This window comes from Kribbella sp. NPDC048837 (genome assembly GCF_055586945.1).
The window spans coordinates 391,412-505,356 of the sequence record NZ_JBVJHF010000007.1; the positions used below are offsets into that span (position 1 = coordinate 391,412).

Sequence of the window (113,945 nt, forward strand, 5' to 3'; positions counted from 1 at the left end):
TCACCAGTGCAGGAATGTAGGCGCGTCATCAGCTAACTCACCGCATTGCTACGGTTGCGTAGCAGGTATCGAACTGTCCAATGGTTGCGATCTAGTGTGGAATTTGTTCCAAGGGCTGTTTGAAGCGCTGGTTCAACCGCTACTGTGCGGGACCGTGAAACCGTTCTCTGCCACGGCACCCGGCCGCCCGCCCTGGCAGGATCCGCGCCGACTTCGCCAGGTCGCCGCCGGCGCCGGAGCACTGCTGCTGCTCTACCTCGTGCTCGCGTTCGTCGCCTTCGTCGGCGGACCGCGGATCGGCGCCTCGTTCCTGCCTCTCCCCGGTGGCGGCCCCGACCCGGCCACCCCGGTCGCCGGCCTCGAGCCGAGTCAGCCGACGCAGAACGTCCCGGCCATCCCGCGCGGCACCACGCCCGCTCCCGGGACGACCCCCACGACCTCGCCGACCGCGTTGCCCACGGCAACCACTCCCGGTACCGGCACCGTCACCGCCCCGGTCCCACCCGGCACCACCCCCTGCCCCACCCCGACCCCGGGCCTCCCGACCACCCAGATCGTCGACCGCTTCGAGCCGACCATCCCGGTCGCCACCCGAACCCCACCCACCCGCACCACCGAGCCACCCACCACGAAGCCCACGTCTGACCCCACGGGCAACCCGACCACCCCGCCACCGACCACCCCCACCACCCCGCCAACCACCCCCGACGACCCAGAACCCCAGAACCCGCCCTCCCTGGGCGGCCTCCTCGGCACCCTCCTGAACAAGCTGGGCCTCTGACGCGCATGTACATGTGTTAGGGTTGGTACATGTCGATGAAGCGCACCAACGTCTACGCCGATCCTGAGGACCTGGCGTTGATCAAGGACGCTGCCCGTCGGCGGGGCATTCCGGAGGCGGAGATCATCCGCGAGGGCATCCACCTGGCCGCGATGGCGAACCGGGTCTGGGACGAGCCGCTCGATTGGCCGACCTTCGAGGGCTCCGGTGAACCGGTGACGAAGGACGAGGTCCGCGCCGAGATCGCGCGTCGTACCGGCCGGTGATCGTCGTCGCCGACACCTCGGGGATCATCGCGGCGTTCGACCGCAACGCAGCCGAGGGGCCGCACTGCCGGCAACTCCTGCAGGAAGCCGGGACTGTCATCCTGTCGCCTCTGGTCATGGCCGAGGTGGACCACCTGGCTCGCGTGCGGCTCGGCGCGGAGGCCAGGTCGACGATCCTTGACCTGTTGCTGGCGCAGGTGCGGCGGATGCGTTTTCAGGTGCCCGACATCGGCGCCGACACCCTCGCGACTGCTCTCGCCGTGATGAACCGGTACGCCGATCTCGATCTCGACCTGGCCGATGCGGTCAGCGTCGCCTTGGCTGCCGACTACCGCACGGACGCGGTGCTCACGCTCGACCGTCGAGACTTCCGGGCGGTCCGCCCACTCACCCCCCACAAAGCGTTCCGGCTGCTCCCCGACGACCTGTAGGTCAGTAGGCCTCGACCTCGGTGGTTCTGGCGTTGCCGCCGATGGTGGGTTCGAGGTTGATCTGCCAGCCCTTGTTGCGCTCGAAGGGCTGGTCGAACTTCTGGAACGAGCAGTCCGCGCTGAACTGGCGGCGGGTGGAGTTCCAGTCGGTGCCGCTCTTGAAGTAGATGTGGTACGCGCCGCCGATCCGGCTGATGGTCGCGGTCTTGCCGGCCTGGATGTACACCATCACGTGCGGCGAGCCGGGTGGCTTCCCGTCGCTGACGACCGAGACCGCGACGTCCTTCGCCGTTCCGTTGGTGACCCGCAGCCGGCCGGATCCGGCCTCGCCGCTGCGGACCAGGACCTCGCCGTTCGACGGGCGCTCGCTCTCCGGTTCCGGTCCGGGATCGGGCAGCGTCTCACCGAACTTCAGCTTCAGCCGGGTCAACGGCAGGATCGCCCCGCTCAGATCCGCGCGCAGTTTCCGCTGCACCTTCTGCGAGGTGTACGCGACGCCTCGGCACCGCGCGTCCAGCTCGGTCTGGTCGGAGTTCGTCAGCGACTCGGCCGCCGCCGCGAGCCGGTCCTGCAGCACCTCGTGAACGGCGGTCAGCCGGGTACTCACCGTGAGACCGCCCAGCTGTGACGACGCCATGGTGAGCGAGTCGGCGAGCGTGGTCATCGCCTCGGTCAGCCCTTCGGCGGTCCGCACCCGCGTGAGCGCCCGCAGTTGACCGGCCAGGCCTTTTTCGATCCTGGTCAGCTCGACCTGGTACGCCGCCGACCCGACGACCCCGCCCGGTGGGATGGACGACGCCGGCGCCGGTGCTGCCGACGTACCGGTCGACGACGGTGACGACGCCACCGGAGTCTCGTCCGGCGCGCCACTGCAGCCGGCCGGCCAGACCAGCATCGCCACCCCTGCGCAGAGCGCAGCACAACGCTTCACGTACTACCCCCCAGGTCGCCCCAATCCCCTGTGTGCGCACAGGGTATGCGCACACAGGGCCCACGACCTAGTCTCGCAGCGCGGGGCGAACGAACGGGAAGGCGAGCGTGGCGCGGATGTTCTGCCCGGTGAGCATCATCAGGACCCGGTCCACGCCGATGCCGAGCCCGCCGGTCGGGGGCATGGCGTACTCCAGAGCGGTCAGGAAGTCCTCGTCCAGGGACATCGCCTCCGGGTCGCCGGCGGCCGCCTTCAAGGACTGCTCGGTGAGGCGGCGGCGTTGCTCGACCGGGTCGACGAGCTCGGAGTACGCCGTACCGATCTCGGCGCCGAACGCCACCAGGTCCCAGCGTTCGGCCAGGCGTGGTTCGGTCCGGTGGGTCCGGGTCAGCGGTGACGTCTCGAGCGGGAAGTCGGTGTAGAACGTCGGCAGGGTGGTGTTCGGCTCGACGAGCTCGTCGTACAGCTCCAGGACCAGCTCACCGGCCGACATCTCGAAGGTCGTGTGTACGCCGTGCTCCGCGCAGAGCTCCCGGAGTCGCTCGACCGGCGTGTCCGGGTCGAGCGTGGTCCCGGTGGCCCGGCCGACCGCGTCGTGCACGGTGACGACCGGCCACTCGCCGGAGATGTCGACGTCCCCGTCCGGCCGGCGGAGGATCGGCTTGCCGAACACCGCGGTCGCGGTCTCGATCAGCAGTTCGCGGGTGAGCTCGCGCATCACGTGGTAGTCGGCGTACGGCTGGTAGGCCTCGACCGAGGTGAACTCCGGGTTGTGGGTGGCGTCGGCGCCCTCGTTGCGGAAGTTCCGGTTCAGCTCGAAGATCTTGCCCATCCCGCCGACGCTGAGCCGCTTCAGGAACAGCTCCGGCGCGATCCGCAGGAACAGCTCGGTGTCGTAGGCGTTGATGTGGGTGGCGAACGGCCGCGCGTTCGCCCCGCCGTGCACGGCCTGCAGCATCGGCGTCTCCACCTCGATGAAGCCGCGCGCCTCGAAACCGTTGCGCAGGGCCCGGACCGCGGCGCTGCGGTGCCGCATCATCCGCAGCGAGTCCGGGTTCATCACCAGGTCGATGTGGCGCTGGCGGACCCGTGCCTCCGGATCGGTGAATCCCTTCCGCTTGTCCGGCAGCGGATGCAGGCACTTGGCGGCCATCAGCCACGAGGTGGCCGCGATCGACAGCTCGCCGCGGCGGCTCGTCACCACCTCGCCGGTGACGCTGACATGGTCGCCGATGTCCACCAGCCGCCGCCACTGGTCGAGCAGTACGTCGCCACAGGCCTCGGCCGTCAGCATCACCTGCAGCTGGGCCAGCCCGTCCTGCAACTGGGCGAACGACAGGCCGCCGTGGTCCCGCATCCGCATCACCCGGCCGGTCACGGACACCGTGTGGCCGGTGTGGTGATCGGGCGGCAGGTTCTCGTGCAGCTCCAGGATCTGCTCCAGCGTCTCCGTCCGCGGCACTTCGACCGGGTAGGGATCCATGCCGGCGGCAACGAGCTCGGCGAGCTTGGTCCGGCGGATCCGTTCCTGCTCGGTCAGCTTGCGATCGGGCAGCGCCGGCCGCAGCAGCGCGTCCTCCTGCTCCCGTACGACGGACGCGAAATGACCACCGTCCGCCGCGTGGATCGCGTGCCGATCCGCCGTCTCGTCACTGTCGACCCGCGTCCACGGGCGGGGCGCCGGCAGGAACCCTTCCGCGGTCCCGGCCGCCAGCAGCACCTGGGCGAGCGACGCACCGCGGGAGTAGCAGATCAGCCGGGGCGACCAGCGCGGCAGGTACTTCTCGTTCGACTGGTAGAGACTCTCCAGCTGCCAGAACCGCGAGGCAGCGGTGAGCAGCGCGCTGGTCAGGCGCAGCACCGGCCCCGCGCCGACCCGCTCGGCGTCACTGAAGATCTCCCGGAACATGGCGAAGTTCAGCGAGATGCGGTGCAGCCCGAGATCACCGCAGGCGTCGACCAGCGATGTCACCATGAACTCCATCAGCCCGTTCACGGACTCCGGATCGCGCCGCATCAGGTCGAGCGAGACACCCCGGACACCCCACGGCACGAACGACAGCAGCCCGCGCACGACCCCGTCCGCGTCGCGGGCGATCACCATCACGCACCGCGCGTCGGCCGGGTCCCCGAGCCGCCCGAGCGCCATCGAGAACCCACGCTCGGTCCGCGCACCACGCCACTTCTCGGCCAGGTGCACGTACTTCGTCAAAGTGTCCGGAGACAGGTCGCCGGCCCGGACCACCTCCGCGTGGTAACCGGCACGCTGGACCCGGGTGACCGCCTGCCGGACCGGCCGCATCGTCCGCCCCTCCAGCGTGAAGTCGGCGACGTCGATGATCGCCTCGTCACCCATCGACAGCGCGCGCAGGCCGGCATCGACGTACGCGTGGGCGGCCTCCTCGCTCGCCGAGAGCACCGCCGGCGACCAGCCGTACGTGCGTGCCTCGGCCAGCCAGCGCTGGATCGCGGCGGGCCAGGCGTTCGGATCGCCCAGCGGATCACCGCTGGCCAGGCTGACCCCGTTGACCACCCGGTAGGCGATCGCGGCGTCGTTGCCGGGGGCGAAGACCACCGCCTTGTCCCGGCGGGTGGCGAAGTACCCGAGCGAGTCCCGCTCGCCGTGCAGCAGGAGCAGGCGGCGGACCTCGAGCTCCTCGGGCTGGGTCAGGTAGCGGACCCGGCGGACCGAGCGGAGGAAGATCCAGAACGCGATCACCAGCGAGGCGGCCGAGATCGCGCCGACCGTCAGGCCGATCCAGCCGTGGCCCTCGTGCCCGCCCATCTTGCTGCGGGACTGCCCGAGCGCGGCGACCACGGCCCAGCCGATCTTCTGCCGCTGACCGCTCAGGGTCCGCGGGAAGATCTGGGTCAGCGTGATGCTGACCGCGATCGAGATCATCAGCCCGAGCACCAGCGCGCCGATCGCGAGCCGCCGCGTTCCGGGCGCGAGCCGGGCCGGGAACGCGGCCCGGATGTTCCACAGCAGCACGATGATCGCGGCCACCACGATCACCTGGACGATGCCCCACTCGAGGTCCTGGACGCTGGCCGGGCCGAAGTCCCGGAGCAGCTCGGCGTCGTTGGGGTTGGCCAGCCGGACGCTGGTGAACGCGATCCCCGCGATCTGCGCGAGCAGCCACAGCGCCTGGAAGACCCACAGCACCCAGAGCAGCGCCGCCCGCTTCCCGCGCAGCAGCGCGCTGCCGACGACAGCCAGGTAGACGGCGGAGAAGAACGTGTGCCCGGCCGGGATACCGAAGAAGTCGAACGCCATGTCGACGCGTTTCACGTACGCGGGGGCGAAAACGTGCAGCGGGATCGCGATGAACGACCACACCGACGCGACCACGACGACGCGGCCTACCCAGACCGCGGCGCGCTGTTTCCACGCGGGGATCACTTCCTGCTGTTCGGGCCGCACCAAGCGATCATCCCACTTGCTCAACGAGACTTCGGTCGACCTAGGTCTACCTCGACGGTATAGCTGACGCCACAGTCAATACTTTGGTTGACGTGCCAGGCTTGCCGGCGTGAGAACCGTCGCCGTCGCCGTCCCGTATCGCCTGCTGCGCAACGTGATGATCGCCGCCGGCGTGCTCTACTGCAGCCTGCTGCTGGAGGCGGCGGCCGGCTTTCCGCTGGACGTTCCTCAGTCGTTTCTCAGCGAACTCGGCGCCCGGGACCAGGCGACCAGTCCGTACGCGCGGGCGATGGATCTCGGCGCCGGTGTCCTCCTGCTGATCGCGGCGATCCTCGGCCGGGGTGCCGCCCGCCTGCATCGGGAGATGGCCGGTCTGCTGATCAGTGCGGCGGTTTTCGGCGCCGGGACGCTGTTCGACTCCTTCTCGCCGATGGACTGCGCGCCCTCGGTCAGCGCGGCGTGCCGGGCGGCCGAGGCCAACGGCCAGGCGGGTACGGCGCTGGTGCTGCACGAGGTCACCTCCACGGTGGCCGGTCTCGGGAGCATTGCCCTGGGCATCTTCGCGGTGCTCGTGCTGCGCCGGGCCGGATGGGGTGGTGTGTGGGGCCGGGTGGTCGCAGTACTCGCCGCCGGGGTCGTGGTGACGCAGACCTGGCTCGGGATCGAGACCGGGGTCGAGGTGCTCACCGGTGACGATCTGCACGCGCCGGGCATCCTGCAGCGCGTCTCGGTGCTGCTGGTCTGCTTATTGTTGGCGACAGTGCTCCCCGGTCTCAGGCAGGCTTTCCCTCGATGACCGTGATCTGGATCGTGCTGCCCGGCCTGGCCGAGACTCCGGAGGAGTTCGCCCGGGTCGTCGAACTGTTGCCGGGCGAGGACCTCCGCGTCGTCGATCCCTGGCGTACGCCGATCACCTCGGACGTCGACGAGTTGCGGACGGCGGCCGGCGTACCCGCGGAAGCCGAGATCGGTCTGGTCGGGCATTCGATCGGCGGACTCGCGGCGTTGCGCTGGGCGCTCACCCGGCCGGTCGAGGTGACCAGACTGGTGCTCGTCGACACCAGCCTCACTTCGGAGACCGGTCTGCGGTGGCTGTACCCGGGGACGCGCGGTGACCGGGCGGTGCGGGCGTTCCTGCGGTTCCTCGGGCGGATCGGCGTACCGCAGGTGCTCGGGCCGACACTGCGGCGGCTGATCGTCCGGATCGGCAGTGCGACCAATCAAGACCTGTTGTCGAAGGCAACCGCGAAGGCCCGGTACGGCGCAGCCTCGTCCTGGCTGCTGTTCTGGGACGAGCTGGCGAGCAGCTGGGAGCTGGCCGCCGAGGTCGGGAAACTGATCGCCACACCGGTCGGTGCGGTCGCGCCGACGGTGCTGCTGGTCGCGACCGGTGGCAGCTCGCGGTTCACCGCGGACCGCTGGCTCGCGGGTCAGCGGCGATTGGCCGACCCGCTCCGCGGCGCGGTCGAGGTGCTACCCGACTCCGCCCATCTCGTTCACCTGGACCGCCCGGACGCTATCGCCGGGGCCGTCCAGCCGACTAGGTAGTGCTCGTCAGGGCGGGCGTGGGGAGCTTGCGCTGCCAGACCTCGTCGAGGGCCATCCGCATCGCACCGGTGACCACGGCGTCCTCGGCCAAGGCCGACAGCTCCAGCTTCGGGTGGTTCAGCGTCAGCAGCCGCAGCTGGTCCGAGATGGCGTCCAGGAGCACCGCGCCCGCCCGGGCGACACCGCCACCGATCACCACCGCCGTCGGGTCCAGCACCAGTACGGCGGGGGCCAGAGCGCGGGCGAAGTCCCTGGCGACTCGCTGCACGACCGCCTGCGCCACCGGGTCACGCTCTGCCGCGGCCGCGAACACATCGGCCGTGTCGAGCTGCTCTCCGCCCAGCTCGGCCAGACGGGACTGTGGGTTGTCCAGTGCGGCCTGGCGGCCGAGTGCTGCGATCGCCTCCGAGCCGACCGCGCGTTCCAGCGGGCCTCGGCTGTCCTCGGGGTTGATGACGTCGTCCGGTGCGGTGGCGATGAAGCCGATCTCACCAGCCGCGCCCGTGCCCCGGTGCAGCCGGCCGTCGATGACGATGCCGGCACCGAGCCGCTCACCCCACTGGACGGCCAGCAGCGTGCCCGTGCCGCCCCGAGCGGCCGCGATGGCCAGTGCGGCCAGGTTGGCGTCGTTGTCGAGCATGACTGGGCAGTCGAGCAGCCCGCGGACGTGCTTGATCAGGTCGATCGCGGACCAGCCCGGAACGCTCGGGACCAGCTGGACCCGGCCGGTGTGCTCGTCCACGATGCCGGGGCTGGCGGCGACCGCGGCAGCGATGTCCTCCGCCGGCACCTCGGCTTCCGCGAGCGCCTCGGTGATCACCTCGCTGATGACCCCGAGCAGCTGCTGCGCGGTCCAGCCCGGTCCGGAGCGACGGACCAGGGACAGCTTGCGGCCGGCGAGGTCGGAGACACCCACGGTCACCCGGTGCGGGCCGACATCCAGGCCGAGCACCGGCGCCGCACGGCCGCGCAGCGAGACGCGGATGGCCGGGCGGCCGAGTGACCGGTCGGCCGAATCCGGGCCGTGCTGCTGCAGCCAGCCGGCGTCCAGCAGCTCGTCGACGGCCTGCGCCACGGTTGGTCTGGCCAGACCGGTGCGCTCGACCAGTTCGGCGACGCGCAGCGGTGCGGGCGCGGACCGGCGCACCGCGTCCAGGACCGCGGCCACGTTGATCCGCCGCAGCATCGTCGTACCGCCGCCGCCGACCGTTCCCTTGCTCATGTCCGACCCCTTGCCTGCCACTCGCCCAGTATAGATAGCGAGCGTTCATAAATTACCGTGATGATCTTGTGCCGCGCGGCGGGCGGTCGCCCCGATGCGTGAGTCGACAACTATCACCCTCCGGCCGCCCGATGTTCCAGCACACGCGTCAGTGCCGGAATCGGACTGCATCCAGTGTCAGTCCTGGACCACCGTCCGGGCGAAACTGCTCAGTGCCTCCCGATCCGGTTGCTGCGTCTTAGTCATCAGACTGGCCACGTGCTTCTCCACGGTCCGGGGAGAGATGTGCAGCCGGGACGCGATCGACTTGTTCCCGATCCTGTCCACCAGTAACCGGCACACCTCGTACTCGCGGCTGGTGATGCCGAGCTGCCGCAGATGCGGGGGCACCTGCTCGGTCCCACTCCGCCGCTGCGAGACGGTCGCACCGAGTTGCCGCAGCAGACTCCGGCACGCGCTCGCCACGGCCTGGATGTCGGCGTTGTGGAAGTAGTCCTCGGCCTGCCGCAACCACGCGACCGGCTCACCCCACCCGTCGGCGTGGGCGGGCTCGGCCACCATCCGCAGTCCGAGGTAGCGCGCCAGGGGATACAGCGACGCGGTCTCCAGCGCCTCCAGCACCTTGGCGTTGGCTGCCTCCACCCGTCCGTCCCGCCCCAGCAGTACGGCGTGCGCCAGCTGGACGAACTGCTTGTTCCACCGCATCCCGCTGCCGGCCGTCGCGGTGACGGCTTCGAAGTGCGCCCAGCTGTTCCGGCCGGAGAGTACGCCGAGTAACAGGCCCAGCCCGTTCTTGCCCGACGTATGGAAGGTCGTCGGGTTCTGAGCGTCGTACGCCAGGGCCTGGGCCAGGTCGGAGTCGGCCAGCTCGCGGTTCTCCTCCAGCAGCGCACAGAAGGCGCGGGCCAGGCCGTAGGAATACGGCAGCTCGTACGACGCGCGCTCGCCGCCCCAGCTGGCGACCTCGGCGAGCGTTTGTTCCATGGCGGCCCGCCGGCCGCGGTGCGCCTCGAGAATCGCCTTGGTGGACAGGAAGTACGTCGCCGACCGGCCCATCCGCAGTCGCCGGGTGACCTCCAGGCACTCGTCGATGATCGCCGCGGCCTTGTCGTACTCCGCCCGCAGGATCGCCTGCTGACCGAGGATCCCGTCGACCTCGTACACCAAGGGGATCGCGCCGATCCGCAACGCCTGCTGCCGGGCTCGCTCCAGCTCGAGGATGCTGCCGTTCGCCAGGCAGATCGTCCCGGCCTGGAAGATGTGCGAGCACACCCGCTGGAACGTCATCCCGTGTTCCTCGGCCACCTGCCGGGCCCGATGGAAGTAGTCGATCGACTGGTCGAGATCGTGCTCGCGGGCCAGGATCCCCAGCAATTGCAGGGAATCGCAGGCGACCGCGGGCAGCTTGGCGCGTTCGGCGGCCTCGGCCGCGCGGGTCGCCAGCTCGGTCGCCGCCTTCAGCCGGCCGGGGCTCGACCGGGCGAGCTCGAGGTTGGCGGCGATCGCGTCGACCGGCGCGATGTCGGCGTCGCCCGCGTCGATGCCGAGCAGCGAGCGGGCGGTGGCGACCTGGGTCAGGGCGGCCGACCAGCGACCGGCCATGTGTTCGAGGTTGGCCAGCTGGACGTGCAGCGAGGCGACCTTGCGGCTGTCCAGATTGCGGTCGGCCAGCTCCTCGATCGTCGCGGCGTGGGCCGCGCTGGTCTCGAACTGCCCGGTCTCACCCAGCGCGATCAGCAGCGAGCCCAGCACCTCGGCCCGGCTGTTGGTGTCCGGATCGCCTGCCAGCAAGGCGTTCGAGCGCTCCAGCAGGTTCACCGCCGAGGCCATCGACCCTTCGTCGAAGGACCGTCTCCCGGCCATTGCGAACAGCCGTCCGGCCCGGGCCTTGTCACCACCGGTCTCGGCCAGCTCGGCGACCATCGGGCACCACTCACCGGGCAGACCCGGGTGCAGCTCCTCGATCGCGTCCGCACAGCGCCGCGCCAGGGTGGACCGCTCTGTCGGGGTCAGCCCGGCCAGCAGTGCGTCAGCGGTGAGCGGATGCCGGAACGCATACCAGTCCGGCACCGGCTCGTCCGGCCCGACCAGCTGCGCCGCGAGCCCGGCACGCAGTGTGGCCAACAGCAACCGTTCGTCGGTCCCAGTGGCCTTGCGTACGACGCTCAGCGGAAAACGGTGGCCGATCACCGCGGCCAGCACGAGCAGGTCGCGCGACTGCGGCCCGAGCTGGTCCGTGCGGCTACTGATGCTCCGGACAACGGCCGCGGGCACATTCGTGTGCAGTCCGTCGACGACCTGCACACTGCCGTCGGCCTTGGACAACTGTCCGGTCCGGCTGGCCTCCTGCAGCAATTCCTCAACGATGAAAGGGATTCCGGCGCTGTCCCGCCAGAGTCCGTCGACCAGCGCATCGGGCACGCCGCTGGGCGGAACTTCGAGGCAGCCCGCGGCCAGCTCACCGACCTCGGCCCGATCCAGCGGCTGCAACTCGATCAGCTCGGCCGAACCGCGCTGGGCCGACAGTCTGGCGAGCTCGAGTGCCGCACAGGTCTCCGAGCGCAGCGTCGCGACCAGCGCGATCGGCTGGTCGTCCAGGTTGTCGAGCAGGTACTCGATCACTGCCAGCGTCTCGGGATCGGAACCGTGCAGGTCCTCCAGGACGAGCAGGCAACCACGGTCCTCGGCGACCAGTGCGAGCAGCCGGAGGACGGCCTCGCCGAGCACGACGGTCGAGGTCGCGGTGTCGTGCGCCGTACCGTCGTCCCACTCCGGGACCAGGCGGCCGAGCACTTGGCGGTAGGGACCGAGGCCGTCCGCCGGGGGCATCTCGCCGCGCCGGATCAGGGACAGCAACGCCTCGGTGAACGGGCGGAACGCGACCATCGCGCCGATGGCTCCGACCCGGCCGCGAAGGGTCGCCATCGCGTCGTCCAGGGCCTTGGTGGTGGCCACCGCGGCCAGCCGGCTCTTCCCGATCCCGGGTTCGCCGACGAGAAAGACCGCACCCCCTTGACCGCTTCGGGCCGCGGCCAGCAGGCGATGGAGATGATCGATCTCCTGGTCCCTGCCGACCACTGTGGGTGAACGGGTCTGCATGCTTGCCAACTCTAACGACGGATCGTTGCCACCGCAGGAAATCAGCGAGGCCAGTCGGTCATTCCGGTGACCGACTGACCTCGCGGTTCAAACGTTCGCTGGATCAGTTGACGCTGATGGTCGGCCAGGTGCTGGCGACATCGTTGCTGACAGCTGCGATCGCGAACGTGCTCATTCCCACCGTGCCGACCAGGGCCAGCGCGCGAGCGCCGATCTTGGTCCGCTTCGGCGGCGTGATCGGGCCGAGCGGGTCGGTCGTCTTCGCGGTGGTGGACGGGACGTCGGTCTGTGATGCCTGGTGCTGGGCGGTCATGCTCTTCCCCTGTCGCTGAATGGGTTTCGGCGCAATGGTGGGCGCTTCGACCCGGTGGTCGGTTCGAGCAGCAGCACGGACGGAACACGTTCGGAGAACGCCAGCCGGAGCAAGCCGTAGCCGATTCCCGCCAGACCGGTCAGCAGACCTGGAGATGGAACCGCCCGTGGTGTCCCGCACTGTGGCCCGTATTGCTGGAGTGCAGCGAGCACCAGCCCGGTACGGCGTCGCCGTACGCCCTCAACGGCTGGATGATCGCGTTCGGTCAGCCACGCCAGTGGCTCGACCGCGCCGAGCTCGCCATGACACAGACTCAGGTCTGCGAGCACCGGACGTTCTGTTGCGGCCCTCAGGTAGGCGTCGAGGTCCGCGGGTACTCCGGCCGCCAGCCGGGCCAGTGCGGTCCCGGCGTCGCCCGAGCACCAGCCATGACCGCCAGGCCGGTCCACCCGATCCAGATCGGCGGCCGCCCGCGCGGCATTCAGGTACCTGTCGCCGGGTACGCCGTACTGGCCGAGAGACCACGCGATGCCTTGGTAGCCCCGCGCGAAGCCGTAGTGCTGTGCACCCCGGCCATGACGTACGCCGAGTTCCACCGTGGTCACGAGTTCGTCGGCGTACCGCTGGGCCAGTCGGGCGGCGATCGGGAACCCCTCGATACTCCGCATCGCGGCCAGTCCGCCGGCCGCGCCCTCGGCGTACGTCGGGAACTCGGTGGGCTCGGGGATGAGCCGCTCGGTGAGCTCCAGCGAGGCGGTCAGCCACTTGGTGAGGTCGGAGTCGCCGAGCAGCATGCGCAGCTGGTTGAGGCCGTAGCTGATGCCACCGAGTCCGTGGAACCCGGGACCGACCAGTTGGGCGGACTCCAGGTCCGAGGTCAGGGCCTCCAGCAACAAAGGGAGTGGGCGGATCGCGTCCCGCGCGAGCTCGCAGTACTTCTCCGCTCCGGTGAGAACACCGACCTGCGCGAGGAAGAGCGCCGTACCCGTGTAGCCGTTGGAAAGGCCCGCACCCATTGGCCGGATGGCCCAGTGGTGGTCGTCGAGCAGTTCGAGACCGAGCCAGTTGGCCGCACCGCTGCGTTCACTGATCACCTGCGCGACGATCTCGTCGGCGATGTCGGTGGCCGCGGCCAGCAGGCATTCGGGGTCGGCCTCGGTGGCACCCAGTCCGGGCCGGCTGGCCGCTGTGGTGTGCACGATCGGCTCCGGCCGGGTGGCGAGCGATGCCGAGATCAACCACTTCTGCCGATGCTCGTCGATGTCGCCGAGGCTCTGGATCTTCGCCTCGACCGCCGCCAGGCCTTCGGTGACCAGCACATCGGGGATGCGAGTGCCGTCGGAGGACCAGACATCACGGCTGTCCGGCCGCGCAGTGAAGAGGGGTACGTCGCCCGCCCACAGGTCGGCCAGCTCGTACGGCACCACCTGGCGCAACGACTCGTCGGCGTCCCACAACAGGTCGAGCAGCTGACTGCGACCGGCCGCGTCGCGCAGTGCGTCGGGATGCGTCGACTCGTCGAGGAGACCGGTGTACAGACTGGTGTTCCGCGGGACGAACCGGATCTGGTCCTCGGCGCACCGGGCGATCAGGCCATCCGGTCCGATCAGCTCGTAGCGATGCCAGGCGATCGCCTCGTACGCGGCCCGGAACCCTGTGAGCACAGCGATCTCGTGGTCGCGCGGCTCGATCACGGCACCGTCGAGCAACGGCCGGTTGGCGGCGCTGTGCGTACGGCCCGGCCGCCTGACCAGGTGCATCGAGTCCAGGCCGGCATCCGCCCAGTCGGCCACATCCATCGGCGTGGTCGCATCCGCGTCACCGCCGAGCCCGGACATGTCGGCCACCCCGTGCTCGCCGCTGACGAGTAGTGGCAGCAGCGCAGTGCGGTAGACCGAGCTCAGGAGCGCGCGATGCGCTGGGTCACGGCTGAGAGCGCCCACTGGCGTGTGACTGGGATGGAAAAGCGTCTCCACATCCACGAGCACCGGCTGGTCGCCGACGGCGATCAGGTTCTCGAAGTGCATGTCAGTGCCGTCCAGCACGTACAACAGCGCGAGGAGAGCGCCCTGCCGGTGGTAGAACCGCCGTACTCCGGCCAGGTCCTGACAGGGCTCATGGACGACGTACTCCAGCCAGCCGTAGCCCTCGCGGGGGAGCACGTCGACCGCGCGGATGTCCAGGCCGGTCTTGTCGTTCAGCCAGTCCACCAGCCCGTTGAAGTGCTGGTGGAGGTCGAGCGATCGGGGCTTGTAGATCAGCCGCCGTCCGTCCGCGAAGGTGAGGGTCGCCGTACACCGCCCGCCCCGGTGGGGATCGCCGCCGGGCTCGATGGCGGTCAGTGCGCCGGGGTCACGGCCGTCCAGCAATCCGGTGACGAGCGACTCACGGTCCTCGGCGAGCCGTGCCAGTAGCTCGAGGTGACCCTCGACGCCCTGCCGGCACGACTCGCCCAGGACCCGGGCCAGCACCGGGTAGGTGGCCAGGAACTCCGCCAGCTCGCTCCCTCCGACGAGCCGGTGGGTGAAGTCCAGGAAACGTTCGGCCGGAGTGTCACCGGCCAGCTCACCGCGGTCGCGGGCCCGGGCGAGCTCGAGGACCAGAGTCCGGGAGGCGAGCTTCACCAGCCGCAGGCCGAGCCGCTGCAGGAACTGCTCGGCCAGGACGCCGGTGTGACCGGCGGCGGCGAGGTCGCGACGGGCGGCGGCGAGCAGGGGCTCCAGGCAACGCATAAGCGCCTGCCGCCAGTCTGTGCCAGGCCCACCCGTTGCCTCGGCCGCCCCACCTGACGTGTGGCCGCCGATGACACCGGTCCCTGCAGGGCCTCGACCGGCGGCAGGCGCGCTCGGTGGGAGCGAGGTACTGCGCTCCACGTACTCGGCCCAGGCCGGGGCGGACTGGGTCAGCTCGTGCGGACGCATCCCCGCGGACCACCAGTCGTTCGGCTGGCTGGTCCGGGTCCGCCCGGCGGTCACTGAGTTGAGCACGCGCACAGGCTGCCATCGGCGGATGGGTCCGGGCATGGGTAAGCAGCCCCCATATTTGTACTGGGAGCGGGAGACAGCGGTGGCCGGATCGGGCAAGCGGTGCCTGCCGCGGGGTGACGACTGGGGGTTGACCACCCCGCGGCAGCAGCGCCCGGCCGAGCGGCCTCTGGTGGAAGGCCGGCCGGCTCAGGCCGGGAACGTCAGCGTTCCCAGCTCGGTGAGTGCACTCGTCGTCGGCCTCCTCTGTCCCGCGATTCCGGAAAACGAACGCCGGGAACGATGCCCCACGCACCAGAGCCGGACAAGGGCTCCGCACCCCCATTTTCGGGCCGCCGGACCGCCCCGGACACATGGGTGTGGAGCGGCCGGAACTTGGGGGCAGTACCCCCATGTGCGAACGTGCGGACACTGCGACGGTGAGCACGTGCATTCCCCTGTCGCTCCTGGACTGCCCGTCTCAGCTCACTCGGTGCTGGACGTCGTACCGCAGCTGCCCGGTCAGTCGGCTGCGGCCGCGCTCCGGGAGACCTCGGAGGTGGCACAGGCCGCCGACGACCTCGGTTACCGCCGGTTCTGGGTGGGGGAGCAGCACGGCGTCCGAGGCGTCGGCGGCGCGGCACCAGCCGTCCTGGCAGCGGTTCTGGCCGCGCGGACGGACCGGATCCGGCTCGGCGCCGGCGGTGTGCTGCTGACCAACCATCAGCCGCTCGTCGTCGCGGAACAGTACGCCGCACTCGCAGCGGCGTACCCGAGCCGGATCGATCTTGGCGTGGGGCAGCAGCTCGGTATTGCGCCCAGTACGGCGGCCGCACTCGGTGGTGGCGCCCGTGACGCGTTCCCGCAGCGGCTGGACGAGTTGTGCGGGTTCCTCCGGGATGGACTGCCTGGCCGGGCGCCTGTTGGCGACGTACGGCTCGCACTGGCCGGCCTGCCGCCACCGGTGTTCGTACTGGCCGATCACCCGGGTGCTGCGGTGACTGCCGCCGCACGGGGACTGCCTGTGTTCGTGGCGCATCACTGTGCGTCCGCGGTCACGTCTGCGGCGATAGCGGCGTACCGGGATCACTTCGAGCCGACCGGGCCCACAGTCAAGCCGTACGTCGCTGTCACGGTCGGCGTGGTCGCGGCCGACTCCGAGGAAGAGGCGATCATCCGGTTCGCGGAGTATGTGCGAGTCAAGACACGGCTCGGTACGGCGGGACCGCGAGCGACCCCAGCTGAGCTGATGATGCTCCTCGACCAGCCACTGACCGGACGTGAGCGCGGCCGGGCCGAACGGATGCTGGACGACGCCGGCATCATCGTGGGCTCCCGAGCCACCGTGGTGGCCGAACTCGGCGAACTGGTGGCCGACACCACCGCCGACGAGATCATGCTGGTCCCGCTCGCCTTCGACGGCCTGGTCCGCTCAGCCATCCTCCGCACCATCGCCGCCGGCCTCACCCGCATGATCCGCACCATCCCCAGACACGCCCCACCCCTGATCGCCACGGCCTAATGTGGGTACTGCCGACTAACGAAAGGCAGGCTCATGTCGCGGGAGCGGGAAGTCGTCGAGGCGTGTCCGACCGAGCTGTTCATCGGGGGGAAGTGGGTGGCGGCCGAGGGGAGCAAGACTCTCGCGGTCGAGGACCCGGCCACCGGTACGACGATCTGTGACGTGGCTGATGCCAGTCCGGCCGACGGCAAGGCGGCGCTGGACGCCGCGGTGGCAGCGCAGGCGGACTGGGCCGCCACCGCACCACGCGAGCGTGGCGAGATCCTGCGCCGTACGTACGAGCTGATGACCGAGCGGGCCGACGACCTCGCGTTGCTGATGACGCTCGAGATGGGCAAGCCGGTGGCGGAGTCGAAGGGCGAGATCGCCTACGCGGCCGAGTTCTTCCGCTGGTTCGCCGAGGAGGCGGTCCGGATCGACGGCGGCTACCAGATCGCGCCGAACGGCAAGGGCCGCTTCCTGGTGATGCGGCAGCCGGTCGGGCCGTGCCTGCTGATCACCCCGTGGAACTTCCCGGCCGCGATGGGTGCCCGCAAGATCGGCCCGGCCGTCGCGGCGGGCTGCACGATGGTGATCAAGCCGGCCGCCCAGACGCCGCTGTCGATGCTCAAGCTGGCCGAGCTGATGACCGAGGCCGGACTGCCGGCCGGTGTGCTCAACGTGATCACCACGCACAACTCCGGTGGCGTGATGGAGCCGCTGATCCGCGACGGCCGCGCGCGCAAGCTGTCGTTCACCGGCTCGACCGAGGTCGGCCGGAAGCTGATCGAGCAGGCCGCCGAGCAGGTGCTGCGGACGAGCATGGAGCTCGGCGGCAACGCGCCGCTGCTGGTGTTCGCCGACGCCGACCTGGACAAGGCGGTCGACGGCGCGATGCTGGCGAAGATGCGCAACGGCGGCGAGGCCTGTACGGCGGCCAACCGGATCTACGTGCAGTCGCCGGTGATGGACGAGTTCGCGGCCCGGCTGAGCGAGCGGATGGCCGCGCTGAAGGTCGGCCGGGGGACCGAGGACGGTGTCGACGTCGGTCCGCTCATCGACGCGACCCAGCGGGACAAGGTGCGGGAGCTCGTCGACGACGCCGTGGACCGGGGCGCGCGGGCGCTGACCGGCGGATCGGTTGCCTCGGGCAACGGGTACTTCTACCCGCCGACGGTGCTCGCCGACGTCCCCACGAGCGCGCGCCTGCAGAAGGAGGAGATCTTCGGCCCGGTCGCGCCGCTGACCGCCTTCGAGACCGAGGACGAGGCGGTCCGGATGGCCAACGACACCGAGTTCGGCCTGGTCTCGTACCTGTTCACCAACGACCTCACCCGCGCGCTGCGGGTCTCCGAGAAGCTGGAAGCCGGCATGATCGGCCTGAACCAGGGCATCGTCTCCAACCCCGCCGCCCCCTTCGGCGGTGTCAAACAGTCCGGCCTCGGACGCGAAGGCGGCACCGTCGGCATCGACGAGTACCTGGACATCAAGTACGTCGCCGTCAACATCGACTGATCGGCCTACTCGACCGTCAGGTTGAGGCGCTGGATGCCCCAGTCGTCGGCGGCCGGGCCGGGTGGGAACCAGACGTCGACGATGTCGTCCTTGATCCAGCTGCCGATGTCGGCGGCGTAGCAGTGGCCGTAGCCGGGCACCCAGAGGCGGGTGCCCCACGGGATGACGCGGGCGTCGACGGCGCAGATGCCGGTGCCGGCGTTGTAGCCGAGCGCCGTCTGAGCCACGTCGTTGTACGCCGACACCCGGTAGTTCAGCGTCGTCCCGGGAGCCAGCGTGAACGACGCCAGCCGGTTCGACGAGTTCAACCGGTACGACGTAGTGATCTGGCCGATCGACGACGCCGCGGTGTCCTCCGCGGACATCGCATAGACCTGGTAGTGCGCACCTGCACAGGGATTCGCATCCGTGACCTGCAAGGTCGGCTGACCCCAGTCACTGATCCACTGCAGCGCCTGACCGTTCTTGAACGCGCGATACGCCTTCGCGCCGGCCACCCGGTTGAACGTGAACGTCACCTTCCCGTCCGCGCCGAGCCCACCGTTGATCCCGGTCGGCGCGGGCAGCCGCCCGCTGACGTCGTACGGCGGTGCGGTCGTTCCGTTGCCGTGGCCACCCGAGATCGGCCGGTCGGGAATCGGTCCGGTGTAGAAGTGCTGGCAGGCCGGCAACGCCGCTGAAGCGGTGGCCGGCGCGACGAGCAGGGCGGCGAAGCTGACGAGAACGATGCTCAGAACACGCGATCGAGGCATGACGGCAAGACCTCCAAGGTGGGGCGGGACCGTGAGGTTTCACCCTCAAGTAGCGGTCCCGCCCGTCACTTAGTCAAGGTCTCGACGTAATTCAGTTCACCAGTTCGTTGGCCGACCGCAGCACCGGTACGCCGACCTGCTCGGGAGCGGCCGCGCCCGTGACATGGAACGTGTGGCTCTCGCCTGCCGACAGCGTGACCAGGCACGAGTTCACCCGCGCCGCCGGATCCAGCCGGTCCGGGAACAGCGCCAGGTCCTTCGCCAGCGCGGTCGCCGTGACCGTCACGTCGTACCCGTCCTCGGTCGGAGTGACCTCGGCCGAGTAGGCGTCCCCGGCCAGCCGCAGCGCTGTGTCCTCGGTGAAGTACCAGTGCGCCGTACTGCCGTCGGCGCCGCGGACCTCGAGGTACTCGCGGGCCGGGTCGGCCGCCTTGGCCACCGACTCCGGAAGCGAGCTGAGCACGGCCGACCGCGGCGCGACCTCCAGGGCGAAGGTCTCCTGCGCGAGCGCCCGGCCACCGTGATCGGTCGACCGCCGCGTGACGGTCACCTCGGCGCTCCAGGCCGCGTCCGTGTCGTTGTGCGCGGCAACGACCAGCTCGTCCTCCCGCGGCTGCACGGTCAGCAGGCGCTCGGCGTACACGCGCTTCAACGCGAACCACAACGGCTTGCGGATCCCGTGCCCGTCGACCGCTGCCCACGACACCACCGGCCAGTTGTCGTTCAGCTGCCAGACCACCGCGCCGGTGTTCAGCGGGAACAGGCTGCGGAAGTGCTCGATGCCGTAGATGATCGCCCGGGCCTGGTTCAGCTGCGTCGTCCAGTGCCAGTCGTCGATGTCCTTCCACCGCGGCAGGTGATCGCCGAGCCCGCGCTCCAGCTTGAGGTTTCCCTCGAACGCCTTCTGGTGCACGAGCATCTGCTCGCCGTACGGATCCAGCGGCGCGTCATGCACGACGGAGACCAGCGTCGACCACGCCGGCGGGCCCTGGAACCCGAACTCCGACACGAACCGCGGCTTGTACTTGCCGTACGTCGCGTAGTCCACCTGGTTCCACACGTCCCAGATGTGCATCGTGCCGTGCCGCTCGTCGTTCGGGTGGATGAAGTGGTCGTACGAGTACGGGCTGCCCGGCGAGTACGGCGTCCGCGGATCGAGCTCGGCCACCACGCGCGGGAGCACGTCGAAGTAGTACCCCTCACCCCAGGCGCGGCCGGCGAGCGGCACCCGCCAGCTCCACTCGACATACCCCCAGATGTTCTCGTTGTTCCCGTTCCACACCGCGAGGCTGGCGTGCTTGCTCAGCCGCGTGACCGCCTGCCGGGCCTCGGCCTCCACCTCGCCGCGCAGCGGCTCGTCCTCCGAGTACGCCGCACACGCGAACAGGAAGTCCTGCCACACCAGGATTCCCAGCTCGTCGCAGACGTCGTAGAAGGCCTCGCTCTCGTAGATCCCGCCGCCCCAGACGCGCAACAGGTTCATCCCCGCGTCGACCGCGTCCTGGATGCTGGTCCGGTAGGTCTCCGGCGTCAGCCGGGTCACGAAAGCATCGTCAGGGATCCAGTTGGCGCCGCGGACATAAATCGGTTTGCCGTTCACGGACAGGACGAACGGTGTCCCGTCGTTGTCCGGGGCAACGTTCAGCGAGACGGTCCGGAACCCGACCCGCCCGTGCCAGCTGTCCTGGTCGGCCAGCGTGACGGTCACGTCGTACAAGGGCTGCTCGCCGTGGCCGCGCGGCCACCACAGGTCCACCGCGTCGACCGTCGCGACGAGCTCGACGGACTCGGTGCCAGCGGCAACTGTTGCCGTCTGCTGGGCGCCGCCGACCTCGACGGTGACAGTGGCGTCGCTCGCCCCGTCAGCCCAGGCGAGCGCGATGTGGGTGGTCAGGATGCCCTGGTCACCTTCGACACCGGCCAGCGGGCGGACCGAGTCGATCCGTACGCCGGACCACGACTCGATCCGGATCGGCTGCCAGATGCCCACGGTCGCGACGTCCGGTCCCCAGTCCCAGCCGAAGTTCGACGCCATCTTCCGCAACTCGTTGTACGGGTGGAGATTCGTGTGCGGCCAGTCGCCCACCTTCGCGCGGATCGCTTCGGCCGCGGTCACCGGTCCGGCGAACTCGATCACCAGCTCGTTGTCACCGGCAACCAGTACGCCGGTCACGTCGAACCGGTACGACCGGTGCTGGTTCGCGGTCCGGGCGATCTCCCGGCCGTTCAGGGTCACCGTCGCCACGGTGTCGAGGCCTTCGGCCACCAGTTCCTGACGGGCGTTGCCGTCCGGCGTCCAGGTGAACTCGGTCCGGTAGCGCCACGACGTTCGACCGATCCAGGACAGTGCGGACTCGTTGTCACCGTCGAACGGATCCGGGATCTCTCCGGCCGCGAGCAGGTCGGTGTGCACCTCGCCGGGCACGGTGGCGGCGATCGACGTCCCGATCACACCGTCCGGCGTGGGGCCCTCCACCGCGGTTACGGTCCAGGCGGCGCCGCCGTCGGTGGTCAGCGGAACGAGGTTGGGGGTTGTCACAGGCCTCTCCAAAGTGAACCGGTTTAGTAGAGCCGAACCGCTCCCCGCACGAATCGGGGAGCGGTGATGTCAGTCTTCGAGCACGACCCGTCGCCACAGGTCCGCGATCGCGCGATGCCCTGCGGGCGAAGGATGTACGCCGTCGCCGGCCAGCGTGACCGCGCCGACGGCCGTGGCCTGCCGGTTCAGCTCGAGGTCGGCCGGCACCAGGATGGCGCCGTACTCGACCGCCAGCTTCCGGACCACGTCGAGCTTCGGGTCGAGGTCCTCGCGCCACTCCTCCTGCCCGGCCTTCACCGGCAGCAGGAACGGCTCGATCAGGACGACCGGACAGCTGAGCGGGTCGAGCAGCGCCCGGTACGACGCCTCGAAGGACTCGGCCGTCGTCGGGTCGTCCTCGTCGTACCGCCGCCAGGTGTCGTTGATGCCGATCAGGATCGACACCAGCGACGGGTCGTGGGCCAGGACGTCGTCCGACCACCGGACGGCCAGGTCGGCCGCCCGGTTGCCGCTGATGCCGGCGTTGACGATCCGCGGCCGGCGCGGGCCGAGGTCGTCGTACAGGTTGCGCACGTAGCCGTCGCCGAGCCCGTCCGGGTCGGTCCGGCGGCCGCAGTCGGTGACCGAATCCCCGGCGAACACCACGGTTCGCCGGGGATCGAGGAAGATCGTGGTCACAGGGTGGCCGCGGTGACGTCCCAGTCGTCCGGCAGGATCGGAGCGACCTCGACCGTGCTCTGCACGTCGACGAACGCACCGGTGTCGATCGACTCGGTGATGGAGGCCATCACATCGACGATGTGGAAGGCCAGCGCCCCGGTCGCCCGGTGCGGACGGTCGGCCCGGATCGCCCGCGCCATCTCCAGGACGCCGGTGCCACGCTGGGCCACGGCCTTGGTCTCGGCGATGGTCTCCCAGTCGTCGGTCCCGCGGCGGCGGATCTTGATCGCACCGTCGAACCCGTTCGGGTCCGGTACGGCGAGGGTCGCGTCGGAGCCGGTGATCTCGACGAACCCGCCCCGCGACAGCGGCGAGTCGAAGCTGAAGATGCTCTGCGACGACTGCCCCGACTCGAACCGCGCGATCGTGCTCACGTGGGTCGGCACGGTCACGTCGAAGTCGGTCCCCGCCAGCGGACCGGATCCGATCGTGCGCTTGTCCCGCGACTTCGAGCCGATCCCGGCCACCGCACCGACCGGGCCGAACAGCTGCACCAGCGTGGTCAGGTAGTACGGGCCGATGTCCCACAGCGGGCCGGCGCCCTCCTGGAACAGGAAGGCCGGGTTCGGGTGCCAGGACTCCGGGCCGGGCGACTGCATCAGGGTCAGCGCGGTCAGCGGCCTACCGATGTCACCGCGCTCGATGATGCGGCGCGACTCCTGCAGGCCCGGACCCAGGATGGTGTCGGGTGCGCAGCCCAGCCGCAGGCCCGCGTCCTGGGCCGTCGACAGCAGCTTCAGGCCGCTCTCCTGGTCCAGCGAGAACGGCTTCTCGCTCCACACATGCTTGCCTGCGGCAACCGCCGCCAGGGCCACCTCGACGTGCGCGACCGGGATGGTCAGGTTGACCACGATCTCGACGTCCGGGTGGTTCAGCACGGCGTCGGGACCACCGTGGGTCTCGATCCCGTACTGCTCGGCCTTCTCCCGGGCCGCCTCCGGCCGGAGGTCGCCGATCGCGACCACCGTCAGGTCGGGGAAGCTCTGCATGCTCTTGATGTAGGCGTCGGAGATGACTCCGGCGCCGATCACGCCAACGCCGACAGCACTCATGCGGGTGCGCCCTCTCCGGTCAGGAACGTGTAGCTGCCCTCGACCGCGTCGAAGATCTCGCCGGTGAAGTCGTCCAGCTCGACCACCCGGAGCGCGTTCGGGACCGCCGCCAGGATGTCCCGGACCGCGATGCTGCCGTCGCCGACCGCGACCTGGGCCTTGTTGTCCAGCGTGCCGTCGCCGTCCTTGACGTGGATCGCCTTCACCCGGTCGCCGAACTTGCCGAGCAGCGCCGGGACGTCGGCACCGCCGACGGCGGCCCAGTAGGTGTCCACCTCGAGGATCACCTCGTCGGACAGGTTGTCGACCAGGATCTCCAGCGCGTGCACGCCGCCGATCTTCGACTCGAGCTCGAAGTGGTGGTTGTGGTAGCCGACCGTGATGCCGTGGTCGGCGGCCTCGATGGCGGCCTTGTTCAGCCCGTCGGCGATGACCTTGATGTCATCGGCGTTCTGCCAGCGGGCCGGGTCGGTGTGCGGGTCGATGACGGTCCCGATGCCGAGCCGCTTCGCCGCGGCGTAGATCGGGCCGGCCTCGTCGCGCAACAGGCCCGCGTGGGTGGTGGGAGCCGAGAGTCCGTGCTTGGGCAGCGCCTCGGCCAGCCGGTCCGCGAAGGCGGTCACCCCGAAGGGCTCGACCTTCGTGTAACCGATCTGCGCGATCCGGGCCAGGGTGGCGTCGAAGTCCTCTTCGAGCTTGCCCCGGACCGTGTACAACTGGAGGGACAGGTTGTCCACTGCGACCATGGTTTCTCCTCGTCGCCGACGCCTCGCCCGCTGCCCTGGGGTCCGCGCCGACTGATAAGCCGAACCGGTTAAGTAACGACGGCAACGGTATCCCACCCGCCCCCGCCCACACCACCCTCCGCCCAACCACTGGGCGGTCACCTCACACTTTTCGCGGTGGGCTGAAGTTTGATCAAACGGTTACGCTGTGCGCTGGATTGATGACAGGGTGTGGAAATCGGCGCACACTGGAGGATTCCGGATCGACCGTCAGCGGTCCGGTCGCCCGTGAGGAGTTCGTCGTGTCCCGAGTGACCATCAAAGAGATCGCCCGCCGGTGCGGGGTCTCCCAAGGCGCGGTGTCGTACGCGCTGAACAACCAGCCCGGGGTGTCCGAAGCCACCCGGGCGCGCGTTCTGAAGGTGGCCGCCGAGCTCGAGTGGGTGCCCAACCGGGCCGCCCGGCAGTTGTCCGCGGCCCGCAGCGAGACGTTCGGGCTCATCCTCGCCAGGACCGTGCAGACCTTGGTCGAGGAACCGTACTTCATGGGCTTCGTCGGCGGAGTGGAGTCCGTGCTGGGCGAGAAGTCGTACGCGCTGGCCCTGCAGGTCGTCGCGGACCTCGACGAGGAGCAGGCGACGTACCGGAAGTGGGCTGCGGAGCGCCGGGTGGACGGTGTGATCGTGATCGACCTGCGAGTCGCCGATCCGCGCATCCCGTTGCTGCGGAAGCTCGGTCTCCCGGCCGTGCTGGTCGGCGATCCGGCACTCGCGGACGGGATGTCGTGTGTCTGGACCGACGGTACGGCGGCGATGAACGCGGCGCTCGACCACGTCGCGTCACTCGGTCACCGTACGGTCGCCCGCGTCGCCGGTCCGCCCGAGTTCGGTGACGTGTGGATCCGCGACCAGGCGTTCGAGGTCGCCGTACGGCGACTCGACCTGAGCGGTCAGGTCCGGCACACCGACTACTCCGCCGTGGAAGGCGCCGCGGCCACCCGCGAACTACTGACCGCCGCGCCGCGCCCGACCGCGATCATCTACGACAACGACCTGATGGCCGTAGCCGGCCTCTCCGTCGTCCAAGGCCTGGGATTACGCCCGCCGGCTGACGTCACGCTCGTCGCCTGGGACGACTCGACCCTGTGCCGGATCACCCACCCGACCCTCACCGCGCTGAGCCACAACATCGTCGGCTACGGCGCCGAGGTCACCCACCGCCTCTTCGACCTCCTCAACGGAGCCACCCCCCAAGCCCACCTCTACTCCACACCTCTCCTCATCATCCGAGACAGCTCAGGACCGCCGCCCGCCTAACGGCGGGCGGCGGGAGAGGCGGGGCCGCCCCCCACCCTCCTCTACCCGCCGCAGGCGGTCACCGTGACCGGTACGCCGTTGACGGCGGCTGTGCCTCCGACTGGGTCGGTGAGGTCGGCGTCGGTGATGTCGTTGGCACTGGGCCCGGCGACCTGGTTGGCGATGGTGAGATGGGCGCCGGGGCGGTTGTGGCCGAAGCCGTGCGGGAGGCTGACCACGCCGGGCATCATGTCGTTGCTTGAGGCAACTTCCACCGAAACCGAGCCGGCCGCTGACGTCACCGTCACCAGCTGCCCGTCGGACAGCTCGCGCTTGGCCAGGTCGTCCGGGTTCATCAGCAGCTGATGCCGCGGCCTGCCCTTCACCAGCCGGGCCGAGTTGTGCATCCAGGAGTTGTTGTTCCGCAGATGCCGCCGCCCGATGAGCAGCAACTCACCGTCGTTGCCGGTCGCCAGCGCGTCCAGCCGCGGCAGGTCGTCGAGGATCATCCGCTGCGCCAGATCGATCCGCTTCGACTTGTGATGCAGCGCCCCGGGCAGCGCCGGCTGCAACGGCCCGAGGTCGATCCCGCCCGGCGACTTCCGCAGTTTCGCCAGCGACAGCCGGTACGGCCCGATCCGCAGCCCGAGGTCGACGATCCGCCGCGGCGACATCCGCAGCCGCGCCGTGGCCTCGATCCGCCGCCGGCTCCACGACGTACGCCGGACGAACGCCAGCCCGAGATCGCGGAAGATCTCCCAGTCGTGCCGAGCCTCGGGAGGCTTCGGCAGTACGGCGTCGTTCCAGCGCGCCGTGTTGCGTACGGCGAGCTGGTGGAAGATCACGTCGTAGTGGTCCCGCTCGAGCGGCGGCGCGGGCGGCAGGATCACATCCGCGTGCCGAGTGGTCTCGTTGATGTACGGGTCGACCGCGACCATGAACTCGAGCGTGTCGAGCGCCTCGTCGAGCTTCCGGCCGTTCGGTGTGGACAGCACCGGGTTGCCGGCCACGGTCACCATCGCCCGGATCCGCCCCTCGCCCGGCGTCAGGATCTCCTCGGCCATCGTCGACACCGGCAGCTCACCGCCGAACTCGGGCAGCCCGCGCACCCGGCTCTTCCACACCCCCAGATGCCCGCGACCGAGTCCGAGCAACGCGTTCACGGCCGGGCGCGGGAACATCGTCCCGCCGGGCCGGTCGAGGTTGCCGGTGATGATGTTGAGCACCTGGATCGCCCACTGGCAGACCGAGCCGAACTGCTGCGTCGACACTCCGACCCGCCCGTAGACGGCGGCCCGGTCAGCCGTCGCGAACTCACCGGCGATCCGCCGGATCACGTCCGCCTCGATCCCGGTGATCCCGGCCGCGCGTTCCGGCGTCCACGACTCGACCGCGGACTCGACCTCCGCGAAACCGTCGACGTACGCCGCCGGCCGTGCGTGCCCGTCCTCGATCACTTGATGGATCAGCGCGAGCAGGAAGGCGGCGTCCGTGCCCGGCCGGACGAAGTGGTGCTCGTCGGCGACCGCAGCGGTCTCGGTCCGCCGCGGGTCGATCACGACCACCTTGCCACCGCGCTTCCGCAGCTCCTTGAGCCGCCGGCCGAACCCCGGCGCGGTCATCATGCTCCCGTTCGACGCGAGCGGGTTCGCGCCGAGCATCAGCAGGTACGACGTCCGGTCGATATCCGGTACGGCGACCATCAGCTGGTGCCCGTAGAGCAGGTACGACGCGAGCATGTGCGGAAGCTGGTCGATCGAGGTCGCGCTGAACCGGTTCCGGGTCCGGAGCTGCCGCATCAGCGTCGGCAGGTGGGTGAGCGCGCCGAGACTGTGCACGTTCGGGTTGCCGAGGTAGACGCCGACCGCGTTCCGGCCGTGCTCCCTCTGGATCCCGGTGAGCTTGCCGACGACGAGCTCGTACGCCGCGTCCCAGCCGATCTCCTGCCACCCGTCGGGCGTCCGCCGGACCGGAGTGGTGAGGCGGTCGGGGTCCTCCTGGAGATCGCGCAGCGCGACCGCCTTCGGGCAGATGTGACCGCGGGACAGCGGGTCGGACTCGTCGCCGCGAATGTCGGTGACCCGGCCGTCCTCGACCGTCACGAGCACACCGCAGATCGCTTCACACAGGTTGCACGAGGTCCGCCGTACCGTGGTCGCCATCCAGCCAAACTACCCTCGGGTAGCCAGGCTCGCCATCACTCGAAGCGCGCCTCGTCGAGCCGGCCGAGGATGGCGTCGACCGTCTCGCCGGCGGACAGGTCGGAGTTGTCGAGCCAGAGCCCGCGGCGCGGGCTGAACGCGTGCAGCTCGTAGTCGAGCTCGTCGACCAGGTGGTGTGCCCCGCCGAGCCGGTCGGAGATCACCTCGGGCCGCGGCGTCAGGACGACGAGATAGCGCGGACGGGTCCGGATCCCGTCGAGGAACTCGCGGAGCAGTTCGCCGATCACCACGTCCTCGAGGACCACGGTGAAGCCGGCGTCGGCGTACCCGTCGGCGACCGTACAGGCGAGCCGGTAGCGGAGCTGGAGCTGGCGCTGGGCCTCGGCCATGTCGTCGCGCATGGAGGCCTGTCCGCTGACGATCATCCGCCGGAAGACATCGCCGCGAAGATGCACGCCGTACTGGAATCTCTCGGCCAGTATTTGGGAAACCGTCGACTTGCCGGCCGCCATGATTCCACTGACGACGATCACCCCCTCGGACTCCATGCTGGTGATCGTGCCACGCCCCGCAAGGTTTTAGTCCGGCCCCGGCGATTCTTCTCGCAAAACCTAGATTCTCAAGGGATGTCAGGCCAGCAGGGTCTCGATGTGGTGGCGGAGGAGCTGGCGGACGCGGGCCGGTGTGGTGCGGCCGGGCTGGATCGCGGCGTGCAGTGCGAGGCCGTCGATCACGGCATGCAAACACTCGACCTCGCGGCGTAGATCAAGACCGTCTTTCAGTGACCCGGCCTCGGCCAGAGAGTGCAGCAGGGACTCGCAGAGCCGGCGCAGTCCGTCGTGCACGGCGTCGACGTGCCGCTGCAAGGTGCCGGCCCCGGATTCGGCCTGGGCCTGGGCCATGAACGCGAGCCAGACGTCGAACTCGGCCCGCCGCTCGGCGTCGAGGGGGAGAGCCTCCTCGAGGTAGCGCAGTGCGACCGCGATGGCGGAGCCCTTCGGGTCCAGCCGGCTGATCCGGTCAGTGACCCGGCGCGTGACCAGGTCCATCGCGAAACTCAGCAGACCGTCCTGGTCCGGAAAGTAGTAACGGACCGCCCCCGCGGACCATCCCGCCTCGGCGGCGACGGTGCGGACCGAGGCGGCCCGGATGCCGTCGCGGCGGACCACCCGCCAGAGCGCCTCGGCGATCTCCTCGCGGCGGGTCTCGTGGTCGACGATCTTCGGCACGTGGTCCTTTTTAGCACAGCCGTGTTAGTGTCGTTTTACAACACAGTCGTACGGAAACAACTGGGGAGGGTGAAGCACTGTGCTGCTCGCTGTGATCGCCGCGTGTGAGGTCGGCTTCTGGGTCCTGCTCGCCGCCGGCCTGGTGACGCGCTACCTGCTCCGGCTGCCGAAGGCGGGCATCGTCCTGCTGGCCGCCGTGCCGCTGGTCGACGTGGTGATGCTGGTCGCCAGCGTGATCGACATCCACCGCGGCGGAGAGCCGTCGTTCAAGCACTCGCTGGCCGCGATCTTCATCGGTGTCAGCGTCGGCTTCGGGCATCAGACGCTGAAGTGGGCGGACAAGTGGGCCGCGCACTACCTCGGCGGTGCGCCGCGCCCGGTCAAGCCGCCGAAGCGCGGTCCGGAACGTGCCCGCCGCGAGCGCGCCGGCTGGTACCGCCACCTGCTCGCGTACGTCGTCGGCGTCGGCATCATGATCGGCCTCGGCCTGCTGTCCGGCCGCGGGTACGACGCCGCCCTCGGGCCGGCGTGGACCTGGACGATCGTGCTGGTGATCGACGCGATCGTCTCGTTCAGCTACTCCTTCGAGGGCGACGACGCGGAGACCCGGGAGAAGCAGTCCGTCTGACCTCCCGGTCCGGAGCGGTCACTCGTCGTACATTTCCAGCATGACGACGGTAGGGCGGATCTGGGCCGCGGTCACCGCGGCGGTCGTGGCGTGTGGCATCGTCGTACAGCTGGTGGTGACCGCGAACGGGCACGAGGGGTTCTTCCCGGACAACCCGGACCGGGTGTTCAACGTGTTCGCGTACTTCACCATCCAGTCGAACCTGTTGCTCGGCGGGACCACGCTGATGCTGGCGCTGCAGCCGGACCGTCCGCAGAGCACCCTGTTCCGGACCCTGCGGCTGAACGGGATGCTCTGCATCGCCGTGACCGGGATCGTCTACCACCTCGTGCTGGCGAGTGAGGACGATCCGCACGGCTGGGCGGCCGTGGCCAACTTCCTGCTGCACACGGCCTCTCCCGTGATCGGGGTGCTGGGCTGGCTGTTGTTCGGCCCGCGAGGGTTCACCGACAGGCGGATCGTCGCGTGGTCGATCGTCTATCCGCTGCTGTGGCTGGTGTTCACCCTGATCCGCGGTGAGTTCGTCGGGTTCTACCCGTATCCGTTCGTGAACGTGGACGAGCACGGGTACGGAAGGGTGCTGCTGAACTGTCTGCTGGTCGCGATACTCTTCCTGGCTCTGGCGGCCGGGGCGACCTCTCTCGACCGCCGGTTGCGCCGGAGGACAACCGTCGAAAGGTAGACCTGTGCTGGTGACCTCGCGCTCGTACGCCGAGTACGAAGCGATGTTCGACCTGAAGCAACTCCCCGAGTCCGTGCTCGACTGCTGCGCGGGTGGTGCGGGCTTCACCGCCGAGGCCGCCGCCCGTGGCGTGGACGCGATCGCCGCCGATCCGGCGTACGAGCTCGATCACCCCGAGCTCGTGGACACGGTCCGGCGCAGTCTGCCGGCCACCGCGGGGATCGTGGACGAGCACCAGGGGAGCTTCGTCTGGCACTGGTACGGGTCGCCGGAGCGCAAGGACCAGTACCGGATCGAGGCCGCCGACGCCTTCCTCCAGGATGTCGCGGCCGCGCCCGAGCGGTACGTCGCGGCCGGACTGCCGGAGCTGCCGTTCGGCGATCGTCGATTCGAGCTGGTGCTGTGCTCGCACCTGCTGTTCACGTGGGCCGACAAGTACGACCGCGACTGGCACGAGGCCGCGCTGCGCGAGCTGATCCGGGTGAGCAACGCCGAGGTCCGCATCTTCCCGCTGGTGATGCAGGGCGCCGGCGAGCCGGTTCCGTACCTGCCGGAGTTGCTGGACGGGTTGGACGGCGTCAGCTGGGAGATTCGCAAGGTGCCCTACGAGTTCCAGCTGGGCGCCGACGAGATGCTGGTCATCAGCCGCGCCTGAGAAGACTGACGTTTGGTGCTTCCCACCCGTTCGCCATCACGGATGAGTTGCGCACTGACCCGCCGCGAGGGGTGGGAAGCGCCAAACGGCAGGGGCGAGGCCGGCCGGGCGGTGGGAGGACGGTCTGCCACCGTCCCGACCGGTCGGATCGGTGCGGCGAACGACTAGCGCAGGTACTTGCCGCAGACGGGCCAGGGGGAGGCACCGCGCTGCGCGTAGAGCTTCTTCGCGCGCATCAGCTGCTCGGCCGCGGACGCCTTCGCCGGGTTGCCGGAGCCACCGACGCTGCGCCACGTCTGCAGGTCGAACTGGAACAGCCCGTAGTACCCGGCCGGGTTGACGGCCCGCGGGTTCCCACTGGACTCACAGTTGGCGACCTTGGCCCACGCGCCGCTGAGGTTGGCCTTGGCGCTGGACGCCGGGCGGTCCTCGGACCGGCTGGACCGGACCTTCCGCTCGGTCTTGCGCACCTTCTTCGTCTCGACCTTCTTCGCGGTGACCCTCTTCTTCGCGGGAGCGGTGGCCTTCTTCACGCCGTCCAGCGACAGGGTCTGCCCGATCAGGATCAGGTCGGGGTCCTTCAGGTTGTTGATCTTCGCCAGGTGATGCCAGTCCGCACCGTTGGCCTGGGCGATTTCGGAGAGGGTGTCGCCGGCCTTGACCTTGTAGTCGGCCGCGAACGCACCGCCCGCACCGGCGGCGGTGATACCGGCCCCGAGACCGGCAATGGAGAGGGTCCGAACCACCCGGCGCGTACTACGCCGGGGGCGCGCATGTCGAGCCTTGGACATCAGAGAAGCGCTCCTCGTGAGCTGGGCATGGTGGAACTCACCAGGCCCCCCGTCAGGGGATGGGGGCATCCGGGCAGGTCACAGGACAGCGTCCGAATGGTCACGCCACGGTAACGACGCGACCTGAGTCATCCTGGGCGACCTGGGGCCGAAGCGCAAGGCCAATCCGGCAATCTGCCCCGGTTTTTTCGGTGGCTTGACGTAGCGAAAGCCCAACAACAGAACGGTTTCCGCCTCGACACGCCGATGGTTTGGGCTCCGCCGGACCGGGGTAGTCGAACGTTTGAACCGATCGGTTTCTCACCGCCGGAAGTAGCGTTCCGGGACCAGTTCGACGGTCAGTTCCCGGATCACGTCCCGGTCCTCGGCCGGCCAGGATTCCCAGACCTCGCGGGCCCAGCCGATCAGCGCCGTCTCCACGTTCTCCGCGGTGAGGACGTCGTACGCCGTGAGCCGGCCGACCGTCGCGGGTGGGGTCAGGGCGGGCCAGTCGTCGTACGAGTTCGCCATGATGCCGTGAGCGGTGCGGACGTCGAGGTTGCCGGAGCCGCGCTCGAAGTACATGTAGAGGCCGTTCAGTGCGAACACCGGGCCGATCCGTGGGGCGTCCGGGGCGACGTGCTGAGCGCCGTACGCGTCGATCCGCAGCTGGTGCAGGTACCCGAGCTGGGCGGAGTGTTCGACCTCGTAGCCGAGAAGCTGTCCGGCGACCTCGAGGCATTCCGGTGAGGCGTTGTACTTCGCCTCGCCCGGCCAGTCCGATCGCGGGAGCACGGCGCCGCAGCCGGGACAGATCGTGGATCCACGCGTGCCATCCGGGGACTTCACTCGTTGATCGAAGCACGGGCCCCGCCGTCCGGCAGCTGGTTTTCGCCGCCGTGATCGCGGTGACCGGTAGATGAGGCAACGGAAGGTCTGGGGGAGAGCGGTGATCCGAGTGGCTCTCGGCCATCGCGGCACGTTGGTGCGTGGCGCACTGGCCGCGGTGCTGTCAAGGGAGAACGATCTGGACGTGGTGGCCGAGCTGGACCGCTCGGAGGACGTCCTGCAGGTGGCCGGACGGCGGCCGCATGTCGTGCTGCTCGATCCACAGCTGCCCGGGCGGATCCGGATCGAGGAGCTGTGCCGAAAGCTGACCGGGCGCGGCGTTCTCGTGCTGATCGACCACGAGGCGATCGCGGCGACCAGTCTCGCGCTGGTGAAGCAGGCGCCGCGGATCGGGCTGATCGCGACGGACGCGACGACGGACCAGTTGGTGCAGGCGGTGCGCGATGTCGCGAAAGGGCTGCCGGTGGTCGACGTACGGCTCGCGGTGGCGGCGTTGAAGGCGGGGGACAACCCGTTGACCGATCGCGAGTGCGAGGTCCTGCGGCAGGTCACCACGGGTGCCACGGCGCAGGAGATCGCGCGGACCCTCAGCCTGAGCGCGGGGACCGTCCGCAACTACCTGTCCCGCATCCTCGCGAAGACCGGATCGCGGAGCCGGATCGAGGCGATCCGCAAGGCTCAGGACGCGGGCTGGATCTGACTCCGGCTGATCGTCGGGGTCCAGTTGCCGTGCAGGTCGCGGTACATGCGCGAGGTGCGCATCAGACTCACGTGCGTACCGAGGGCGGCCTTGTTGCCGTCGAGGACCAGGATCCGCCGCGCGCGCAGCGCCGAGCTGATCCGGTGCGCGATGACGATGAGCGTGCCGTCGCGCTTCGCGAACGCCTCCTCCGCCTGACGCTCGGCTTCGGGATCGAGAAAGCAGGTGGCCTCGTCGAGGACGACGAGCGGCGCCGGTGACAGGTACGCACGGACCAGTGCGAGCAACTGCTTCTCCCCGGCCGACAGCTCACCCGGCTTGACCTCGGCCGTCAGTCCACCGATCCGCTCGATCAGGTTGCTTGCCCCGACCGCCTCCACCGCCGCGGCGACCTGGCCAGCGGTTGCTGACGGCAACAAATAGATCAGGTTGTCGAGCACCGAGCCGCTGAAGACGTACGCCTCCTGCGGGATCAGCACCCGCGTCGCCGCCAGCCGCTCCGCCGTCACCGCGGCCGGAGGTACGCCGCCCAGCAGCAGCTTCCCGCCCGTGGGCCTGAGCATTCCGCACACCAGTCCGGCGAGCGTGGACTTCCCGATCCCGCTCGGCCCGACGACCGCCAGGTGCTCGCCCTCGGGGATGGTGAGCTCGAGCTTGTCCAGCACGGGTTCGGCGCTCGGACCGTAGGCGAAGGTCAGTCCACGCAGGTGGACGGTGAAGCCGGTGGGCCGGTCTGCCCGCCTCGGCTGCTTCACCGGTGTCGAGGTGTCCAGGATCCGTCCGAGCGTGATCACGTACCGCAGACCACTGTCACCCAGCGCGCTCATCACTGTATTCAGCGCCGGCTGCAACCCGATCAGCACATACGTCAATCCACCCAGCAGCGTGCCGGTGCCGACCCCACGCCCGACGAGCCACGGCCCCGCCGCCAGCAGGATCAGCAACGGCAACCATCCGCCGACCGCGAAGCACAACGTCCGCAAAGCCCCGACCTTGGCCAAGGCTCGCTCCGCCGACGCGTGTGCCTCGATCGGCGCACCGACCAACTGCCCGGCGAACTCCTCCGTCCCGGCCGCCGTGATGTCCCGCACCCCGCCGAACACCATCCCCGCCGTGGCCGCGAGCTCCTCGTCCGCCTGCAACGACGCCCGAACCCGATCCGCCGCCATCCCCAGCACCGTCAGCGACAACGCGAACCCGAGCAGGAACGGCGGTACGACGAACATCGCAACAATCGGAGCCAGTGACAACAACCCGGTCAGTACGCCGAACAACGTGACCGCGAAGCTCCGCAGCACCAGAACCAGCCCGGCGAACGTGTCCCGAACGATCTCCACCTGCCGGTTCAACCTCGCCACGGCACTGTCGTCCCCGGACCGCAGTGCGCCGCCGACAACCCGCCGTACCAGATCGTCGCGCAGGGGCTCGACCAGATCGCCGAGCCTCCCGTAGACCTGCCGAGCACCGGCCGCGCCCAGACACGCGGTCGCCACCAGCCCGCCGAGCCACGCGATGCCCTGCCAGGAGTGCCCGCCGAGAAAACTGTCCGTCGCTCGCGCGACCGCGACGCCGTAGATCGCCGTCGGCAGAATCTCCGGCACCGACCACGCGACCAGTCTGACCGTGGCGCGTTTCCTCAGCGCCGCGGCGCCGTACGCGAGCTCTCGTTTCATCCAAAGACTTCTCGGTACGACGTGTGGTGCCACAGGTCGGCGTGCGGGGCGACGGCGCGGACCTGGCCGCGGTCGAGCCAGACGACCAGGTCGGCGCGGGCCGCGGTCGCCGGGCGGTGGGTGACGATCAGGCGGGTGCGGTGGTGCCGGTCCTCGGTCAGGGTGCGGCTGATCTGCCGCTCGGTGGCGGTGTCGAGGCTCGAGGTCGCGTCGTCGAGCACGAGCAGGCGGCTCGCCGACCAGGCCCGGGCCAGGCCGAGGCGCTGCCGTTCACCACCGGACATCGGTGCCCTGCGCAACGACGTGAAGTAGCCGTCCGGCAGTCGGCTGACGAAGTCGTGGGCGTGCGTGGCGCGCGCGGCGGCGAGCGTCCGGATCGGGCTGATCGCGTCCGGGGCGATCGCTTCGCCGATCGTCCGCCCGACCAGCTGTGGGCGCTCGAACGCGCACCCGACCGCACTGCGCAGCGCCCGCCGGCTGACGGCCTGCAGCGGTACGCCGTCCAGCGACACCTGACCGGTCGACGGATCGCGCAGCCTCGCCGCGATCGCGGCGAGCACCGACTTCCCGGCGCCACTCGCCCCGACGACTGCGACGGTCGCGCCGCCAGGGAGGTCGAGATTCACGTTGTCCAGCAGGAGATTCCCGCCGGCGACGACGCTGACACCGTCGAACGTCAACTGACCGGGACCGGCCGGGATCGGCAGCGTGCCGTGCGCGATCGAGTCGATCGCCAGCACCTCGGCGGCACGGTGGACCCCGGCCTTCGCACGGGCGATCTCCCCGAGGATGCCGGTCAGGTTGCCGAGGCCGGCGCCGAGCACGGCGTACTGCGAAGCGGCGAACAGCTCGCCCGCGGTGATCCGGCCGGAGACGAGTTGGAGGCCGCCGACGGCCAGCACGGCGACGAGCACGAGCGGGCCGACGACTGCGGCTTGGGCGCCGGAGCGGGCCAGGATGCGCCAGGTGACGACGCCGTGTTTGTGGAGCTCGGGGAGGAGTCCGAGGATGCGGCGCTCCTCGCGGTCCGTCGTGCCCGCGGCGGTGATGGTGCGGATGCCGGTCAGCGATTCGGACAGCAGTGCGGCGATCCGGCCCTGGGTCTCCTGGTAGGCGAGGCTGACGCCGGCCGTCCGTTTCGCGAAGGTCCACAGGACCACGATCACGAGCAGCACCCCGCCGAAGAACGCTGCGGCGAGCCACGGGTCGATGAGCGCGAGCAGGACGAGGCTGCCGACCGGCGGAGCAATCGCGGCGACCGCGGTCACCGCCGCTGGACCGGCTTGGGCGGCGTCGGTGGCGTTCGCGGAAACCCTGGTGACGAGGTCGCCGGTCTCGAAGTCGCGAGAGCCCTCGGGGCCGCCGTGAACGACCTGCTTGACCAGGCGATGGCGCAGCCAGGCGGTGGTCTCGGCGACACAGGCCGCGCCGGCGAACGCGTCGACGATGCTCGCCGCGATCCCCAGCGCGATCAGTACGGCGGCCGCGATCAGCCAGCGGGTGTAGCCGGTGCCGGCCACGATCGAGTCGACCGAGCGTCCGAGGATCGCCGGGAGCGCGAGGGTGACGCCGCTGCCGATCAGCGCGTTGAGACCGATCAGCGGCAACCAGCCGCGACCGCGCTTGGCGACGTCCTTGAAGGTGATCATGACGCCGACCCGGTCTGATCGGCGAGGAACGCCAGCATGTCTGCAGCCAGACTGATTCCACCGGTCGCGTGCCCGGCGTCTTCTTGCAGTCGCAGCAACACCGGCTTGTCGCTGTCGGTGGAATGCTGGAGCGCGGCGCACATCTTCCTTGCATGCAAGGGATCCACGCGTGTGTCGTTCCCGAAGACGGTGAACAGCACGGCTGGATACTTCACGCCTTCGGCGACGCGATGGTACGGCGAGTACGACAGGAGGTTCCGGAAGTCGTCGGGATCCTTGACGGACCCGAACTCCGGCACCCAGCGCTCACCGAGGCCCGACAACTCGTACCGGGCCATGTCGGTCAACGGCGCCGAGCAGACGGCGGCCGCGAACAACTCCGGTCGCTGGGTGACTGCCGCGGCGACGAGCAGACCGCCGTTCGATTCGCCGCAGAGTGCGAGCTGATCCGGCGTGGTCCAGCCTTCGGCGATCAGGTGCTCGGCCGCGGCGATGAAGTCGTCGAAGACCTGCTGTTTGTTGTGCCGCATCCCCGCATGGTGGGATGCGGTGCCGCGCTCACCACCGCCGCGGACGTGCGCGGTGACGAACACTCCGCCGGCCTCGACCCAGGCCAGCGCGAACGCCGAGTACGTCGGCGTCAGTGTCTGCCCGAACCCGCCGTACCCGTAAAGGATCGTCGGCCGTGGTCCCTCAAGACCGGGCGTCGTGATCGCCCGGAGTTCGAGCTCGCTGCCGTCGGGGGAGACGTAGGTCAGGGTGTGCGTCTCTGCTTGTATCTTTGTGGATGCGACCTGCGACCAGGGCGTCGTACGCCCGGTCTCGGCGTCGTAGCAGTAGACCGTCGGTGGCGTGACGCTGTCGGTGTACGTGAACCAGGCCTGCGTCCCACCACCGGCGCGGAGCGAGCCGATCGAACCCGCACCCGGCAGGTCGACCTCGCCGCGGCGGCGCCCGGTCTCACGATCGTGGACGGTGATCTCGGCGGCCGTCGCGACCAGGACCACGTCGTCGAGGATGGCCAGGCCGGTCAGCGGCGCGTCCGGCACGAGGTAATCCCGCCAGACCGTCGGATCCGCGGGATCCCCGACACAGATCCGGCCCGTGGGCGCGTCCCGCGTGGTGACGACGTACAGCCGCCCGTCCCGACCGACCGTCATCACAGTAGTCGCGTCGACGCCCTGCTGCACCGGCACCGGCGGCTCATCTGTGGACAGATCAGCCAGCCAGAGGTCGTTCGCCGTACCGCGCACCGCCGAGATCGTCAGCCACCGCCCATCAGCGCTGATCTCGAGCCCGTACGACGCCTCGTCGGCGAAGATCGTGGTGTCGTCAGGGACACCGACTTGGCGGCGCCTCACCTGACGGAAACGCACGTAGAAAAAGGACCTCCCGTCGGGAAGCCATGCGACAGGGGAGTAGCGGCACCCGTCGATCGGCCCGTCGACGATTTGCCCGGTGGCGACGTCGACGACGGACAGGATCGCTTGCTCGTCCCCACCTCGCGAGAGCTGGTAGGCGAGTTTGCTGCCGTCCGGAGACGGCTGCCACCCGTCGAGCGTGGTCAGACCGCTCGGGTCGAGCTGCTTCGGATCGAGCAGCGGCGTGTCGTCGACGTACATGACCGAGTGCTGCTGACCCGCGTCCCGGCGGACCATGAAGCACCGCTCGCCGCGCCACACGGGGGCGGACACGCTGTCGACGCTCGACAGCTCCCGCACCCTGTTGCGCAGGCGGAAACGGCTCGGCAACGAGCCGGCGTACTCCAGCCAGAGCTCGTCCTGGTCGCCCAGCCACCGCACGGTCGCAGCGGCTGAGGCATCCTCGAGCCACCGGTACGGATCCGCAACGGCACAACCGTGCACCTGCTCCACGAGCGGAAGCCGCTCGGCGCATGGATAAGTCTGCACGGAATCCCTCACCCCTCTCTTCCGTCCTGACCAATCAACGACCACCCGGGCCCGGGGCTACCCGGATTTCCTGATGTCGTGCCGGCCTGGACCGCCAACCAGCGGGGCAAGCAGGTCGGCCTCTCACCGCCGGCGACCGAGGCGAGTCGGTCACCGGGTGCGTCGGGAGCCTGGATGCAGGTCGGCCCTGGGCGGGTATGCCGCCCACCCAGGGCCTCAGAAACCTGGCGATCCAGGTGCCCATCAGTGGCAGAGCAGGAGGCTCAGGTTGCTCGGGGTCTGCGACGCGCAGCCCAGCACGGTCAGCGTGGAGCCGCCGTGGTGGTGGCCGCCGTGGCCGTAACCCGGGGTCTCGAGACCCTGAAGGTCGAGAAGTGCCATGTTTACACCTCCTTCGGTGCGATTCGTCGGGATGGGGACTCGGACCACTGGGGAGGTCCGAGGAACGGGAGGGACACCGGCGCGTCGTGCAGCGCCGTACCCAGAGCCAGCAGGACGCCGGCCGATCCGGTCGCCAGGTCCATCGAGAGACGGAGCAACTGGTTGCCCGGGTACGCGAGACCACCTTCGAAGGGCATCGCGTGCCAGCCGAGTCCGTACACCAGGTCGTCGACCGTCGACTGCTCCTCGCCGAGTGCGGCGGCGGTGAGGAGCAGACCGGCGCGACCCATGAACAGGCCGGGCTGGACGTAGTAGGAGCAGTGTGTGACCCGCTTGAGCTCGTCGAGGGTCGTGGTGAGCTCGTCCGACGGCCGGTGGCGCAGGTACCGCTCGAGCACCAGCGCGACCCCGGCCGAACCTTCTTCGAGATACGGCAACGTCCGCCAGCCCTGGTTCACCTGACGCATGCCGTCGTCGGTGAGGACGGAGCGCTTGAGGTCTTGCCTGATGGCGATCTCGGCCAGATCCAGCAAGCCGGTGTCGCCGAGCCGCTCGAACGCTTCCAGGAACAACAGCGCCGGCCCCGACGATCCGTACATCAGCCCGGCCCGCGCGTGCTGACCGCCACTGATCTCGGGTACGTCGTTGACGTCGCCGAGCCGGTCGGCGACCAGATCGAGCACCCGGACCGCCTTCGCCCGCAGGCTCGGCTCGGTATCGAAATGCAGCAGGTTCAGACCGATGCCGGCGAGGCCGGAGTGCAGCCCGAGCTCGCGGGAGCTCCAGTCGTCGACGAGCGTACGGTCGACCAGGTCCAGCGCGTCCTGGCGGTGCCCGAGCTCGTCGAGCACGTGCGCGACACCGTGGAGGCCGTCGTACAGGCCGGGGCCGGTCTCCGTGTCCACGGCCCGCTTGCGCAGCCAGTCGTCGTACTCCGGGAATCGTCCGGCGCCGGTCTTCGCGAGAGCGTAGAGGACGCCCGCGGCGCCGGTGGCGAGGTCGATTCCGCCGCCGTCGCGGAACTGCGCGATGTCGCCGGGGAACAGCCTGTCGGTGCGCTCGGGTGTCGCACTGGCGGCGATGGCTCGGGTCAGTGCGTCTCGGACTTCGGGCCATTCGGCTTCGCCGGGCAGCGCGAGATCGACCATCTCCGGGTCGTGGGTCGCTGAGCCGGCGATCGTCCGGACCGCTTCCTCGATCGTTGCCCTGGGCACCGGGAAGGTCTCGGTGATCATGTCGGCGAGCTGGAACGCCTTGCCGGGGTGCATGTTCAGCAGGATCGTGGCCTGCGGTGCGTAGACACCCAAGGCGATGCAGGCCAGCGCGTACCGGTCGACGTCGACGCCTTGCCGGTCCGGCGGCGCCGCGTACCCCGGGTGCGCGAGGGTCGAACGGGCCTTGTCCTCGGCCCTGGTCGCCACCTCGAAGTCGATCAGGGTCAGCCGGCCGTCGACGTCGAGCAGGACGTTGTCCGGATGCAGGTCGCAGAACACGACACCGCGGTCATGGAGCTGACCGACCGCCTCGGCGACCTTGGTGATCATCGCGGTGGCCCACTCGGCGTACTCGGCCTTGTCGGCCTCCGTCGCATCCGGGTGGGTCAGCGGATATCGCCGTACGAGCTCGCGTTGCAGCGAGACCGAGTCGATGTGCTCCTGGACCAGGAAGTGATGCTCACCCAGCTGCAGGAAGTCGTGCGTCTTCGGGACGACGTCCAGGCCGTCGAGCTGATCGAGGATGTCCTTCTCGTGTGCGATCCGGGCGACCGCGTCCCGGCCGGCCAGGTCGAGACCGGCGTACGGGCGTCCTTCCTTGAGGACGACGCGGTCACCGGTCTCGTTGTGGTGACCGACGTACACACCGCCGCCGTTGGAGAACTGGATGACGCCGTCGATCGTGTACGCGAGGTCGTTGGTGGTGACCGCGTTGCGGGCGTCGAGGTGCGGCTTCAGGAAGTCGGGCATCGCGACCCACGGCGGCGTTGCGAACGTGGGACCGCGATGGTCCGGCACGAGCCGGCCCTGGTCGTCCTCGATGGCCAGCACCCGCTCGCCGGTCGGCGACAGGCAGTGCCTGCTCACGAAGGCGCCGTACCGGACGAAGAGCGGGCCTTCGCCGTAGCGCAGGTCGCTCAGGATGTACGGCCCCTGGACGCCGTGGAGGATCTCGTCGAGCTCCTTGAGGATCAGCTCGCACTGCGCGTCGTCGGTCGGGTAGATCGTCACGAGCTTGCCGCTCGACCCACGGGGAGCGGCCTTCGAGTTGACCATCACCAGCACGGGCTCGTTGCGCAGGAACTTGAACGCGATCCCGCGCGGCACGCAGTACTCCCACACGGCCTCGAGCGTCCGCTCGACGTCACTCAGCCTGGCCGAGACGTGAATCTTCCAGCCCTGCTGCGGCAGCCGGAGGTTCGCCGGCGCGTAGTGCATCCAGGTTTCCCCCGGCACCTGCCGCCACCCGTCCGGAACCGCCCGCGCGCAGATCCCGAAATCCGGATGCTGGGCACCACGATTGGCCGGCGTCTCGTAGAACCGCCGATCCGCAAGGCAGTAGAACTCGTAACTCTCGTGCATGACTGTCCGACCCCCCTTTCCGTGGTGCCCCGCACATCTTGGGCACCCCGACCAGGCGAGGCGTAGTGCACGATGTCATCACTCTCATGTGAAGAACCCACACACTACGAGTGAGTAACTAAACACTCTTCGTTACTTCTCAGCGTACTTCGAGCGCGAATCGGCCCGTAACAACATGTCAATCCGCGACAGTGCTGTCACGGCCCGTAACTTCCCCGACCATCAGTCGTGCCCGCTACTGTCAACCCGTGACCGCCGAGTCCGAGAGCACAGTGTGGAAGATCCACGACGAACGCCTGATCGACGACACCCGCCGCCTCCGCCTGAGCATCGCGTCGGTCGAACTGCCTGACGGCGTCCGGTTCGAGCAGTACGTCCTGCGCATGCCGAAGGCCGCCATGATGGTCGTCCTCGACGACGCCCGCGACCACGTCCTGATGATGTGGCGCCACCGCTTCGTCGTCGACCGCTGGGTCTGGGAACTCCCCGGCGGCTACGTCGACCCCGACGAGGACCCGGCCGTCACCGCGGCCCGCGAGGTCGAAGAGGAAACCGGCTGGCGGCCCCGCAACGTCAAGCCGCTCGTCGCTCTCCAACCCTCAGTAGGTACGACCGACGCCGAGAACCTCCTCTTCATCTCCCACGGCGCCGACCACATCGGCGATCCCCCCGACATCAACGAGGCAGCCCGCATCGCCTGGCTCCCGTTGGATTCGTTGGATGCTCGAATCCGATCCGGCGAGATCATCGGCGCCGCGTCCCTGGTCGGCCTCCTCCACGTACTAGCGTTCCCGCAGTCATGACCGAGCAATGGCTAGAGGTACGCCGCCAACTCCAACAGCACCGCTACCAATGGGCAGTCGAAGCCGCCGCCAACTATCCCGCGGACCTCCACGTAGCCGGCACCCCACTACTCGCACCCAAGTCCTGGATCCCACCCCACCCGATCCCGTTGACCTCGATCCACCTGGACTACGACCCCGACGCCGACTTCCACGGCGTAACCGGCCCCGACCCGGCCACTCTCCCGTCAAAACCAGACGGCACCCACTACGCCACCTACGCCGACGCCATCGCCGCCCTGGCTCCACCGGCCGTCTTCGAGAACCGCCCCACTTACAGACTCCTGGCCGCGGACCTAACCGCCCAGCAGCCCTTCCTCCGACTCGGCCGAGGCACCTACTTCGACAGCCTCAACACCGGCGAAGCCTCCGCCCACGAATACGCCGCCCACCGACTCGGCCTGGCGACGTCGACGAGCTTGCGCAACGCAATCTCCAACCCCTGCGACCCGGCCCGCCGACCGATCAACCTCGCGATCAGCACCCTGACCATCCGCCGGGACGAGGCCCCCACCTTCTTCCTCCACTGGCGCGACCCCGTCAAGGTCGCCCACGCCGGAGGCCTCTACCAGGTAGTGCCCTCCGGCATCTTCCAACCCAGCGCGGACCCGTCCTGGAACGAACTCAACGACTTCTCCCTCTGGCGAAACCTCACCCGCGAACTGGCCGAAGAACTACTAGGCGAGTCCGAAGACCACGGCAGCGACACCGCCCCCATCAACTACAACACCTGGCCCTTCGCCACCCACCTGACAACCGCCCTCTCCACCGGCGCAGCCAGTGCGTACTGCGTAGGCCTAGGCGTAGACCCCCTAACCTTCGCCACCGACCTACTAACGGTTTTAGTCATCGACTCCGACATCTTCGACACCCTCTTCACCAACCTCACCGCAGCCAACACCGAAGGCCGGATCCTCACCCCCCAACCCTTCACCGCCGACACAATCAACACCTTCACCCACCACAAACCAATGCAAGCCGCCGGCGCCGCAATCCTCCAACTCGCCGCGATCCATGCGCTTGCCTAGCGCATCTGCCGCACGGGTCTAAGCAGTTGTCCGCGTCCGACCCGCGTCATCGCGGTGCGAGGCGATTCGCTGGCGCTGCATCAACAGTCGGACGACCCCTCGAGTCCCCACCTGATGGCCAGCTGGCGACATCGCAGGTACCTTCTATGCCTCAGAGGTCGATCAGGGGGGAACTGAGTGACCAGCATCGAGGCCGAACGACAGGCTGAACAGGACTACTTCGATCGGGCGTGGCAGGCGCGAGAAGACTCGCGCGCCACACTGGGACGAGCCCAGGGCGCGGCCACCAGCGACCGGGGGACTCGCCAAAGGGTCGCGAGGAAGGCACAGGAGTACGCAGACGCGCTCGGTGCGCCGGATGAGGCCGTCGCAATTGGGCGGCTCGACATGGACGACGAGGTCTATTACGTCGGACGCCACCCGATCAGTGACGTCGATCGCGAGAAGTTGGTGGTCAGCTGGAAGTCTCCGGTGGCTGATCCGTTCTACCGAGCGACGATCCAAAGTCCCATGGAGTGGACCGGGTTCGCAAGTTTCAGACGACGAAGAACACGATTGAGTCCTTCGAGGACCTCGTCCTGGCCGACCTTGCATCGCGAGTCGCCGAACTTACTCAAGACGAGCGGCTTGGCGTTAATGACACTCTCCTGGCCGAACTCGACAAGAGTCGGTCTGGCGAGATGCAGGACATCGTCCAGACAATTCATGCCTCTCAGCACGAGCTGATCAGCTACCCGCTCGACCGCCTTCTTGTGATCCAGGGTGGCCCAGGGACGGGCAAGACTGCGGTGGCGCTGCATCGAGTCTCGTGGCTTCTGTTCAATCACCGAGAGCAGCTCGGACTGGGGGACGTGCTGGTTGTCGGTCCGAGCGACACCTTCTCGAACTACATCAAGAAGGTGCTGCCAGGGCTCGGTGACGCCGATGTAGAGCAGCGCAGTGTGAAGACTCTAGGGCCACAACGCAGCGATGGCCGCGAGGAGTTGCTGGAGACCGCGCGTCTGAAGGGCAGCGCCGCAATGGCCAACCTTCTCAGCTCGGCTCTCCGCCAGCGCGTTCGCTTTCCCGAGCGTGACTCCGAACTCGTTATCGGGCAAGGGCAGAACGCACTGCGTCTCTCACGGGCTCAAATCGAAGCTCGGTTGGAGGAGTATCGCGCGGCCACCACCTACAACGCGGGGCGCCAGGCGATGCGTAGTTGGCTCGTCACTGAGATCGAGAAATATCAGATCGACCGAACACCAGCAGGTTCGACCTTGGCCAGTGTCGAGGTCGACCAACCCGCGGTTGATGCCGCACTTGAGCGGATCTGGCCGCAGCTGTCACCGCAGCAGTTCCTTCAGGATCTCCTTGGGTCCCGAGACCGGCTCGGCGATGCGGCCGGTGACGACTTCACTGCAGGAGACATCCGTCGCCTCTACCGTCAGTCAGCGGCAAGGCTGGCCAGCGAGACGTGGACCGATAGTGACGTGGCGTTGCTCGATGAGGCCGAGGCACTGATCCGTGGTGGTGTCGCCACGTTCCCTCACATCGTTGTGGACGAAGCGCAGGACATGTCTCCGATGCAACTGAGGTCACTCAGGAGGCGGTCGCGTACAGGCTCATACACGATCGTGGGAGACATTGCTCAGTCCACTGGTCCCTGGTCAAGGGAGAGCTGGGATGACGTGATCGATTCGTTGGCGCTTCAATGCGACTCAGCTATGAAGGAGCTCGAGCTCGGATATCGTGTTCCGCGGCAGATCTTCGACTTCGCAGCCAAGCTGCTTCCCACTGCGGCTCCACAGGTTGCGCCGCCGACCGTCGTGCGGCAAGGTCCGGCCGATCCGGAGATTCTCGATGTCCATCACGAGGACCTAATCAGCAGGGCCATCACCTCAGCGCAAGCTCACGCCGGCAAAGGACGCTTCGTCGGGATCGTTTGCGCGGCGGCCGACCATCAGAGCCTCGCAGCGTCGCTCCACGCTCAGGGCGTGACCTTCGACGACGCGTCGACAGGCCGCATTGGCAGCTCGATCAATCTCATGACCGCAGAACAGTCGAAGGGCCTTGAATTCGACGCGGTGGTCGTCGTAGAGCCGTCCTCCATCGCAGGTACGGGTCGGATCGGTCTACGGCACCTCTACATCGCGCTCACTCGCGCAACCAAGTACCTGACAGTGACGTACAGCCAGCAGATGCTTGAGCTGGGCCTTGAGGGCGGGGCTCCAGCTGTTGACACGCTAAAGGATGCATTAGGCAACCAAGATGCTCCGCAGCCGCCGCGACAGCCTGCGGAGGAGCCCCTTCGCTCAACAGTGACGACGGCGCTTCACGACGGAACAGGCCCGCTCGAATCCACGAGCCGACTGCCCAAACGCGGAGGTGCGGCAGGTCAGCGGGTCTCCAGCGGTGTCGTCGAGGCGGCTGCCGTCGAGCTAGCGCTCGAAATGAGGGAGACTCTCGTCCCACAGCTCTGGACGGAAGTTGTCGTTCGGATCGTCGAGGAGTTGGGCATAACTCACGATGACCTCCTAGATGCCCTTGTCGAGACAAGGGCATTGCCGACGAATCGCGACTCCTGACCGGCCGACCCCTGTTCTGCCTTCAAGCAACGAGGTCTGACCGGTGGAGTCTGACGAATGCTCAGTCTTCGATAGAGGCCACAGGTGGCATCGGTAGCGGGCAGATTCAGGGATGGGGTCGCCCTGGGTACTCGATCGCGTGCGACGTAGGAGCGCGCAGGTGCGGGCGGTAGCCCGCAGATGTTCGGGTGGGTGGGAGCGCGCGTAGCGGGTGTGACGGAGGAGTGGCCGCGTAGCGCGCGTGGGAAGGAACCGTCAGACCGGGTAGGTGTGGATTTCGGTGGCCTTCAAGGTCGCGTGGAGGGGTTGGCCGGGGGTTAGGTGGAGGTCGGCTACGGCGGCGGGGGTTATGTCGGCTAGGAGGACTGCGGGGCCGGTGGGGGTGGCGTCGAGGCGGACTCTGACTGTGTGGGCGTGTTGTTCTATGCCGGTGACTGTGGCGGGCCAGGTGTTGCGGGGGCTGCCGGATGGTGGTGAGAGGTAGAGGCTGACGGCGGTTGGTGGGAAGGCGACGTGGACCTCGCCCTGCGCCGGTTCGGCGAGGGTGATGGTGCCGCCGGATGCTGAAGCGCGGATGGAGCGACCGGTGGCGAACCCGACTGTGGTCTCGTCGGCGGGCGGCCTGGCCGTGATCTCAGTGTCGGTGGGGCGCCTGACCGTGTCGGCGGGCGGCCTGACGGTGGTGGGGTCGGTGGTCGGCCCGACCGTGGTGTGGTCGGTGGGGTGCCTGACCGTGGTGGGGTCGGGGGCTAGGCGGACTGTGGTGCCGGTGGCGGTGCCTCGGTAGAGGTTCAGGCCTACTAGTTGGGCTACGTAGTCGGTGCGGGGGCGGCGGGCTATGTCGGTGGGGCGGCCTTCTTGGACTACTCGGCCGTTTTCGACGATGACTAGGCGGTCGGCGAGGACCATGGCGTCGAGGGGGTCGTGAGTGATGAGGAGCGTGCGGCCCTCGTAGCGGGCGAGGTGCTGGCCGAGTTCGGCGCGGACGTGGAGCGTCGTACTGGCGTCCAGGGCGGCGAGTGGCTCGTCCAGCAACAAGAGTTCGGGGTCTGTGGCCAAGGCCCGGGCCAGGGCTACTCGTTGGGCTTGGCCGCCGGACAGGGAGCGCGGGCGGGTACGCGCGTACGACGACAACCCGACGGTGTCGAGCCAGCGCGCGGCCTCGGTTCGGGCGGTGTGTTTGTCGACGCCGCGGGCGCGGAGGCCGAAGGCGACGTTCTCCAGGCAGTTGAGGTGGTCGAAGAGCAGGTAGTCCTGGAAGACCACGCCGATCGGCCGGCGGTCCGGCGTACGGAAGGTGCGTGGGGGCTCGTCCCACACCTCGGAGTCGAGAGCGATGCGGCCGTCACCCAGAGGCAGTAGACCGGCGATGGCCCGCAGTGCGGTGGTTTTGCCGGCGCCGTTGGGTCCGAGCAGCGCCACGACCTCGCCCGGCTCGACAACCAGGTCCAGCGCGAGGTCGAAGGATCCACGGGTCACTCGCACATCGGCGTACAGAGTCATCGGAGCCCACTGATCCAGCGCTCGCGCAGAGACGCCAGTACGACGACAGACACGAGGAGAAGCACGAGGCTCAGTACGACGGCCACATCCGGGTCGGTCTCCAACGCGAGATACACCGCGAGCGGCATGGTCGTCGTACGGCCGGGCAGGTTCCCGGCGAACGTGATGGTGGCGCCGAACTCACCCAGTGCGCGAGCCCAGCACAGTACGGCGCCTGCCACGACCCCTGGCGCGATCGACGGTAGTGTCACGCGTCGAAAGGTCAGCCAGCGACCTGCGCCAAGTGTTGCGGCCGCCTCCTCATACCGAGGGTCCGCAGCTCGCAGTGCGCCCTCCACGGAGATGACCAGGAACGGCATGGCAACAAACGCCTCTGCCACGATCACTCCGGCAGTTGTGAACGGCAAGGAGATGCCGAACCACAGATCGAGGTACTCACCGACCAGTCCGCGTCGACCGAGCACCAGCAGCAGCGCGACGCCACCGACAACCGGCGGCAATACCAGTGGGACCGTCACGAGAGCCCGGATGAGCCCGCGACCCGGCAGCGCACCCCGGGCGAGCACCCACGCCAGTGGGATCCCCAGAATCAGGCAGATCACCATGGCAGACGTTGCGCACACGAGAGAGAGCCTCAGAGCGGTCCAGACGTCCGCACTGTACAGATGGCTCGGCAGCGACGACCAAGGTGCCTTGGCGAGCAGACCGATCAGCGGGACGAGCAGGAACGCCAGTCCGAGCAGAGCGGGCAGCAGGAGCACGAGGGGCAGCTGCCCACTGGTGCTCCTGCTACGACGGCTCACAGTGCGTCGAAACTACTATGACTTCGGCGCGTCGAACCCGGCGGCGCTCAGAACGGCCTTGCCCTTGTCGGACAGGACGTAGTCGACGAACGCCTTCGCGCCATCCGGGTTGGGGGCGTTCGTCAGCGTCGCGATCGGGTACTCGTTGATCGCCTTGTCCGCTTCGGGGAACTCGATGCCCTCGACCTTGTCCTTGGCCGCCAGTACGTCGGTCTTGTACACGAGCGCGGCGTCGACCTCACCGAGGCTGACCTTGGTCAGCGCGGCCTTCACGTCCTGCTCGAGGCTGTCCGGCTGCGGCGTGATCCCGACCGCCTTGAACACCTTGTCGGCCGCCGCGCCGCACGGCACCTGCACGGCGCAGAGCGCGATCTTCTTGTCCTTGTCGGCGAAGTCCTGCAGCCCGGTGATCTTGGCCGGGTTCCCCTTCGGTACGGCGATCTCCAGCGTGTTCTGCACGAACGTCGTCGGAGTGTTCTTGTCCGTCGCCTGGTCCATGTTCTTCGGTGCCGCCGAGGCGAACACGTCCGCGGGCGCGCCCTGGTTGATCTGCTGCGCCAGCGCCGAGCTCCCGGCGAAGTTGAAGGTCACCTTCACCCCGGGGTGGGCGGCCTCGAAGTCCTTGCCCAGTTGGGTGAACGACCCGGTCAGCGAGGCCGCCGCGAACACGGTGACGGTCCCGGACAGCGCCGGCGTACTACTGCTGCCCGAAGGCGAGGACGACGCGGCCGGGCTGTCGTCACCGCAGCCGGCGAAGGTGAGCGCGCCGACGGCGGCGAGCGCGGCGAGCGCGGTACGACGGAACATCAGGCCTCCGGGATCTCGACGACGACATGAGTGGACTTGATCGAGGCGACGGCGACCACACCGGGCTCGAGACCGAGCTCGTCGGCGGCCTCGCGACTCATCAGCGACACGACGCGGAACGGCCCGGCCTGCATCTCGACCTGGGCCATCACACCGTCCTTGAGCACCCGCGTGACGATCCCGCGCATGCGGTTGCGGGCCGAGGCGGCCGTCGTGTTCCCCGGCTCCGGCGACTCCGCCAGCTCCTGGGCGAAGGCGGCGAGCGCTTGCCCGTCGATCGCCATCCGGCCGTGGTCCTGGACTGACGGCAACCGGCCCTGGTCGATCCAGCGACGGACCGTATCGTCGCTGACCCCGAGGAGAGCCGCCGCCTCGCTGATCCGCAAGTTCGGCACGAAAGACAGCATAGTGCCGCAGATGCGGATTGCGACTGGAGTTTTCCACAGTCATCGAGTGGTCACGGAAAGTGTCCGCGAATCCGCATAAGTCAAAGGCATGAGGACATCGGGGATGCGGGACTACCTGGACGGGCCGCACAAGGTGGCGCGCGACGTCGTGCGCGCTGGGCTGGCGGCGGAGCCTGAGCTGTTCGACCTGGCCGTGCGCCTGCCGCGGGACGAGTATCGCGACAAGGTGCTCGAGCTGCTGCAGCAGATCACGGCCGAGGGGCACCCGGCGCGCGGCTTCCCGAAGGAGTACGGCGGTGCGGGCGATCTCGGCGGGTTCATCGCCGGGTTCGAGATGCTCGCCTTCGGGGACCTCTCGCTGATGGTGAAGGCGGGGGTGCAGTTCGGCCTGTTCGCCGGCGCGATCCTGCATCTCGGGACGGAGAAGCACCACGAGCGGTATCTCGCCGACGCGGTCGGTGGCCGGCTGCTCGGCTGCTTCGCGATGACGGAGACCGGCCACGGGTCGAACGTGCAGGCTCTCGGCACGACGGCGACGTACGACGACTCGACGGGGGAGTTCGTCGTGCACACGCCGACCGCGGCGGCGCGGAAGGACTACATCGGCAACGCGGCGCGGCACGGGCGGATGGCGGCGGTGTTCGCGCAGCTCGTGGTCGGCGGTGAGAGTCACGGCGTGCACTGCCTGCTGGTCCCGATCAGGGCCGAGGACGGTACGGCGATGCCCGGTGTGACGCTGTCCGACTGCGGCCCGAAGCTGGGGCTGAACGGGGTGGACAACGGGCGGATCGTGTTCGACCAGGTCCGGGTGCCGCGGGAGGCGCTGCTGGACCGGTATGCGCAGGTCGATGCTGATGGCAACTACCACAGTGAGATCGAGAATCCGGACCGGCGCTTCTTCACCATGCTCGGGACGTTGGTGCAGGGGCGCGTGTCGGTCGGTGGTGCGGCGATCAACGCGAGCAAGGTCGCCCTGGACATCGCGATCCGGTATGGGGCTCAGCGCCGGCAGTTCGGCGCTCCGGGGAGTGCGGAGGAGGCGTTGCTGCTGGACTACCGGATGCATCAGCGGAGGTTGTTGCCGTTGCTCGCGCGGACCTACGCGTTGCACTTCGCGCAGGGCGAGCTGGTCGACGAGTTCGTGCGGGTGTTCGAGGACGGCACCAGCGAGCACGACCGGCGGGCGTTGGAGGCGCAAGCGGCCGGGACAAAGGCGCTCGGGACCTGGCACGCGACCGAGACGATCCAGATGTGCCGCGAGGCGTGCGGCGGCGCCGGTTACCTGGCGGAGAACCGGTTGGCGACGCTGAAGGCGGACACCGATGTGTTCACCACCTTCGAAGGGGACAACACGGTCCTGCTGCAGTTGGTGGCGAAGGGTCTGCTGACGGACTACCGGGAGTCGTTCGGGAAGCTGGATCCGCTCGGGACGGCCCGGTTCATCACGGCGCAGGCTGTGGAGATCGCGGTCGAGAAGGCGGCCCTGCGGGTGTTGATCGAGCGGTTGCGCGACGCCGTACCGAATCGGAGTGACGCGGCCGATCCGGATGCCGGGTTGCGGGACGACGCGTACCACTCGGGGCTGCTTCGGTTCCGGGAGGAGCACATGCTGTCCGGGGTGGCTCGGCGGTTGAAGGCGGGGATCGACGCGGGCGACGAGCCGTTCGAGGTGTTCAACCGGTGCCAGGACCATGTCATCGCGGCCGGGCGGGCGCACGTGGACCGGATCGTTCTCGAGGCGTTCCAGGCCGCTGTACCGGAGGCGCCGGAGGAGATTCGCGACGTCTTGAAGGACGTCTACGACTTGCACGCGCTGGCGACGATCGAGGCCGAGCGGGCCTGGTACCTGGAGCACGGGCGGCTCTCGCCGGGCCGGTCGAAGGCGATCACGGCGCTGGTGAACGAGCTGTGCGCGGCCGTCCGGCCGGTCGCGGTCGAGCTCGTCGACGCGTTCGGCGTACCGGGCTCGGCGGTGGAGGTGCCGATGGTTGTACCGTCGCAGCATGAGTGAGCCGATCGAACCCGCGTCGGCCGCCGAGGCCGCCCGCGAACTCGCCCGGGTGTTGCTGGAGCAGGCTGACGCTCTGGACCTGCACGACCTGCGCGCCACCGGCGCGATCGAGAACGTCCGGGTCCAGGCCCGGGCGCTTGCCGACGCGGTCCACGAGCGGGGCTGGGGCGACATCTTCCTCGGGATCGACTCCTACGACCCCGACGAGCTGGACGGACTCCCGCTCGGGCCGGACGACTTCGACGATCCCGCGGACTACCGCGAGATCGCCGAGGGGGTGGACGACCTCGACGAGCTGGAGGAGACGCTTCCGGAAGACGGTGTCCGGGTCAGCTACCAGGCGCGGTACGACTTCGTGGTGACGGACCCCGAGGCGTTCGTGCAGTACGTGCGGAGCCGCGCGGACGAGGCGCAGAACGACGAGGTCATCGACGACATCGAGGACGCGCAGTCGGCGTTCGAGCTGCTCTGCTACCTCGACGGGCTGGGGTCCAAGGACTACGACTCCACCGGGCTGATCCCGGCCGGCGGCGAGGAGTCCCACAAGATCGTCGAGTTCTCCCTCTGGGACCTCGACCCGACCCGCCGCGACGACACCTACCCGTACTGAACGACCCGCAGCCCGAGCAGCTTCTCGTTGCGCCCACACCTACCCGTACTGAGCGGCGACAACCACCCGTACCGCTCCTGCCGCCTGACAGCCCAGCCGCGGCCCGTCCGCACCTACCGAGGTGCGGGCCGGCCGCGACCTTTGTTGTTGCAGAAGGCAACATCCGTACGGAAAGTGAAGGTTCTTATACAGAGAGTTGTCTTGTTCAAAGGCAATGCAAATGTTTGATCGGGGGAGTTCCCGGGGACCGCGGGCCATGACAACGTTCTGCTGTCGGCGGCGGACGGGTCGCTGACACAGGCTCCAGGTGGTTCCCGGCGTACTCCCGTCCGCGACCGGACTGTACCTCCCCTGCCGGTCTCGGAATGAGGCGCCGGGCCCGCCCTCCTTCGGGCCGACTGCCCTCTCGGGGCAAACAGCAGGACGCCGGCCGTGCCGCGAGGGCAGCCGGTCGCCAGTGAGGTGGCGACCGACGCCCGGCACGGCCGGCGTTTCTTTCGCCGAGAACTCCCCGATGTACTGGTGCTGCTGGGGACCAGTACATCGGGGAGTCGCTGTCTGTCAGGCCAGTTCGAGCTCGGTGGCCGCGCGCTGCGGGACCTCGCCGTACGTCGTCGTCCGCTGGCGGGCCGGCCGTCCAGCCGCGGTGGCCATCGCGGTGAGTTCGGCGATCGACTTGCGGCTGCCGTGCTTTGACCCGGCCATCCGGCTGATCGTCTCCTCCATCAGCGTCCCGCCGATGTCGTTGACGCCGCCGTTCAGGACCGCGACGCAGCCGTCGACGCCGAGTTTCACCCACGAGCACTGGATGTTGTCGATCCGCCCGTGCAGCATGATCCGCGCCATCGCGTGCACCGCGCGGTTCTCGTCGTACGTCGGTCCGGGGCGGGCGACGCCGGCCAGGTAGATCGGCGAGTTCTGGTGGATGAACGGCAGCAGCACGAACTCGGTGAAGCCACCGGTCTGGTCCTGGACGGAGGCGATCGTCCGCAGGTGCTGGACCCAGTGGTGCGGCGCGTCCACGTGGCCGTACATCATCGTCGAGCTCGACGGCAGCCCGACCTTGTGCGCCGTCGTGATCACCTCGATCCACGATGCGGTCGGCAACTTCCCCTTGGTGAGGATCCAGCGCACATCGTCGTCCAGGATCTCCGCCGCGGTGCCGGGGATGCTGTCCAGCCCGGCCTCCTTCACCGAGATCAGGAAGTCCTCGATCGACAGGCCGGTCCGCACGGAGCCGTTGACGATCTCCATCGGCGAGTACGCGTGCACGTGCATGTCCGGCACCCGGTCCTTGACCGCGCGGACCAGGTCGGCGTACGCCGTCCCCGGTAGGTCGGGGTGGATACCGCCCTGCATGCAGACCTCGGTCGCGCCGATCACCCAGGCTTCCTCGGCGCGCTGGCCGACCTCGTCCATCGACAGTGAGTAGGCGTCGGCGTCGGTCCGCCGCTGGGCGAACGCACAGAACCGGCAGCCGGTGTAACACACGTTGGTGAAGTTGATGTTCCGGTTCACCACGTAGGTCACGTCGTCGCCGACCGTTGCCTTGCGCAACTCATCCGCCAGGGCAGCCAAGGCGTCCAATGCCGGACCCGTTGCCGTCATCAAGGTCAGGGCCTGTGCGTCCGACAGCCCGGCCGGGTCGCGTTCGGCGGCCGCGAGCGCGGCCTTCACGTCACCTTCGACACGCTCGGGTGCCGACCGGTGAGCAACGTCCTCGCGGAGGACGTCCCAGTCGCCGTACGCCGCGTCGAAGTCCGACCGCGTCTCGGTACGACGTCCCTCGGTGTCGATCGCGGTGTGCAGATCCGTCCGCCCGACGCTGTCCCACCCGCCGTCCGGCTCCTGCCACGGCAGGCCCACCGGGAGAGCGGACTCGTTGGCCAGACCAGTCGCCGGGTCGACGAGAGCCTCGACATGAGAGATCAGGCGAGGGTCGAGCCACGGCTCCCGCAGGTACTCCGGATGCGCGGTCAGCCTTTCCCGCAAGACGAAACCGGCATCCGCCGTCACCTTCGCCAGGTCGTCGATCTGCGGCCAAGGACGCTCCGGGTTCACGTGGTCCGGCGTCAGCGGCGACACCCCGCCGAAGTCGTCGACACCCGCGTCGAGCAGCGCCCGGCACTCGGCCAGGTCGACCAGGTTCGGTGGCGCCTGCACGCGGACCCGCGGCCCGAGCACGACCCGGGTGGCGGCGATCGCGGCCAGCCACTCGTCCAGCGGTACGTCGGCGTCGTTGCGCATCGCCGTGTCCGGCTTCACCCGGAACCCCTGGATGATGACTTCCTGGATCCCGTTGTACTGCCGGGCGATCTTCCGCAGCGCGAAGATCGAGTCCGCCCGCTCCTCCAGCGTCTCACCGATCCCGATCAGCAGACCGGTCGTGAACGGCACGTTCGACCGGCCGGCGTCCTCCAGCACCCGCAGCCGGATCGCCGGGTCCTTGTCGGGCGAGCCGAAGTGCGGCTGGCCCTTCTCCTCGAACAGCCGCCGGGACGTGGTCTCCAGCATCATGCCCATGCTCGGTGCGACCGGCTTCAACCGCTGCAGGTCCTGCCACGACATCACCCCGGGGTTGAGGTGCGGCAGCAGCCCGGTCTCCTCGAGGACCCGGATCGCCATCGCCCGGACGTAGTCGAGCGTGCTGTCGTACCCGGCCTCCTCCAGCCACTGCCGTGCCGCCTCCCAGCGATCCTCGGGAGCGTCGCCGAGGGTGAACAGCGCCTCCTTGCAGCCGAGGGCGGCACCCTGGCGCGCGATCTCCAGCACCTCGTCCGGAGAGAGGTACGGCGAGTGCACCCGGCCCGGCGTGGTCGCGAACGTGCAGTAGTGACATCGGTCCCGGCATAGCCGGGTCAGCGGGATGAAGACCTTCTTCGAGTACGTGACGATGCCCGCGCGGCCGGCGTCCGCCAGGCCCTGGTCGCGGACCCGGGCCGCGGTCGCCATCAGGGCGGTCAGTGCGTCGCCGCTCGCCCCGAGCAGCACCTCCACCTCCGCCGGGTCGAGGGTCTTGCCGTCGTCCGCGCGCTTCAGGGCGCGGCGCATCGCCGTACTGATGTCGTTGGTTGTCACGTCATCCGAGCCTAGGTGCCGGACGGCGGTCGTTCCCGCGATTCCGGGGACCAAAAACAATCCGTACAGACGTCCTGATAGTTTGCCGTTCATGCAGGTCAGCAGGGGTGTGGACGGCCGCCGGATGCGCGGTGAGCAGCGGCGGAGCGAGCTGCTGCGGGCCACGCTGACCGTGATCGAGCGCGACGGAGTCGCAGGTGTGAGCCATCGCGCGGTGGCCGCGGTGGCCGAGGTCTCGGTCGCGTCGATCACCTACCACTTCGCGACGCTGGACGAGTTGCTGGTGGCGGCGCTGGGGTGGGCGGCCGAGGACTTCGCCGCCGAGCTGCACGCTCGGGGCAGTGAGTCCGGGGCGCGGCCGGCCGACGAGTTGGTGCGCCTGATCGAGCACAGCGTCGTACGCAGGCGGGGACGAACCCTCGCGCTCTACGAGCTCTATCTGTACGCCGCTCGCCGTCCGGAGCTCAGGCCCGCCGCAGGAGCCTGGCTGGAGCCGTTGACCGACATCGCGAGAGCGTTCACCGCGGATCCACAGAAGGCGCGGCTGCTGGTCGCCGCACTCGACGGTCTGCTGATGCAGGCGCTGATCGGCGTCCGGGACGTGGACCGTGCCGACTTCGCCGCGTTATTAGAGGTGCTGAGGTAGGCGGTGCCGGGTATGGTCGCGAAGGACTCGCCATCGGGAGGTCCGAGTGTCTGACCCCGCAGTTCAGCCACTGTTCGCGTCCGCTGTCCGCGCCGTTCGAAAGCTGCAAGATCTCGGCGATCCGCTGCCCGCCGATGTGGTCACTCAACTGTCCAAGCTGGAAAGCAGTTCGCTGAGCGAGGCGGAGCGGCGTAGCCAGCTCGAGACCCTGTTGCGGCCGTTCGTCCTGGTGGACGTGTCGATCGACGAGCAGGGGATCGCCGTGTGCGCTCCGGGTGCCGCGCCGCCGCGACTGGTTCAGCACGGCTGGCGCAGTTTCCTCGTGCGGGTGGCGAACCCCCACCGGATCGAGGCCAAACTCGCCACGATGAACGGCGGCGTGTACGGATTGATCGACTACCAGAGCCATTCCGCCCGCATCGCCCTGCACGACACGTTGACCGTCGTTCCGCGGATCAAGGACGCCTGGCTGGACGCGAAGCTCGCTGCACCCGGTGACCTGTCCGGCCTCGAGGTCGAGTACAAGGTCATCAGCCTGTACAGCCGCGAGAGCGGCGTCCGGCCGGGTGGGCTGTCGCTCTTCGCCGCGGACGAGCACAACCACCACAGCCTGAGCCGGTCGCCGCTGCGGTTCGCCGGTTTCCGGACCAACTTCGAGCTGCGCGAGTACGCCGCGTCGTTCGACTTCGACTGTGCCCCGGCGCGCGATATCCAGCTGGACATCCGTGAGCCGGACGGGCGGAGCTGCATGGCCGCGATCACGGTCCAGGATGCGCACGGACGCTCGTACCCGTCCAAGGCGATGCGGCTGGCGCCGGACATGTTCTTCCACGAGCACGTCTACCGCGCGACCGGTGAGATGATCCGGCTGCCCGCGGGACGGTACCAGGTGTCGGCGATCCGCGGGCCCGAGTACCGGCCGGTGACGTTCGAGGCCGACGTCGACGCGGGAACCGAGACGGTTCCGATCACGCTCGACCGCTGGGTCGATCCGGCCGGCCACGGCTACTACTCGGGCGACCCGCACATCCACGCCGGCGGTTGCTCGCACTACAACGTCCCGAGCGAAGGCGTGACGCCCGAAACGATGATCCGGCATGTCCGCGGGGAGGGCCTGTGGCTCGGCAGTGTGCTCACCTGGGCGCCGTGCTACTACCACCAGAAACAGTTCTTCAGCGGTGAGTCGATCAGTCCGCCGGCCGACCTGGAATACCCGGCGATGCAGGCCGCGCAAGGCATGACGTGGACCCCGCAGCCGACCGACCGCGACGCCGAGAGCGCGTTGCGGTACGACGTCGAGGTGTCCGGGTTCCCGTCCAGCCACTCCGGTCACTTGATCCTGCTCGGGCTCACCGACCAGGACTATCCCGGGACCAGCCTGATCGAAGACTGGCCGTCGTGGAACCTCCCGGTCCTGCGCTGGGCCAAGGAACAGAACGCACTGGTCGGGTATGCACACTGTGGCGTCGGTCTGGGAGTCGGCACCGAGGAACTGCCCAACTACATCGTCCCGTCGTTCCAGGGCATCGGCTCCAACGAGATCATCGTCGACGTACCGCTCGGGGCCGCCGACTTCCAGTGTGGCGGCCAGTTCGCGCCCGCGGCCGAGCTGAACATCTGGTACCACCTGCTCAGCGTCGGCTACCGCACGCTGATGCTCGGCGAGACCGACTACCCCTGCATGTACGACGAGGGCCCGGGAGTCGGGCGTACGTACGTCCGTCTGGCCGAGCCGCCGTCAGGTCCACAGGCGATCGAGGCCTGGATCACCGGTCTGCGTGAGAGTGCGTCGTACTTCGGTGACGGCCGCAGTCACGTGTTCGACCTGGCCGTCGACGGCGATGTCAGCCGTGAGCACCCGCTCGACGAGCCCGGCCCGGTGCGGGTCAGCGCGACCGTCGCCGCCTGGCTGCCCGAGGAACCGCCGCCACCGCCGGCGGGCCGTCCGGTCTACAGCGCTCCGGTGGGCTGGCATCTCGAGCGGTCCCGGATCGGCACGTCCCGTGCCGTGGTGGTCGAGGTCGTGCTGAACGGTGCCGTGGTGGCGACGCAGGAGATAGTTGCCGATGGCACCGAGCAGGAGGTCGCGTTCGACGTGACGGTCGAGCGTTCGTCCTGGCTTGCGCTGCGGATCCTGCGCAGCGTGCACACCCAGCCGATCTTCCTCGAGATCGCCGGGCGGCCGATCCGCGCCTCCCGCCGCAGCGCCCAGTGGCTGCACGACTCGGTCGACCAGCTGTGGAAGGTGAAGTCGGGATTCATCCGGGAGAGCGAGCGGGATGCCGCCCGGCATGCGTACGACGAGGCACAGGCCAGCTACCTGTCGAGGCGAGAAGAGTGCGAGGCCGACTGATGATGCACCAAGCACCTGCTATCGGCTGTTGCGGGCCGGTCCAGACCGACGCGCCGCTCGCGGTGACCATCAACCCGGAAGCGCGGGTGAACGTCGCCCGCAGCGGTGCGCCGATCGGCACCTTGAAGCCGGGTGAGTGGCACACGCTCGCCGTGACGGTCGTCAACGACGGCTTCGTCACCGGGCCGTTGGCGATCGAAGCCGAACCGGTCAGCGGACTCCAGCTCGATCTGCCGGCGCACGAACTGACCGGTGAGCATCGCCAGGAGACGGCGTTCCGGGTCCGGCTCGATGCGCCCACCGTCGTCGACCTGACCCTGACCTTCCGCGCTCTCGGTGCGCTGGGTGGTCTGGCCAACCACAGCACTGTGAGCCTGCTGCTGTCGGCCCGCGCATGAGGTAGCGCGGAAGCTACCCGCGCTGGGGTGTCTGAGCCAGGGCGACCGGCAGCTCCCACCTGTTGGGTAGGAGGATGCTGAGGTTGTCTGTGGGCGCCGTGCGTACGAGGTGGCAGTTCTTCGCCGGCGCAGTGGTCGCCGTCGCGCTCGGAGTGGGGCTAGTGCAGTCGGGGCTGCAGATGCTCGCGGCCACCGATCGACCAACGCTCCCTGCCGGGCTGTCGGCGTACGACCGGGCCAGGGTGCGTGAAGGGTACGTCGGTGCCGCCACGCTGCTCGGGATGTCGGTGATGCTGGCGGTGTTTCTCACCGTGTTCATCGTGAGCACGACGTTCGGCTTCACGGTGGTGCAGCGGCGTCCGGAGCTCGGACTGCTGCGGTTGGTGGGGGCACAGCGTGGATACCTCTGTCTGATGCTGGTGACGGAGGCCGGGTTGCTCGGTCTGATCGGGATCGTCCTGGGTGTGCCGCTGGGGTTGATCGGGACCTGGGCACAGTCCTGGTTGCTGACCAGGCTCGGGATGCTGCCGTCTTGGTTCGATGCACCGTGGGACCAAGGCGCTCTGTGGGCGGCGATGATCATCGGCGTGAGTACGGCGTTGGCCGGCGTGCTCGCGGCGGCCTGGCGAGCGTCCCGGATCAGGGCACTCGAAGCCCTCGCCGACAGCCACGCGGCGCACAAGGTGATGACTGGCTGGCGGTGGTTCTGGGGACTCTCGGCGGCGTTCTGCACGGTGGTGCTGGTGATCGCCGCGCAGGCCGCGCGTGATCTGGTCGCCGGACTGATGATCGGCCTCGTCGTGATGATCAGTGGCTCGGTCGCACTCAGCCAGCTCAGTCCGGTCGTCGTACCCCTGGCCGGTCGGCTGCCCGCGGCCGTCCTCCGTGGCAACCTGATCGCCGACCTCGCCCGGGCCGGCGTGCTTCATGCGGTACGGCGAAGCGCGGCCACGGCGGCGCCGCTGATCGTGCTGGTGGGGCTCGTGGTCGGGTTGTGGGGGACGTTCGGGTCGCTCGCGAAGGCGGTCGGGGTGGAGCAGGAGCGGTTGATCACCGCGGACCTGGTCGTCGATCACGCCGTCACCAGGGGAGTCGCGGTGGCGTCCGTGCAGACCGCTGTGCCCATCGCTGTCAGGCGTGGGAAGAGCACGGTCTACTCGGAGGCGATCGGGATCGATCCTGTCGCATACCAGCAGACGCACAGGCTGCGGCCGCGGAAGGGATCGCTGGAGCTGCTGACCGGCCGGGCGATCGCCATCGGTCCGGGCATGGCGGCGGAGGGATACAAGCTCGGGTCCACCCTGACGATTGCCCTTGGCAACAGAACCGTCAAGGTCACGGTCGTGGCGATCATGCCCGAAACGCTCGATGTCAGCGAGAACTTCTTCATCCCGCGGGCACTGTTGCCGTCCGGCGGCCGGACCGAGACGTTGGTCAAAGGTGCTACCGCGGACCTTCGAGGCAAGACAGTCCAGCAGTGGGCCGAAGAGCGGGGAGCGGCTCAGCAGCGGAGCAACTCCGGGTTGTTCGCCGCGTTGATGGGGCTGGCCGGGATCTTCGCGGCCGTTGCCGTGGTCAACGCTGTGGTGATGTCGACGGCGGATCGGCGACGGGAGTTCGCGCTGGCCCGGATGGCGGGGCTGACGCGCGGGCAGGTCGTCGCGGTCGCACTCGTCGAGTCCGCCACGGTCGTCCTCGTCGGCGTACTGCTCGGATCGGTTGTCGCCGGCGCGGCGCTGGCGGGCATTGCCGCCGGTCCGTACGGCCTTGCAGCGTTGGCGATTCCGTGGCGGCTGCTCGGCCTGATCTTCGGCGCGGCGCTGGTGGTCGTAGGTGCGGCAGCGGCTCTCACCGCTCATCGAGCGACGCGGCCGCACCCGTTGTCAGCGTCCCGCGAATGAGGTCTCGCCGGCCCGGCACATGCTGAGCAGCACGAGGTGGTGGAACGGGCGGATCAGGTTGTAGTAGAAGCGTCCGACCGGCCGCAGGTACTGCACCAGGGTGACGACCTTGAACTCCGCAGGCTGCTCGTTGTCCGTGATGATCGCCAGCCAGGCGATCAGATGGTTGTCCGAGACCTTCAGCAGGAGATAGTGATCGTCCTCGCCGCGGACGACGGTGAAGAACGACGCGCGATCACCCGGCGTGAAACTCACCGTCTCCGGCCGCAGCCGGAACGAGTCGGGGACGCCTGTGGTCTCCAGCCGAAGCACCAGCGCCACCAGCATCCGGACTCCGAAGAGCGCCTTCACCCACAGCGGCGCATGGCCGAGAGCGCCGGCCGTGAACTCGCGCAAGGACACCGGACCGCGAGCGGTCTTCACGTCGACGACGTCGACGATGGGGAGCAGGTCGTCCAGCTCAGGCAGATCGGTGCGGGTCGGCATGGCGACTCCTCTAGTCGATGGAGGCGAGACGCAGGGTCATCGCGTAGATGTCGCGCAGGTCGGCCTTCGCGACGGGCGGCAGCACCTGCTCGGCGCCGATCAGGATCAGGTAGAGCAGTTGTGCGAACCGGTCCGGATCCACGTCCGCCTTCAGCCCGCGACACAGCTCCTTCAGGTACGCCGTTCGCGCCCGGTCCACCCGCTCTTGCGCAGCCCGGACCTCGGGGTCCTGCAGGGCCCACGCCCGTACGGCGATCTCCAGCCGGGCGTTGTCGGGGTCGGACAGCACGATTCGCAACAGGTGCCGCAACTTCTGCGAAGGCTCGGCATCGCGCTCGACGATGTCGATGAGCCGGGTGGTGAACCGGGCTTCGAAGTACTCCAGGAGGGCCGTCCGGTAGCCGCCGGCGCCTTTGAAATGGTGGTAGTACGAGCCTTTGGTGACGCCGAGCTTCCCGGTCAGCCGCTCGATCGTCACCGCCGGCGCACCTTCGTCCGCCAGCAGCTCGAGACCTGCGTCCAACCATTCCGTCCGCGTCACCATGCCGGGACCATACCATACCGTTTGGTATGGTCTCGACTGCTCAGGCGTCGGCCGCGGTGAGGGCCTGGGCCTCGACCGTGGAGTGGTTGGCCGGGACGCGCAGGTGGGACAGGGGCTTCCAGCCGCTGGCCAGCACGCCGACGGCGAGCAGCACCGCGAAGGCGCCGACGTAGAACGGGAGCTGGATGTTGACCTCCTCGCCGAGCTTCCCGGCGAGCCACGGCGCGATCGCACCACCGGAGAACCGGACGAAGGAGTACGCCGCCGACGCCGTACCGCGCTCGACCGGGGCGGCACCCATCACGGCCTCGGTGATCAGCGTGTTGTTGATGCCGAGGAAGAGGCCGGCCACGATCACGCCGACCGCGAGCACTCCCTTGTGGTGGGCGTAGATGCCCATCACCGCGAGGTCCGCGCCGAACAGCAGCAGCGAGGTCATCACCACCGGCAGCGTGCCGAACAGGCGCTGCAGCCGCGGTGCGACGAACACCGACGTGACTGCCAGGCCGATGCCCCAGCCGAAGAAGATCAGGCCGATCTGCCGCGCCGACATCGCCAGCGGGAACGGGGTGAACGCGAGCAGCGTGAAGAAGCCGAAGTTGTACAGCAACGCTGTGACGGCCACAGTCGCCAACGACCTGTGCCGCAAGGCCTTCAGCGGTTCGAGGATCGACGTACGACGTCCCTGTGGCGGCGAAGCCGGGAGCAGGAAAGCAGTGGCGGCCAGCGCGACCGTCATCAGTACGGCGACGCCGAAGAACGGACCGCGCCACGAGATCGTGCCGAGCTCGCCACCGACGAGCGGGCCGGCCGCGATGCCGACACCAAGGGCGGCCTCGTAGAGGATGATCGCCTCGGCGACCGAACCGCTGGCCGAGTTGACGATCGTGGCCAGCGCGGTCGCGATGAACAGGGCGTTGCCGAGGCCCCAGCCGGCGCGGAAGGCGACGATCATGCCGATCGAGTTGGACAGGCCGGCCAGCGCGCTGAACACGACGATGATGGCCAGGCCGATGAGCAGGGTGCGCTTCGCGCCGATCCGGCTGGAGACCGCGCCGGTGATCAGCATCGCCACACCGATGACCGCCATGTAGCTGGTGAACAGCAGAGAGACCTGGGACGGGCTCGCGTGCAGCTGCTCGGCGATCGGCTTGAGGATCGGGTCCACCAGGCCGATGCCCATGAATGCGATCACGCAGGCGAACGCGACCGCCCAGACGGACTTGGGTTGTTTCAGGAACGACGAGTTGCTCACCGGGGCGTGTCCTCCAACGGTTCGAGGGTGAGGAGCTTGTGGATGACGGCGACTGCGGCCTCCAGGGTGGTGAGGTCGGTCGCGGGGAGTTGGCTCAAGCGGGCCGATAGAGCGACGCCGGCCTGCCGCCGGGCGCTCCGCAGCTCGGCCAGGCCGGCGTCCGTGAGGCTGATCAGGCTGGCACGGGAGTCGGCGGGGTCGGCCGCACGATGCACCCAGCCCTGCTCTTCCAGGCGTTGCACCAGGGTGGACATGGTCGGCTGGGAACACCGGTCGGCCTTGGCCAGCTCACTGATCCGGGCCCGGCCCAGCTCGTCCAGCCGCCCGAGCACCCGCATCGCGGCGTGCGGCAGCGTGTTCACGTCCCTGGTCGCCATCCGCGTCAAGCGCGACGACGCGACCACGACATCCTCGCCGAGCCTGGTCAGATCCGTAGCCATCACACCCACAAATATACATAGGAAAGCTATGCATCTCCACCGAGCGCACGGTGAACCAGGTCACGCCCGGCCTGCTATCCGACGTACAGCGGGGAGCGGGAACGTGGCTGGGAAAGATCTCCTACTCACTGAAGGTGGCGGGGAACGTGCGCTTTACAGGGCGAGCTCCCTCGAGCGGTGCTGAGCCGGCTGCTCAGAGCGCCCGAGCGATGACCGCGGCGGCTTCGGCCGGGCCGTCGACGGCGGCGTAGAGCTTCTGGATCCGCTCGGCGGCCTCGGCGTGTGTGGGGTCGTCGAGCATCCGGGTCGCCAGGTCGGCCAGTGATCCGATGCGGGCGCGGCGGGCGGCGCCGAGGCGTTCGACCAGGGCGACGTTCAGGTCCTGTTCGATGTGCAGGGGGATGCCGAGGAGCGGCGTACCGCCGGCCATCGCGGTCTGGACGCTGCCCTGGCCGCCGGTGGTCACGGCGAGCTCGACCTGTGGCATGACGAGATGACTCGGCAGCACGCCTTCGATCAGGATCCGGTCGGTGGCGAGGTCGCCGAGGTCGTGGATGGTGCCCGCGACCAGGATCCGTACGTCGAGGCGGCTCAGCTCGGCGATCGCCGTACGGACCTGGGCGGGCGGGGTCGACGTCATCGCGAGATAGATCGTCGGTCCGGGCCGGTCGAGGAACTGCTGGACCTCGGCCGGCATCGGGAGATCGAGTTGTGCAAACAGTGGCCCGACCGCCCTGAGCCGTGCGCCGGCGCGATACCCCTTGCCCGGGCTCCATGCGGCCAGTTCGTCCGCTGAGACGCCCAGTACTTCGGGAACTTCGGGGACCAGCGAGACATCGCCGAGCAGGAGCGCCGCCAAGCTCGGGATCCCTTCCACGCCGAGCTCGGCGGCCACCCGGTTGAAGCCACCGCAGTACGCCGTGATCCGGTTGGGCGTCCTGTTGACGACGAACCGGGCCAGCCAGTCAGGCGCGTGCTTCAACCGTGGATCCACTGGCCGGGTCGGTGCCGGAAGCAAACGATGCTCGAAGACCGGCGGCACGAAACTGCCGGCATGTTCGGTGATCACTCGTACGCCGGTCAGTCGCGACGACAGCAGCGTGGTCAGGGTGAACCCGGTGACCGCGACGGTGATCCCGTGGGCGCGGAAGTAGTCCGCCTCCGCCGCGACGTACGTCCGGATCTCGTTGTCGTCGTACATGCTCTGCCGGGGATCGCCGAGACCGACGGCCGAACCGACGAACGCGGCCGCGCGGGCGGGGGACAGTCCGGGGCCGAGGACGTCGTACTCGAGACCGGCCTCGGCGAGGAGGCGTTCGTGCGGACCGCCGTGGGTGGCGACGCGCACCTCGAGGCCGAGCTCGGTGAGGGCTCGGTGGAGCTCGAGCATCCGGGAGGTCTCGGACAGGTAGGCGCAGTGCGGCAGCAGGCAGATCATCATTGCCCCCTTCGGCGATGATAGGTAATATATTGCCTATGTCGTCGTGGAACAAGGCCGAGAAGCTGTTCGGGCTCGGAGCGGGTTCGGAGTTGGCGCCGCCGGTGCGGGCGTTCCGGACGACGCTGATGCTTGCCCAGCGGCTGCGCTACGAGATGGACGAGCGGCTGCGGGCGGACGGGCTGACCACCCAGCAGGCCGCCTTGATCACCGTCGTCCAGGCGATGGGGAAGCCGTCGCTGGCCGAGGCGGCCGCCGCGCTCGGCAGTACACATCAGAACGTCGCGCAGATCGTCGCGGCCCTGCAGCGCAAGGAGTTGCTGCAGGTCGAGCCGGATCCGGCCGACCGGCGGCGTAAGTTGCTCTCAGCAACGAATCACAGTGCGGCGTACTGGCGGCAGCGGGACGCGGGTGACGTCGCCGCGGTGGCCGACTGGTTCGCCGACCTGAGTCCGGACGAGCTCGAGACCTTCTGTGAGCTGTCCGAGCGCGTGATCGGGAGACTCGACCGTGATTAAGGCGGTGCTGGGCAGCACGGTGTTCTTCTTCGCGGCGCCGTGCGTGGTCGGCGGGGTGGTGCCGTGGTGGGTGAGTGGATGGGCGGCGCCACGGTTCTGGCCCGGGTTCGTGCTGGTCGCGGCTGGTGCGTTCGTCGTACTGCGTGCCTTTGTGCGGTTCGTCCGCGAAGGGCGGGGGACACCGGCGCCGGTCGCGCCGACGGAGGAGTTGGTGGTGGGTGGCGACTATCGCTTCGTCCGCAATCCGATGTATGTCGGGGTGGTGACCGCGATCTTCGGGCAGGCGCTGGCCTTCCTCGACCCGTGGGTGCTGGCGTACGGCGTACTCGCGTGGGCCGTGATGGCGTCGTTCGTCCGGTGGTACGAGGAGCCGGTCCTGCTGGAGCGGTACGGCCGGCAGTACGAGGACTACCGCCGGGCCGTACCGGCGTGGATCCCTAGACTCCGAAAAGCCTGACCGGAATAGGCCCGCGGTGGAGGACATGCGGGATGTCAGCCCACGGCAGGAGCGGCTCGGTGGAGTTGAGATTGCGGAGCCGGTGAAGAGCCCGCTCCGACGGCGTGGCGAGAGCCGCCACGGCCGAAGATCGGGGCCGGGAGTTGGTTCAGGGGCAGGATGTCGGTGCCGCGGATGTCGCCGGCGGCCTTGTAGAGAAGTGTCGGCATACACGAAAGCCTCCGGACGCGGGAACGCGTGCCGGAGGTCTTGCGCCGCATTTTATCGGAGGACGGGGTCGTGCCGGCGCGGGTACGTTGTCGGGATGGACAAGCGCTTTCTTGGTCGGACCGGGCTGGAAGTCAGTGAGTTGGTTCTGGGCGCGATGACGTTCGGCAGTGAGACCGATCAGTCGACCGGACACCGGATCCTGGACGAGTTCGTCGCGGCGGGCGGGACCACGATCGACACCGCCGACACGTACGCCGCCGGTCGCTCGGAGGCGATCATCGGCAGCTGGCTGAAGACCCGGAACCGTGACGACCTGGTGATCGCGACCAAGGTGTACGGCGAAGCCGGGCCCGGACTACCCGTCCGCGGGGCCGGGCGCAAACACATCCTCGCCGGAGTGGAAGCGAGCCTCCGCCGGCTGCAGACCGACTTCATCGACCTCTACCAGATCCACGTCTTCGACGACGCGACGCCGCTGGAAGAGACGCTGACCACTCTCGACACCCTCGTGACCAGCGGGAAGGTCCGGTTCATCGGCGCCAGTAACCTGACCGGCTGGCAACTGCAGAAGGCGATCGACCTCTCCCGGCACCACGGCCTGGAGCCATACGTCTGCCTGCAGCCGCTCTACAACCTCCTCGACCGCGACGCCGAGCTCGACCTGATCCCGGTCTGCCAGAACGAGGGTGCCGGCGTGATCGCATGGAGCCCACTGGCCGGTGGTTGGCTGTCGGGCAAGTACACCAAGGACGCGGGCGGTCCGCCGCCCGGCTCCCGCTCCAACCAAGCCGACTGGGACGCGCACGACAACGACCGAACCTGGCGAGTCCTCGACGCCCTCCGATCAGTCGCGGCCGAGACCGACCGCACCCCCGCCCAGGTAGCCCTCCGCTGGGTCATGCAGCGCCCCGGCCTCACCGCCCCCATCATCGGCGCCCGAACCCTCGACCACCTCACCGACAACCTCGGTGCCACCGGCTGGACCCTCACCCCAGACCAGCTCCACCGCCTCACCGAAGCCGGCGACCGCCCCCTCCCCTACCCCCACAACATCCTCAACCTCCCCCAATTCACCCGCCGCCCAAGCTGACTCGCTGTACGACCTCAGGGCGCTGCACCCACGGGTGCTGCGCCCTGCTTCTTGCCCGAAGGTGCAGGTGTGCAAAGTTTCACCGTTAATAGTTTGCAGTGAGTGCAAGTTTGTCCGTACGCTGGCTGGGTGATGCAGGTCGAGGGTGGGTTGCGGGAGCGGAAGAAGCGGGAGACGCGGGCGGCGCTGGCTGAGGCGGCGTTGCGGCTGGCGTTGGAGAAGGGGCCGGATCACGTCACGGTCGAGGAGATCGCCGAGGCGGCGGACGTGTCGGTACGGACGTTCTTCAACTACTTCCCGCACAAGGAGCACGCGATCCTCGGGCGCAACCCCGAGCACCTCGAGCGTGCGCTGGACCGGATGCGGACGGCGCCGGCCGAGGAGTCGCCGCTGACCACGATGTGGTTCATCGTCCACGACGTACTGCGTGATCTCGAGAGCGACGGTGGGTTGTCGCGGCGCGGTGAGCTGATCATGGGGTCGCCGAACCTGCTGTACCAGCTGATGATGGCGAGCTTCGACGACGAGCGGCAGCTCACCGCCGCCCTGGCGGAACGCATGGGTGAACCCGCGGCGTCGGTCCGGCCGGCGCTCATCGTCAGCGCCGCCGGCGCCGCCTGCCGGGTCGCGATGGAACTGCACAAGAACGCCCCCGGCCGGCCCGTCCGCGAGCTGGTCGACGAGGGCTTCCAATTGCTTGCCCAAGGCATCGATCCCGCCTTCGGCACGAGTTAACCAGAAAGGTCATCCATGACAACGACCTCGTCACCGGACAGTACGGCCGAGGGGGCCGGTCCCGCGGTCGCGCTCACCCCACGCCAGACCGTCCAGGCCATCTCCGGCCTGATGATGGGCATGTTCGTGGCGATCCTGGCCGGCACCGTGGTGTCGACCGCCTTGCCGCGGATCATCCACGACCTGGGGGCGAGCCAGTCGTCGTACACCTGGGTCGTCACTCTCGAGCTGCTCACGATGACGGCCACGGTGCCGTTGTGGGGCAAGCTCGCCGACCTCTACAACAACAAGCTGTTGGTCCAGCTGTCGCTGGGCTTCTTCGTGATCGGCTCGCTCGTCGCCGGCTTCGCTCCGAACATCGAAGTCCTGCTGGGCAGCCGGATCCTGCAGGGCCTCGGCGCCGGCGGGCTGACCGCGCTGGTGCAGATCGTGATGGCCGCGATCATCCCGCCGCGCGAGCTCGGCCGGTACTCCGGGATCTTCGGCGCGATCTTCGCCTCGGCGACGGTCGGTGGACCGTTGCTCGGTGGTTTCCTGGTCGACTCGCCGCTCGGCTGGCGAGCCTGCTTCCTGGTCGGCGTGCCGTTCGTACTCGCGGCGATCGTGCTGCTGCAGCGCACGCTCAAGCTTCCGACCGTTCGCCGGGAGGTGAAGATCGACTGGTGGGGCGCGTTCCTGATCACCGCCGGGGTCAGCACGCTGCTGGTCTGGTCGTCGTTCGCCGGGAACAAGTTCGAGTGGGTCTCCGGGTGGAGCTTCCTGCTGGTCGTGGTGGCGCTCGCGGCGCTGCTGGCCGCGGTGCTCGTCGAGCGCCGGCACCCCGAGCCGATCATCCCGATGGACCTGTTCCGCAACCGCACGGTGACGCTCGCGATCGTGGCCAGCGCGCTGGTCGGCGTGGCGATGTTCGGTGGCTCGGTGTTCCTGGCGCAGTACTTCCAGATCGCGCAGGGCTACACGCCGACCAAGGCCGGGCTGATGAGCCTGCCGATGATCCTGGGGATGATGGTCGCGTCCACGATCGCCGGTGGGCTGATCACGAAGTACGGGAAGTGGAAGGTCTACCTGGTCGTCGGGAGCGTGCTGCTGCCGATCGGGCTGGCGCTGTTCGGCACGATCGACGCGCATACCTCGAAGTACATGCTGTGGTCGTTCATGATCGTCCTCGGTGTCGGCATCGGCCTGGTGATGCAGAACCTGGTGCTCGCCGCGCAGAACGACGTACCGGCGCGGGAGCTGGGCGCGGCCACCTCGGCGGTGAGCTTCTTCCGCAGCATGGGCGGCACCATCGGGGTGAGCGTGCTCGGTGCGATCCTGGCGAACAAGGTCACCGAGACGCTGAACCCGGGCGGCGCCTCGTCCGGTGGCGGCGGCACGGTGCCGAACATCGCGGAACTGCCGGAGCAGGCCCGGGTCGTCGTCGAGAACGCGTACGGCGCGGCGACGGCGGACCTGTTCATGATGTCGGTGCCGTTCGCGGTGCTCGCGCTCCTCGCCGTCCTCTTCATCAAGGAGAAGCCCCTCCTCACCACCAGCGGCGCCGAGCGCCGGGCCGCGGAGGAGCCTGACATCCTGGACGCATGATCGTTGCCTTCAGTATCAGTCCTTCCGGCGGTGACGAGACCGGAGGCGTGAGCCAGGCGGTGGCCGAGGCCATTCGCGTGGTCCGCGCCTCCGGTCTACCGAACGAGACCAACGCGATGTTCACCAACATCGAAGGCGAGTGGGACGAGGTGATGGCCGTCGTCAAGCAGGCCGTCGACGCGGTGGCCGCCGCCTCCCCCCGCGTGAGCCTCGTCCTCAAGGCCGACATCCGCCCCGGCTACACCGGCCAACTCACCGCCAAGGTAGAACGGATCGAGCAAGCGCTAGCCGACTGAGTTGAGGGCTGTTACTACGGCGTCGTAGCGGTTTTCGCGTTCGGCGTTGCGGAGGAAGTGGACGCGGTTGACGAGGATCTCGTCGGCGTCGGGGTGTTGCTGGAGCAGGTCGATCGTCTCGGAGAGGTACTCGTCCAGCGGCATCCATTCCGGGTCCGGGGTGCCGTTCAGGAGGCCGGTTTGGACAGCCGGCGGGACGAGTTCGATCACCTGGAGGCCGGTGTCGGCGAGCTGGACCCGCAGGCTCTGTGTGTAGCTGTGGACCGCGGCCTTGGTCGCGCTGTACGTCGGCGTGGCCACCAGCGGCACGAACGCGAGCCCCGACGACACCGTCATGATCACCGCGTCCGGCTTGGTCAGCAGGTACGGCGTGAACGCGGTGATGGTGCGGATCGTGCCGAGCAGGTTGATGCCGATCGTCTCCTCGCTCGCCGCCAGGTGAGCGGGATCGTGGAGGTCCTCGAGTTGCATGATCCCGGCCATCGTGACGACCACGTTGAGGTCGGGGTGCCTGGTGGTGACCGTCTCGAAGGCCGCGGCGATCGAGTCGGGGTCGGCGACGTCCAGCGGAATGCCCTCGATGCCGTCCTCGGCGGCGATCCGGTCGAGCAGGTCCTGGCGGCGGCCGCTGATGATCACGGTGTTGCCGAGGTCGCGGAACCTGCGGGCCAGGCCGAGGCCGATACCCGACGTACCGCCGGTCAGAAAGATCGTGTTGCCAGTCGGTTTCATGTCTCCAGGCTGCGATCGGATGCCGATGGCAACCAGGCCCGGCTCAGCCTCTGCTCGGCAAGCAGTGGATAACTACCGCCGGTTCGCCACACTGGAGTCATGGAGTACGCCGACCTGTCCGATTTCCTCCGCAAACGCCGCGAGGCCCTGCAGCCCGAGGACGTCGGGATGCCCCGCGGCCGGCGCCGCCGTACGCCGGGACTCCGCCGCGAGGAGGTGGCCGCGCTGGCGTCGATGTCGACCGACTACTACAGCCGGCTCGAAGGCGGCCGCGGACCGCAGCCGTCGGTCGAGATGCTGGGAGCGATCGCCCGCGCGCTGCGGCTGACGCTGGAGGAGCGCGACCACCTGTTCGTGCTCGCCGGGCACGGTACGCCGCCGCGCACGACCCGGGCGTGTCACGTCGACCCGGGCATGCTGCGGATCCTCGATCGGCTGCAGGACACGCCCGCGATGCTGCTCAACCGCTGCGGCGAGACGCTCGCGCAGACACCGGCGCACGTCGCGTTCGCCGGCGAGCAGACCAACTTCGAAGGCATGGAGCGCAGCGAGTTCTACCGCTGGTTCGCCGACCCGGACTCGCGCTACCTGTATCGCGAGCCGGAGCGGTCGACGCACAGCCGGATGCTGGTCTCCTGGCTGCGCTCGGTCGCGACGGCCGACGGACCCAAGTCGTACGCCGCCTCCATGGTCCGCGCCCTTCAGAAGCTGAGCCCCGAGTTCGCCGAGCTCTGGGACGCGCACGAGATCGGGATCGCGCACAGCCGGACCAAGCGGTTCAACCACCCCGCGGTCGGCGAGCTCGACCTGTACTGCGAGGTGATCGACAACCGCGACCAGCAGCAGACCCTGGTGGTCTTCACTGCGGAGCCCGGCAGCGAGAGCGCGGACAAACTACGACTGCTGACGGTGCTCGGAAGTCAGGCGCTCGATCCCGCCCTCTGAATCGTCGTCCGGCGGCTGAGGTAGTACGCGAAGGCGGCCGTCGGGAAGAACATCACGATGCCGTAGACCGCGACCGGGATGCCCATCTCGCTGTTGTCGAGCAGCGCCGGACTGAGCGCGATCGTGAGTGCGAGCGTGGCGTTGTGGATGCCGATCTCCATCGAGCAGGCGATCGACTGCCGCTCACCCAGCCGGGCCAGCTTGGGGACGACGTACCCGAATCCCAGACTCAGCACGTTCAGCAGTACGGCGACGATGCCGACGGCGGCCAGGTAGTCGAGGACGTTCGCCCGCTCGGTGTAGATCGCGGCGAAGATGACCAGCGCGAGCACGAGCATCGAGCCGACCTTGACCGGCCTGGCCATCCGGTCCGCCACACCGGGGCGCCGAGCGCGGATCAGCATGCCGATGGCGACCGGGACCAGCACGATGGCGAACACCTGCAGCATCTTCGCCGGCTGCAGTCCGAGCTGGCCTTCGCCGAGGAAGTGGTCGAGGGACAGGTTGACCACGATCGGCAGCGTGAACACGGCGAGGACCGAGTTGACCGCGGTCAGGCTGACGTTGAGGGCGACGTCGCCGCCGGCCAGGTGGCTGAAGAGGTTGGCCGTGGTGCCACCGGGGGATGCCGCCAGCAGCATCATGCCGGCCGCGAGCGCAGGCTCGAGGTCGAACAGCTTCACCAGCCCGAAGCAGATCGCCGGGAGCAGCAGCACCTGGACGCCGAGCGCGATCAGGACGGCCTTGGGCATCCGCAGGACCCGGCGGAAGTCGGCGACGGTCAGGGTCAGGCCGAGGCCGAGCATGATGATCGCGAGCGCGATCGGCAGCAGGACCGAGGTGAGCACGGAGTCGTTCATCGGCGGCTCCTTCGAAGGTCGGTGGCTCAGGGTGACAGCGGCGCCGGACGGCGGCAAGATCTCGCGCTTGGTTCCGGGACCGGCGGAGTCTTTACCGCCTTTACGTCATGAGTTAATTTAAGTTCTGAAATCTCATTGCGTAACCGCTCCGTGACTGAGGGGATCCGCCCATGCCCGCTCGGAAGGTGTTGCCTGTCCTGTTCGCGTTGCTGCTCTGCCTGGTGTCGGGCAGTACGGCGTACGCCCAACCCGCTCGAGCTCAAGCGAACTTCAATGTGCTCGCGTTCTACAGCGGCACCTGGGACGCCGCGCACATCGACTTCGAGAAGGAGGCGAACCAGCGGTTCCCGCAGTTCGGGGCCCAGAACGGGTTCAACTACACCGCGACGAACAACTGGGACCAGCTGAACAACCTGAGTGCCTCGCAGTACCAGGTGGTGATGTTCCTCGACGACTCGCCGCACACCGACGCGCAGCGCACCGGGTTCCAGCGGTACATGAACAACGGTGGCGCGTTCTTCGGCTTCCACGTCGCGGCGTACAACGACGCGAGCGGCAACTGGCCGTGGTTCAACAACACGCTGCTCGGGACCGGCCGGTTCCAGTCGAACACCTGGGGACCGACCGCGGTCACGCTGAAGGCGGAGAACCGTTCGCACCCGGCGCTGGCGAACACGGGTGCGACGTTCCGGTCGTCGGTGAGCGAGTGGTACAGCTGGCAGAACGATCTGCGGACCAACCCCGACATCCAGATCCTGGCCTCGATCGACCCGTCCAGCTTCCCGGTCGGCACCGACCCGAACCAGACCTGGTACAGCGGCTACTACCCGATCATCTGGACCAACAAGAACTACAAGATGATCTACGCGAACTTCGGCCACAACGCGATGAACTACGAGACCAACACCCGGCTCTCGTCCACCTTCGACAGCCCGGCGCAGAACCAGTTCATGATGGACGCGCTGAAGTGGCTGGGAGGCGCCGGTACGACGCCGCCGGTGGACCAGCCGTCGCCGACCGCCTGGTACACGCTCGCGAACAAGGGCAACGGCAAGTGCGTCGACGCCCGCGCCGCCGCGACCGCCAACGGGACCGTGATCCAGCAGTACAGCTGCAACTCCACCCAGGCCCAGCAGTTCCAGTTCCAGCCCACGTCCGGCGGCTTCACCCGGGTCAACAACCGCAACGACGCGACCAAGGTGATCGACGTGACCGGTGTGTCGGCCGCCGACAACGCCGGCCTGCAACTGTGGACCTACAGCAACGGCACCAACCAGCAATGGCAGGCCGTCTCCGAAGGCAGCGGCTACTTCCACTTCGTCAGCCGCTTCAGCACCAAGTGCCTGACCGTCCCGGGAGGCTCCACCGCCGACAGCACCCAACTCGTCCAACTCACCTGCAACGGCACAGCGGCGCAGTCTTTCAAGCTGACGATCGCCTGACCATCGACTAGGTTCACGCGCATGAGATTCCTGCGTGTGGCCGCGATGGCGGCAGGAGGTTTGCTGTTGATGTCTCAGCTCGTCCCCGCCCAGGCGAGTGGTGGGCCGTCGTACCGCTGGGACCTGACGCCGACCGGGAGTACGGCGCAGTTCCGCGGGCTGGCGGCGGTCAGCAAGGATGTCGCCTGGGTGGGCGGGACGGAAGGGCAGGTGCTGCGGACCGTCGACGGCGGGAAGCACTGGCAGAACGTCAGCCCGCCCGGTGCCGGCGCACTGCAGTTCCGCGATGTCGAGGCGTTCGACGCGAAGCGCGCGGTGGTGCTGTCGATCGGCACCGGCGAGGACTCGCGGATCTACCGGACCGTCGACGGCGGCAGGTCGTGGACCGAGACGTTCCGGAACACCGACGCCAACGCGTTCTACGACTGCTTCGCGTTCAACGACACCAAGCACGGCCTGGCGTTGAGTGACCCGGTGGACGGGAAGTTCCGGATCGCGGCGACGTCGGACGGCGGCAAGTCCTGGAAGGTGCAGCCGACCGCCGGGATGCCCGCCGCGCTGACCGGTGAGTTCGCGTTCGCCGCGAGTGGGACCTGCCTGGTCGCCGGTCCGGGCCGGACGGCGTGGTTCGCGTCCGGTGGTGGCGATCGGCCGCGGGTCTTCCGGACCGTTGACGGCGGCAAGCACTGGACGGTGGCGGACTCGCCGATGGCCAGCGGCGAGGCGGCCGGCATCTTCAGTCTCGCCTTCCACGGGCCGCGGTTCGGCGTCGCCGTCGGTGGCGACTTCCTGAAGCCGACCGAGGCCGTGAAGGCCGCGTCGGTCACGTCCGACGGCGGCCGGACATGGAAACTGGTTCCGGCCGACAAGGCGCCGAAGGGGTACCGCAGCGGATCGCACTTCGTGCCGTGGTCGCCGTCGACCGTGATCGCGGTCGGTCCGTCCGGGAGCGATGTGAGCCACGACGGCGGACGGAGTTGGAAGCAGTTCTACGACGGCAGCTTCGACAGTGTCGAGTGCGCCGGGCACGGCTTCCAGGCCGGCTGCTGGGCATCCGGGGCGAAGGGCGCGGTCGCACGGCTGGTGCGCTGACGTTCAGACCGGCGACACTCGCTCGTTGTGCGGGTGTCGCCGGTTTCCCGGAAAGATGGGTGCATGCGTAAATTGTTAACCGTCCTGGTGGGGTTGTTGATGGTGGTTCCGACCGTTGCCGCGGCTAAGCCCGACGGTGGGCGTCCGGCGCGGCCGCTGACCGTGATGACCTACAACATCCACCACGGCGCCGGGATCGACGGAGTGCTCGACCTCGAGCGGATCGCCGTACTGATCGAGAAGTCCGGCGCGGACGTGATCGGGCTGCAGGAAGTCGACCGGCACTGGGATGTGCGCAGCAACTGGGTCGACCAGCCGGCCTGGTTCGCGCAGCGGCTCGAGATGCACTACGCGTACGCCGCCAACCTCGACCTCCCGCCCGTGAACCCGGGCGAGCCGCGCCGCCAGTACGGGACGGCGATCCTGTCGAAGTACCCGATCAAGGACTTCACCAACACCCTGCTGCCGAAGTACCCGACCGGCGAGCAGCGCGGGCTGGCGGTGGCGTCGGTCAAGGTCCGTGGCGCCGACCTGCGGTTCGCGAACACGCACCTGACCAGCAACAACAACGCCGAGCGGCTGGAGCAGGCACAGAAGGTGGTCGAGTTCCTGGGGACGTCGAAGGTCCCGACCCTGCTCGTGGGTGACCTGAACGCGACACCGGACGCTCCGGAGATCAAGACCCTGACCGCCGTGCTGGCCGACACCTGGACCGAGGTCGGTGCCGGACCTGGCTACACGATCGAGGCGGACAACCCGACCAAGCGGATCGACTTCCAGTTGCACAGCGCCGGCCTGCGGCCGACGTCGGCCTCGGTGCCGGTCACCCCGGCCTCGGATCACCTGCCGGTAGTGGCCTCTTTCACGCTCCGCTGACAGCTCTTCCCGCGGCGCCCGTCCGGTCTCCGGACGGGCGCCGTTTGCATGCCGCGAGAATTACAAGCTTGTAGTTTGTCAAGTCGACACACGGGTGCAACAAAGATACTTGTGTGAAAGGTGTTCCCAATGGGGCTACAGGCAACTAGTGTCACGTATGTGGTCCAGGAGGACCAAAAGTTCACGAACCCTGGGGAAGGGGTTCGTGACCGGCGGAAGGAACGATCCCGATGCGGACCCCCTCGCGGGCCACGTCCGGCGGGCGGGTCGGGAGCACTGGGAAGACCGGCAGGGCGCTGCTCTCCGGGGTGCTCGCGATCTGTCTGGCCGGCTCCATGGCCGTCCAACCTGTCCAGGCCGAAGCCGCCAAGCCGAAGCCGCCGGTGATCCCGTCCAAGGCCGCGGTCGAGCGGGCGAAGCAGGCCGCCGCCTCGAAGGCGGCCCAGGTGGCCGCGATCGAGGGCCGGCTGGCCGCGGCGAACGCGCGGCTCGAGGAGCTCGGCGTCCAGTCCGGGATCGCGGACGAGGCCTACAACGGTGCCGTCTACAAGTTGCAGCTGGCCAAGGCCGATGCGGCCGCCGCGGCGGCTCGCGCGGCGAAGGCGCAGCAGACCCTGATCACCCAGCGGCAGCAGATCGGCCGCTTCGCCGCGGCGTCGTACCAGGGTGGTGGCGACGTGGCGAAGATCGCGCCGCTGTTCACCGCGGACGGTCCGCAGCAGTTGCTGGACTCGGCCGGCGCCGCCCGGTCGGTCTCGGCCGCGATGCAGGGGTCGTACCTGCGGTACACGGCGACCCAGGTGGTCACCAACCTGTTCAAGGTCCAGGCCGACCAGGCCGTGGTGAAGGTGAAGCAGGCGACCGACGAGGCGGCCAAGGCGAAGAAGGCCGCCGAAGACGCTGAGGCTGCCCAGGCCGCGGCGGTGACCGCGATGGGTGTGCAGCGGACGCAGTCGATCGCCCAACTCGCCGTACTGCAGAACACGTCGGTCCGGGTGGCCGCCCAGCGGCAGCGAGGGCTCGAGGAGCTTGCGCGACAACGAGCCGCCGCACTGGCCGCGAAGAAGGCCGCCGAACTGAAGCGTCGGATCGCCGCCCGGGAGGCCGCCGAGCGGGCCCGGGAGGCTGCCGAGCAGGCGCGGGAGGAGCAGGAAGCCCGCGAGCAGGCGAAGAAGAACCACGGCAAGAAGCCGCCGAAGCAGCACAAGCCGGACCGGCCCAGCAACGACAACGGCACCAGCCACGGCACGCGCCGGGGTGCGCAGGCGGCGATCGACTTCGCGCTGTCCCAGCTCGGCGACATGTACCTGTGGGGCGGGACCGGCCCGTCCCGGTGGGACTGCTCCGGTCTGATGATGGGCGCGTGGGAGCAGGCCGGTGTCCAGCTGCCGCACTACAGCGTCGCGCAGTACGAGCAGGTCCGGCACATCGACGAGGACGAGCTGCGGCCGGGCGACCTGATCTTCTGGGCACTGAACCCGGACGACCCGGGGACCATCCACCACGTCGCGATGTACCTCGGCAACGGGCGGATGATCCACGCGCCCCGGACCGGCAAGCCGGTGCAGATCGACAGCGTCTACTACTGGGAGCCGCCGGACTTCTTCGGCCGCCCGTGACCAGTCGCCCCGGCACTCCGAGGTGCCGGGGCCCCTTCTAGACCAGCCGGTGTCCGCCGTCGGCGTGCAGGACGGTGCCTGTGATGAATCCATTGCGCAGCAGGGCGATGATCGCGTCCGCGATGTCCTGGGTCCGGCCGATCCGGCCGGCCGGGAGGCGTGCCGCCATCGCGGCCAGCGTGTCCGCGGCCGCGTCGCCGGCGACGTCCTGCCAGATCGGGGTGTCCACCCAGCCGGGTGACACCACGTTGACCCGGATCGGCGCCAGCTCGACCGCGAGCGCGGCGGCGAGGGACGCGAGTGCGCCGTTGAGCGCCGCGAGCAACGAGGCCCGCGGCCCCGGCCGGTACGCCGCGATGCCCGAGGTGAACACGATCGAGCCGCCCGGCTCGAGCATCGGCGCCCCGTGCTTGGCGAGTAGCAGCGGGCCGAGCAACTTGGAGTCGACCGCGGACCGGGCCGCGTCCACGTCGTACTCGCTGATCGGCTGGTAGGCGCCGCCGACGTCAGCGGCCGTGGTGACGATGTGACTGACCTTGCCGGTGGTCGCGAAGAGCCGCTCGATGTCCCGCTCGACCCCGATGTCCATCGCGACGGTCCGTACGCCGAGTTCGCGGCGGACCGTGCCGAGTTTGCCGGCGGACCGTCCGGCCACGGTCACTTCGCTGCCCTGGGCAACGAGTTCGGCGGCGAGTGCGCGGCCCATCCCGGAGCTGCCGCCGACGATCACTACGTGTTCCTGCACTGAGAACTCCCTTTGCTGGTTGACGTTTCGAGCCAACCACCGGGATCGTCAGTCCACCACGTCTTGTTGCCTAACCACCGTTAGGCCGGGACTAACGGTCATCGCCTGGAGCACCGGGTTGCGGGAGTCGGTGCGCCAGATCGCGGCGTACCGGGCGATCAGGGGCCGGTCCTTCAACGGGCGCCAGACGACGTCCGGGGTCGCGGCGCGGCGTGAGCCGAGGCTGATCGCGGACCGGCGGACGAGCAGGGCGGAGCGGAGCTGGGAGTGACTCATGCTGATCTCGCTGAGCCGGATCCCGGGGCCGAGGCGGCTGATTGCGTCGTCGTGGAACTCCGGTGCGGCCGCGCGGGGGATCCAGATCAGCTCGTGGCCGGCGAGATCGTCAAGGGTGAGCTCGGGGCTCGCGGCCAGTGGGTGGGTCGCGGTCAGCAGGACGCCGAGCTCCTCGGTGGCCAGCTCCTCCAATGTCGTTGCTGGGGGCAACTTGATCGGCGTACGGACCAGGCCGAGGTCGATCTCGCCGGAGGTCAGCATCCGGAGCTGGTCGGTGGTGGTGCCGGCCTCCAGGGTCACGGTGCTGTTGGGGAAGCGTTCGGTGGCGAGCTGTTCGAGGGCCGCGGGCAACCAGCCGGGGATGCCGTTGAGGAGACCGAGCCGGAGCACGGGTTCGTCCAGGCCGGCGGCCCGGCGCGTGTCCTTCAGCGCCAGGCCGGCCGCCTGGATCGTCTCGCGGGCCCGGGCCAGCAGGATCTGCCCGGCCGGGGTGAGCTCGACGCCGCGGCTGTGCCGGATCAGCAGGGTGGTGCCGATCTCGCGTTCGAGCTGTTTGATCTGCTGGCTGAGGGTCGGGGTGGAGATGTACAGCCGCTCGGCGGCCCGGCCGAAATGCAGTTCCTCGGCGACACCGACGAAGTACCGCAACTGCCTCAACTCCACGGGGGGAGTTTAGGTCGTCGCGACGAGTCTCCCGAGGTTGGCGCGGGCGTCGAGGGTTTCGTGGATGCGGGCGACGTCGGTCAGTGGGTGGGTGGCGTGGACGACCGGGCGCAGGTCGCCGTTCTGCCAGCGGCGGGTGACCTCGGCGATGTCGGCCCGGGCCTCGTCCGGACGGGCCTGGCGCCAGCCCAGCATCGAGACACCGCTGACGGACCGGAGACCGAACAGGCCGCCTGCTGGGACGGTCGGGAGTTCGGTGGTGATGGCGCCGTACGTGACCATCGTGCCGAGGGGTGCGACGAGGTCGAGACCCTGGTTGAAGACCGTGCCGCCGACCGCGTCGAGGACCGTGTCCACGCCGTCGGGGGCGACCTCGCGGACCTTGGCCGGCCAGTCCGGGTCGGTCAGGTCGACGGCTTCGGCGCCGAGCCCCCGGATGAAGTCGAGCCGCTCGGCGGAGGACGCCGTACCGATGATCGTCTTCGGGTCGAAGAAGCGGGCGAGCTGGACGGCGAGGTGGCCGACGGTGCCGGCCGCGGACTGGATCAGGACGGTGCCGCCGGCCGGGACCCGGCCGGCTTCGAGGAGGCGGAGGGCGAGCGGCGCGGTCATCGACATCATCGTCGCCGCACCCGCGTCGGCGTCGTCCGGGATCGGGGCGAGGAACGCGGCGTCGGCGACGGCGAAGTCCGCGAAGGCGTCCTCGGTCAGGGCGGCGACGCGTTGACCGACCGCGGCGCCGGGTGGAGAGTCCGGGCCGAGCTTGCTGATCCGGCCGACGACATCGCCGGTGAGGGTCCCGGGCAACGGCCGGTCCCAGGGGGTGCCGCCGCGGCGGAGGACGGTGTCGATGGCGTTGGCGCCGATCGCCTCGACCTCGATCAGGACCTGGCCGGTGCCGGGCTCCGGTACGGCGACCTCCTCGAGTTGCAGGACGTCGGGACCGCCGTGCCGGTGGAAGCGCACTGCGCGCATGAGCTACTCCAAATCGTGGGAGTCATAAATAATGGGAGATTCCCACGATAACGCCACGCGGAGCCGCTGCCAATAGAGTGGGTGGGTGAAGAAGGCGCCGACGCATCGTCTGGCCGACCGGGTGCTGTGGGCGCTGGGGCGGTCGAGCCAGCAGGCGCAGCGCCTGGTCCGGCAGCACATGACCGACGCCGGCGTCCGCACGCAGCACTACCACGTCCTGGCCAGCCTGGCCGACGACGGCGAGGCCGCGCAGGCGACCGTGGCCGACCGGATCGCGCTGGACCGCAGCGACCTGGTCACGCTGCTGGACGAGCTGGAAGACCTGAAGTACGTCGAACGGCGGGTGGACCCGGCGGACCGCCGCCGCAAGATCGTGGCGATCACCCCGGCGGGGCAGAAACAGCTGGTCACCATGGACCAGCTGATCTACGCGGCCGAGGCGGAGCTCCTGGAACCGCTCAGCCAGGCCGAGCGGACCACGCTCCTGGAGCTACTGCACCGGCTGTCCGCCGACTGACCTCAGTGGCCTTCGGTCTTCAGGCGCTCGAAGGAGGCGGTGATCTCGGTCTCGGCGTCGGTCCGGCCGACCCAGGTGGCGCCCTCGACCGACTTGCCGGGCTCGAGGTCCTTGTAGACCTCGAAGAAGTGCTGGATCTCCAGCCGGTCGAACTCCGGCACGTGGTGGATGTCGCGCAGGTGCTCCTGGCGCGGGTCGCCGGCCGGGACGCACAGGACCTTGTCGTCCGGGCCCTTCTCGTCGGTCATCCGGAACATGCCGATCGCGCGGGCGCGGATCAGGCAGCCGGGGAAGGTCGGCTCGGTCAGCAGGACCAGCGCGTCCAGCGGGTCGCCGTCCTGGCCCAGGGTGTCCTCGATGAATCCGTAGTCGGACGGGTACTGAGTGGCCGTGAAGAGGGTCCGGTCCAGCCGCAGCCGGCCCGTCTTGTGGTCCAGCTCGTACTTGTTGCGGGTGCCCTTGGGGATCTCGATGAAGACGTCGAACTCCATACGGCAGATACTGTCACGGTTCCGACCGACCGATTGACAGGAGCAGCCTGGTGGCCCGTCCTCCCCGTGCGGTGTTCGTCACGATGCTCGCCATGACCCTGTGTACGGGCCTGGTGAGCGGTGCACGCGCCGTACCCGGATCAGTGCAGACCGCCCAGCAGGCCCCCGCCGTCCTGGCGCCGGCCACGACCGAGGGCGTCGCACCGACGGCGGCCGGGGTGCAGAAGGCGCTGGCGGCGATCCTCGCGGATCCGTCGCTGGGCAAGCACCGCGGCATCTATGTGTACGACGCCTCCCGCGGCAAGGCCGTGTTCTCGGCCGGTACGGCGCTGCCGTTCACCCCCGCGTCCACGCTGAAGCTGCTGACCACCGTGTCGGCGTTGGAGACCCTCGGAGCCGACCACACGTTCACCACCAAGGTGGTGAGTGCGGGCAGCGGCTCGATCGTCCTGGTCGGCGGTGGCGACCCGCTGCTGGCCACCAAGCCCTCGTCGAGCTCGGAGTTCCCGACCCGGGCCACCCTCCAGAGCCTGGCCGCGAGTACGGCGAAGGCACTGAAGGCGCAGGGCGTCGCGAGTGTCAGCCTGGGCTACGACGCCACTCTGTTCACCGGTCCGTCGGCCAACGCGAACTGGGAGGCGAACTACCTGCCCGAGGGGATCGCGGCCCGCACCTCGGCGCTGTGGGTGAACGAGGGACGGCTCTCGCCGGGGATGGCCAAGCGCGCGGACTCCCCGGCGCAGGCCGCGGCGACCGCGTTCGCGAAGCTGCTGACCGGCTATGGGATCAAGGTGGGGGCGACGGTTCGTGCCGCAGCCGCTCCGGCCGCGGCCAAGCCGATCGCCCAGGTGGCGTCGCCGACGCTCGGGCAGATCGTCGAGTACGTGAACCTGCACAGCGACAACGACGGCGCCGAGGTGCTGTTGCGGCACGTCGGTCTGGCGACCGGCAACGGCGGTTCGTACGCCGGTGGGGTCAAGGGACTGCGCGCGACGCTCACCAAGCTCGGTCTGGATGTCAGCAAGGCGAAGATCTACGACGGCAGCGGGCTGACCCGGGCCAACAAGGTGCCGCTGGAGCTGCTGGCCGGTGCGGTCCGGGTGGCGGCTTCGGAGGACCATCCGGAGCTGCGGCACCTGCTGACCGGTCTGCCCGTCGCAGGCTTCACCGGCAGCCTCGAGGACCGCTTCGAGGCGCCAGGCACCAGCACGGGCACCGGACTGGTCCGGGCGAAGACCGGCACGCTCACCGGGGTGCACAGCCTGGCCGGACTGGCCCGTGACCGCACCGGCACGCTGCTGGTGTTCGCGATCGCCAGCGACAGCGTGCCGGTGCCCAAGACCCTCGACGCGCGCGCGGCGCTCGACCGGGCGGCCGCGGCGCTGGCGAACTGCGGCTGTGCTGTCTGACGCCGGCTGACGCCGTCCGTTCAGGCGCGCATGTTGGGACATACGACTAGGGTCTGAATATGAGTACGGCGGAAGGCGGGACCACGGCCGACATGGTCGACTGGCAGCTGGCGACCGGAGTGGCGCGCAAGCTGCTGCGCCCCGGGCCGGCGGTCAGCCGCGCGGAGGCGGACCAGGTAGTGGCCGAGCTGCGTCAATTCGCGGCCGACTCCGAGCACCATGTGCGGGAGTTCACCGGGCTGCAGGCCACCTCGGCGACCGCGCCCGTGGTGATCGTGGACAGGCCCGGCTGGGTGCAGGCGAACGCGGACGGGTTCCGCACCGTGCTGCAGCCGCTGGCCGACAAGCTGCGGGAGAAGGCTGAGCGGACCGGCGGACTGTCGTCGGCGGTCGGCTCGCGGGTGACGGCCATCGAGGCCGGAGCGCTGCTCGCTTTCCTCTCTTCCCGGGTGCTCGGTCAGTTCGACCCGTTCTACCCGGCTGAACCGGATCCGGACCGGCCTGGCCTCACTGGTCGCCTCCTGCTGGTGGCGCCCAATGTGATGCACGTGGAGTCCGAGCTGGGCGTCGTACCGCGGGACTTCAGGTTGTGGGTGTGTCTGCACGAGGAGACGCACCGGGTGCAGTTCACCGCGGTTCCCTGGCTGCGGGACCACCTGCGGTCGGAGATCGCGCTGTTCCTGGACCAGGCCGAGCTGGACGCATCGGCGTACGCGGCGATGTTCCGGGAGGCGGTGCAGCGGCTTGGCCGGTCGGTGCGGGGAGAGGCCGAGCTGAGTCTGGTGGATCTGATGCAGTCCCCGGAGCAGCGTGCGGTGCTGGACCGGTTGACCGCGGTGATGTCGTTGCTGGAAGGCCATGCGGACTTCGTGATGGACGGGGTCGGGCCATCCGTGATCCCGACTGTGGAGAACATCCGGTCCAAGTTCACGTCGCGCCGTCAGAGTGGCAACCCGGTGGACCAGTTGCTGAAGCGGTTGCTCGGGCTGGACGCCAAGCTCCGGCAGTACAAGGACGGTGCCGCGTTCGTCCGCCGGGTCGTCGAGCGCGTCGGCATGGAGGGGTTCAACCGGGTCTGGACCGGTCCGAACACGCTGCCGACCAAGAACGAGATCGCGAACCCCGATGCCTGGGTCGCGCGACTCCACGGCTGAGCCGTCGGGCCAGGCGGCGGCCGAGGAACTCGTGGAGCACCGGCGGGGCAAGCTGCACCCGGCGGTAGCGCGCACGCGGGAGGCGGTCCGGGCCATGCTGGCCGAGTTGCCGCACGGTACTACGGTGCTGGTCGCCTGCTCGGGTGGCACGGATTCCCTCGCTCTGGCGGCCGCGACCGCCTTCGAGGCGCCCAAGCTGAACCTGCGCGCCGGTGCGGTCGTGGTCGACCACGGTCTCCAGGCGGACTCCGCTCATGTCGCGGAGACCGCGGCCGCGCAGTGCCGGTCGCTCGGACTCGACCCGGTCCAGGTGCGCCCAGTCGAGGTGGGCTCCGAGGGCGGTCCGGAGGCGGCCGCGCGGACAGCCCGGTACGACGCTCTCCGCGATGCAGCGGATGAGCTCGGGGCGGACGTCGTACTGCTGGCTCATACGCGGGACGACCAGGCCGAGACTGTGTTGTTGGGGTTGGCCAGGGGGTCGGGGGGTCGCTCGCTGGCCGGGATGGCTCCGGTCGCCGGACTGCTCCGCCGGCCGTTGCTCGAGCTGCCCCGCGCGACGACCGCGGCTGCGTGTATCGCGTCGGGGCTGCGGCCGTGGCACGACCCGCACAACGACGATCCGCAGTACACCCGGGTCAGAGTCCGCCACGAGGTGCTTCCCGTGCTGGAAGAGGCGCTCGGGCCCGGAGTGCTCGAGGCACTCGCCCGTACGGCGGGACTCCTCCGAGCGGATGCGGATGCGCTCGACTCTCTCGCCGCGGACCTTGCGGAGACGGCACTCCGGCGTACTGACGATGAGGTGCACTGTGACGTCGGGATGCTCGAGGACGAACCGGCCGCGCTGCGGACCAGGGTGCTCCGGCAGGCAGCGCTGGAAGCCGGTTGCCGGGCCACGGACCTCACCGCCGGGCACATCGCGGCCGTCGACGCTCTGGTGACGGACTGGCGCGGCCAACGCTGGATCGATCTCCCACAGGGCGTCCGAGCAGTCCGCCGTACCGGGTTCATCGTATTGGGCATGGATGTGACAGGCTGAGCGCGTGGATGCGGCGGACATCGAGAAGGACCTGAACAAGATCCATTACACCGAGGACCAGATCCTGGCGAAGCTGCGGGAGCTGGCGGGGCGGATCGAGCAGGACTACGAGGGCAAGGACCTGCTGATGGTCGGCGTCCTGCGTGGCGCGGTGATGGTGATGGCCGACCTGGCCCGGTCGTTCAGCCGGCACGTGGAGATGGACTGGATGGCCATCTCGTCGTACGGCTCGGGGACCAAGTCGTCCGGTGTGGTCCGGATCCAGAAGGACCTGGACACCGACATCACCAACCGGCACGTGCTGATCGTCGAGGACATCATCGACACCGGACTGACGCTGAGCTGGCTGGTCAGCAACTTGGAGTCACGGAAACCCGCCTCGCTCGAGCTCTGCACGGCGTTCGTCAAGCCGGACGCGGCCAAGATGCGGGTCCCGGTCAAGTACGTCGGGCTGGAGCTGCCGGACGAGTTCGTGGTCGGGTACGGGCTCGACTACGCGGAGAAATACCGGAACCTGCGCTGCGTGGCCACGCTCGCGCCGCACGTGTACTCCTGATCCCCTTCTTCGGGGCAGACTTGGTGACAGCCTGTACAACGGGTCGTACCGTCTTTGGTGACCCTCGTGGTGTGTTGTCTTGTGCGACACGAGACACTTGGACTGGTGTTACCGTCTCAAGCCCGCATACCCGGGCCTGCCGAGCTAGGAGGGACGGGGCGTAGGCCTCGATCATGGACGTGAAGCGCATCTTCCGCGGACCCCTGTTCTGGATCGTCGTCGCCTTCTTGGGCGTACTGGTGATCGGGCAGCTCCTGACCGGCTCGACCGGCTACAAGACCGAGCCCACCGGCACGGTCGTGCAACTGATCCAGCAGGCCAAGTCGTCGAGCGACAAGACGATCAAGTCGGTGACGCTGATCGACCCCGACCAGGAGATCCGGCTCGAGAAGACCGACGGGACCAAGGTGCGGGCACACTGGGTCGACGGCCAGGCCAACACCCTCGGCACCGACCTGCAGACCCTGTTCCAGGACGGCAAGATCGAGCGGTACGACGTCGAGAACCCCAAGCCCAGCTTCATCGGCCAGGTGTTCTCCACGCTGATCCCGTTCCTGCTCATCGCGGTCGTGTTCATCTTCTTGATGAACTCCATGCAGGGCGGCGGATCGCGGGTGATGAGCTTCGCCAAGTCCAAGGCCAAGCTGATCACCAAGGACACTCCGAAGACCACGTTCGCCGACGTGGCCGGCTGTGACGAGGCGATCGAGGAGCTCGGCGAGATCAAGGAGTTCCTGCAGGAACCGGGCAAGTTCCAGGCGGTCGGGGCGAAGATCCCCAAGGGCGTCCTGCTCTACGGCCAGCCCGGTACCGGTAAGACCCTGCTGGCCCGTGCGGTCGCCGGCGAGGCCGGGGTGCCGTTCTACTCGATCTCCGGTTCGGACTTCGTCGAGATGTTCGTCGGTGTCGGTGCCTCCCGGGTCCGGGACCTCTTCGAGCAGGCCAAGACGAACGCCCCGGCGATCGTGTTCATCGACGAGATCGACGCCGTCGGCCGGCACCGTGGCGCGGGCCTCGGCGGCGGTCACGACGAGCGCGAGCAGACGCTGAACCAGCTGCTGGTCGAGATGGACGGCTTCGACGTCCGCGGCGGTGTGATCCTGATCGCGGCCACCAACCGGCCCGACGTGCTCGACCCGGCGCTGCTGCGGCCCGGCCGGTTCGACCGGCAGATCGCCGTCGACGCGCCGGACCTGCCCGGTCGTGAGCAGATCCTCAAGGTGCACGCCCGCGGCAAGCCGATGGCCCAGGACGTGGACCTGCGGGCGGTCGCCCGCCGGACGCCGGGCTTCACCGGTGCCGACCTGGCCAACGTGCTGAACGAGGCGGCCCTGCTGACCGCCCGGTCGAACATGCAGGTGATCGACAACAAGGCCCTGGACGAGGCGATCGACCGGGTCATCGCCGGTCCGCAGCGCCGGACCCGCCTGATGTCGGACAAGGAGAAGGTGCTCACGGCGTACCACGAGGGCGGGCACGCCCTGGTCGCCGCGGCGCTGCCGCACTCCGACCCGGTGCAGAAGGTGACGATCCTGCCGCGGGGCCGGGCGCTCGGCTACACGATGGTGATGCCGGACGAGGACAAGTACTCGACCACCCGGTCGGAGATGCTGGACAAGCTGGCCTACATGCTCGGTGGCCGCGCGGCCGAGGAGATGGTCTTCCACGACCCGACCACGGGCGCGAGCAACGACATCGAGAAGGCGTCGGCGCTGGCCCGGGCCATGGTCACGCAGTACGGCATGACCGAGCGGCTGGGCGCGATCAAGTTCGGCTCGGACAGCAGCGAGCCGTTCCTGGGCCGCGACTTCGGCAGCCAGCGGAACTACTCCGAGGAGATCGCGGCCGCGGTCGACGAGGAGGTCGGCAAGCTGATCCTGAACGCGCACCAGGAGGCCTTCGACATCCTGGTCGAGAACCGCGCGGTCCTGGACCACCTGGTCGAGGAGCTGCTGGAGAAGGAGACCCTGGACAAGAACGAGATCGCCCGGGTCTTCGCACCGGTGATCAAGCGGGAGCGCCGGCCGGCGTGGACCGGTTCGTCCACCCGCGTGCCGTCGGACCAGCCGCCGGTGATGCCGGTGCCGACCCGCGCCGAGCAGAACGGATCGCTGTCCGACGTGCTGCCGGGCGGAGCGGTCGGCCCCGACGAGAACGTCAAGCCGCCGACCTACGGCAGCGGGCCCATCCCGCCGTCCCCGAAGGACTGAGCAGACACCAGGAGCGCCGCCACCCGAGAGGGTGGCGGCGCTCCTGTCTGGGCGTGTCTAGAGTGGCGCAATGACGTCGCCGAAGTTCGACCATGCGCGGGCTGAGCGGGCTGTGCGCGAACTGCTGATCGCCATCGGGGAGGACCCGGATCGCGAGGGTCTGCAGGACACCCCGGCCCGGGTGGCACGCTCGTACGCCGAGATGACCGGTGGGCTGGGTCAGCGCGCCGAGGACGTGCTGACGACGACGTTCGACATCGGGCACGACGAGATGGTCCTGGTGAAGGACATCGAGGTCTGGAGCCTCTGTGAGCACCATCTGGTGCCGTTCACCGGGGTCGCGCACGTCGGCTACATCCCCAGCCGGGACGGCCGGATCACCGGGCTGTCGAAGCTTGCCCGGCTGGTCGACGTGTACGCGAAACGACCGCAGGTTCAGGAACGGCTGACCACCCAGGTCGCCGAGTCCCTGGTCGAGCTGCTCGAGCCGCGCGGCGTGATCGTCGTGATCGAGTGCGAGCACCTCTGCATGACCATGCGCGGCGTCCGCAAGCCCGGCGCCAAGACCATCACCTCCGCCGTCCGCGGCCAGCTCCGCAATCCCGTCACCCGCGCCGAGGCGATGAGCCTGATCGTCGGCTGAGCCGTAGCCTCCCGGCGTCCGCTCTCGTTGGAGTTTGAAAGCCGGTAGCTGTGGACATTCTGTCGCTGAGCGTTTACTTTCCGTAGTGGTGCTTGGCCGACGGGGACCAGGCGCCGGTGTGAGGAGGACAGGATGTCGGGGCGTTTCCGGGTCGGCGCCGCACTTGCCGGGGTCGTCATACTGACGGCCGGTGGGCTGGTCGCGGCGAACTGGGCCACCGCCGAGACGCGGACCAGGCCGACCGGGCAGAAGTCCGACCCGGTCGGGAAGGTGACCGACCGGTCGCCGCTGGTCGCGGAGTCGGTCGAGGCGCAACTCGGATCGGATTCGGGCGTCGTCGGGAGCTACTACGACGATGCCGGTGAGCTGGTCGTGGCGGTCTCCGACCTGACCACGGCCGAGCTGGTCCGTCAGGTCGGTGCGATCCCGCGGCTCGTCCAGTTCACCGCCGGCCAGCTGAACGCCGTGCAGGACAAGCTGAACCGGCTCGCCGCCAACTCGAGCGCCGGCAAGGTCCGGTCCTGGTACGTCGATCCCCTGTCGGGCACTGTGGTCGTCACGGTGCCGAAGGGCGCGCACGACCTGATCACCGACCGCTTCCTGGCCCGCGCCAAGGCGAACGGCGACCAGGTGACGGTCCGCCGGGTCTCCGGCACGGTGACGACGACCGCCGACGACTTCAGCCTCCGGGGCGGCGTCCAGGTCGACAAGAACACCGGCTACGTCTGCTCGCTGGGCTTCAACGCCCGGACCACCAAGGGCACCCGGATCTTCCTCACCGCCGGGCACTGCACGGCCGGCAAGCCGTCGTTCTCCCGCAACGGGTACATCCTCGGCAACACCCGGACCTCGAGCTTCCCGGGCAACGACTTCGGCACCGTCGGCGTGATCGACGGCTGGGACCAGCAGGGATACGTCGAGGGCTGGGGAGCCGGCAACATCGCGGTCCGCGGGATCGCGGACGCGACCGTCGGATCCACGCTCTGCAAGTCGGGCAAGAGCACCGGCTGGACCTGCGGCAAGATCGTCGCCCGCAACGTCACCGTGAACTACGGCAGCAACAGAGTGGTCCGCGGGCTCTTCCAGCACACCGCGTGCGTGGAGGCCGGCGACTCCGGTGGCGCGAACATGACCGGCAACTACGCACAGGGCATCACCAGTGGCGCCGCGCTCATCAACGGCCAGTGCCTGGAGAAGTACGGCCAGACCAACGAGTCCTACGCGCAGCCCGTGGCGGAGGCGCTGCAAGCGACCAGGTCACGCTTGATCCTCAGTAATTGATCCCACCCCGCGGGATGGGGGTGGTGGCCACTACGGTGGTCGGGTGAGTGATGGGTCGTGGGGTCACGTCGACGGGCTACCGGTGCTGGACCGGTGTCTCGTGATGGGCGTCGTCAACGTCACACCGGACTCGTTCTCCGACGGCGGTGAGTGGTTCGAGCCGGCCGCCGCGATCAAGCACGGCCGCGAGTTGCTCGCCGAGGGCGCCGACCTGCTCGACGTCGGTGGGGAGTCGACCCGGCCGGGTGCCGACCGGCCCGCGCCCGAGGAGGAGATCCGCCGGGTGCTCCCGGTGATCGAGACGCTGGCCGCCGAGGGCGCGCTGATCTCGGTCGACACCATGCGGGCCGGCGTCGCCGAGCTCGCCCTGGACGCGGGCGCGGTGATGATCAACGACGTGTCCGGCGGCCAGGCCGACCCGGACATGCTCGCGCTGGTGGCCGAGCGGCGTACGCCGTATGTCTGCATGCACTGGCGTGGGCACTCGATCGACATGCAGAACAAGGCCGAGTACGACGACGTGGTCGCCGAGGTCATCGCCGAACTCGGGCTGCGGATCGACGCGATGCGCGCCGCCGGCGTCGACCTGAACCGGGTCGCCCTCGACCCCGGGCTCGGTTTCGCGAAGAACGCGGATCACAACTGGGAGGTTCTCCGGCGGTTGCGGGAATTCGCCGTACTGGATCGGCCGTTGCTGATCGGTGCGTCCCGGAAGGCGTTCCTCGGTAGGCTGCTCGCCGACGAGCAGACCGGTGAACCCAGACCGGCCGTACGACGAGACGATGCGAGCGCGGCCGTATCCGCCCTGGCCGCCGCGGCGGGAGCCTGGTGTGTCCGGGCCCACGCGGTGGCGCCGAGCGCGGACGCAGTCCGGGTGGCGAAGAGATGGGGAACGGTATGACCGACGGTCCGCGGCAGGGCGCGGCAGGTGAGGGCGGCGCGCGCGGTGCCACGGTCGAGGACGTCGTGCTGACCGCGAACACCGCGTTCTACAACGCGTTCGAGGCCGGCGACCTGGACCTGATGGCGGCGGTCTGGCTGCCGGACCCGGACCCGGTCTGCATCCATCCCGGCAACGCGGCCATCTCCGGGTACGCCGAGATGATGCGGGCCTGGGCGATGATCTTCGCGAACACGCCGTACATCCAGTTCTTCCTGACCGATGTGCAGGTACGGGTAGATGAAGACGTGGCCTACGTCACGTGTACGGAGAATGTCCTGTCGTCGGGCGAAGGGGCGCCCGAGGAGGGGTTCGCGGGGGGCAAGGCACTGGCCACGAACGTTTTCCGTCGAACTTCTACCGGCTGGCGGTTGTGGATCCACCATGCCTCCCCGGTACTGTCGTCGTCTGGGGGCCGACAGGAGGAGGCGCCGTGAGCGAGCGAAGCGAGTTCACCATCGAGCACAGCGCATACCGTGCCTCATCCGCGCCCGGAGCGAAGCGAGGACGTGGATGAGCCTTCCCGTGCTCTCTTCTGACGTGATCGAGATCCGTGGTATCCGAGGCTTCGGGCGCCACGGGGTGTTCGAGCACGAGCGGACCGACGGGCAGGAGTTCGTCGTGGATGTCCGGCTGGAGCTGGACACCCGCCCCGCCGCGGCCTCCGACGACCTGGCCGACACCGTGAACTACGGGGTGGTGGCCGAGCAGGTGCACCACGCGATCGAGAACGACCCGGTGGACCTGATCGAGACCCTCGCCCAGCGCATCGCCGATCTCTGTCTCGCCGACAAACGCGTGACAGCGACCGCGGTGACCATCCACAAACCCTCGGCGCCGATCACGGTGCCGTTCGACGACGTTGTCCTGACCGTGCAGCGCAGAGCCGGAGAATCCTCGTGACTGAGACCCCTAGTCCCCACGTCATCGACGCGGACACCCTGAGCGGCGGCCTGAAGCCGATCCGCCAGGTCATCTTGTCGCTCGGCAGCAACCTGGGCGACCGTGAGGCGAACCTGCAGGGCGCTGTCGACGCGCTGCGGGACACCCCTGACGTCGTGGTGGTCGAGGTCTCACCGCTGTACGAGACCCAGCCGATCGGCGGTCCCGAGGAGTCCGGTCCCTATCTGAACGTCGTCCTGCTCGCCGACACCACGCTCCCGGTCGACCTGCTGCTGGACCGCGCGCACGCGATCGAGCAGGCGTTCGGCCGGGAGCGCAGCATGCCGGGCGCGCCGCGGACCCTCGACGTCGACCTGATCACCTACGGCCAGAAGACGATCGAGTCCGAGGACCTGACCGTGCCGCACCCGCGGGCGCACGAGCGTGCGTTCGTGCTGGCGCCCTGGCTCGACATCGAGCCGGACGCGGTGCTGCCGGGCCACGGCCCGGTCGTGGAACTGCTCGCCAAGGTCGGGACCGACGGCGTGACCAAGCTCGACCTCGAGCTGCAGTAGTGGTGTCCGGCGGTTCCGAGCCCGGCCGCGCGCGCGGAGACGAGCCCAGCGACGAGCCCGGGAACGGGCAGGGCAACGGGTCCGGCAAGGAACCGCCGCGCCCGGGCTCGGTGCGGCCGACCTCGCGCCGGCTGCTGATCGCGATCGCCGTCCTCGGGGCGGCGATCGGCGTGACCATGGTCAAGGCGATCGAGTCCGGCGGCGGCGTCGCGCCGGCGGTGTCCTGGCTGACGCTGATCGCGTGGGCGTTCCTGGCCGCGCTGCTGTTCGCCGCGGCCCGCAACACCCATCAGCGGATCCAGGTCCGGCGGGAGCGGATGGAGCCGTCGCGGGCGGTGTTCCTGCTGCTGATCGGGAAGGCGAGTGCGTTCGTCGGCGCGTTGTGCGCCGGTGTTTACGCAGGGTTCGCGTTATCCTTCCTGGAGGCGATGGGGGCTTCCGGGCCTCGTAACCGTGTGATCATGGCCGGTGCCGCGGCGGTGGTCTCAGTGCTGGTCGTCACGGCCGGATTGTTGCTCGAACGCGCGTGTCGTATTCCCGAGGACCCCGACGAGACCCCCTAACATGTCGGTCCATGGGGTCAAGGGGTAGCCGCCGTCGAACCAGGACCACAGTTCTCACCGTTGCCAACGGTCTGCTGATCATTGTCTGCCTGGGCGTGAGTATCGCGCTGTTCACGCAGAACGCCTGGATTCTGCGGGCTGCCGCGGTGGCTGCCGTCCTGGTCGCGATCGCGGCCACGGTGCTGTTCCGCCACCAGTTGCTGGTCGAGCGGCTGGCCCATTCCGACGAGCGCGCCCAGGTCGCCCAGGAGTACTCGCGGATCACCAGCGCCCGCGTGGTCGAGAACGCGGAGTTCGTCGACCTGATGCAACGCCGGCTGGACAAGATCGACGCCCGCCTGGACAAGATCGACGAGGAGGTCGCCACGGTCGTTGCCGCCGGCGACAAACACTCCCAGGCCGACGCCCCCACCGTCGTGGACCTCAAGCTGCGAGGTCTGGCCGCCTCGTGACTCCGGCCCCATACTGCGGTGTGGGGAGGGATGAGCATGGGGCTGGACGCGAACTACCCGGCCGTGACGATGAACGACCCGAACGGTCATGTCACGGTCTTCAACGAGGATCATCTACCGATCGGGCAGCTCGGCCCGCCGCCGTTCGAGTCGGCGTCGGTGAACGTGACCTGCAAGCGGAAGGCGTGGGACGACGCCTACTGGTACCGCCTGCTGAGCGCGGAGGGCTGGCCGTTCCCGGCCGAAGAGGCCTACGTCGCGGCCGACGAGACGCACGAGCTGAACCCGGGTCAGCCGTACGCGATCCCGGAGTGCGCCAGTGGGTGCCCGATCAAGATCGGCCAGGCTGCGGCCGGCGTGCTGGCTGTCGGCGGGCTGGCCGCGGCGGCGGCGTGGCGGCGCCGGCGGAGGGCGCTGGGCACGGCCTGATCGGCGGTCGCGTAGGTTCGTGGGTGTGGATCTCGCGAAACTGCTGAAGGTTGCCGAAGCCGCCGTCGATCGCGGGCGGGTGATCACCGACTCGCGGGGACCGGGCGCCCTGACCTTCAAGGGCGACCGCGACATGGCCTCCGAGGTGGACTTCGCGGTCGAGCGCGAGATCCGTACCTTCCTCGAGCGGGAGACGCCGGACATCGGCATCCTCGGCGAGGAGGAGGGCGGCGCGACGGACGGCACGCGGTGGGTGCTGGACCCGATCGACGGGACGGTCAACTTCGTCCACGGCGTACCGCTGTGGGCCATCTCGCTGGGCCTGATCCACGAGGGCCGCGCGGTGGCCGGCGTGATCGACCACCCGGCCCTCGGGACCAGGTACGCCGCTGCCGAGAGCCTCGGCGCGACCTGCAACGGCAAGCCCGTCCGGGGCAGCGAGTGCGCGAACCTGACCGACGCACTGGTTGCCGTCGGCGACTATGCCGTCGGTCCGGACGCGGACCGGATCAACGCCGAGCGGCTCGCGCTCACCCAGCGCCTGACCCCGCGCGTCCAGCGCCTCCGGATGATCGGCACCGCCGCCACCGCCCTGACCTGGACCGCGTCGGGTTATTTCGACGCGATGATCATGTTCTCCAACAAGCCCTGGGACACCATGGCCGGCGTCTCCATCTGCCGCGAAGCCGGCGTCACCGTCCTGGACCTGGACGGCTCGGAGCACAGCCCCGAGTCCCGGGCGACGTTCGCGGTCTCGGCCGGCCTCCGTGAGCCGTTGCTGGAACTGATCGGCTGACCCTACTTGTCGATGTCGCCGACGACGAAGAACATGCTGCCGAGGATGGCGATCATGTCCGGGATCATGGTGCCCGGGAGCAGGGCGGGGAGGGCGGAGATGTTGTTGAAGCTGGCGGAGCGGAGCTTGAGCCGCCAGGGCGTCTTGTCGCCGCGGGAGACCAGGTAGTAGCCGTTGATGCCCAGCGGGTTCTCGGTCCAGGCGTAGGTCTGGCCCTCGGGGACCTTGAGGATCTTCGGCAGCCGGACGTTGATCGGCCCGGCCGGCAGGGCGGACAGCTTGTCCAGGCAGGCGTCGACCAGGTCGAGGGACACCTTCACCTGCTCGAGCAGTACGGAGAATCGCGCGAAGCAGTCGCCGTCGGTCCGGGTGACCACCCGGAGTACGCCGTCCTGCAGCAACTCGCCGTACCCGAGGTAGGGCTCGTCGCGGCGGAGGTCGGCGTCCACACCGGACGCCCGGGCGATCGGGCCGGAGACGCCGTACTGCGCGACGAGCTCGGGGGAGAGCCGGCCGACGCCGACCGTGCGGGCCCGGAAGATCTCGTTGCCGAGGATCAGGTCCTCGATGTCGGGCAGCCGCTTGCGGACCGCGGCCGAGGCGTCGGCGGCGCGACCGAGCCAGCCGTACGGCAGGTCCTCCTTGAGGCCGCCGACCCGGTTGAACATGTAGTGCATCCGGCCGCCGGAGAGCTCCTCCATCACCGCCTGGATCGTCTCCCGCTCGCGGAAGGCGTAGAACACCGGCGTGATCGCGCCGAGCTCGAGCGGGTACGAGCCGAGGAACATGAGGTGGTTCAGGACCCGGTTCAGCTCGGCCAGCAGGGTGCGCAGCCAGACCGCGCGGACCGGCACCTCCAGGCCCATCATCCGCTCGACCGCGAGGACGACGCCGAGCTCGTTGGCGAACGCGGACAGCCAGTCGTGCCGGTTCGCCAGCACGATGATCTGCCGGTAGTCGCGGACCTCGAACAGCTTCTCCGCGCCGCGGTGCATGTAGCCGATGATCGGCTCGCAGCCGACGATCCGCTCGCCGTCCAGGGTCAGCCGGAGCCGCAGGACGCCATGCGTCGCCGGGTGCTGGGGCCCGATGTTGAGCACCATGTCGGTGGTTGCCAGCTCGGAGCCGGTCCCGGTCCCGCCGCGCTCGTACGCGGGGTCGAACCCAGCCGCTCCCGCGCCGATACCGACCACTCTTTCGGTACTCATAACCCCTATCGTGACAGGCTTGGGTTGTGGATGACCTCTTCGCACCCTCGGATGTCAGCTGGACGCCGGTCTCGCCGAAGCTGGCCACGGTCCGCCGGCTGAACGCGGCACTCATGTTCGGCGTGGCCGGGATCGCCGCATTGCTCGTGCTCGGGCTGACCGTCGGCTGGGCGTACGGCGTACTCGCGCTGGTCGTGCTCGCCGCCGGGCTGGCCTGGGCCTGGGTGCTGATCGGGCGGAACCAGCGGTCCTGGAAGTACGCCGAACGCGAGGACGAGCTGCTGGTCAGCCACGGGATCATGTTCCGCGAGCTCGTGGTCGTGCCGTACGGGCGGATGCAGTTCGTCGACGTGGCCGCGGGGCCGCTGGAGCGCGCGTACGGGATCGCGACCGTGGAGCTGCACACGGCCACGCCGGCCACGGACGCCAAGATCCCCGGCCTGCACCCGGACGAGGCCGCCCGGCTGCGCGACCGCCTCTCCGCCCTCGGCCAGGCGCAGGCGTGGGGCCTGTGACCGAGCCGGCGCCCGGGCAGACCGCGGTCGTGGAGCAGACAGGGGCCCGGCTGCACCCACTCACCCCGTTCGTGAAGGGGTGGGGTTACTTCGTCATCGCGGCCATCGCGCTGGTCAACAACGAGGGCCTGCGGAGCAATCTGCAGCTGGCCGGCATCGGTCTGGCCCTCGTACTCGTCGGCGGCATCCTGCTCGGCGCGTTGTCGTGGTGGTTCACCAAGTGGCAGCTGACCGACGACGCGATCCGGGTGGACAGCGGGTTCCTCTTCCGGCGGACGCGGATCATCCGGTTCGACCGGATCCAGGCGATCGACGTCGCGCAGCCGTTCGTCGCCCGCCTGTTCGGCATGGCCGAGCTGCGGATGGATGTGGCGGGCGGTGGCAAGAGCGACGGCAAGCTGAGCTACTTCACATACGACGAGGCCGGCAAGCTCCGCACGATCCTGCTGGACCGGGCCAAGGGCGAGCGCGTCGCCGAGCAGCAGGAGCAGCAGGTCGAGTCCGAGCCGCTTCTGGTCGTCCCGACGAGCCGCCTGCTCGGTGCGACGCTGCTGTCGTCCACAGTCCTCGGTAGCGCGAGCGCTGTGATCTGGCTGATCGTCGCCACGATGGTGCTGGACTTCCACATCGGTCTGTTCGCCGCTCTGCCGCTGCTGTTCGGTGTGGTGCAGCCGATCTGGAAGCAGGTGGTCGGCAATCACGGCTTCACCCTGTCGGAGACCGGCCATGGGCTGCGGACCAAGCGCGGCCTGCTCGATGTGCAGCGCCAGACCGTGCCGCCGGGCCGCGTCCAGGGTCTGCTGATCACCGAGCCACTCATCTGGCGGCTGCTCGGCTGGGCCCGGGTCGAGCTGGACATCGCCGGTGTGGCGGGCAACAAGGAGGACGGCGACGACGAGCGCGAAGGTGCCCAGCTCCTGCCGGTCGGCGACCGCGGTGAGGTCGCGAGCGTGCTCGCCCGCATCCTGCCGGGGCTCGACCTCGCTCGCATCCCCATGCACGTCGCACCGGAGCGCGCCAAGTGGCTGCGCCCGGTCGGCTGGCGCTACCTCGCGTACGGCGCTGACGACCAGGTGCTCGTCACGGTCCGCGGCTGGGTGAGCCGCCGTACGTCGATAGTGCTGCACCACAAGACCCAGTCCGTCCGGCTGGAGCAGGGTCCGCTCCAACGCCGCCTGGGCCTGGCCAACGTCCACGTGGACACCCCGCTCGGTCCGACGGACGCCATCGCCCTCCACCGCGACCAGCGCGAGGCCGCGGCCCTGGTCGAGGCTCAGGCCGACAGAGCCCGCGAAGCCCGCCGTACGGCGTCCGCCCCGGCCGCTGTCCACACCCAGCCGAACGCACCGAGCCCGGACGGGTCCAGCAGCTCGGCCGCCTCGCCGGCCGACGACAGCTCGGCCAGGTAGCGCAGCGGTTCCGTCTGGGCCAGCTCCAGGCTCGGACGGGCCGCACTGACCCCTAGAGCGCGCAAGGCGTCCCGCTGCCGCACGATCTCCCCACCGAGCGAGTCCAGGGCCACGTGGGCTGTGATGTCGCAGGAGCCGTCCAGCACGGGTTCACACTCGCGTCCGGCGCGGAAGCCGGTGAGAGTGCCGTACGGCGGGCGGTCGGCGAGGACATGTCCGTAGTCGATCGCCACGGCGACCGCACCGTCGGTCAAGCGGCTGATCACGGATGCCCAGGCCTCGTCGCGGGTGCGGCCGATCTCGGCCCGGTCACCGGGCTCGCCCGGCCACCAGTGCTTGAGCCACTCCAGGTCGTTGCCATCGACAACATCTCCCGGCGTGAGGCCGGCGGTCAGATAGTGCGCCACGCCGTCCGCATCCCACTCCGCAAGCTCACACGGGACGTTGTCGAGCCACTCGTTCGCGATCACCAGACCGGTCAGTTCCGACGGCAACTCGTCGTCGAGCTCGATGCCGGTGACGGACAGACCCTCACGACCCAACACCTCGCCCAGCTCGCCGGAGCCGGCGCCGACGTCCACGACCTGCTCGGCGCCCACCGCGCGAGCCAGGCGGGCGATGGCCTGCCCGAAGAGGGGTGACGCGTGCACGGACGTCCGGAAGTGCGCGGATGGGCGCTCCCGGCGGTAGAAACCGTCACGTCCGTAGAGCGCGGTCTCCCAGGCCTCCCGGAAGCTGGTCATGCACGGCATGCTCTCATCACCTACGCTGACCAGTAGATCGTCTGGTACCCCGGAGTGGGACTGGAACGAAGAGAGTGAGTGATGGAACGGATCGGCTTGATCGGAGCCGGCCGGGCCGGGACCGCCCTGGGAGCAGCCATGGCGGCAGCCGGGCATCGGTTGGTCGGCCTGACCGCACGGTCGAGCGCGTCACGTGAACGCGCCGCCCGGCTTCTTCCGCATGTGCCCGTGCTGACCGCCGACGAGGTCACCACCCGGGCCGACGTCGTACTCGTCGCCGTACCGGACGACCTGATCCATGACGTGGCCCACGCGCTGCCGCTGACCAGTGCGCAGTACGTCGTCCATCTGTCCGGAGCCCACGGACTCGGACCGCTGGCCGGCCTGGATGCGGTACCGGTCGCGCTGCACCCGTCGATGACCTTTCCCGGTGGTCCGGTCGAGCTGGAAGGCGTCATGTTCACCGCGACCGCGCCGGACGAGGCGCGAGCGCTGGTGGAGCGGCTGGTGAAGTCGCTCGGCGCCCAGCTGCAGTGGGTGGCCGACGACCAGCGGGTGCGGTACCACGCGGGTCTCGTGCACGGCGCGAACCACCTGACAACGTTGCTCACACAGGCGATCGGCGTACTGCGGGAGGCCGGGGTCGAAGATCCCGTGGCAACGCTTCGGCCACTCGTGGCCGCAACGCTCGACAACACGCTGCGATCCGGTCATCATGCGCTCACCGGGCCGATCGCCCGGGGCGATGTCGACACGGTGGCAGCGCATCTGGCTGTACTGCGGGACCCGACGGTGAGCACCTACGCGGAGCTGGCCCGGGCGACGGTACAGCTGGCGGCGGCGGACGGACGACTGGACCCGGAGACAGCGGCTCGCTTCGGCGAGGTGCTGAGCGGGCACCGGACCGGGCGGGATCGGACAGGGGAGGCACCGCGATGAGACTCACCCAGACGAAGGCCGAACTGCGAGCGGCCGCGGCGATCCGGCCCAGAGCGGTCGTGATGACGATGGGCGCCCTGCACGAAGGGCACGCGGCCCTGCTGGCCGAGGCCCGCGAACGGGTCGGGCCGGACGGCAGCGTCGTCCTGACGATCTTCGTGAACCCACTGCAGTTCGGGCCGTCGGAGGACTTCGACCGCTATCCACGCACCCTGGCCAGCGATCTGGCGATCGCCAAGAACGAGGGCGTCGACCTGGTCTTCAACCCGTCCCGTGACGAGCTCTACCCGAACGAGCCGTCCATCACCGTGCATCCCGGCCCGCTGGCTGACGAGCTCGAGGGCATGGTCCGGCCGGGCCACTTCGCCGGCGTACTGACCGTGGTGGCGAAGATGCTGCACCTGACCGCGCCCGACCTGGCGTTGTTCGGCGAGAAGGACTACCAGCAGCTGACGCTGATCCGCGAGATGGTGTGCGACCTCGACTGGGACGTCGACATCGTCCCGGTGCCGACCGTCCGCGAGGCCGACGGGCTGGCGATGTCCTCACGCAACCGCTACCTCGACGAGACCGAGCGTGACGAGGCGCTGGTGCTCTACCGCGCGCTCACCGCCGGGGCGAAGGCCGGGATGAACGGACCGGACGCCGTGCTGGCCGCCGCCCACGCGGAGCTGGAGGCGGTCCCGTCGGTGGGGATCGACTACCTCGCCCTCCGCGCACCGGACCTGGGTCCGGTGATCGGTCCGGGCGAGGCCAGGATGCTGATCGCCGCTCGGGTGGGGACGACCCGTCTCATTGACAACATTTCCATCACGCTCCGATGAAATCGATTGATACCGTCGCGGGATGACCGCTCCAGCAGTCCCGCAACGGTTGGCCGCGCCCGAGCCCGGCTGGACCGACACTGTCGACGTGGTGGTGATCGGGTCCGGCATCGCCGGGCTGACCGCCGCCCTGAAGGCCCGTGAGCTGGGCTCCGTGCTGGTGGTGACGAAGGATGTCGTCGCCTCGGGCTCGACCCAATGGGCCCAGGGCGGGATCGCTGCCGCCCTGGATCCGGAAGACTCGCCCGAGGAGCATCTGCAGGACACCTTGGTCGCGGGCGCCGGGCTCAGCGACCCGGAGGCCGTCCGCGTGCTGGTGACGGAAGGCCCGGACGCCGTCCGGGACCTGATCGACCTGGGCGCGCGGTTCGACACCTTGGCCGACGGTGATCTGTCGCTGGGACGTGAAGGCGGGCACCACCGCAACCGGATCGCGCACGCGGGCGGGGACGCCACCGGCGCGGAGATCGAGCGCGCACTCGTCGCCGCGGTGAAGCGGGCCGACGACATCCGCCTGATCGAGCACGCGCTGGTCATCGACCTGCTGACCGCCGCGGACGGTACGGTCGCCGGCGTCACACTGCACGTGATGGGCGAGGGCCAGCTCGACGGCGTCGGCGCGATCCGCAGCCGCGCGGTGATCCTCGCCTCCGGCGGTATCGGCCAGCTGTACGCCGCCACCACGAACCCGAGCGTGTCGACGGGCGACGGCATGGCGCTGGCGTTGCGCGCCGGTGCCAAGGTGCGCGACCTGGAGTTCGTGCAGTTCCACCCGACCGTGCTCTGGCTGGGCAAGAGCGCGAAAGGCCAGCAGCCGTTGGTGTCCGAGGCCGTCCGCGGCGAAGGCGCGTTCCTGGTCGACCACGAGGGCAACCGGTTCATGCAGGGTCAGCACGAGCTGGCCGACCTCGCCCCGCGCGACATCGTGGCGAAGGCGATCATGCGGCAGATGCTTGCCACCGGCAAGGATCACGTCTACCTGGACGCGCGCCACTTCGGCGACGAGAAGTGGCGGGTGCGGTTCCCGACCATCCTCGCGTCCTGCCGCTCGCACGGTATCGACCCGGTCCGCGAGCTGATCCCGGTCGCACCGGCCTGCCACTACTCGTCCGGCGGCGTGTGGACCGACCTGAACGGACAGACCTCCGTGCCCGGGCTGTACGCCTGCGGCGAGGTCGCCTGCACCGGCGTGCACGGCGCCAACCGCCTCGCCTCGAACTCCCTGCTCGAAGGGCTCGTCTTCGCCCGCCGGATCGCCGCTCACCTGGCGAACGGTCTGCCCGCGCAGCGCGAGCCGGGCGAAGACACCCGGGTCCCCGGTCTGGTCGACGCGGACGTCGTACCCGAGCTGCAACGGGTGATGACGGTCGGGGCCGGTGTGATCCGCAGTGCGGCCGGACTGTCGGAGGCGGGCGCCACTCTCGGCAAACTGATCGAGCAGCCCGCCGACGAGCCCGGTACGCCGGGCTGGGAGGCGACCAACCTGGTCACGGTGGCCTCCGCGCTGATCGCCGCCGCGACCGCGCGCGAGGAGAGCCGCGGCTCACACTGGCGTGAGGACCACCCGGATCGCGACGACGCTCGGTGGTCGGGCAATCTGGACCTGACCCTCCCGTCCGAGGGCGAGACCGCGAGACCGACGACGACGTTCGTCCCGCACGAATCCGAGGAGAACCACCAGCATGGATGAGACCGTCGACCGGCAGTGGGTCGGTGACCTCGTGCGGGCCACGATCGAGGAGGACCTGGCCGGGGGCGTCGACGTCACCACGACCGCCACGGTCGACCCGGACCAGATCTCCGTCGCCGAGCTGGTCGCCCGGGCCGACGGCGTGGTGGCCGGCCTGGAGATCGCCGAGCTGGTGATCCGGCAGGTCGCCTCCCCGGACGAGGTCGAGCTCGAGTACTCCGTCCGCGACGGTGCCACGGTGCATCAGGGCGACGTCCTGATGACGATCCGCGGCAAGACCCGCCAGCTGCTGACCGCCGAGCGGACGACGCTCAACCTGCTGTGCCACCTGTCCGGCGTTGCGACCCTGACCCGGCGGTGGGTGGACGCGGTCGAGGGCACCGGCGCGGTGATTCGCGACACCCGCAAGACTATGCCGCTGCTCCGGTCACTGGAGAAGTACGCCGTCCGCTGCGGTGGCGGCAAGAACCACCGGATGGGCCTGTCCGACGCGGCGCTGATCAAGGACAACCACGTGATCGCGGCAGGCGGTGTCGCCGAGGCGTTCCGGCTGGTCCGGAAGGCGTACCCGGACATCGCGGTCGAGGTCGAGGTGGACTCGGTCGACGACGCGCTGATCGCGCTGGAGTCCGGCGCCGACCTTATCCTGCTGGACAACATGGACATCCCGGTGCTGGCCGAAGCGGTCGAGAAGGTGGCCGGGCGGGCACGGTTGGAGGCCTCCGGCGGGCTGACGCTCGATCGGGCCCGGGCGGTCGCCGAGACGGGCGTCGACTACCTCGCGGTCGGGGCGCTCACGCACTCCGCGCCGGTGCTCGACATCGCCCTGGATCTCCAGGAAGCCTGATGCTGCTAGCCGTCGCCGTCGAGAACACCAGGACCTTGGTGGGCCTGGTGTTCGAGGGCACGGTCAAGCGGCACTGGTGGGTCGGCACGGACCCGCGCCGGACCGCGGACGAGTGGGCCGTGCTGTTGCAGGGGCTGCTGGCCGGCGAGTCCCCGGTGGCCGGGATCGCGGTGTGTTCCGCCGTACCGCATGTGCTGCACGAGTTACGGGACGTGGTCGCGCGGTACTACCAGGACGTGCCGAGCGTTGTGGTCGAGCCGGGCGTGAAGACCGGGCTGCCGGTGCTGGTGGACAACCCGCGCGAGGTCGGCACCGACCGGATCGCCAACGCGCTCGCGGCGGTCCACCGGTACGGCGCTCCCTGCCTGGTCGTCGACGTCGGTACGGCGATCACCATCGACGTGGTCAACCCGTCCGGTGCCTTCATCGGCGGAGTGATTGCCCCCGGCATCGAGACCGCGACCGATGCGCTCGGCAACGCGGCGGCCCAGTTGCGCCGGGTCGAGCTGGTCCGGCCGCGGACGGTCGTTGCCAAGAACACCGTCGAAGCCCTGCAATCCGGTGCGATCCACGGCTTCGCCGCCCTGGTCGACGGACTGGTGCAGCGGATCCGGAGCGAACAGTCACTGGATCCTGACACTCCGGTGGTGCTGACCGGCGCGCTCGCTCCGCTGCTCGCCGGCGAACTGTCCGCGCCGATCCGTCACGAGCCGTTGCTCACCCTGCACGGTCTGCAGCACGCCTTCGCCCGCAACCACCAATAGCTGCCTGATCGGGCAGAAGCTCTTGTGCCCTCAGGTGACCTGCATCACCATGAAGGCAGCTTACGTGGGGGGAGATCATGAGAGCTACTTATCGGGTACTGGCCGGTCTCATTGCGATCGGCGTTGTTCTGCAGGCGATGTTCATCGCCCTCGCCTGGTTCACGGCGATCAAGGACCTGGACGACGGTCTGGTGATCGACAAGAACTACGACGGCAACACCGGGCACATGCTGCACGGCCAGTTCGGGATGATGGTGATCCCCCTGCTCGCGCTGTTGCTGCTGGTCGTGTCGTTCTTCGCGAAGGTGCCGGGCGGGATCAAGTGGGCGCTGTACGTCGTCGGCCTGGTCGCGCTGCAGATCGCGCTCGCGTTCGTGTCGTTCGGCGCACCCGTGGTGGGGCTGCTGCACGGTCTGAACGCGTTCGCCGTGGCCGCGGTCGCGAGTCTGGCGGCCCGCCGGGCAGCGGCGGCCGCACCGGTGGCGGTCACTGAGCCCACCACCACCGTCTAGATGCCTTTGGCAACCAAACTCGACGGGCACCGCAGGCTGCTGATCGCGATCCTCGCGACCGTCGTCGTGCTGGCACCGATCGGCTTCTTCTGGCAACGCAGCCTGGTGCCGAACGACCTGTCGCCGATGGCGATGGGGTACTCCGACTTCGGCGGCGGACCGACGTCGGAGCACGCGCACCACGGGGTCGACGTCAGTACGCTCAAAGGTCCGTCCGGTCCTGCCGACGTGTCGGTGGATCTCGTGGCCCGCAAGGAGAAATTCGACATCCCCGGGCGCGGGCCGATGGACGGCTACACCCTGAACCACACGTCGCCCGGACCGCGGATCGTCGCAAAACAAGGCGATCTGATCCAGGTGACCCTGCACAACGAGTCCGTGCCCGACGGAATCACGCTGCACTGGCACGGCGTCGACGTACCGGCGGCCGAGGACGGGGTCGCCGGAGTCACCCAGGACGCGGTCGGCGTCGGGAAGTCGTTCGTCTACCGCTTCGTCGCGAAGGACGCCGGCACGTACTGGTACCACTCCCACCAGGTCTCCCACGAGCAGGTGAAGAACGGGCTGTACGGCGTACTGATCGTCCAGCCCACGCCCACCGACGTGATCGCCGCCGTCCACACCTACGACAAGGTGCGAACGGTCAACGGGGCGTACGGCGAACGCCGGGTGGCGGCACCGGGTCCGACGGTCCGGGTGCGGCTGATCAACACCGACAACGGACCGATGGCGGCCTGGGTCGACGGAGCGCCGTACCAGGTGGTCGCGGTGGACGGGACCGACGTGAACGCACCGCCGGAGGTGAGCGGCAAGGGCGTGCTGGTCACCGCGGGCGGCCGGATCGACCTCGAGGTGACGATGCCGCAAGGGTCGGCGGTCCGGATCGGTCTGGGCGGTGGGCCGACGACGCTGGTGATCGGGGACGGCAACGCGCCGACCGGCGCCCAACCCCGGGATCACGTCGACCTGTTGAGCTACGGCGCACCGAAGGCGCTGCCCTTCGATCCGGTGAAGGCGACGCGGGTGTTCCAGTACAACATCGGCCGGCGGATCGGGTTCTTCGACGGCAAGCCGGGGCTGTGGTGGACGATCAACGGGCACCAGTACCCGGACGTGCCGATGTTCGTGGTCACCGAGGGCGATGTGGTCCGGATGACGATCAAGAACACGTCCGGCCAGGTCCATCCGATGCACCTGCACGGCCACCACGTCGTCGTCCTGAGTCGCAACGGGGTGGCCGCGGCCGGCAGTCCCTGGTGGACGGACTCGCTGAACGTCGAGGACGACGAGACGTACGAGGTGGCGTTCGTGGCGGACAACCCAGGGATCTGGATGGACCACTGCCACAACCTGCCGCACGCGGCTCAGGGCCTGGTCACCCACCTGATGTACACCGGCGTCACCACGAACTTCCACCTGGGCGGCGGACCGGACAATCAGCCCGAGTGAATCGGGCGCCCGACGGTGAGCGCCGTACGGAGGGTTTCCGGCAGGTTGTTGAAGGCGGTGTCCGGTGGAGTGCCGGTCGCCTCGAGCGTCTTCGAGAAGAAGGCGCGCGCGGCGGCGGCCAGGACGACGTCGAGAACGTCGTCGTCGGACAGGCCGACGGCCTTCAGCTCGTCCACGTCCGTCTGGGTCACGGTGTCGGCCGCCAGGGCGACCTTCCGGGCGAAGGCCATGACCGCCCGGTCGACCGGGTCGACGGGTGGCTCGGTGACCAGGGCGGCGACCTCTTCGGCCGTGTAGTACTTGTCGGCCAGCACCTGCCCGTGCGCGAGGGAGCAGTAGCTCGATTTCAGCGCGGTGGCGGCGGCCAGGGTGGCGAGCTCGTACCGGCGCAGGTCCATGGACTCCTTGATCGCGCCGTTGAGCTGCTTCCACGCGTCGTACACGGTCTGTCGCGCCGCGAACGTGGTGACGAAGTTGGGCACGTGCCCGGCCGGTGCGCGGTTCTGCTCGAAGAACTCCGGGTCCTTCGGTGTGTCGATGAATGCCATGCTGGTTTCCCCCCTTGTGGCTCCTTCACGGTAGAAGCGCCGTACCGATTCGGCAACGGCCCCTCAGGGTGGGCGCCCCGAACTGGGTATGGTTCACCCGGTCGGTTGTGAGGCAACTGAGACGAGGTGGTCCGAGTGCGGCGGTTGCTCGCCGTGGCGCTGGCGGTGGTGGTCGGTGCGACCGCGCTGACCGCTTGCGCGTCGGACCCGATGCCCACGGATGTCGCCGTGGCCTGGGCTCCGCAGGGGCGCCCGGCGGTGGTGGTGACGTGGAAGGACGACAACGCGCCGAACCGGATCACCATCGAGGGTGTGCTGAGCGAGAGCCCGTCGTACGTGAAGTACATCCCGGCCGGGGACCCGAACCGCTGGGAGATCCCGACGTCGGCGTTCCCGCCGGACGGGAACTACAAGGTGGCGGTCGCGACCGGGACGTCCCAGGACGGCGTGAGCAGCAAGCTCGCCCGGTCGGCAGTGTTCGACACCGACGGCCCGGTGCGCCCGAGCGCGGCCGGGGCGACCCCGCTGGGCCGGGGCGTGCTGATCAAGTGGTCGGTGCCGGCGGCGCCGCAGGACTTCACCCCGAACGACCCGCTCGACGTGAAAGGCCCGCGCACCCAGCGGTACGTCCCGATGATCGGCCGGACCGGGCAGCAGTTGCGGGAGATCGGCCCGGCGACCACGTCGACGCGGCAGGTGATCAAGAGCATCAAGCCGCCGTACGTCTTCCAGCTCCGGACCCAGAACGAGTGGAGCACCCGGATGGGCGGGGAGGTGTTCGGGCTGACCAGCTCGATCAACTCGGCCGTGCCCGCCCTGGCGCAGTTCAGCGTGCCGATCGTGGTCCGCGGGCGAGTCGTCCTGCAGCAGGTCACCTGTGAGGTGGAGACGACCTGCGTGCAGCAGCGGGCGACACCGGCCGGTGTGCCCGTGGTGGTGCTGACCCAGGTCACTCCGGGCGCCCGCTGGACCCCGGCGGCCCGGGGTACGACGACGGCCGGTGGCCACTACAACATCGCCGTACCGACCGGGGCGAGCCGGCCGTACAAGCTCTCGGTGCCGGCGTACAGCAAGGCCGGGATCATCACCGGTCCGTCGACGGACAAGCCGGCGTACACCCGCACTGTGGTCCGGATCGCGACGGCCGGGTTCATCGGCGGGGAGACGGCGAAGAAGCGCGGCTCGAGCGTCACGGTGTTCGCGACGGTCAAGCCGGCCATGAACTCGACCGCGATGCTGCAGGCGTGGAACCGGCAGACCCGCACGTGGGCCAACCTGAAGGCGACGCCGATCCGCAAGGGCCAGACGTCGCTGACCTTCGTCGCCGGGCAGGCCGGCGACTTCGTCTACCGGTTCGTGATCCCCGGCGCGATGATGCTCGGCCGGCCGATGAACGGGACCACCACGCCGGGGCTGGCGCTACACGTCCGCTGACTGGCGCTCCGGTGCCGGCGGGGCCGTGTGGCGGCGGCGCCGGATCCGGTGGACGACGTACGCCGCGACTGCAAGCACCGCGATCACGGCCAGGGCCCAGACCGACAGGCGCCCGAAGATCTGGTCCGCATTGTCGCCGATCTTGTACGCCACCAGGCCGATCGTGGTCGCCCAGGCGATACCGCCGGCGGCGTTCGCGGCCAGGAACCGCGGGTAGTGCATCCGCAGCATGCCGGCCATCGGACCGGCGAAGATCCGCAGCAGGGCGACGAAGCGCCCGAAGAACACCGTCCAGACGCCGTACTTGTGGAAGTACTTCTCGGCCCGGACGATCCGGTCCTCGGAGAAATGGTGGAACCGGCGGCCGAGCCGCTCGAACAGGCCGCGACCGGCCTTCCGGCCGATCACGTAGCCGATCGAGTCGCCGACGATCGCCCCGGTCGCGGCGGCGGCGATCACCAGCTCGATGTTGAGGTGCCCCTGCGAGGCGAGCAGCGCGGCCGCGACCAGCGTGGTCTCACCCGGTAACGGGACTCCCATGCTCTCGACGCCGATGACGAGTCCGACCACCAGATACGCGACGATCGCCACCCCACCGGTCGGGATCACGATCGCCAGCGCGTGCCATGGTTCCCCCATGCACCCATAGTGACATCGCGGGTCAACCGTTTACCTGATCGGTGGCCTATTCAGGGGGAAGTTCAGGGTTGTGGCTGGTTCCGTTGAACGCCTTGCTGACGTTCTGTAGCGCCGCGGTGACCTCGGAGGGAATCACCCAGAACGTGTTCCCGGGGCCCTTGGCGAGCTCGGGGAGCATCTGCAGGTACTGGTAGGCGAGCAGCTTCGGGTCCGGGTCGTTGCGGTGGATCGCCTCGAACACCGTGTCGATCGCCTTCGCCTGGCCCTCGGCCCGCAGGATCGCCGCCTGCCGGTCGCCTTCCGCGGTCAGGATCCGGGACTGCCGCTGGCCCTCGGCGGTGAGGATCGCGGCCCGCTTCTCCCGGTCCGCCCGCATCTGCTTCTCCATCGACTCCTTGATCGACGGCGGCGGGTCGATCGCCTTCAGCTCGACCCGGTTCACCCGGATGCCCCATTTGCCCGAGGCCTCGTCGAGTACGCCGCGCAGTTGCGAGTTGATGTGTTCGCGCGAGGTCAGCACCTTCTCCAGGTCCAGGCTGCCGATCACGTTGCGCAGTGTGGTGACGGTGAGCTGCTCGATCGCCTGCTCGAAGTTGGCGATCTCGTACGCCGCCGCGCGGGGATCGGTGACCTGGACATACAGCACCGTGTCGATGTCGACGACCAGGTTGTCCTCGGTGATCACCGAGCGCGGCTCGAACGAGATCACCTGCTCGCGCAGGTCGATCAGTTGCCGTGGCCGGTCGACGAACGGGATGAGGATGTTCAGCCCGGGTTCGAGGGTGCGCAGGTACCGGCCCAGACGTTCGACGTTGCTGGCCCGCGCCTGCGGCACGATCCGGACCGTCCGGATGACCAGCACGATGGCGAGCAGGGCGACGACCAGTCCGATGATCAGTTCGGCCATGGATCCTCCTGAGGATGCACGAGGGCGGTAGCCCCCTCGATGGCGAAGACGTCGACCCTGGTGCCCGCGGGGATGAGCAGGTCCGGGTCGTACGAACGGGCGCTCCACTCCTCGCCGCCGATCTTGACCCGGCCGGGTTCGCGGCCGCACGGAGTCAGGACGACGGCCTCACGTCCGATCAGCGCGGCCACGCCGGTGCGCAGCTGGGGGTGTCCCATCAGGTGCCGGCGGGCGACCGGACGGACCAGCGTGACCATCGCGGCGGCGGTGACCGCGAACGCGAGCAGCTGGAGCCCGATCCCGAGACCCAGCCCGGCGACCCCGGCCGCGGCCAGCGCGGCGACGGCGAGCAGGAGCAGATCGAAGGTCGCGGTCATCAACTCGGCGGCGCCGAGGATGCCGGCGACGATCAACCACAGAACCCAGGACTGCATGGCGACCACCCAGCGGCGGAAAGTACCTCTGCTTCGACGGTACTCCGGGATACGCGGATCTGTAGCTAACGGTTCAGCTATCTTGCGGCGGCTTGCCGGTCGGCACGACGGCCAGCAGCGTGCTGATCGAGCGGGTGCCGGCCGGGTGGGACGTCGCCGTCCGGCCCTTGCGGAATCCGTCGATCACGTCGTTCAGGTCCTTCACGAGCTGCGCGGTCTCCTCGCGGGTCAGCCACAGCCGGCTCCGGCCGAGCGAGCTGAGGTCCTCCCAGGGGTCGTCGACCGACAATTCCTCGAACTGTTCCAGCACCCGGTCGACGTTGGTCCGCATCATCGCGTGGGTCGCCACCCGGCCGGACTCGGCCGACTGGGACGCGATCTGCAGCCCGGTGCCGAGCGCGCGCCACGGGCGCTCCCGGCCGTCCGCCGACGCCTCGGCGCGTTCGACGATGCCCCAGCGCTCCAGCGCCCGCAGGTGGTAGCTGATCGCGGACGGGGTCAGGCCGGCCAGCTCGGCGCACTCGGTCGCCGTCAGCACGCGGCCGCTGTAGAGCTCGTCGATGATCCGCTGCCGGGCCGGATGGGCCAGGGCGCGGATCGCCCGTGGATCGCTGATCACCACGCGCTTGTTCCGGGTCTTCTTCGCGGCCACGAGGTCAGCGTAGCGAAGCCCTTGACGGGAGTAAATGTGAAGCATTAACTTCATAACTATGAAGCAAACCCTTCAGACTTCGATCTGGTCGTTCCGCGACATCCGCCTGGTGCTGCCGGCTCGTGCGCTCTCCTACGCCGGCGACTCGGTCGCGCTGATCGCGTTGATGCTGCGGGTCTCCGACAGTGGTGGCGGCCCGGCCGCGATCACGGCCCTGCTGCTGGCGTTCGCCGTACCGATCGTCGTGATGATCCCGTTCGCGGGACGGATCGTGGACAGCTACGACTCGCGCACCGTCCTGGTGTGGGCGTCGATGGTGCAGGCGGTCGCGGGTGTGGGGCTTGCCTTCAGTCACGGACTGGTGGAGACGGTGGCGCTGGTCTGTCTGTTGCAGTTGGGGCAGTCCGTCGCCGGCCCTGCGTGGGGTGCGCTGATCCCGCGGATCGTGGGGGAGGACCTGGTCGGGCGGACCACCGGGACCAGTCAGGCGTTGATCGGTGCGGCGACGCTGGCCGGCTCCGCGGCGGGCGGTGTACTGGTCGGGTGGTCCGGGGACCGGGGTGCGCTGCTGGTCGATGCCATGACGTTCGTCGGTCTTGCTGTGGTGGCCCAGTTGGTATGGACGCGCCGGCGGCCGGAGCCGGGGAGTGTCGAGCAGAGCGGTGGTCTGATGGCCGGTCTGCGGAGCATCTTCGGTGACGACCTGCTGCGGGTGCTGCTGCCGGCGCTCTGGGTGTTCGTGGTGGTCGGGGAAGCTGTGAACGTCGTCGAGGTCTTCCTGGTCACCGACGAGATCGGACTGGGCCCGACAGCCTTCGGTCTGGTCGGAGCCCTCACCGGTGCGGGTGCGATCGTCGGTGCGTGGAGCAGTGGCCGGCTGCGGGACGACCGGATCCGGTCCAGGGCCGTGCTGGCCGGGATGGCCACGATCGGCGGCTCGAGCGTGCTGATGGGTGTCGCCGCCGGTGTGGTGACGCTGGGCCTCGGCGCCCTGACCATCGGCGTCGGCAGCGGCATGCTGAACGCCTCGGTCAGCTCCCTGGTCGTGACCAGGACCGCCGACCACCTGCGCGGCCGGGTGAACGCCGCCATGAACGGAACGATCCGCTGCTTCAGCATTCTGGCGCTGCTGCTCGGTGGGATCGTCGGTGCGGTGCTCGGGCCGCGCGGCACCTTCGTCGGCGGCGGGGTGCTGGGAGTGCTGACCGCTCTGGTGGCCGGCGTACTGCTCACGGTGAGTGGGGTGCGGGCGGGAAAGGATTCGTTGGTGAAGGCAGTCAGTCACTAGCCTTTAGGCATGACTGACGCACACGTGGACCCGGTGAACCCCGACAGCGGGCAGGACGACCTGCCCGAGCAGATGCGGGTCCGCCTGGAGAAGCGTGAGCGCCTGCTGGCGGAAGGTGAGCAGCCCTACCCGATCTCGGTGCCGCGGACGCACCTGCTGAAGGACCTGCGGGCCACCTACGACAGCCAGGACCTCGAGCCCGACACCAGGACCGGTGAGCAGGTCTCGGTGACCGGCCGGGTGATCTTCCTGCGCAACACCGGGAAGCTGTGCTTCGTCCGGCTCCGTGAGGGTGACGGGACCGAGCTCCAGGTGATGCTGTCGCTGGCGGACCTCGGCGAGGAGGGCCTGGCCCGGTTCAAGCAACTCGTCGACATCGGCGACCTGCTGTCCGTCCACGGCGAGGTGGTGACGAGTCGCCGCGGCGAGCTGTCCGTGCAGGCCACAGGCTGGCAGATGGCCGCCAAGACGCTGCGCCCGCTCCCGAATGAGCACAAGCCGCTGAACGAGGAGGCCCGGGTCCGGCTCCGGTACGTCGACCTGATCGTCCGCCCGGAGGCCCGGGAGATGGTCAGGACGAAGGCCGCCGTCCTCAAGTCGCTGCGGTCGACGTACGACGAGCACGGCTTCATCGAGGTCGAGACGCCGGTGCTGCAGCTGACCAACGGCGGCGCGGCCGCCCGGCCGTTCTCGACCCACCTGAACGCGTTCGACCAGGAGATGAAGCTGCGGATCGCGCTCGAGCTCGATCTCAAGCGGGCCATGATCGGCGGCGTCGACCGGGTCTACGAGATCGGCCGCACGTTCCGCAACGAGGGCCTGGACTCCACCCATGCCGCGGAATTCTCGATGATCGAGGCCTATCAGGCGTACGGCGATTACGACACGATGGCCGAACTCATCGAGGAGCTGATCCGGAACGCCGGCCGGGCGATCGGCCGGACCGTGATCACCGCGCGCGACGGTTCGACCATCGACCTGGAGCAGCCGTTCCGGCACGCGACCCTTTTCGAACTCGTCTCCGAGGCGGTCGGCGAGACCGTCGACTTCAGCACCGACACGGCCGCGCTGACCAAGCTCGCCGAGCAGCACGACGTCGAGCTGCAGCCGGGCTGGAATGCCGGTGAGATCGCGCTGGAGTTGTACGAGAAGCTGGTCGAGCACACCCTGATCCAGCCCACCTATGTCCGCGACTATCCGGAGTCGGTGCGGCCGCTGGCCAAGCCGCACCGCGAAATTCCGGGCCTGGTCGAGGCCTGGGACATCATCATCAACGGGGTCGAGCTCGGCACCGCCTACTCGGAGCTGAACGACCCGGTGATCCAGCGTGAACGCCTGGTAGCGCAGTCGATGCTGGCCGCCGCCGGTGACCCGGAGGCGATGGAGCTGGACGAGGACTTCCTCCGGGCGATGGAGTTCGGCATGCCGCCGGCCGGCGGCATGGGGATGGGCCTGGACCGGCTGATCATGCTGTTCACCGGGGCCGGTATCCGGGAGACGATTCTGTTCCCGCTGCTCCGGCCGGAGTGATTCCTGCTAACCCGGCCAAACCCCGGCCCCGGGCGTTGCCGAGATCGTTGCATAGCACAACGGACGGTCACGGCAATTCCCGGGGTCCTTTTGATTCTGGTCCAGCCGGTTTCTGCACCGGCCGGACCGGCGTGAATACTCAAGGTGACCTCGGATGCGCAGCGTCGATCGCCCGCACCTGATCCGGAGGATTTGGTCACATCTTTCCGGCACATTCCCGGAGGTGAATGACACGAACCCGGTTTGTGCGGTACAAATCAGGTGCTAACAATTCGGCAGGGGGATTGTGCCCGATGGCGGGCGCGGAAAGGTTGTCATCGATGGCACAAAGGGTGCAGGTGGTTCTCGAGGACGATCTCGACGGCGGTAAGGCCGACGAGACCGTGGTCTTCGGGCTGGACGGCACGATGTACGAGATCGACCTGTCCAAGAAGAACGCCGCCAAGCTGCGTGACGCCCTGGCCGGGTACGTCGGCTCGGCGCGCCGGGTGTCCGGTCGCCGCGGTGCCGCGGGCCGGTCCCGGGGCCGTGGCCGGTCGGCGTCGGACTCCGCCGACATCCGGGCCTGGGCCAAGGAGAACGGGTACGACGTGAGCGAGCGGGGCCGGATCTCCGCCGAGGTGCGCGCGGCGTACAACGAAGCCAAGTAATTTCCCAGCACCGCCGGTCCCGGCCCCTTCGAGGGTGCCGGGACCGTCCGCATTCCGGTTGTTTCACAGTGTGGACAGATCGCGGCCGGGCGGGCCGGGACGGATAGCTGACCGGGCAGGTAGTCCGGTGAATTCGCTGGTGGCGAACACGCTGTCCGATCGGGCCCGGGCGGGAACACCCTGGAGTTCAGCAGGGTTGTTCCCTTGTGATGCCTCCCGGCCGGCCGCGGAAGCGGTGATGGCGTGTTCGCCCAGAGCGAGCGTGTCGGTGCCGGGGACTAGCATGCATGTACGGGGGTCGGCCTACACGGCACGTCCGACTCCTCTGAGGCAAGGAGCGCTTTGGCGATGTTTGAACGATTTACGGACCGCGCCCGTCGGGTAGTCGTCCTGGCTCAGGAAGAGGCCAGGATGCTCAGCCACAACTACATCGGGACCGAGCACATCCTGCTCGGCCTGATCCACGAGGGTGAAGGGGTCGCCGCCAAGGCTCTCGAGAGCCTGGGTATCTCGCTCGAGGCCGTCCGCTCCCAGGTCGAGGAGATCATCGGCCAGGGGCAGCAGGCACCGAGCGGGCACATCCCGTTCACCCCCCGCGCCAAGAAGGTGCTGGAGCTCTCCCTGCGCGAGGCCCTGCAGCTGGGCCACAACTACATCGGCACCGAGCACATCCTGCTCGGCCTCATCCGCGAGGGTGAGGGTGTCGCCGCGCAGGTCCTGGTCAAGCTCGGCGCGGACCTGAACAAGGTCCGCCAGCAGGTCATCCAGCTGCTGAGCGGGTACCAGGGCAAGGAGCCGTCGAGCGCCGGTGCGCCCACCGAGGGTGCGCCCAGCAGCTCCCTGGTGCTGGACCAGTTCGGCCGCAACTACACCCAGTCCGCGCGCGAGGCGAAGCTCGACCCGGTGATCGGTCGCGAGACCGAGATCGAGCGGGTCATGCAGGTGCTGTCGCGGCGGACCAAGAACAACCCTGTCCTGATCGGTGAGCCGGGTGTCGGCAAGACCGCGATCGTGGAGGGTCTGGCCCAGCAGATCGTCCGCGGTGACGTCCCGGAGACGCTGAAGGACAAGCAGATCTACTCCCTCGACCTGGGCGCCCTGGTGGCCGGTTCGCGCTACCGCGGTGACTTCGAGGAACGCCTGAAGAAGGTGCTCAAGGAGATCCGCACCCGCGGCGACATCGTGCTGTTCATCGACGAGATCCACACCCTCGTCGGCGCCGGCGCGGCCGAGGGCGCGATCGACGCGGCGAGCATCCTGAAGCCGATGCTGGCCCGCGGCGAGCTGCAGACCATCGGCGCCACCACCCTCGACGAGTACCGCAAGTACGTCGAGAAGGACGCCGCGCTGGAGCGCCGCTTCCAGCCGATCCAGGTGGCCGAGCCCTCGATCGCGCACACGATCGAGATCCTCAAGGGCCTGCGGGACCGCTACGAGGCCCACCACCGGGTCACCATCACCGACGCCGCGCTGGTGAACGCCGCGCAGATGGCCGACCGGTACATCTCCGACCGGTTCCTGCCGGACAAGGCGATCGACCTGATCGACGAGGCCGGGGCCCGGCTGCGGATCCGCCGGATGACGGCTCCGCCGGACCTGCGCGAGTTCGACGAGAGGATCGCGACCGTGCGCCGGGAGAAGGAGTCGGCCATCGACGCGCAGGACTTCGAGCGCGCCGCCGGTCTCCGCGACGACGAGAAGAAGCTGATCAACGCCAAGTCGGAGCGGGAGAAGCAGTGGAAGGCCGGCGACATGGACGTCGTCGCCGAGGTGGACGAGGAGCTGATCGCCGAGGTGCTGAGCACCGCGACCGGCATCCCCGTCTTCAAGCTGACCGAGGAGGAGTCGTCCCGGCTGCT

General features: G+C 69.1%; 105 protein-coding genes and 1 pseudogene (1 of these 106 cut by a window edge). 62 read left to right on the forward strand and 44 right to left on the reverse strand.

All coding sequences use genetic code 11. The features are described 5' to 3' along the window. The first annotated feature begins 154 nt into the window (after positions 1-154). The 3 genes from ACZ6O0_RS31600 to ACZ6O0_RS31610 are packed head-to-tail and all read left to right on the forward strand — an operon-like array spanning position 155 to position 1,478. Positions 155-781 carry a hypothetical protein gene (locus ACZ6O0_RS31600; RefSeq protein WP_465768656.1) on the forward strand — a complete coding sequence of 209 codons (627 nt, stop codon included), beginning with the start codon at positions 155-157 and terminating at the stop codon, positions 779-781. Positions 782-810: 29 nt separating this feature from the next. Further along, complete coding sequence (locus ACZ6O0_RS31605; RefSeq protein WP_465768657.1) at positions 811-1,047, forward strand: ribbon-helix-helix domain-containing protein; 237 nt, start codon at positions 811-813, stop codon at positions 1,045-1,047. Further along, on the forward strand, positions 1,044-1,478 hold the full coding sequence (locus ACZ6O0_RS31610; RefSeq protein WP_465768658.1) for a PIN domain-containing protein: 435 nt from the start codon (positions 1,044-1,046) through the stop codon (positions 1,476-1,478). Before ACZ6O0_RS31605 ends, ACZ6O0_RS31610 begins: the two co-directional genes overlap by 4 nt. A gap of 1 nt (position 1,479) precedes the next feature. On the opposite strand, the gene ACZ6O0_RS31615 is transcribed toward ACZ6O0_RS31610, so the two are convergent. Continuing rightward, positions 1,480-2,409 carry a hypothetical protein gene (locus tag ACZ6O0_RS31615; protein ID WP_465768659.1) on the reverse strand — a complete coding sequence of 310 codons (930 nt, stop codon included), beginning with the start codon at positions 2,407-2,409 and terminating at the stop codon, positions 1,480-1,482. A gap of 67 nt (positions 2,410-2,476) precedes the next feature. Further along, positions 2,477-5,833, reverse strand: coding sequence for a bifunctional lysylphosphatidylglycerol synthetase/lysine--tRNA ligase LysX (lysX, locus tag ACZ6O0_RS31620; RefSeq protein ID WP_465768660.1), 3,357 nt, complete (start codon positions 5,831-5,833; stop codon positions 2,477-2,479). Positions 5,834-5,942: 109 nt separating this feature from the next. On the opposite strand from lysX, the gene ACZ6O0_RS31625 reads away from it, so the two are divergent. Then, complete coding sequence (locus tag ACZ6O0_RS31625; RefSeq protein ID WP_465768661.1) at positions 5,943-6,629, forward strand: DUF998 domain-containing protein; 687 nt, start codon at positions 5,943-5,945, stop codon at positions 6,627-6,629. Beyond that, on the forward strand, positions 6,626-7,381 hold the full coding sequence (locus ACZ6O0_RS31630; protein ID WP_465768662.1) for an alpha/beta fold hydrolase: 756 nt from the start codon (positions 6,626-6,628) through the stop codon (positions 7,379-7,381). Before ACZ6O0_RS31625 ends, ACZ6O0_RS31630 begins: the two co-directional genes overlap by 4 nt. On the opposite strand, the gene ACZ6O0_RS31635 is transcribed toward ACZ6O0_RS31630, so the two are convergent. The 4 genes from ACZ6O0_RS31635 to ACZ6O0_RS31650 form a co-directional block, all read right to left on the reverse strand. After that, positions 7,374-8,603 carry an ROK family transcriptional regulator gene (locus ACZ6O0_RS31635; protein ID WP_465768663.1) on the reverse strand — a complete coding sequence of 410 codons (1,230 nt, stop codon included), beginning with the start codon at positions 8,601-8,603 and terminating at the stop codon, positions 7,374-7,376. The two genes, ACZ6O0_RS31630 and ACZ6O0_RS31635, sit on opposite strands and share 8 nt — an antisense overlap. Before the next feature lie 177 nt (positions 8,604-8,780). Next, positions 8,781-11,702 carry an ATP-binding protein gene (locus ACZ6O0_RS31640; protein WP_465768664.1) on the reverse strand — a complete coding sequence of 974 codons (2,922 nt, stop codon included), beginning with the start codon at positions 11,700-11,702 and terminating at the stop codon, positions 8,781-8,783. A 103-nt stretch (positions 11,703-11,805) separates the two neighbouring features. Further along, positions 11,806-12,015, reverse strand: coding sequence for a hypothetical protein (locus ACZ6O0_RS31645; protein WP_465768665.1), 210 nt, complete (start codon positions 12,013-12,015; stop codon positions 11,806-11,808). Then, positions 12,012-15,002: a type 2 lanthipeptide synthetase LanM family protein gene (locus tag ACZ6O0_RS31650; protein ID WP_465768666.1), complete on the reverse strand. Its 2,991-nt coding sequence runs from the start codon at positions 15,000-15,002 to the stop codon at positions 12,012-12,014. The genes ACZ6O0_RS31645 and ACZ6O0_RS31650 overlap by 4 nt, the downstream gene beginning before the upstream one ends. A gap of 469 nt (positions 15,003-15,471) precedes the next feature. Between ACZ6O0_RS31650 and ACZ6O0_RS31655 the strand changes: the two genes are divergently transcribed. Next, entirely contained in the window at positions 15,472-16,500 is a 1,029-nt protein-coding gene (locus ACZ6O0_RS31655; RefSeq protein WP_465768667.1) for an MsnO8 family LLM class oxidoreductase, read from the forward strand. Between the two features lie 33 nt (positions 16,501-16,533). After that, entirely contained in the window at positions 16,534-17,994 is a 1,461-nt protein-coding gene (locus ACZ6O0_RS31660; protein WP_465768668.1) for an NAD-dependent succinate-semialdehyde dehydrogenase, read from the forward strand. A gap of 5 nt (positions 17,995-17,999) precedes the next feature. On the opposite strand, the gene ACZ6O0_RS31665 is transcribed toward ACZ6O0_RS31660, so the two are convergent. The 5 genes from ACZ6O0_RS31665 to ACZ6O0_RS31685 all read right to left on the reverse strand — a co-directional run bounded on the left by ACZ6O0_RS31665 (position 18,000) and on the right by ACZ6O0_RS31685 (position 23,803). Then, on the reverse strand, positions 18,000-18,746 hold the full coding sequence (locus ACZ6O0_RS31665; RefSeq protein ID WP_465768669.1) for a 3D domain-containing protein: 747 nt from the start codon (positions 18,744-18,746) through the stop codon (positions 18,000-18,002). A gap of 91 nt (positions 18,747-18,837) precedes the next feature. Further along, positions 18,838-21,285: a glycoside hydrolase family 2 protein gene (locus ACZ6O0_RS31670; protein ID WP_465768670.1), complete on the reverse strand. Its 2,448-nt coding sequence runs from the start codon at positions 21,283-21,285 to the stop codon at positions 18,838-18,840. Between the two features lie 69 nt (positions 21,286-21,354). Continuing rightward, positions 21,355-21,963 (reverse strand): SGNH/GDSL hydrolase family protein, encoded by a 609-nt coding sequence (locus ACZ6O0_RS31675; RefSeq protein WP_465768671.1) that lies wholly within the window; start codon positions 21,961-21,963, stop codon positions 21,355-21,357. Further along, the gene (locus tag ACZ6O0_RS31680; RefSeq protein ID WP_465768672.1) at positions 21,960-23,057 is read right to left on the reverse strand and encodes a Gfo/Idh/MocA family protein; all 1,098 of its coding nucleotides are present in this window, start codon (positions 23,055-23,057) and stop codon (positions 21,960-21,962) included. Before ACZ6O0_RS31680 ends, ACZ6O0_RS31675 begins: the two co-directional genes overlap by 4 nt. Further along, complete coding sequence (locus ACZ6O0_RS31685; protein WP_465768673.1) at positions 23,054-23,803, reverse strand: sugar phosphate isomerase/epimerase family protein; 750 nt, start codon at positions 23,801-23,803, stop codon at positions 23,054-23,056. Before ACZ6O0_RS31685 ends, ACZ6O0_RS31680 begins: the two co-directional genes overlap by 4 nt. 281 nt (positions 23,804-24,084) lie before the next feature. Between ACZ6O0_RS31685 and ACZ6O0_RS31690 the strand changes: the two genes are divergently transcribed. Continuing rightward, a complete protein-coding gene (locus ACZ6O0_RS31690; protein WP_465768674.1) occupies positions 24,085-25,098 on the forward strand; it encodes a LacI family DNA-binding transcriptional regulator in 1,014 nt (337 codons plus the stop codon). A 41-nt stretch (positions 25,099-25,139) separates the two neighbouring features. Here ACZ6O0_RS31690 and ACZ6O0_RS31695 read toward each other — a convergent pair whose 3' ends face one another. The 3 genes from ACZ6O0_RS31695 to ACZ6O0_RS31705 form a co-directional block, all read right to left on the reverse strand. Next, positions 25,140-27,239 (reverse strand): molybdopterin-dependent oxidoreductase, encoded by a 2,100-nt coding sequence (locus ACZ6O0_RS31695; protein WP_465768675.1) that lies wholly within the window; start codon positions 27,237-27,239, stop codon positions 25,140-25,142. Between the two features lie 35 nt (positions 27,240-27,274). Then, entirely contained in the window at positions 27,275-27,787 is a 513-nt protein-coding gene (locus ACZ6O0_RS31700) for an AAA family ATPase (protein ID WP_465768676.1), read from the reverse strand. 81 nt (positions 27,788-27,868) lie between these two features. Next, a complete protein-coding gene (locus tag ACZ6O0_RS31705) occupies positions 27,869-28,468 on the reverse strand; it encodes a TetR/AcrR family transcriptional regulator (protein WP_465768677.1) in 600 nt (199 codons plus the stop codon). A 79-nt stretch (positions 28,469-28,547) separates the two neighbouring features. Between ACZ6O0_RS31705 and ACZ6O0_RS31710 the strand changes: the two genes are divergently transcribed. Genes ACZ6O0_RS31710 through ACZ6O0_RS31720 form a run of 3 tightly spaced genes read left to right on the forward strand, consistent with a single transcriptional unit; the run spans position 28,548 to position 30,433 of the window. Continuing rightward, positions 28,548-29,096: a 2TM domain-containing protein gene (locus tag ACZ6O0_RS31710; RefSeq protein WP_465768678.1), complete on the forward strand. Its 549-nt coding sequence runs from the start codon at positions 28,548-28,550 to the stop codon at positions 29,094-29,096. Positions 29,097-29,136: 40 nt separating this feature from the next. After that, positions 29,137-29,778 (forward strand): Pr6Pr family membrane protein, encoded by a 642-nt coding sequence (locus ACZ6O0_RS31715; protein ID WP_465768679.1) that lies wholly within the window; start codon positions 29,137-29,139, stop codon positions 29,776-29,778. 4 nt (positions 29,779-29,782) lie between these two features. Next, positions 29,783-30,433: a class I SAM-dependent methyltransferase gene (locus ACZ6O0_RS31720; protein WP_465768680.1), complete on the forward strand. Its 651-nt coding sequence runs from the start codon at positions 29,783-29,785 to the stop codon at positions 30,431-30,433. A gap of 164 nt (positions 30,434-30,597) precedes the next feature. Here ACZ6O0_RS31720 and ACZ6O0_RS31725 read toward each other — a convergent pair whose 3' ends face one another. Together ACZ6O0_RS31725 and ACZ6O0_RS31730 are read right to left on the reverse strand one after the other, a co-directional pair. After that, entirely contained in the window at positions 30,598-31,179 is a 582-nt protein-coding gene (locus tag ACZ6O0_RS31725) for a transglycosylase family protein (protein WP_465768681.1), read from the reverse strand. 345 nt (positions 31,180-31,524) lie between these two features. After that, entirely contained in the window at positions 31,525-32,052 is a 528-nt protein-coding gene (locus ACZ6O0_RS31730; protein WP_465768682.1) for a DUF5946 family protein, read from the reverse strand. Positions 32,053-32,152: 100 nt separating this feature from the next. Here ACZ6O0_RS31730 and ACZ6O0_RS31735 point away from each other — a divergent pair, with 100 nt between their 5' ends. Beyond that, positions 32,153-32,752: a response regulator transcription factor gene (locus ACZ6O0_RS31735; RefSeq protein WP_465768683.1), complete on the forward strand. Its 600-nt coding sequence runs from the start codon at positions 32,153-32,155 to the stop codon at positions 32,750-32,752. Here ACZ6O0_RS31735 and ACZ6O0_RS31740 read toward each other — a convergent pair. The 5 genes from ACZ6O0_RS31740 to lanKC all read right to left on the reverse strand — a co-directional run bounded on the left by ACZ6O0_RS31740 (position 32,731) and on the right by lanKC (position 40,941). After that, positions 32,731-34,425 carry an ATP-binding cassette domain-containing protein gene (locus ACZ6O0_RS31740; protein WP_465768684.1) on the reverse strand — a complete coding sequence of 565 codons (1,695 nt, stop codon included), beginning with the start codon at positions 34,423-34,425 and terminating at the stop codon, positions 32,731-32,733. The two genes, ACZ6O0_RS31735 and ACZ6O0_RS31740, sit on opposite strands and share 22 nt — an antisense overlap. Beyond that, positions 34,422-36,074, reverse strand: coding sequence for an ABC transporter ATP-binding protein (locus ACZ6O0_RS31745; protein WP_465768685.1), 1,653 nt, complete (start codon positions 36,072-36,074; stop codon positions 34,422-34,424). Before ACZ6O0_RS31745 ends, ACZ6O0_RS31740 begins: the two co-directional genes overlap by 4 nt. Next, positions 36,071-37,984: a prolyl oligopeptidase family serine peptidase gene (locus ACZ6O0_RS31750; RefSeq protein WP_465768686.1), complete on the reverse strand. Its 1,914-nt coding sequence runs from the start codon at positions 37,982-37,984 to the stop codon at positions 36,071-36,073. The genes ACZ6O0_RS31745 and ACZ6O0_RS31750 overlap by 4 nt, the downstream gene beginning before the upstream one ends. 243 nt (positions 37,985-38,227) lie before the next feature. Further along, on the reverse strand, positions 38,228-38,365 hold the full coding sequence (locus ACZ6O0_RS31755; protein WP_130387812.1) for a SapB/AmfS family lanthipeptide: 138 nt from the start codon (positions 38,363-38,365) through the stop codon (positions 38,228-38,230). A gap of 2 nt (positions 38,366-38,367) precedes the next feature. Then, a complete protein-coding gene (gene lanKC / locus ACZ6O0_RS31760; RefSeq protein ID WP_465768687.1) occupies positions 38,368-40,941 on the reverse strand; it encodes a class III lanthionine synthetase LanKC in 2,574 nt (857 codons plus the stop codon). Positions 40,942-41,189: 248 nt separating this feature from the next. Here lanKC and ACZ6O0_RS31765 point away from each other — a divergent pair, with 248 nt between their 5' ends. The 3 genes from ACZ6O0_RS31765 to ACZ6O0_RS31775 all read left to right on the forward strand — a co-directional run bounded on the left by ACZ6O0_RS31765 (position 41,190) and on the right by ACZ6O0_RS31775 (position 45,375). Further along, on the forward strand, positions 41,190-41,744 hold the full coding sequence (locus ACZ6O0_RS31765) for an NUDIX hydrolase (protein ID WP_465768688.1): 555 nt from the start codon (positions 41,190-41,192) through the stop codon (positions 41,742-41,744). After that, positions 41,741-42,811 carry a hypothetical protein gene (locus ACZ6O0_RS31770; RefSeq protein ID WP_465768689.1) on the forward strand — a complete coding sequence of 357 codons (1,071 nt, stop codon included), beginning with the start codon at positions 41,741-41,743 and terminating at the stop codon, positions 42,809-42,811. The genes ACZ6O0_RS31765 and ACZ6O0_RS31770 overlap by 4 nt, the downstream gene beginning before the upstream one ends. A 515-nt stretch (positions 42,812-43,326) precedes the next feature. Continuing rightward, entirely contained in the window at positions 43,327-45,375 is a 2,049-nt protein-coding gene (locus ACZ6O0_RS31775; RefSeq protein ID WP_465768690.1) for a HelD family protein, read from the forward strand. A gap of 255 nt (positions 45,376-45,630) precedes the next feature. Here the strand turns inward: ACZ6O0_RS31775 and ACZ6O0_RS31780 are convergent, their stop codons facing one another. Genes ACZ6O0_RS31780 through ACZ6O0_RS31795 form a run of 4 tightly spaced genes read right to left on the reverse strand, consistent with a single transcriptional unit; the run spans position 45,631 to position 48,883 of the window. Further along, complete coding sequence (locus tag ACZ6O0_RS31780; RefSeq protein ID WP_465768691.1) at positions 45,631-46,878, reverse strand: ABC transporter ATP-binding protein; 1,248 nt, start codon at positions 46,876-46,878, stop codon at positions 45,631-45,633. Next, on the reverse strand, positions 46,875-47,681 hold the full coding sequence (gene modB / locus ACZ6O0_RS31785; protein WP_465768692.1) for a molybdate ABC transporter permease subunit: 807 nt from the start codon (positions 47,679-47,681) through the stop codon (positions 46,875-46,877). The genes ACZ6O0_RS31780 and modB overlap by 4 nt, the downstream gene beginning before the upstream one ends. 15 nt (positions 47,682-47,696) lie before the next feature. Beyond that, positions 47,697-48,488 (reverse strand): molybdate ABC transporter substrate-binding protein, encoded by a 792-nt coding sequence (gene modA / locus ACZ6O0_RS31790; RefSeq protein WP_465768693.1) that lies wholly within the window; start codon positions 48,486-48,488, stop codon positions 47,697-47,699. Then, positions 48,488-48,883, reverse strand: a complete 396-nt coding sequence (locus tag ACZ6O0_RS31795; RefSeq protein WP_465768694.1) for a TOBE domain-containing protein — start codon at positions 48,881-48,883, stop codon at positions 48,488-48,490. Before ACZ6O0_RS31795 ends, modA begins: the two co-directional genes overlap by 1 nt. Positions 48,884-48,998: 115 nt before the next feature. On the opposite strand from ACZ6O0_RS31795, the gene ACZ6O0_RS31800 reads away from it, so the two are divergent. Continuing rightward, positions 48,999-50,906 carry an acyl-CoA dehydrogenase family protein gene (locus ACZ6O0_RS31800; RefSeq protein ID WP_465768695.1) on the forward strand — a complete coding sequence of 636 codons (1,908 nt, stop codon included), beginning with the start codon at positions 48,999-49,001 and terminating at the stop codon, positions 50,904-50,906. Beyond that, positions 50,899-51,516: a hypothetical protein gene (locus ACZ6O0_RS31805; RefSeq protein WP_465768696.1), complete on the forward strand. Its 618-nt coding sequence runs from the start codon at positions 50,899-50,901 to the stop codon at positions 51,514-51,516. Before ACZ6O0_RS31800 ends, ACZ6O0_RS31805 begins: the two co-directional genes overlap by 8 nt. Positions 51,517-52,077: 561 nt before the next feature. Here the strand turns inward: ACZ6O0_RS31805 and ACZ6O0_RS31810 are convergent. Next, complete coding sequence (locus ACZ6O0_RS31810) at positions 52,078-54,594, reverse strand: bifunctional FO biosynthesis protein CofGH (RefSeq protein ID WP_465768697.1); 2,517 nt, start codon at positions 54,592-54,594, stop codon at positions 52,078-52,080. A 91-nt stretch (positions 54,595-54,685) separates the two neighbouring features. Between ACZ6O0_RS31810 and ACZ6O0_RS31815 the strand changes: the two genes are divergently transcribed. From ACZ6O0_RS31815 to ACZ6O0_RS31830, 4 genes are all read left to right on the forward strand, one after another. Continuing rightward, positions 54,686-55,240: a TetR/AcrR family transcriptional regulator gene (locus ACZ6O0_RS31815; protein ID WP_465768698.1), complete on the forward strand. Its 555-nt coding sequence runs from the start codon at positions 54,686-54,688 to the stop codon at positions 55,238-55,240. 46 nt (positions 55,241-55,286) lie between these two features. Continuing rightward, the gene (locus ACZ6O0_RS31820) at positions 55,287-57,593 is read left to right on the forward strand and encodes a CehA/McbA family metallohydrolase (RefSeq protein ID WP_465768699.1); all 2,307 of its coding nucleotides are present in this window, start codon (positions 55,287-55,289) and stop codon (positions 57,591-57,593) included. Continuing rightward, the gene (locus ACZ6O0_RS31825) at positions 57,593-57,991 is read left to right on the forward strand and encodes a hypothetical protein (protein WP_465768700.1); all 399 of its coding nucleotides are present in this window, start codon (positions 57,593-57,595) and stop codon (positions 57,989-57,991) included. Before ACZ6O0_RS31820 ends, ACZ6O0_RS31825 begins: the two co-directional genes overlap by 1 nt. A gap of 98 nt (positions 57,992-58,089) precedes the next feature. After that, positions 58,090-59,892: an ABC transporter permease gene (locus ACZ6O0_RS31830; protein ID WP_465768701.1), complete on the forward strand. Its 1,803-nt coding sequence runs from the start codon at positions 58,090-58,092 to the stop codon at positions 59,890-59,892. On the opposite strand, the gene ACZ6O0_RS31835 is transcribed toward ACZ6O0_RS31830, so the two are convergent. The 5 genes from ACZ6O0_RS31835 to ACZ6O0_RS31855 form a co-directional block, all read right to left on the reverse strand. Next, a complete protein-coding gene (locus tag ACZ6O0_RS31835; RefSeq protein ID WP_465768702.1) occupies positions 59,875-60,378 on the reverse strand; it encodes a DUF2867 domain-containing protein in 504 nt (167 codons plus the stop codon). The two genes, ACZ6O0_RS31830 and ACZ6O0_RS31835, sit on opposite strands and share 18 nt — an antisense overlap. A gap of 10 nt (positions 60,379-60,388) precedes the next feature. Then, a complete protein-coding gene (locus ACZ6O0_RS31840) occupies positions 60,389-60,922 on the reverse strand; it encodes a TetR/AcrR family transcriptional regulator (protein WP_465768703.1) in 534 nt (177 codons plus the stop codon). A 40-nt stretch (positions 60,923-60,962) separates the two neighbouring features. Further along, positions 60,963-62,177: an MFS transporter gene (locus ACZ6O0_RS31845; RefSeq protein WP_465768704.1), complete on the reverse strand. Its 1,215-nt coding sequence runs from the start codon at positions 62,175-62,177 to the stop codon at positions 60,963-60,965. Continuing rightward, a complete protein-coding gene (locus ACZ6O0_RS31850) occupies positions 62,174-62,617 on the reverse strand; it encodes a MarR family winged helix-turn-helix transcriptional regulator (protein ID WP_465768705.1) in 444 nt (147 codons plus the stop codon). Before ACZ6O0_RS31850 ends, ACZ6O0_RS31845 begins: the two co-directional genes overlap by 4 nt. 193 nt (positions 62,618-62,810) lie before the next feature. Next, positions 62,811-64,058 (reverse strand): glycosyltransferase, encoded by a 1,248-nt coding sequence (locus ACZ6O0_RS31855; protein ID WP_465768706.1) that lies wholly within the window; start codon positions 64,056-64,058, stop codon positions 62,811-62,813. Between the two features lie 35 nt (positions 64,059-64,093). On the opposite strand from ACZ6O0_RS31855, the gene ACZ6O0_RS31860 reads away from it, so the two are divergent. The 6 genes from ACZ6O0_RS31860 to ACZ6O0_RS31885 all read left to right on the forward strand — a co-directional run bounded on the left by ACZ6O0_RS31860 (position 64,094) and on the right by ACZ6O0_RS31885 (position 68,945). After that, positions 64,094-64,573, forward strand: a complete 480-nt coding sequence (locus ACZ6O0_RS31860; RefSeq protein ID WP_465768707.1) for a MarR family winged helix-turn-helix transcriptional regulator — start codon at positions 64,094-64,096, stop codon at positions 64,571-64,573. After that, the gene (locus ACZ6O0_RS31865; protein ID WP_465768708.1) at positions 64,566-65,030 is read left to right on the forward strand and encodes a methyltransferase family protein; all 465 of its coding nucleotides are present in this window, start codon (positions 64,566-64,568) and stop codon (positions 65,028-65,030) included. The genes ACZ6O0_RS31860 and ACZ6O0_RS31865 overlap by 8 nt, the downstream gene beginning before the upstream one ends. A 304-nt stretch (positions 65,031-65,334) precedes the next feature. After that, positions 65,335-66,330 (forward strand): aldo/keto reductase, encoded by a 996-nt coding sequence (locus ACZ6O0_RS31870; RefSeq protein WP_465768709.1) that lies wholly within the window; start codon positions 65,335-65,337, stop codon positions 66,328-66,330. A gap of 132 nt (positions 66,331-66,462) precedes the next feature. Beyond that, positions 66,463-67,065, forward strand: a complete 603-nt coding sequence (locus tag ACZ6O0_RS31875; RefSeq protein WP_465768814.1) for a TetR family transcriptional regulator — start codon at positions 66,463-66,465, stop codon at positions 67,063-67,065. Between the two features lie 15 nt (positions 67,066-67,080). Further along, positions 67,081-68,649, forward strand: a complete 1,569-nt coding sequence (locus ACZ6O0_RS31880; protein WP_465768710.1) for an MDR family MFS transporter — start codon at positions 67,081-67,083, stop codon at positions 68,647-68,649. Then, positions 68,646-68,945: an MTH1187 family thiamine-binding protein gene (locus tag ACZ6O0_RS31885; protein ID WP_465768711.1), complete on the forward strand. Its 300-nt coding sequence runs from the start codon at positions 68,646-68,648 to the stop codon at positions 68,943-68,945. The genes ACZ6O0_RS31880 and ACZ6O0_RS31885 overlap by 4 nt, the downstream gene beginning before the upstream one ends. Here ACZ6O0_RS31885 and ACZ6O0_RS31890 read toward each other — a convergent pair. Next, entirely contained in the window at positions 68,934-69,677 is a 744-nt protein-coding gene (locus ACZ6O0_RS31890; RefSeq protein WP_465768712.1) for an SDR family oxidoreductase, read from the reverse strand. The genes ACZ6O0_RS31885 and ACZ6O0_RS31890 overlap by 12 nt on opposite strands. Before the next feature lie 99 nt (positions 69,678-69,776). On the opposite strand from ACZ6O0_RS31890, the gene ACZ6O0_RS31895 reads away from it, so the two are divergent. Beyond that, on the forward strand, positions 69,777-70,622 hold the full coding sequence (locus ACZ6O0_RS31895; RefSeq protein WP_465768713.1) for a helix-turn-helix transcriptional regulator: 846 nt from the start codon (positions 69,777-69,779) through the stop codon (positions 70,620-70,622). Here the strand turns inward: ACZ6O0_RS31895 and ACZ6O0_RS31900 are convergent. Further along, the gene (locus tag ACZ6O0_RS31900) at positions 70,598-71,482 is read right to left on the reverse strand and encodes a bile acid:sodium symporter family protein (RefSeq protein WP_465768714.1); all 885 of its coding nucleotides are present in this window, start codon (positions 71,480-71,482) and stop codon (positions 70,598-70,600) included. The two genes, ACZ6O0_RS31895 and ACZ6O0_RS31900, sit on opposite strands and share 25 nt — an antisense overlap. 170 nt (positions 71,483-71,652) lie before the next feature. Between ACZ6O0_RS31900 and ACZ6O0_RS31905 the strand changes: the two genes are divergently transcribed. From ACZ6O0_RS31905 to ACZ6O0_RS31920, 4 genes are all read left to right on the forward strand, one after another. Continuing rightward, complete coding sequence (locus tag ACZ6O0_RS31905) at positions 71,653-72,924, forward strand: ThuA domain-containing protein (protein WP_465768715.1); 1,272 nt, start codon at positions 71,653-71,655, stop codon at positions 72,922-72,924. A 21-nt stretch (positions 72,925-72,945) separates the two neighbouring features. After that, on the forward strand, positions 72,946-74,016 hold the full coding sequence (locus ACZ6O0_RS31910; RefSeq protein WP_465768716.1) for a WD40/YVTN/BNR-like repeat-containing protein: 1,071 nt from the start codon (positions 72,946-72,948) through the stop codon (positions 74,014-74,016). Positions 74,017-74,079: 63 nt separating this feature from the next. Beyond that, the gene (locus ACZ6O0_RS31915; protein WP_465768717.1) at positions 74,080-74,892 is read left to right on the forward strand and encodes an endonuclease/exonuclease/phosphatase family protein; all 813 of its coding nucleotides are present in this window, start codon (positions 74,080-74,082) and stop codon (positions 74,890-74,892) included. Positions 74,893-75,122: 230 nt separating this feature from the next. Further along, a complete protein-coding gene (locus ACZ6O0_RS31920; RefSeq protein ID WP_465768718.1) occupies positions 75,123-76,511 on the forward strand; it encodes a C40 family peptidase in 1,389 nt (462 codons plus the stop codon). 37 nt (positions 76,512-76,548) lie between these two features. Here ACZ6O0_RS31920 and ACZ6O0_RS31925 read toward each other — a convergent pair whose 3' ends face one another. From ACZ6O0_RS31925 to ACZ6O0_RS31935, 3 genes are read right to left on the reverse strand one after another with little or no spacing between them, the layout of a single operon-like run. Beyond that, positions 76,549-77,256 carry an SDR family oxidoreductase gene (locus ACZ6O0_RS31925; protein WP_465768719.1) on the reverse strand — a complete coding sequence of 236 codons (708 nt, stop codon included), beginning with the start codon at positions 77,254-77,256 and terminating at the stop codon, positions 76,549-76,551. 48 nt (positions 77,257-77,304) lie between these two features. Continuing rightward, positions 77,305-78,195: a LysR family transcriptional regulator gene (locus tag ACZ6O0_RS31930; RefSeq protein ID WP_465768720.1), complete on the reverse strand. Its 891-nt coding sequence runs from the start codon at positions 78,193-78,195 to the stop codon at positions 77,305-77,307. Positions 78,196-78,204: 9 nt separating this feature from the next. Further along, a complete protein-coding gene (locus ACZ6O0_RS31935; protein ID WP_465768721.1) occupies positions 78,205-79,170 on the reverse strand; it encodes a quinone oxidoreductase family protein in 966 nt (321 codons plus the stop codon). 85 nt (positions 79,171-79,255) lie between these two features. On the opposite strand from ACZ6O0_RS31935, the gene ACZ6O0_RS31940 reads away from it, so the two are divergent. Further along, positions 79,256-79,687 (forward strand): MarR family winged helix-turn-helix transcriptional regulator, encoded by a 432-nt coding sequence (locus ACZ6O0_RS31940; protein ID WP_465768722.1) that lies wholly within the window; start codon positions 79,256-79,258, stop codon positions 79,685-79,687. A 2-nt stretch (positions 79,688-79,689) separates the two neighbouring features. On the opposite strand, the gene ACZ6O0_RS31945 is transcribed toward ACZ6O0_RS31940, so the two are convergent. Further along, positions 79,690-80,178: an inorganic diphosphatase gene (locus tag ACZ6O0_RS31945; protein ID WP_465768723.1), complete on the reverse strand. Its 489-nt coding sequence runs from the start codon at positions 80,176-80,178 to the stop codon at positions 79,690-79,692. 50 nt (positions 80,179-80,228) lie between these two features. On the opposite strand from ACZ6O0_RS31945, the gene dacB reads away from it, so the two are divergent. The 15 genes from dacB to ACZ6O0_RS32020 all read left to right on the forward strand — a co-directional run bounded on the left by dacB (position 80,229) and on the right by ACZ6O0_RS32020 (position 93,104). Continuing rightward, positions 80,229-81,587, forward strand: a complete 1,359-nt coding sequence (gene dacB / locus ACZ6O0_RS31950; RefSeq protein ID WP_465768724.1) for a D-alanyl-D-alanine carboxypeptidase/D-alanyl-D-alanine endopeptidase — start codon at positions 80,229-80,231, stop codon at positions 81,585-81,587. 59 nt (positions 81,588-81,646) lie between these two features. After that, entirely contained in the window at positions 81,647-82,741 is a 1,095-nt protein-coding gene (locus tag ACZ6O0_RS31955) for a zinc-dependent metalloprotease (RefSeq protein ID WP_465768725.1), read from the forward strand. Further along, entirely contained in the window at positions 82,713-83,777 is a 1,065-nt protein-coding gene (gene tilS / locus ACZ6O0_RS31960; RefSeq protein WP_465768726.1) for a tRNA lysidine(34) synthetase TilS, read from the forward strand. The genes ACZ6O0_RS31955 and tilS overlap by 29 nt, the downstream gene beginning before the upstream one ends. A 4-nt stretch (positions 83,778-83,781) precedes the next feature. Next, entirely contained in the window at positions 83,782-84,333 is a 552-nt protein-coding gene (gene hpt / locus ACZ6O0_RS31965; RefSeq protein WP_465768727.1) for a hypoxanthine phosphoribosyltransferase, read from the forward strand. Positions 84,334-84,506: 173 nt separating this feature from the next. Continuing rightward, entirely contained in the window at positions 84,507-86,543 is a 2,037-nt protein-coding gene (gene ftsH, locus ACZ6O0_RS31970; protein WP_465768728.1) for an ATP-dependent zinc metalloprotease FtsH, read from the forward strand. A gap of 70 nt (positions 86,544-86,613) precedes the next feature. Then, on the forward strand, positions 86,614-87,186 hold the full coding sequence (gene folE / locus ACZ6O0_RS31975; protein ID WP_465768729.1) for a GTP cyclohydrolase I FolE: 573 nt from the start codon (positions 86,614-86,616) through the stop codon (positions 87,184-87,186). A gap of 132 nt (positions 87,187-87,318) precedes the next feature. After that, positions 87,319-88,467 (forward strand): S1 family peptidase, encoded by a 1,149-nt coding sequence (locus ACZ6O0_RS31980; protein ID WP_465768730.1) that lies wholly within the window; start codon positions 87,319-87,321, stop codon positions 88,465-88,467. A 103-nt stretch (positions 88,468-88,570) separates the two neighbouring features. Continuing rightward, positions 88,571-89,368, forward strand: coding sequence for a dihydropteroate synthase (folP, locus tag ACZ6O0_RS31985; RefSeq protein WP_465768815.1), 798 nt, complete (start codon positions 88,571-88,573; stop codon positions 89,366-89,368). Continuing rightward, positions 89,365-89,844, forward strand: a complete 480-nt coding sequence (locus ACZ6O0_RS31990) for a nuclear transport factor 2 family protein (protein WP_465768731.1) — start codon at positions 89,365-89,367, stop codon at positions 89,842-89,844. Before folP ends, ACZ6O0_RS31990 begins: the two co-directional genes overlap by 4 nt. Positions 89,845-89,920: 76 nt before the next feature. Next, positions 89,921-90,310, forward strand: a complete 390-nt coding sequence (gene folB, locus ACZ6O0_RS31995; protein ID WP_465768732.1) for a dihydroneopterin aldolase — start codon at positions 89,921-89,923, stop codon at positions 90,308-90,310. Further along, positions 90,307-90,864, forward strand: coding sequence for a 2-amino-4-hydroxy-6-hydroxymethyldihydropteridine diphosphokinase (gene folK / locus ACZ6O0_RS32000; protein WP_465768733.1), 558 nt, complete (start codon positions 90,307-90,309; stop codon positions 90,862-90,864). Before folB ends, folK begins: the two co-directional genes overlap by 4 nt. A gap of 2 nt (positions 90,865-90,866) precedes the next feature. Beyond that, positions 90,867-91,427 carry a DUF3180 domain-containing protein gene (locus tag ACZ6O0_RS32005; protein ID WP_465768734.1) on the forward strand — a complete coding sequence of 187 codons (561 nt, stop codon included), beginning with the start codon at positions 90,867-90,869 and terminating at the stop codon, positions 91,425-91,427. A 95-nt stretch (positions 91,428-91,522) separates the two neighbouring features. Next, positions 91,523-91,879 carry a hypothetical protein gene (locus ACZ6O0_RS32010; protein WP_465768735.1) on the forward strand — a complete coding sequence of 119 codons (357 nt, stop codon included), beginning with the start codon at positions 91,523-91,525 and terminating at the stop codon, positions 91,877-91,879. Between the two features lie 30 nt (positions 91,880-91,909). Then, positions 91,910-92,308 (forward strand): hypothetical protein, encoded by a 399-nt coding sequence (locus ACZ6O0_RS32015; protein WP_465768736.1) that lies wholly within the window; start codon positions 91,910-91,912, stop codon positions 92,306-92,308. 25 nt (positions 92,309-92,333) lie between these two features. After that, positions 92,334-93,104 (forward strand): inositol monophosphatase family protein, encoded by a 771-nt coding sequence (locus ACZ6O0_RS32020; protein WP_465768737.1) that lies wholly within the window; start codon positions 92,334-92,336, stop codon positions 93,102-93,104. Between the two features lie 2 nt (positions 93,105-93,106). On the opposite strand, the gene ACZ6O0_RS32025 is transcribed toward ACZ6O0_RS32020, so the two are convergent. Next, entirely contained in the window at positions 93,107-94,312 is a 1,206-nt protein-coding gene (locus tag ACZ6O0_RS32025) for an NADH-quinone oxidoreductase subunit D (protein WP_465768738.1), read from the reverse strand. 26 nt (positions 94,313-94,338) lie between these two features. Here ACZ6O0_RS32025 and ACZ6O0_RS32030 point away from each other — a divergent pair, with 26 nt between their 5' ends. Together ACZ6O0_RS32030 and ACZ6O0_RS32035 are read left to right on the forward strand one after the other, a co-directional pair. Further along, the gene (locus ACZ6O0_RS32030) at positions 94,339-94,827 is read left to right on the forward strand and encodes a PH domain-containing protein (RefSeq protein ID WP_465768739.1); all 489 of its coding nucleotides are present in this window, start codon (positions 94,339-94,341) and stop codon (positions 94,825-94,827) included. Continuing rightward, the gene (locus ACZ6O0_RS32035; RefSeq protein WP_465768740.1) at positions 94,824-96,236 is read left to right on the forward strand and encodes a PH domain-containing protein; all 1,413 of its coding nucleotides are present in this window, start codon (positions 94,824-94,826) and stop codon (positions 96,234-96,236) included. The genes ACZ6O0_RS32030 and ACZ6O0_RS32035 overlap by 4 nt, the downstream gene beginning before the upstream one ends. A gap of 107 nt (positions 96,237-96,343) precedes the next feature. Here ACZ6O0_RS32035 and ACZ6O0_RS32040 read toward each other — a convergent pair. Beyond that, positions 96,344-97,135 (reverse strand): annotated as a pseudogene (locus tag ACZ6O0_RS32040) (SAM-dependent methyltransferase); the annotation flags it as partial. Between ACZ6O0_RS32040 and ACZ6O0_RS32045 the strand changes: the two are divergent. The 7 genes from ACZ6O0_RS32045 (at position 97,061) to ACZ6O0_RS32075 (ending at position 104,004) form a co-directional block, all read left to right on the forward strand. Next, positions 97,061-97,918: a Rossmann-like and DUF2520 domain-containing protein gene (locus ACZ6O0_RS32045; RefSeq protein WP_465768741.1), complete on the forward strand. Its 858-nt coding sequence runs from the start codon at positions 97,061-97,063 to the stop codon at positions 97,916-97,918. The pseudogene ACZ6O0_RS32040 and the gene ACZ6O0_RS32045 overlap by 75 nt on opposite strands. Beyond that, on the forward strand, positions 97,915-98,742 hold the full coding sequence (panC, locus tag ACZ6O0_RS32050; RefSeq protein WP_465768742.1) for a pantoate--beta-alanine ligase: 828 nt from the start codon (positions 97,915-97,917) through the stop codon (positions 98,740-98,742). The genes ACZ6O0_RS32045 and panC overlap by 4 nt, the downstream gene beginning before the upstream one ends. A 22-nt stretch (positions 98,743-98,764) precedes the next feature. After that, positions 98,765-100,432 (forward strand): L-aspartate oxidase, encoded by a 1,668-nt coding sequence (locus ACZ6O0_RS32055; protein WP_465768743.1) that lies wholly within the window; start codon positions 98,765-98,767, stop codon positions 100,430-100,432. Next, on the forward strand, positions 100,425-101,279 hold the full coding sequence (gene nadC, locus ACZ6O0_RS32060; protein WP_465768744.1) for a carboxylating nicotinate-nucleotide diphosphorylase: 855 nt from the start codon (positions 100,425-100,427) through the stop codon (positions 101,277-101,279). The genes ACZ6O0_RS32055 and nadC overlap by 8 nt, the downstream gene beginning before the upstream one ends. Beyond that, positions 101,279-102,043 carry a type III pantothenate kinase gene (locus ACZ6O0_RS32065; RefSeq protein WP_465768745.1) on the forward strand — a complete coding sequence of 255 codons (765 nt, stop codon included), beginning with the start codon at positions 101,279-101,281 and terminating at the stop codon, positions 102,041-102,043. The genes nadC and ACZ6O0_RS32065 overlap by 1 nt, the downstream gene beginning before the upstream one ends. A 77-nt stretch (positions 102,044-102,120) precedes the next feature. Continuing rightward, positions 102,121-102,555, forward strand: a complete 435-nt coding sequence (locus tag ACZ6O0_RS32070; RefSeq protein ID WP_465768746.1) for a hypothetical protein — start codon at positions 102,121-102,123, stop codon at positions 102,553-102,555. Next, a complete protein-coding gene (locus tag ACZ6O0_RS32075) occupies positions 102,556-104,004 on the forward strand; it encodes a multicopper oxidase family protein (RefSeq protein WP_465768747.1) in 1,449 nt (482 codons plus the stop codon). It abuts the gene before it with no gap. Here the strand turns inward: ACZ6O0_RS32075 and ACZ6O0_RS32080 are convergent. Further along, positions 103,992-104,552 (reverse strand): carboxymuconolactone decarboxylase family protein, encoded by a 561-nt coding sequence (locus ACZ6O0_RS32080; RefSeq protein WP_465768748.1) that lies wholly within the window; start codon positions 104,550-104,552, stop codon positions 103,992-103,994. The genes ACZ6O0_RS32075 and ACZ6O0_RS32080 overlap by 13 nt on opposite strands. A 135-nt stretch (positions 104,553-104,687) precedes the next feature. Between ACZ6O0_RS32080 and ACZ6O0_RS32085 the strand changes: the two genes are divergently transcribed. Continuing rightward, a complete protein-coding gene (locus ACZ6O0_RS32085; protein ID WP_465768749.1) occupies positions 104,688-105,986 on the forward strand; it encodes a hypothetical protein in 1,299 nt (432 codons plus the stop codon). On the opposite strand, the gene ACZ6O0_RS32090 is transcribed toward ACZ6O0_RS32085, so the two are convergent. From ACZ6O0_RS32090 to ACZ6O0_RS32105, 4 genes are all read right to left on the reverse strand, one after another. Then, the gene (locus tag ACZ6O0_RS32090) at positions 105,972-106,625 is read right to left on the reverse strand and encodes a DedA family protein (protein ID WP_465768750.1); all 654 of its coding nucleotides are present in this window, start codon (positions 106,623-106,625) and stop codon (positions 105,972-105,974) included. The genes ACZ6O0_RS32085 and ACZ6O0_RS32090 overlap by 15 nt on opposite strands. Positions 106,626-106,671: 46 nt before the next feature. Further along, positions 106,672-107,532, reverse strand: a complete 861-nt coding sequence (locus tag ACZ6O0_RS32095) for an SPFH domain-containing protein (protein WP_465768751.1) — start codon at positions 107,530-107,532, stop codon at positions 106,672-106,674. Beyond that, positions 107,520-107,966 (reverse strand): NfeD family protein, encoded by a 447-nt coding sequence (locus tag ACZ6O0_RS32100; RefSeq protein ID WP_465768752.1) that lies wholly within the window; start codon positions 107,964-107,966, stop codon positions 107,520-107,522. The genes ACZ6O0_RS32095 and ACZ6O0_RS32100 overlap by 13 nt, the downstream gene beginning before the upstream one ends. 73 nt (positions 107,967-108,039) lie before the next feature. Next, positions 108,040-108,618 carry a helix-turn-helix domain-containing protein gene (locus ACZ6O0_RS32105; protein ID WP_465768753.1) on the reverse strand — a complete coding sequence of 193 codons (579 nt, stop codon included), beginning with the start codon at positions 108,616-108,618 and terminating at the stop codon, positions 108,040-108,042. A 58-nt stretch (positions 108,619-108,676) separates the two neighbouring features. On the opposite strand from ACZ6O0_RS32105, the gene ACZ6O0_RS32110 reads away from it, so the two are divergent. The 4 genes from ACZ6O0_RS32110 to ACZ6O0_RS32125 all read left to right on the forward strand — a co-directional run. Beyond that, positions 108,677-109,906: an MFS transporter gene (locus tag ACZ6O0_RS32110; protein ID WP_465768754.1), complete on the forward strand. Its 1,230-nt coding sequence runs from the start codon at positions 108,677-108,679 to the stop codon at positions 109,904-109,906. Between the two features lie 9 nt (positions 109,907-109,915). Beyond that, a complete protein-coding gene (gene lysS, locus ACZ6O0_RS32115) occupies positions 109,916-111,436 on the forward strand; it encodes a lysine--tRNA ligase (protein WP_465768755.1) in 1,521 nt (506 codons plus the stop codon). 320 nt (positions 111,437-111,756) lie between these two features. After that, complete coding sequence (locus ACZ6O0_RS32120; protein ID WP_465768756.1) at positions 111,757-112,086, forward strand: histone-like nucleoid-structuring protein Lsr2; 330 nt, start codon at positions 111,757-111,759, stop codon at positions 112,084-112,086. A gap of 348 nt (positions 112,087-112,434) precedes the next feature. Then, a protein-coding gene (locus ACZ6O0_RS32125) for an ATP-dependent Clp protease ATP-binding subunit (protein ID WP_465768757.1) crosses the window boundary here: on the forward strand, positions 112,435-113,945 show its 5' portion. Its footprint extends 1,027 nt past the window's final position; the window shows 1,511 of its 2,538 coding nt (coding positions 1-1,511); it begins with the start codon at positions 112,435-112,437; its stop codon lies off the right edge, out of view.

Excerpts from the sequence above, each read along its gene's own strand:
- ACZ6O0_RS31605 (WP_465768657.1), top strand. The coding sequence starts at position 811 with ATGTCGATGAAGCGCACCAACGTCTACGCCGATCCTGAGGACCTGGCG.
- ACZ6O0_RS31630 (WP_465768662.1), top strand. The coding sequence starts at position 6,626 with ATGACCGTGATCTGGATCGTGCTGCCCGGCCTGGCCGAGACTCCGGAG.
- ACZ6O0_RS31635 (WP_465768663.1), bottom strand. The coding sequence starts at position 8,603 with ATGAGCAAGGGAACGGTCGGCGGCGGCGGTACGACGATGCTGCGGCGG.
- ACZ6O0_RS31640 (WP_465768664.1), bottom strand. The coding sequence starts at position 11,702 with ATGCAGACCCGTTCACCCACAGTGGTCGGCAGGGACCAGGAGATCGAT.
- ACZ6O0_RS31645 (WP_465768665.1), bottom strand. The coding sequence starts at position 12,015 with ATGACCGCCCAGCACCAGGCATCACAGACCGACGTCCCGTCCACCACC.
- ACZ6O0_RS31660 (WP_465768668.1), top strand. The coding sequence starts at position 16,534 with ATGTCGCGGGAGCGGGAAGTCGTCGAGGCGTGTCCGACCGAGCTGTTC.
- ACZ6O0_RS31665 (WP_465768669.1), bottom strand. The coding sequence starts at position 18,746 with ATGCCTCGATCGCGTGTTCTGAGCATCGTTCTCGTCAGCTTCGCCGCC.
- ACZ6O0_RS31680 (WP_465768672.1), bottom strand. The coding sequence starts at position 23,057 with ATGAGTGCTGTCGGCGTTGGCGTGATCGGCGCCGGAGTCATCTCCGAC.
- ACZ6O0_RS31685 (WP_465768673.1), bottom strand. The coding sequence starts at position 23,803 with ATGGTCGCAGTGGACAACCTGTCCCTCCAGTTGTACACGGTCCGGGGC.
- ACZ6O0_RS31695 (WP_465768675.1), bottom strand. The coding sequence starts at position 27,239 with ATGGCGACCACGGTACGGCGGACCTCGTGCAACCTGTGTGAAGCGATC.
- ACZ6O0_RS31700 (WP_465768676.1), bottom strand. The coding sequence starts at position 27,787 with ATGGAGTCCGAGGGGGTGATCGTCGTCAGTGGAATCATGGCGGCCGGC.
- ACZ6O0_RS31715 (WP_465768679.1), top strand. The coding sequence starts at position 29,137 with ATGACGACGGTAGGGCGGATCTGGGCCGCGGTCACCGCGGCGGTCGTG.
- ACZ6O0_RS31740 (WP_465768684.1), bottom strand. The coding sequence starts at position 34,425 with ATGAAACGAGAGCTCGCGTACGGCGCCGCGGCGCTGAGGAAACGCGCC.
- ACZ6O0_RS31745 (WP_465768685.1), bottom strand. The coding sequence starts at position 36,074 with ATGATCACCTTCAAGGACGTCGCCAAGCGCGGTCGCGGCTGGTTGCCG.
- ACZ6O0_RS31755 (WP_130387812.1), bottom strand. The coding sequence starts at position 38,365 with ATGGCACTTCTCGACCTTCAGGGTCTCGAGACCCCGGGTTACGGCCAC.
- lanKC (WP_465768687.1), bottom strand. The coding sequence starts at position 40,941 with ATGCACGAGAGTTACGAGTTCTACTGCCTTGCGGATCGGCGGTTCTAC.
- ACZ6O0_RS31770 (WP_465768689.1), top strand. The coding sequence starts at position 41,741 with ATGACCGAGCAATGGCTAGAGGTACGCCGCCAACTCCAACAGCACCGC.
- ACZ6O0_RS31780 (WP_465768691.1), bottom strand. The coding sequence starts at position 46,878 with ATGACTCTGTACGCCGATGTGCGAGTGACCCGTGGATCCTTCGACCTC.
- modA (WP_465768693.1), bottom strand. The coding sequence starts at position 48,488 with ATGTTCCGTCGTACCGCGCTCGCCGCGCTCGCCGCCGTCGGCGCGCTC.
- ACZ6O0_RS31800 (WP_465768695.1), top strand. The coding sequence starts at position 48,999 with ATGCGGGACTACCTGGACGGGCCGCACAAGGTGGCGCGCGACGTCGTG.
- ACZ6O0_RS31805 (WP_465768696.1), top strand. The coding sequence starts at position 50,899 with ATGAGTGAGCCGATCGAACCCGCGTCGGCCGCCGAGGCCGCCCGCGAA.
- ACZ6O0_RS31815 (WP_465768698.1), top strand. The coding sequence starts at position 54,686 with ATGCAGGTCAGCAGGGGTGTGGACGGCCGCCGGATGCGCGGTGAGCAG.
- ACZ6O0_RS31825 (WP_465768700.1), top strand. The coding sequence starts at position 57,593 with ATGATGCACCAAGCACCTGCTATCGGCTGTTGCGGGCCGGTCCAGACC.
- ACZ6O0_RS31835 (WP_465768702.1), bottom strand. The coding sequence starts at position 60,378 with ATGCCGACCCGCACCGATCTGCCTGAGCTGGACGACCTGCTCCCCATC.
- ACZ6O0_RS31840 (WP_465768703.1), bottom strand. The coding sequence starts at position 60,922 with ATGGTGACGCGGACGGAATGGTTGGACGCAGGTCTCGAGCTGCTGGCG.
- ACZ6O0_RS31850 (WP_465768705.1), bottom strand. The coding sequence starts at position 62,617 with ATGGCTACGGATCTGACCAGGCTCGGCGAGGATGTCGTGGTCGCGTCG.
- ACZ6O0_RS31855 (WP_465768706.1), bottom strand. The coding sequence starts at position 64,058 with ATGATGATCTGCCTGCTGCCGCACTGCGCCTACCTGTCCGAGACCTCC.
- ACZ6O0_RS31860 (WP_465768707.1), top strand. The coding sequence starts at position 64,094 with ATGTCGTCGTGGAACAAGGCCGAGAAGCTGTTCGGGCTCGGAGCGGGT.
- ACZ6O0_RS31870 (WP_465768709.1), top strand. The coding sequence starts at position 65,335 with ATGGACAAGCGCTTTCTTGGTCGGACCGGGCTGGAAGTCAGTGAGTTG.
- ACZ6O0_RS31875 (WP_465768814.1), top strand. The coding sequence starts at position 66,463 with ATGCAGGTCGAGGGTGGGTTGCGGGAGCGGAAGAAGCGGGAGACGCGG.
- ACZ6O0_RS31880 (WP_465768710.1), top strand. The coding sequence starts at position 67,081 with ATGACAACGACCTCGTCACCGGACAGTACGGCCGAGGGGGCCGGTCCC.
- ACZ6O0_RS31885 (WP_465768711.1), top strand. The coding sequence starts at position 68,646 with ATGATCGTTGCCTTCAGTATCAGTCCTTCCGGCGGTGACGAGACCGGA.
- ACZ6O0_RS31890 (WP_465768712.1), bottom strand. The coding sequence starts at position 69,677 with ATGAAACCGACTGGCAACACGATCTTTCTGACCGGCGGTACGTCGGGT.
- ACZ6O0_RS31895 (WP_465768713.1), top strand. The coding sequence starts at position 69,777 with ATGGAGTACGCCGACCTGTCCGATTTCCTCCGCAAACGCCGCGAGGCC.
- ACZ6O0_RS31900 (WP_465768714.1), bottom strand. The coding sequence starts at position 71,482 with ATGAACGACTCCGTGCTCACCTCGGTCCTGCTGCCGATCGCGCTCGCG.
- ACZ6O0_RS31905 (WP_465768715.1), top strand. The coding sequence starts at position 71,653 with ATGCCCGCTCGGAAGGTGTTGCCTGTCCTGTTCGCGTTGCTGCTCTGC.
- ACZ6O0_RS31910 (WP_465768716.1), top strand. The coding sequence starts at position 72,946 with ATGAGATTCCTGCGTGTGGCCGCGATGGCGGCAGGAGGTTTGCTGTTG.
- ACZ6O0_RS31915 (WP_465768717.1), top strand. The coding sequence starts at position 74,080 with ATGCGTAAATTGTTAACCGTCCTGGTGGGGTTGTTGATGGTGGTTCCG.
- ACZ6O0_RS31920 (WP_465768718.1), top strand. The coding sequence starts at position 75,123 with ATGCGGACCCCCTCGCGGGCCACGTCCGGCGGGCGGGTCGGGAGCACT.
- ACZ6O0_RS31935 (WP_465768721.1), bottom strand. The coding sequence starts at position 79,170 with ATGCGCGCAGTGCGCTTCCACCGGCACGGCGGTCCCGACGTCCTGCAA.
- ACZ6O0_RS31945 (WP_465768723.1), bottom strand. The coding sequence starts at position 80,178 with ATGGAGTTCGACGTCTTCATCGAGATCCCCAAGGGCACCCGCAACAAG.
- ACZ6O0_RS31955 (WP_465768725.1), top strand. The coding sequence starts at position 81,647 with ATGAGTACGGCGGAAGGCGGGACCACGGCCGACATGGTCGACTGGCAG.
- tilS (WP_465768726.1), top strand. The coding sequence starts at position 82,713 with ATGCCTGGGTCGCGCGACTCCACGGCTGAGCCGTCGGGCCAGGCGGCG.
- ftsH (WP_465768728.1), top strand. The coding sequence starts at position 84,507 with ATGGACGTGAAGCGCATCTTCCGCGGACCCCTGTTCTGGATCGTCGTC.
- folE (WP_465768729.1), top strand. The coding sequence starts at position 86,614 with ATGACGTCGCCGAAGTTCGACCATGCGCGGGCTGAGCGGGCTGTGCGC.
- ACZ6O0_RS31980 (WP_465768730.1), top strand. The coding sequence starts at position 87,319 with ATGTCGGGGCGTTTCCGGGTCGGCGCCGCACTTGCCGGGGTCGTCATA.
- folP (WP_465768815.1), top strand. The coding sequence starts at position 88,571 with ATGGGCGTCGTCAACGTCACACCGGACTCGTTCTCCGACGGCGGTGAG.
- ACZ6O0_RS31990 (WP_465768731.1), top strand. The coding sequence starts at position 89,365 with ATGACCGACGGTCCGCGGCAGGGCGCGGCAGGTGAGGGCGGCGCGCGC.
- folB (WP_465768732.1), top strand. The coding sequence starts at position 89,921 with ATGAGCCTTCCCGTGCTCTCTTCTGACGTGATCGAGATCCGTGGTATC.
- ACZ6O0_RS32015 (WP_465768736.1), top strand. The coding sequence starts at position 91,910 with ATGAGCATGGGGCTGGACGCGAACTACCCGGCCGTGACGATGAACGAC.
- ACZ6O0_RS32025 (WP_465768738.1), bottom strand. The coding sequence starts at position 94,312 with ATGAGTACCGAAAGAGTGGTCGGTATCGGCGCGGGAGCGGCTGGGTTC.
- ACZ6O0_RS32045 (WP_465768741.1), top strand. The coding sequence starts at position 97,061 with ATGGAACGGATCGGCTTGATCGGAGCCGGCCGGGCCGGGACCGCCCTG.
- panC (WP_465768742.1), top strand. The coding sequence starts at position 97,915 with ATGAGACTCACCCAGACGAAGGCCGAACTGCGAGCGGCCGCGGCGATC.
- ACZ6O0_RS32055 (WP_465768743.1), top strand. The coding sequence starts at position 98,765 with ATGACCGCTCCAGCAGTCCCGCAACGGTTGGCCGCGCCCGAGCCCGGC.
- nadC (WP_465768744.1), top strand. The coding sequence starts at position 100,425 with ATGGATGAGACCGTCGACCGGCAGTGGGTCGGTGACCTCGTGCGGGCC.
- ACZ6O0_RS32065 (WP_465768745.1), top strand. The coding sequence starts at position 101,279 with ATGCTGCTAGCCGTCGCCGTCGAGAACACCAGGACCTTGGTGGGCCTG.
- ACZ6O0_RS32070 (WP_465768746.1), top strand. The coding sequence starts at position 102,121 with ATGAGAGCTACTTATCGGGTACTGGCCGGTCTCATTGCGATCGGCGTT.
- ACZ6O0_RS32075 (WP_465768747.1), top strand. The coding sequence starts at position 102,556 with ATGCCTTTGGCAACCAAACTCGACGGGCACCGCAGGCTGCTGATCGCG.
- ACZ6O0_RS32080 (WP_465768748.1), bottom strand. The coding sequence starts at position 104,552 with ATGGCATTCATCGACACACCGAAGGACCCGGAGTTCTTCGAGCAGAAC.
- ACZ6O0_RS32090 (WP_465768750.1), bottom strand. The coding sequence starts at position 106,625 with ATGGGGGAACCATGGCACGCGCTGGCGATCGTGATCCCGACCGGTGGG.
- ACZ6O0_RS32095 (WP_465768751.1), bottom strand. The coding sequence starts at position 107,532 with ATGGCCGAACTGATCATCGGACTGGTCGTCGCCCTGCTCGCCATCGTG.
- ACZ6O0_RS32100 (WP_465768752.1), bottom strand. The coding sequence starts at position 107,966 with ATGCAGTCCTGGGTTCTGTGGTTGATCGTCGCCGGCATCCTCGGCGCC.
- ACZ6O0_RS32110 (WP_465768754.1), top strand. The coding sequence starts at position 108,677 with ATGAAGCAAACCCTTCAGACTTCGATCTGGTCGTTCCGCGACATCCGC.
- lysS (WP_465768755.1), top strand. The coding sequence starts at position 109,916 with ATGACTGACGCACACGTGGACCCGGTGAACCCCGACAGCGGGCAGGAC.
- ACZ6O0_RS32120 (WP_465768756.1), top strand. The coding sequence starts at position 111,757 with ATGGCACAAAGGGTGCAGGTGGTTCTCGAGGACGATCTCGACGGCGGT.